Below are 111,750 nucleotides of genomic sequence, written 5' to 3' on the forward strand. Positions count from 1 at the left end.
TCGACGGGTCCTGCACGTCGGGCAGCTCGATGATGATGCGGTTGTCGCCGGAGCGGGCGATCGTCGGCTCCGAGACGCCGAGGGCGTCGACACGGCCGCGCAGCACCTCGACCGCGCGGTCGGTGGACTCGGCGTCCGCGTCGACGCGGTCGGTGGACTGGGTCTCGAGGGTGATCTGGGTGCCGCCGCGCAGGTCCAGGCCCAGGCTCGGACTCATGGAGAAGGCGACGATCGCGGCGATCGCGACGACGACCAGGGAGACCACGCCGCGGTAGAAGTTGGCGCGCGCGCCGGCCGCCACCTGCTTCTTGGGCTTGCGGGGCTTGGCGGCCTTCGGCTTCTTGGGCTTCTTCGCCTTGTCGGAGGCGGACTTCTTGAAGGGCATGGGTGTCTCTCGGAGTGGACGGCGCGGCCGTACGGATGTGCGTGGGGGTGAGGCGGTGCGTCAGCGGCGCGGAGGCGCTCGTCCGGTGCGATCGGCCGGGACCGTGGTGCGACGCCCGGCGACCAGGGCTGCGGCGACCGCCGTGACGATCGCGGCCAGCAACGGCAGCACGCCGGCGGGGGTGACGGCCGTCAGGTCGACCGTGACCTGGTGGTCGTCGACCTGAGCGACGGTCAGCGTCGCGCGGTGGTGGGTCGAGGATCCGTCGGAGTCCGTGACCGTGCTGCTCGTGCGCTGGGCGTCGATGCGCGAGATCGCCGCCGCGGAGACCAGACCCAGGACACCGGCCAGCACGGCGGCGGCCAGCACGGCGACGACGTGTCGCACTCCACGCGTGGTCTGGATCACCCGGCGAGTGTAACGGTCCTACGGTAAGGGGATGACCATCACACAGCACGTCTTGGGAACCAGCGGCATCGAGGTCGGCGCGGTCGGCATCGGCTGCAACGCGTTCGGCACGCGGATCGACGCCGCCCGGGTGACCTCGGTCGTCGATGCGGCGCTCGAGCACGGCGTAGTCCTGTTCGACACGGCGGACACGTACGGGCTCGGCGAGAGCGAGACGTTGCTCGGCGCGGCCCTGCGCGGGCGGCGCGACCAGTTCGTCGTGGCGACCAAGTTCGGGATGGACATGCAGGGCCGCAACGGAGACGACGGCGGCCGCCGGGGCAGCGCCGCGTACGTCCGCACCGCGGCCGAGGCGAGCCTGCGCCGGCTCGGCACCGACGTCATCGACCTGTACCAGCTGCACACGCCCGATCCGGGCACGCCGATCGAGGAGACGCTGGGCGCGATGACCGAGCTCGTCGACGAGGGAAAGGTGCGGGCGATCGGCTGCTCGAACTTCACCGGCTGGCAACTCGTGGACGCGGACTGGGTGTCGCGCACGGCGGGCCTGGCGCACTTCGCGACCGCCCAGAACGAGTACTCGCTCTACAACGCCGCGGCCGAGACCGAGCTGGTTCCGGCGTGCCTCGACCTGGGTGTCGGCGTGCTGCCGTACTTCCCGCTCGCCTACGGGCTGCTGACGGGCAAGTACGCCCGCGATGCCGAGCCGGCCGAGGGCACCCGGCTGTCGGCCTCCTCCCAGCGGGGGCGGTTGGACGCGGCCGACTGGACGCGGATCGAGGCACTGCACGAGTTCGCGGACGCGCGGGGCATCAGCCTGCTGGAGCTGGCGATCGGCGGCCTCGCGGCGCGTCCCGCGGTCTCGTCGGTCATCGCGGGCGTCTCGGGTCCGGAGCAGGTCGCCGCGAACGTGGCCGCGAGCCGATGGATCCCCAGCGCCGAGGACACGGCCGCGCTCGACGCACTGCTGGCGCCGGCGCACTCGTACACGACGTTCGCGCCGCGCTGACGGCGGTGGAGGGGGAGTTGGCGCGCCGGGTCGGGAAGCGCCTCACGGCGCGTGGCCGCTCGTAGCGGCTAATTTTGGGACCCGGGGCTACCACGACCCGGCGCGGTAGCCAGCGTAGACGACCGCCCCTGACCCCGTCGGGACTCAGTGCAGTTCGCCGCGTCGTTCGGCCTCGGCGGCCGCGTGCAGCTGGCGCGCCGTGTCGACGAGCCGTGCCGCGCTGGCCGCGTCGGCACCCTCGGTCTGGCCCCGGCCCACGCCGATGATGTGGGCGAAGGCGGCGGCCCGGTCGAGGACGACGTCGAAGTCGGGGGCGATGATCCCCCGGATCAGCGTGTCGACGAGCGTGATCACCTCGTCGGGTCCCGGCGGGTCGACGACGCCCGCGAGCACCTCCTGCACCGGTGCGTAGGCGCGTCCGGTCGCGAACTCCCGAGCCGCCTGCACCGGATTGCGATGCACCCACGTGCGCAGCACGTAGAGCCGCCACAGCGCCCCGGCGACCGTGTCTCCGGGCGCCTTGGCCCACAGTTCGGCGATGACGGCCAGGCCCTCGGAGTCGGCCAGGTGCAGGATGCGGTCGACCAGTTCGCGGTCCTCGCGATCGTGGGCGCCGCGGACCAGCAGGTTCGCGATGCGGTGGCCGGCCGCGGTCTGCTCCGCCGGGTCGATGCCGTCGGGCAGCGACTCGAACAGCTCGGCGCCCGGCAGTGACGGGCGAGCGAAATCGGCCATGGCAACGAGGGTAGACCCGGTCTGGTCGTCGGACGCGCAAGCGACCGCTCGTGTGGCGGGGACGTCAGGCGGGGTCGACGAGGGCTTCGGCGATCGGACCGGCGACGAGCTCGAGCTGCCACGGCCGGGCGCCGTTCTCGCGCAGGAAGGCCGAGACCGTCTCGATGGTGCGCTCCTGCGGCGGCTGCCACGCGAGCGCCCGCACCGGGGCCGGTCCGATGAGGTTCTCCGCCGGCACGTTGTTCGCCTCGGCGAGGCTCGTGACCGCGCCGCGGACCCGGGTGAGGCGATCGGCCGCCACCGGATCCTTGTCGGCCCACGCGCGCGGCGGCGGGGGCCCGTCGGACCGCTGGCCGCTCGTCGGCAGCTCGGACTCGGGCAGGGCCAGCGCCCGCTCGATCGCCGCGAACCACTCGTCGAGGAAGCGACGCGGTCCGCGCCGGCGCATGGACGCGTCCGCGCGCAGTGCCGAGATCGTCTCGGGCGGGTGGGTCGCGAGCGCCACGATCGTCATGTCGGGCAGGATCCGGCCGGGCGTGACGTCGCGGTCGGCGGCGATCGCATCGCGCTCGCGCCAGAGTTCACGCACGACGCCCAGCGACCGTCGGCTGCGGATCTTGTGGATCCCAGAGGTGCGACGCCACGGGTCCTGGCGCTCCGGCGGCCCGGTGAACGACAGCAGTGCGTCGAAGTCCTCACGCGCCCACTGCAGCTTGCCGGCGGCTTCGAGGTCGGCGATCACGGCGGTGCGCAGCTCGACGAGCACCTCGACGTCGAGCGCCGCGTACTCCAGCCACGGATCGGGCAGCGGTCGCGTCGACCAGTCGGCCGCGGAGAACTCCTTGGCCAGACTCATGTCCAGGTAGTGCTCGACGAGCGCGGCCAGACCCACGCGCGGCAGGTTCAGCAGCCGTCCCGCGAGCTCGGTGTCGAACAGCGACACGGGCCGCAGGCCCACCTCGGCCAGGCACGGCAGGTCCTGCGTCGCGGCGTGCAGGATCCACTCGGCGTCGCCGAACGCGTCGCCGAGCTCGGTCAGGTCGGGGAATGCGGTGGGGTCGATGAGCCACGTGCCGGCGCCCTCGCGGCGCACCTGCACGAGGTAGGCGCGCTGGGAGTAGCGGTAGCCGGAGGCGCGCTCGGCGTCGAGTGCGATCGGCCCCTCGCCGAGGGAGATCTCGGCGCACGCGCGAGCGAGGGCGTCCTCGGTGTCGACGACCTCACGCAGCGGCTCGCGCAGGCCGAGACGGGGAAGCTCAGGTGCGGGAGCGTCGTCCGTGGACCCGGCGGAGGGATCGGATGCGGTCTGCTCGGGATCAGTGGTCAACGACCCACACGCCTGCGTGTCAGCGGCACGACGCCGGGTGCCAACGGGGGCAGCCCGGCCAGCTTGCCGAGCAGTTCCATCCACGCCGACGCGTGCGCCTCGAGCTCGCCGTGCGGCGTCCAGGACGCGCGCACCTCGATCTGGGCGTCGCCGTCGTCGTCGGACATCGCACCGAAGCCCTCGGAGCGCACGACCGTGATGCTGCCGGCGGTGTTCCCGTGGTCGGCACCGGCGTCGCCGAGTGCGTCGTTCAGCCAGCTCCAGCCGACCTGCGTGATGAGCGGGTCGATCGCCATCTCCTGCTCGATGTCGGCCCGCGCGAACGTGACGCAGCGGAACGTGCCGTCCCACGCCTCGTTGCCGGCCGGGTCGTGCAGCAGGATGAAGCGCCCGGTGCCCAGGTCCGCCCCGCCGACGACGACGTCGGCGGTCATGGCGTAGGCCCACGGGGCGATGCGCTGCGGAGGCGGCATCTCACCGATCTCGAGCTCGGGTCGCGCGACGGCGCGCTTGACCTGCTCGACGGCACGCGAGAAGGGTGCCGGGATGCCTTCGACCTTCGTACGGGCGCCCACACGCCGATCTTGACATGCGAAACGGGGGCGCGCGGCCCGACACGCAGGGCGTGACAGACTCGAAGGGTGACCACCGACGCTCACGCCCCTTCCGTCCCGCTCGCCACGACGAGCCCCTTCCTGAAGGCCTGCCGAGGCCTCGAGCCGTCCCACACGCCGGTGTGGTTCATGCGCCAGGCCGGCCGATCCCTGCCCGAATACCTGGCCGTCCGCGAGGGCGTGCCGATGCTGGAGTCGTGCTTTCGCACCGATCTCGTCGTCGAGATCACGATGCAGCCGGTGCGCCGGCACGGCGTCGACGCGGCGATCTTCTTCTCCGACATCGTCGTGCCCCTCAAGGCGATCGGCGTGGACCTCGACATCGTCGCGGGTACGGGCCCGGTGGTCGCCGACCCGATCCGGTCGGCCGCGCAGCTGCAGTCCCTGCGCGACCTCGAGCCCGACGACGTCACCGCGATCACCGACGCCGTGACGGCTCTGGTCGGCGAACTCGGTCCGACGCCGCTGATCGGCTTCGCCGGCGCCCCGTTCACGCTCGCGTCGTACCTCGTCGAGGGTGGGCCGTCGCGCGACCACCGCCGCACGAAGGAGCTCATGTACGGCGATCCCGACCTGTGGCACGCGCTGCTGGGCCGGATCGCGGCGATCGCCGGGCAGTTCCTGCGCCTGCAGGTCGAGGCCGGTGCCTCGGCGGTGCAGGTGTTCGACTCGTGGGCGGGCGCGCTGTCGCCGGCCGACTACGACACGTACGTGCGACCGCACTCGGCGGCGGTGCTGGAGGCTGTGGCCGACCTCGACGTGCCGCGCATCCACTTCGGCGTCGGCACGGGCGAGTTGCTGTCGCGCATGGGCGACGTGGGCGCTGACGTCGTCGGCGTCGACTGGCGGGTTCCGCTGGCCGACGCGATCGGCCGAGTCGGTGGTCGGGCCGTCCAGGGCAACCTCGACCCGACGCTGCTGTTCGCGCCCACCGACGTGGTGCACGCGCGCGCCGCCGAGATCATCGAGGCGGGTCGTGCCGCGAACGGCCACGTCTTCAACCTCGGTCACGGCGTGCTGCCCGCGACCGACCCCGATGCGCTGACCCGGCTGGTCGAGTTCGTCCACGCGTACGAGCCGCAGGCCTGATGCGCGTCGCGGTCGTCGGGGGAGGCGTCGCCGGCCTGTCCGCCGCCTTCCACCTCGCGCGGCTCGGCGCCGAGCCGGTCGTCTTCGAGGGCTCCGACGCGATCGGCGGGAAGGTCCGGCTCGACCGTCTGGGCGACCTCACAGTCGACGTCGGCGCCGAGGCGATGCTGGCCCGTCGTCCCGAGGCGCTCGAGCTCGTGTCCGCGGCCGGGCTCGATGCCGACGTCGTCGTGCCCGAGCCGTTGCCGTCGATGGTGTGGAGCCGAGGTGCCCTGCGCCCACTGCCGCCGACCGTGATGGGCGTGCCGTCCGACCTCGAGGCGCTCGCGGCCTCCGGGATCGTGGCCGGCTCGATTCCGTCCCACCTCCTGCCCGCTCCGGACGGCGATGTCTCCGTGGCGGCGTTCGTCGCCGATCGGCTCGGTTCCGAGGTGGTCGACCGGCTCGTCGAGCCGCTGCTGGGCGGCGTGTACGCCGGCCACGCCGACCGGCTCTCGCTCGACGCCGCCGCGCCGATGATCGCCGCCCTGGGCCCGGACCTGCTGGCGGGTGCGACCGCGGCCCGGGTCGCCGCCCCGGTCGATGCCGGTCCTCGGCTCGTCGGCCTGCGCGGGGGCGTCGGCCGCCTGCCCGCGGCGCTCGTGGAGGCTGCCGGCTTCGAGGTGCGCACGAAGGCGACCGTGCGCTCGGTACGCCGCGACGGCAGGGGCTGGGAGCTGGTCGTGGGGCCGACGACGGCTCCCGTGCGCGAGCGTTTCGACCGGGTCGTCATGGCGGCGCCCGCCCCGGCCGCCTCGCGGCTGCTCGCCGAGGCGGCTCCGCGGGCCGCCTTCGCCCTGGCCGGCGTCGACTACGCCTCGATGGTGGTGGTCTCGCTCCTGCTCGACGGGGCCGACCTGCCGGCCGGGACCGGCTTCCTCGTGCCCCCGGTCGAGGACGTCACGATCAAGGCGGCGACCTTCTCGACCCGCAAGTGGGCGTGGCTCGCCGAGGCCGCCGGCGGCGCGACGGTCCTGCGCGCCTCGATCGGTCGCGCGGGCGAGACCGGAATCCTTCAGAGCACCGACGCAAGGCTGGTCGACCTCGCGGTCGCCGACCTCGCGGTCGCCCTCGGCTCCGCGGAGACGCTCGGGTCGGTCGTCGCCTCGGGCGTCCAGCGCTGGGGTGGCGGGCTGCCGCAGTACGAGGTCGGCCACCTCGACGTTGTCCGCACCGTCGTCGACGACGTCGCCTCGGTGCCGGGCCTGGAGGTGTGCGGCGCGGCCTACGAGGGCGTCGGGATCGCCGCCGTGGCCGGGACGGGAAGGGCCGCGGCCGAGCGAACCGTCGCCGGGTGAGAATGGACCCATGAGCTCCCACGACGTCGATGCCGAGAAGATCAACGCCACCATCCGCTACGCCATGTACTCGGTGTTCCGGGTCGAGCGGCCGCTGGCCGACGGCGACCGGGCGGCGATGGCCGGCGAGGTCGATGCGCTGATCGCGAAGCTGCGCGGCGACGACGTCGTCGTGCGCGGCACCTACGACGTCAGCGGCATGCGCGCCGATGCCGACCTCATGGTCTGGTGGCACGCGCCGACCGCCGACGCCCTGCAGGACGCCTACAACGCGCTCAGGCGCACCGAGCTGGGTTCGCACCTGGCGCCGGTGTGGTCGAACGTGGGCCTGCACCGTCCCGCCGAGTTCAACCGGTCGCACGTGCCGGCGTTCCTCGCCGACGAGTCCGCGGGCCGCTACCTGTGCGTCTACCCGTTCGTGCGCTCCTACGAGTGGTACCTGCTGCCGGAGGCCGAGCGCCGCCAGATGCTCCGCGAGCACGGCGAGGCCGCCCGCGACTACGCCGACGTCCGCGCCAACACGATCGCCTCGTTCGCTCTCGGCGACTACGAGTGGCTGCTGGCCTTCGAGGCCGACGAGCTGCACCGCATCGTCGACCTCATGCGTGAGCTGCGCGCCGTCGACGCCCGCCGCCACGTCCGCGAGGAACTCCCCTTCTACACGGGCCGCGCCCTGTCCCTGACCGAGCTGACGGCCCTCTGGCCCTGACGGGGGACGGATCTTTCTGCCTTTGGGTGGCCATAGCCACCCGAAGGCATCAAGATCCGTCGCGACTTCAGCGGGTGAGGACGGGTCGCGCCTCGCGGACGCGTAGTGCCGTGGTGGGCCCGGTGGCGGTGATGGTGGCGTCGAGGTCCTGCCAGGCGTTGTCGTCGATCCGGTAGGTGACCGTGTAAGTGACGTCGACGCTGGCGCCGAGCTGGCCTGGCTGCCGGTAGTGGTGGGTGATGTCGGTGGCGGGGTAGGCGCGACCGGGCGTGCTGGTGGTCTGGGTCGTGCCGTCGCCGTGGTGCCAGGTGAACCTCGATGGTTCGGCCCGCAGTTCCACGGTCGAGTCGAGGATCTGCACGGTGGCCTCGAAGGGGTCCGCTGTCGTGTGGAAGATCGTGTCGAGGTTCACCAAGGTGGTGCCCGGCGGCTGGATCTGTGTGGTGAGGAGCGGCAGGCCGACGCGTTTGACGGCCCGCTCGACGTCGCCCGGCGTGACCTCCGGCCCGGTCGTCGGGGCCGGGTCCTCGGGCATCACGCAATCGTCGGTGTTGGGGAAGGCGCCCTCGGGCCTGCAGGCAAGGGGCTCCGGCACGTGGACGACTGGTTGATCCGCAATGGGGCGCGTGATCCCTGGAACCTCAGGCTTTCGAGGTGCCGTCGTCTCGACTCCTTCGAAAATCAGGCCGGGTTTGTAGGGGTCCGGACTAACGTCCGCGCCAAATCCCAAGACGCCGGTCAGTGCGATTGCGGCGATGATCATTTGAGGCCGCCGAGTCCGAATTGGGTGATGGTCCAACCGTCGTTGAAGACGAGTCCAAGCGTGACCTTCGAGGAACTCTGTTCTACGGGTTGTTCGGGTGCAGTCGACGCCGTCTTTATTGTTCCCGGGCCCATCGAGAGCTCGGTTGTGTAGAAGGATTCCTCGCCGATCTGGTCGTTCCAGCGGAGTTCTGACTCCTTTGCCTTGGACCAGTCGCGTTGAGTCGACCAGCCACCACTTGACTTGACGCGTTCGAAAAGATCGACGTACCTCATGCAGCCTTCGCATGAATGCGCGGAAAGTTCGCGGAGTCTCTCCGTGTCGCCGGTGTAAGCCGCGTACTGGAGAACTTCGATGTAGTGGCCGACGAAGGTCGACGCCCCGTTCGCCGAAAACTCCGTGGCCACCTCCGGCATGGGAGGGAGGGTCGCGTCAGGATTTGCGGGCGTGGTCGCCGCGGTGGTCGGTTCGACCGGGGGCGGCTTCTTCTCGCTGCACGAACTCAACGACAGTGCGAGGACGCACGTGATGACGACGGAGCCCAGTGGACGCATCGGTTCCCCCTGAATCGATGTTGTGAACCCGAGTTGCAGGAACCCTAGCGGGGGAGTCAGGGGTGCGTCAGCCCCGTGTGCTCGTCCTGTGGACAAGGCGACCAGGGGACCGTGGGGACACGGAACTTGATGCGTTTGGGTGGCTATACCCACCCAAACGCATCAAGATCGGTCGCCCGAAGGCATAAAGATCCGTTCCCCCTGGGGCGCGGGTCAGTCGGCGTCGAGGGAGAGGGCGATGCCGTTGATGCAGTAGCGCAGGTCGGTGGGGGTGTCGAAGCCCTCGCCCTTGAAGACGTGGCCGAGGTGGGAGCCGCAGTTGGCGCAGCGGACCTCGGTCCGGGTCATGCCGAGGGTGGAGTCCTCGATGTACTCGACGCTGTCGCCGGCCAGCGGCGTGTAGAAGGCGGGCCAGCCGCAGTGGGCGTCGAACTTGGTCTCGCTGCGGAAGAGTTCCGCGTTGCACGCGCGGCAGCGGTAGACGCCGACGGTCGGGTCGGTCTCGTACTCGCTGCTGAAGGGTCGTTCCGTGCCGGCCTCGCGCAGGACGTGGTACTCGGACGCGCTCAGCTCCTCACGCCACTGCTCGTCGGTCTTGTCGATGCCGTAGGTCTTGTCGTTCACAGTTCCGCCTGCTCGTCGAAGGTGAAGTGTTCCAACAGGTGCAACGTCGGAACCTCCAGTTTTCTTCTCGCTCGGGAGGTCCAGTCGAGCTTGAGGAACTCGCGGACCACGTGCGGCTCGGTGAGGATGATGACCTCGTCGCAGGAGAACTCGTTCACGACGTCGACGAGACCATCGATCGGGTCGTACTCGACGAGCTTCGTCGTGACCTTCTGGCCGCGGGCGATCAGCAGGGCGGCGGAGGCGTCGAGCTCCTGCTGGCCATCGGCCCGCAGCTCGTTCTCCATGCGGGTGTACTCGGCCGGCTCCTCGAGCGGGACGAACTGGGCCCCGCCGAAGGCCGTCATCGAGGCGCTCAGCGCCGCCGGGGACGAGTCCACGGGCAGCAGCATGTGATAGCTGACGTCGTCGTCGACACCTTCGTGCAGGGCGAGGATCTGGTCGGCGTCGAGGTCGATGAGCTGGCGTTCGACCAGCAGGGCCACGTTGTACATGGCTCCAGCCTAGGCCCCTGCCGCGGCGCGGGACCGGTCGCGCACCCAACGCGTCAACAGGACGCCGTCGTCGTCGATCGCATGCCCCAGCCGCATGCGGCGCAGGGCGGCCGGAGCGCCGTCCGAGATGCGCTTCGCGCTGCCTCCGATCAGGTGCGGCGAGACGGTCAGGCAGACCTCCTCGACCAGGTCCTGGTCGATGAGCGAGCCGTGCAGGGACGGTCCGCCCTCGCACAGGATGCGGGTCAGCCCGCGGACCATGAAGCCGTCCAGGACCGCGGCCCAGTCGATCTCGCCCTCGCCCGCGACGAGCACGTCGACCTTCTCGGCGAGCCGGTGCCGGGCCTCGTCGGGCGATGCGGCACACGTGATCACGACGACGCCCGGAGCGAGCAGCGCGTCGGGGACGTCGAGCCGGCGGCTGACCACGGCGAGCGTCGGCACGGGTGCCCGTCCTTCGCGCAGTTCGGGGTGCAGGGAGTCCGCGGTGATCGGGCGGTAGCCCTCCGCGCGCACCGTCCCCGCGCCGACCAGCACGACGTCGCACAGGCTGCGCAGGACCTTGAACGTGGCGAGGTCCTGCTCGCCGCCGAGATCGCCGGAGACGCCGTCGGGATCCTGCGCTGCGCCGTCGATCGACGCGACGAAGTTCGACCGCAGCCACGGCAGGTCGGTGTCGGGGTAGGCGTACAGGTCGGCGAGTTCAGCGGCGTCCGGCATGGCATCACCCTAGGTCGCGCTGGGGCATACTGCCGGTCATGAGCGATCTGCGTTCCGTCCTGTCCACGCACGGCCCGATCAGCCTCGCCGACCGGCCGTCCGACGAGAAACTCGGACTGGAGGGCAAGCGCCGCGACGCCGAGAAGGCCATGCCGAAGATCGGCGAACGACTCATGGACCTGCAGGAGCGGCTGTTCGCGAACGGCCGCGCCGAGACCACCGACCGCAGGATCCTGCTGCTCCTGCAGGGCATGGACACCTCCGGCAAGGGCGGGACGGTGCGCCACGTCGCCGGGCTCGTCGACCCGCAGGGCCTGCGGATCGTCTCGTTCAAGGCGCCGACGAAGGAGGAGCTGTCCCACGATTTCCTGTGGCGGATCGGCAGGAACCTGCCCGAGCCGGGCATGCTGGGCGTCTTCGACCGCTCGCACTACGAGGACGTGCTGATCGCCCGCGTGCGCGAGCTGGCGTCCCCCGAGGAGATCGAACGCCGCTACGACGCGATCAACGCCTTCGAGCAGGAGTTCACGGACGGCGGGGGAGTGCTGCTCAAGTGCTTCCTGCACATCAGCGCCGACGACGAGCGCGAACGACTCGCCGAGCGGCTCGACGACCCGACCAAGTACTGGAAGTACAACCCGGGCGACCTCGACGAGCGCGCGCTGTGGCCGCAGTACCGACGGGCCTACGAGATCGCGCTCGAGCGCTGCTCGACCGAGGCCGCCCCGTGGTACGTCGTACCCGCGGGGCGCAAGTGGTACCGCAACTGGGCGATCGCGACGCTCCTCGAGGAGACGCTCACCGATCTGGACCTCGAGTGGCCGAAGGCCGACTTCGACGTCGAGGCCGAGAAGCAGAGGCTCTCGGCCTCGACGATCGAATAGTCGTCAGACCCCGGCGAACAGCGCGTCCATCGGGACGAGGTCGACCGCGCCCACCGCGTAGCGGGCGAGGATGACCTCGGCGACCTCGTCGGCCGCTCCGAGCGGCTCGGCGACGGCCACCGCGCCGGCCTCGTACGCCAGCTCCTTGACCCGGTCGGGCAGGACGCCCGGAGCCAGGAACAGGGTGCCGACGGCGATGTGCCGGCGACCGTCGGCGCGGTGCGCGCGGACGGCCTCACTGGCTGCCGGCGGGACGCTCGACGCGAACGCCGCGATCGTCGGCAGCTTGTGGTGCGAGCCCCACGCGCGGGCGGCGCGTGAGATCACGGCGTTGGCCAGCGCATCGGACGAGCCGGCGCCGGCGAGCACGAGGGCATCGAGCTCGCGGACGCGGTTCTCGCGCAGCGCCTCGCGCAGCCGGCGGTCGAGGACGTTGAAGAAGGCGCCCTCGATGCCGAGGACCTTCGTGACCTCGATCTTGACGTCGTGCTTCGCCGAGGCGGCTGCCGCGGCCTGCGGCACGTCGACCTTGGCGTGGTAGGCGTCGGTCAGCAGCAGCGGGACGACGACGATCTCGCCGAAGCCCTCGGCCGCGAGCCGGCCGACGACCTCGTCGAAGCCGGGGCCGCACAGGTCGAGGAATGCCTCCTCGATCCTCAGGTCGGGGCGCATGCAGCGCGCCACCTCCGTGAGGGCCTTGATGGTCTCTGCCGAGCGAGCGTCGCGGCTTCCGTGAGCCAGGGCGATCAGTGCGGGTGCGGTCATCGTGCATTCCTCCCTTCCGGGGTCGAGGTCGTGCTGGTGGCCAGGTGGCCGATGAAACTCAGGCGGAACGAGCGCAGGCAGCTGCGACATTCCCATTCGCCGTGCGTCTGGCCGTGCGGACGCAGGTCCTCGTCGGCGCAGTACGGGCAGTGGTAGGGGACGAGACGCTCGGTCATCGCAGCACTTCCTCGTCGGCACGGGCGACCCAGTGGGCGAAGGACTCGCCGCCGTCGCGGTTGGCCAGGTAGGTGCGCGAGAGCTTCTCGACGTAGTGCGGCAGCTCGTCGCCGGTCACCTTGTGGGCCCGCAGCTTGCGGCCGAACCCGGCGTCGAGACCGAGCGCGCCGCCCAGGTGCACCTGGAAGCCCTCGACCTGGTTGCCCTCCTCGTCGAGCACGAGCTGGCCCTTCAGGCCGATGTCGGCCGTCTGGATGCGGGCGCACGAGTTGGGGCAACCGTTGACGTTGATCGTGATCGGGGTGTCGAGCTCGGGGACGCGCTGCTCGAGCTCGTCGATGAGGCTCGCGGCGCGGTCCTTGGTGTTGACGATCGCGAGCTTGCAGAACTCGATGCCGGTGCACGCCATCGTGTGCTGGCGCCACTGGGACGGGCGGGCGTGCAGGCCGAGCGCCGCGAGTGCGTCGACGAGCGACTCGACCCGGTCCTCCTCGACGTCCAGGACGACGATCTTCTGCATGGGCGTCAGGGCCACGCGGCCGGAGCCGTGCGCCTCGACGACGTCGGCGAGCTGGTTCAGCAGGGTGCCCGAGATGCGACCGACCGTCGTGGCGGCGCCGACGTAGTAGCGGCCGTCGACCTGGCGGTGGACGCCGACGTGGTCGGTCGGCGTGCCCGGGACCTCGGGGGCCTCGAGGTCGACGAGGGTGCGCTCGAGGTACTTGGTCTCGAGCACCTCGCGGAACTTCTCGATGCCCCAGTCGGCGACGAGGAACTTCAGGCGGGCTCGCGAGCGCAGCCGGCGGTAGCCGTAGTCGCGGAAGATGCTGACGATGCCCTCCCACACCTGCGGGACCTCGTCGATCGGCACCCACGCGCCGAGCCGCTTGGCCAGGTGCGGGTTGGTGGACAGGCCACCGCCGACCCACACGTCGAAGCCCGCGCCGTGCTCGGGGTGGATCGCCCCGATGAAGGCGACGTCGTTGATCTGCGGCACGACGTCGTGTCCGGGGTGTCCGCTGATCGCGGTCTTGAACTTGCGCGGCAGGTTCGAGAAGTTGCGGTCGCCGATGTAGCGGCTCTCGATCGCGTCGATCGCCGGGCGGCCGTCGATCAGCTCGTCCGCGGAGACGCCGGCGACGGGGGAGCCGAGGATGACGCGCGGGCAGTCGCCGCACGCCTCCTGCGTGGACAGGCCGACCGACTCGAGCCGCTCCCAGATCGTCGGGACGTCGCGCACGTCGATCCAGTGGTACTGGATGTTCTGGCGGTCGGTGACGTCGGCGCTGTCGCGGGCGAAGTCGACCGAGATGTCGGCGATCGTGCGCAGCTGCTCGAGGGTCAGCTGGCCACCGTCGATGCGCACACGCAGCATGAAGTAGCGGTCGTCGAGCTCCTCGGGCTCGAGCGTCGCGGTCTTGCCGCCGTCGATGCCGGCCTTGCGCTGGGTGTAGAGGCCCCACCAGCGGAAGCGGCCGCGCAGGTCACCGGGATCGATGCTGTCGAAGCCGCGGTGCGCGTAGATGTTCTCGATCCGGGCCCGCACGTTCAGCGGGTTGTCATCCTTCTTCGACTGCTCGTTCGCGTTGAGCGGCTCGCGGTAACCGAGCGCCCACTGGCCCTCGCCCTTACGGCGGCGAGGACGGGCAGGTGCGGAGGAGGTGGTGGTCATGTCTGCTCTCTGTTGCGAAACGGTGCGCGGTCGTCGTCGACCCGGCGCTGGGGACTGCGTCAGCAGTGAGGGAGAGGTTCAAAGACACATCATCGAGCGCGCACGACCGAGGTCCACGTGGAGACGTTCCACGAGCCAGACGGGGTGTGCGGCGAGCATGCCGACAGTTTGGCCGCGTGGATGGGCAGGGGACAAACCCGAATCCCACAATGTGGGACAAAGCGCCGTATCGTGAGACGCGCCGAGGGCGACTTCCCGGAATACCGGGGAAAAGTCAGACCGCCGGCTGAGCCCGATCGACGATCGGTCTGAGCTCCAGACCGGACGGCAGGGTGCCGAACGTGCCCGCCCACTCACCGCCGAGCCGCGAGGCGCAGAACGCGTCGGCCACGGCGGGGGTGGAGTACCGCAGCAGCAGCGAGCCCTGCAGGATCGCGGCCATCCGCGAGGCCAGCCAGCGGGCTCCGGCCTCGGCGTCGACCGGATCGGCGAGCCGGCGCAGCACCTCGTCGACCGCCGCGTCGAGGCGGGCGTCCTCGCCGCGGACCGTGCCGACCTCGGTGCGCCACGCCTCCAGGGTCTCGGGCTCGCGCGACAGGGCGCGCAACACGTCGAGCGCGTTGACGTTGCCGCTGCCCTCCCAGATCGAGTTGAGCGGCGACTCGCGGAACAGCAGCGGCATGCCGGACTCCTCGGCGTACCCGTTGCCGCCGAGGCACTCCAGGGCCTCGCCGACCATCATCGGCGTGCGCTTGCAGACCCAGTACTTCTCCAGGGCCAGGCCGATGCGCCGCAGCGCCTGCTCGTGCGGGTCGTCGCGCCGGTCGATCGCGGCCGCGAGGCGCAGCCCGGCGAGCATCCCGGCCTCGGACTCGATCGCGAGGTCGGCCAGGACGCCGACCATCGCCGGCTGGTCGATGAGCCGCGCGCCGAACGCCGAGCGGTGCCGGGCGTGCCATGCGGCCTCGGCGAAGGCCTTGCGCATGATCGACGCCGAACCGAGGATGCAGTCCATCCGGGTGGCCGACACCATCTCGATGATGGTGCGGATGCCGCGGCCCTCCTCGCCCAGGCGCACGGCCCACGTGTCGTCGAACTCCAGCTCACTGGACGCATTGGACTTGTTGCCGAGCTTGTCCTTGAGCCGGACGATCGTGAGCGGGTTGCGGGTGCCGTCGGGGAGGACCCGCGGCACGACGAAGCACGTCGATCCCGCGTCGGTCTGGGCGAGCACGAGGAAGACGTCGTTCATGGCCGCGGAGGTGAACCACTTGTGGCCGGTCAGGCGGTACTCGCCGGGGACGTTCGTGTTCTTCGCGATCGTGCTGTTGACCCGCAGGTCGGAGCCGCCCTGCTTCTCGGTCATGCCCATGCCCGCGAGCAGGCCAGCCTTCTCCTGCGGCGCCCGCAGGCCGAAGTCGTAGGTGGTCGAGGCCAGTCCGGGCGTCCACTGGGCGGCGAGGGCGTCGTCGGCGCGGAGAGCGGGAACGACGGCGTACGTCATCGTGATCGGGCACATGTGGCCCTGCTCGACCTGACCCCACGTGTAGAAGCCCGCGGCGCGGCGCAGGTGGGCCACGGGGTCGTCGCTCGTCCACGGCGACGCGGTGAGACCGAACCCGACCCCCTTGTCCATGAGCCAGTGCCAGGAGGGATGGAACCGGATCTCGTCGACGCGCCGGCCGTACCGGTCGACGGGGACGTGCACGGGCGGGTACTCGTTCGCCAGGTGCCAGTGCTCGCGGGCCTCAGCGGTGCCGGCGAGTGCGCCGATCGGCTCGAGGTACGTGCGGACGGCGCCCGCGTGCTCGCCCGCCATCGCCGCGACCGCATCCTGCAACGGGGTGTCCGCATTCGCGATGTTCACGTCGTCGAACGGGACGGCCTGGTTCACGGGGATGCGCTGCACGGGATCCATGGGGTCACGGTACTTCGGGCGTCGGACGTCGTGGTCGGGCGTCGGAGGGTCCGTTCCGGTGAGGGGCTGCCCGTGGCCCGCGAAACGTGCCACCATGGATTCACCCGTGTCGCGGAGACCCCGAGATTTCGCGCATGGGGGAGAGGCGCCCAGGTCTGCACCCGAGATTCCAGCAGCCTGGGCGCTTCCTTTCGGGGCGGCCCGAGTTTCGAGGGTGCGGGCATCGGCGTAGACGCCCCACCAAGGCCGTGACATGGGACTCTGGGGCTCATGGACGCACCGGATCCCGCGAATCGGACATGACCGCACCTCCCGAGGTCCTTCTGCTCTCGAAGGACCGCGAGGTGACCTGGCTGGAAAGCCGAGGCACCTTGCGGCGCGTCGCAGGACCCACGCTCTCCGTGAGGCCGGGCGAGTCCCTCACGTGGTTCGACCCGCTCGACGGACGTCCGCAACTGACGTCGCTCACCATGCCGGGAGAGCTCCCGACCTTCGCGACGGCGGTCGAGTGGCCCCCGGGCCGTCCTCAGGGGCTGTCCGGAGCAGCCTTGTGCGTGGGCCACGCTCGGAACGTCCGAAGGTGGCAAGCGGACGAGGGCTCGTTCTCGATCGACCGTGGGCTGGGTTGTCTGGTCCTGACCTCCCACCAGGAGGAGATCGCCGAGCGGTTGCGAGACCTGCCCACCGTGTTCGCCGTGCTGGCGGCCGTCCGCGACTCGCCGATCCACCCCCTGTCGGTCGACGGTCAGGTCGTCGGGCTGGCCTTCCACTGCGGCATGGGGGCGAGTACCAACCAGGTGTTGACCGGGCTCGACGCGAGGGGCCGCGCTGTCGCCGTCCTCGCGGACCTTGATCTCCTCCACGGCGCACGATGACAACGCCTCCCACCCCACGCAACGGACCAGGAGCGAAATGCGAAAGTCCCGGAATCGCGGGGATTCCGGGACTTTCTGGTGGTGGGCGATACTGGGTTCGAACCAGTGACCTCTTCGGTGTGAACGAAGCGCGCTACCACTGCGCCAATCGCCCCGTGCACTCGCGCGGAGTGCGACGACCACCTTAACGCACGTGCGCCGCGGACCTGAAACCAGGACCCGCCCGGTGCCGGGTCAGGGGTCGACGTCCTCGGCCATGCGGCGGTCCCAGATCTCGCGGGCGCGGGCGGTCAGCGGCCCGGGAGCGGGCAGTTCGCGGTCGTCGACGCGCTCGATGCCCTGGACCATGCGCGTCGTGCCGATGAGCATCACCTCGTCCGCCTCACGCAGGACCTCCAGCGGGGCGTCGCGCTCGACCACGTCCAGCTCGTCGGCGAGCCATGCGAGCGCGAGGGCCCGGGTGATTCCCGCGAGGCAGCCGGACTCGAGCGTGGGCGTGACGATCTGTCCGTCCAGGACGTACATGATGTTCGATCCGGTGCCCTCGCAGAGCGCTCCGCGCGTGTTCGCCATGACGGCCTCGGAGGCGCCACGGGCGTGGGCGTACTCGACCATCTTGGCGTTCTCGGCGTACGAAGTCGTCTTCAGCCCGGCCAGCGCGCCCCGTTCGTTGCGCACCCACGGCACGGTCGCGATCACGCTGACGGGAGGTGGCTGGTCGCACGGCTCCGTGACCACGACGTGAGTGAGCGGACCGTCCCCCCGGGGCGAGCCAAGCGGGCCCGAGCCCGACGTCACGGTGATCCGGATCCGGCCGAAGGGCAGGTCCTGACCTTCCGAGGTCGCCGCGACGCCCTCGCGCACGAGGTCGAGGTCCGGCTCGGCGATGCCGAGCCCGGCGGCCGACCGCGCGAGCCGCTCGAGGTGGCGCGTCAGCGCGAACGGTTGCCCGCGCACCACCGCCACCGTCTCGAACACGCCGTCGCCCACGACGAGCCCGTGGTCGAGCACGCTGATCGCCCGATCGTGCGGGGATTCCAGTAGTGCACCGTCGATCCAGGCCTTCATGTCTCGACCATATGCCGACCCGGTTTTGGATGCTCGCTCTCGATCGGCTAATGTTTCTTGTCGGCCGGTTGAACGGCCAAATGCGGATGTGGCTCAGTGGTAGAGCATCACCTTGCCAAGGTGAGGGTCGCGGGTTCGAATCCCGTCATCCGCTCGGAGAGGGTCTCGCCGGACCCATCCAGCGGTGGGTTGGCCGAGAGGCGAGGCAACGGACTGCAAATCCGTTTACACGGGTTCAAATCCCGTACCCACCTCGCAGGACAACTCAACAGCACGGGCGATTGGCGCAGCGGTAGCGCGCTTCCCTGACACGGAAGAGGTCACTGGTTCAAACCCAGTATCGCCCACCCTCGAAATTCCCCGGAATCCCAGTGATTCCGTGGAATTTCTTTTTTGCTCGTGTCCAATATGTGTCCAATGATTTGCTCGCCGCGGGCGTTGTGGAACTCGACGCGACGCCTCCTGATGCCGGCCAGCAGGCTCGGAAGCCGTGCACCGCGTCACCATCCCACGGTGGGAATGCGACGCAGGGCGGCCTCGATGTCCTCCAGCCGGAGGCGGATGTGTCGGCCTCCGCACTGGTACGCGGGAATGGTTCCGTCGCTGATCCGCCGTCGAATCGTTTTCGTCGACATCGAAAGCATGTCTGCTGCCTCATCCAGGCTGATGTAAACCGGGAGCTGTCTTACCTTGGCCATCTTGTTCTCCTTCGCGCATGGAATTCATATGCGCGTTCACTTCGCCCGGAGTCCTCTGCTGAGAACTCCTGGGAGCTCGTGACACGGGCACACAGCTTAGGTGTGCAACGGAGACGCGGACTTCGCTTGCCGTCCGACGACGGACATGTCGGGCCGACACCCGACGGCCGAGTGGCCGAAAGCACAGGAAAGCGCGGTGAGTGCGCCGGGTTCGGCGAACAGCGGCATTCCGCCCAGAATGACGCACCTCGAACTGGCGACAAGCTAACGCCTTGAGCGGTCGAGGCGTCCCCTTTTGGGAATGCCAGCGGCATGCGCGCTTCCAAGCCACCGCATCGGCAGTCCGGCAGCAGCCTGACTCAGAGTGTCCCCGTCCAATCGAGCACGAGACCATGCGACCGGGCGTTGGCAGGCCTGCGAACGACGGATTCCGAGCTTGCGAGACCCTAGACTTGGATCACAACGAGGGAGGTGACGACCGATGGCAGGGACAAGCGAGCAGTTCAAGGCGATGGTGCGCTCACACGCCAACGGCGACGACGCTGCGTTCTACTCCGTCGCGTTGCAGGTCGCGGCGTCTGCCGCACGCAAGGGCCACAACAGACTCGCCGCCGACCTGAAGTCGGCAGTAGAGGCGTCCCGCACATCGCCGGCGGCGAAGGTCACGTCGATCGCCCGTCCGAAGGGGGATGTTGCGGACCTCGTTATCGCGTCCCACCCAACGGTCAGTTTGAAGGACTTGGTGCTACCGGCAGGGCTGGCCGCTCAGGTCTCGCGGATCCTGACTGAACAGCGGCAACGGAAGAACCTTCTGGACCATGGTTTCGCCCCTGCCCACAGGTTGCTGCTCGAAGGACCTCCGGGGACCGGTAAGACCATGACCGCTGCCGTGCTGGCACATGAGTTAGCTCTGCCGCTGCTGACGATCCGGCTGGACAGCCTGATGAGCAAGTTCATGGGTGAGACCGCGAGCAAGCTCCGCGTGCTTTTCGACGAAGCAGAGCAGCGACGCGCCGTCTACTTGTTCGACGAGTTCGACGCACTCGGTGGCGACCGCACAGGCAACGACGTCGGTGAGGCTCGCCGAATACTGAACTCATTCCTAGTGTTTCTGGAAAATAGCGGCGGCGAGAGCCTGATCATCGCTGCCACGAACCATCGTTCGATCCTCGACCGAGCGCTGTTCCGGCGCTTCGACATGGTGCTGGATTACGCCCTGCCCGATGCCAAGCAGGGCGCTGCGGTGATGCGTGGCCGGCTCGGCTCCCTAGGTAAGGGCGTTCGCTGGGCATCCTTGGCGCAGGCAATGGACGGACTCTCGCACGCCGATCTGGTCCGGGCCGCCGAGAGCGCCGCCAAGAGCGCGATCCTAAACGGGACCACGCCGATTACTATTGACGACCTGCGTACCGCCCTCGAGAGCCGGAAGTCCGGCACCATTGGCTGAGTCACGTGAGCATCTGAGCCATTTACTGGTCGATAACAGATCTACGGACGAAGAGTTTCGACGTCGCGGACGCGGGGACCCCCGGATCCGCCCCGTTGAGGACCGCGCGAGCCACGGTCGTGGCCGGCTGGATGAATTGCACTCAACGCTCGAGAGCAGCGAGGAGGCGCGCGCTGAGGTCCTCATTGACGCAGAGTTGCGTGCGCTCGGCGCGGTTGTGACCCTCGAAGGTCCGTTGGCTGATTACCCGATCGCGCTTGATCGACTGGAACGGCGGAGCTCGCACCGAAAGACACCGAAGCGCCCGAAGTGGTTGCTACTTTCGGTCCTACCACCGCAGTACGACGAGGGAGTCCCAGAGCGGGCGACGGTATGGGTGAACGACCTGTACCGCGCCGAGTTCCTGAAGCTCTTCGAGGAGTACCTGCATCTCAGCAGCGCCACCGGCACGCCACGCAACAACGAATTGGTTGCGAACATCGCGCGGATTCGTCAAACCGTGCTCGCAGACCTGTGGCAGTCCGATGGCTCGCCGCCCGCGACGGGAACATGGTGGTGGGAGTTGTGGTTACGCCCCGGACCCGAGGGGCGGGACCTGCTTCAACGGTTCGCGCAATCCCAGGCACTAAGGCTCTCTCCTCGCGTGCTTCGCCTGATTGATCGTGAAGTGAGTTGGATCGAAGCGTCTTGGGGTGATCTGCAGGTGCTTCCATTCACGGCGGTTCCAATCGCGGAGATCCGCAGACCCGAGTTCGTCGACACGATCGAGGACCTGGAGGTCGAGGAGCAGTCCGAGTATGTCGAGGAGTTGCTGGATCGGCTCCAGCCCGCCGATCAGACTGCTCCGGCGGTCTGCCACCTCGACACCGGCGTAGCCCGCACCCATGTTCTTCTCGCGGACTCGCTCGCCGCTAGCGATCTGCATACTGTGGTCGGTACAAGCGGATTCGATCGGGACGGCCACGGCACGAAGATGGCGGGCATTGCCCTCTACGGCGACCTTGACAGCCTCCTGACCGGGACGCAGCCCGTGATGTTGCGGCATCGACTCGAGTCGGTGCGCATCCTGCCGCATGGCAATGAGACGCGACACGATCCGGTGACCTACGGCGACGTGACCGCGCAGGCGGTCTCTCTCCCGGAGATCGTCTCCAGGCGCAACCGTGTGTTCTGCATGCCCGTGACCGCCATGAGCGACACGCCTGCCGTACCAGGTCAGCCGACCTTGTGGTCGGCGACCGTGGACGCGCTTGCCGCCGGCGCGAGTGTGGTACGTAACGGTGACGAGTTGGAGCTGATCTCGGCCCCCGACTCCGACTTGGCGCGCCTCCTAGTCGTTTCAGCGGGCAACGTAGATCACTACGTGGCCGATCACCTCAATTACTCGGACCTTTGTCCGGTCCAGGACCCTGCCCAGTCTTGGAACGCTCTCACCGTGGGCGCTCACACCGAGTTGGCGACCCCGCCGACGGATCCTTCATACTCGGGGTGGAATGTCGTCGCAGATGGCGGCGAACTGTCGCCGTACAGTCGGACTTCCCTGGCCTTTGGGAACAAGCCATGGCCGGTCAAGCCAGACATCGTCATGGAGGGCGGCAACGTCCTTCACGACGGTAACGGGCTGTTCGAGCCCGCCCACGCCGCGCTCTCGACGCGGACCACGGCCCACGCCAACACGCTCGCGCTCGACTCCGCACACGCGACCAGCGCGGCCACAGCGCAGGCCTCCCGGATCGCGGCTCTTGCGATGGCGACCTACCCGGACTACTGGCCAGAGACCATTCGCGCGCTTATTGTTCACGGCGCCGAGTGGACCCCGACCATGCGGACAGCAATTGACGCCGCACGCAAGAACGGCCGAAAGGCGCAACAGATGATGCTGCGGCGCTACGGGTGGGGCGTACCAGCTGAGGACCGAGTGCTCTTCTCTACCGGCCAAGCCGTCACTCTGGTCATTCAAGACGAATTTGTTCCGTTCGAGGGCGCCGACTACAAGATCCCCGCCTTCCGGCTTCACGATCTTCCCTGGCCGCAAGAAGCGCTCGAAGACATCGGCGACACCGGCGTCGATCTGCGCGTCACGCTCTCCTACTTTATCGAGCCAACCGCCTCTCGCCGCGGATGGCGCCAGCGATATCGCTACGCTTCCCACCAACTGCGGTTCGAAGTCCAGGACCCCCTGGAGAATGAATCCGAGTTCGTACAGCGGGTCAACCGCGACGCGCATACCGAAGAGGGCGGCGGACGACCCCACGCCGGCCAAGTGCAGTGGCTGATCGGCGCGAACCAGCGCAACCTCGGCTCGCTCCACCAAGACATTTGGAGCACCACCGGAATCGAGCTTGCCGGCTCCGGCAAGATTGCCGTCTACCCCGTCGGCGGATGGTGGAAGAACAGCGCAAGCAGATCGCGAGCCGATCGGCCGGTGCGCTACTCCCTCATCGTCTCTTTAAAGACGGCCAGCGAGGACGTCGACCTTTACACGCCCATCGCGAATACGCTGCGGGTCCCGACCGCGATTCCTGCAACCTGACGCAAGCCTCTCTCCGGCGCGACCTGACCCCGACATCTCGGGTATGAGTACTGACTACGAGTACGCAGATGCCTACCTCAACGCCATGGGCTGGCACAGTGACAGCGACAAGACTCAGGCCTACCAAGCAGCACGGCCCGAGATTCAGGTCCACTACGCCAAGTGCGCCGAGCTGCGAGTGATTGCGTCGACGGCCCACGTCCGCAACCTCCGGGAGTGGATTCTCGACGCACGAGCCGACGGGCACGACCTGTAGCGTTGTTGCCGCGTCCCCGACACTTATTCGCAGTTCGTTCGACACGTGCCCGTTGTTGGCTCTTCCAAGTGCATCACTGACATGAGCTGCGCCCGCGCAGACATCGCGTCGGTTCTGCATAGTGCGCCCCGGAATCTCCCCGACCATGCCGCGCCGAGGGCACAATCGAGGTGCGTCTTTCCGCCGCGTAAGGCCTAATTTGCCGGGTCTCCCGTCGTACGCTGCCAACGCTCGACGTCGGCGGGTTGATGGTCGATATCGATGCGCACGGCTGCCGGGGGGTGGGGCGAATGACGGCAGAGGCGTGCGAGACGATGTTCCAGCTTGGTGTGCGTCGTGCATCGGTAGGTGTTGTTCACGGGCTTCTCACAGCCCGGGACTCGGTGGGGCAGGGTCTTCTCCTGCGGTGAGCCGGCGTACCTGTGTCATCGGTGAGGCTGTCTCCCGCACGGCCGTGGAGATGCGTTCCCATTCGCGTGGGTGCAAGCCGATCTCGATGGCCTTGGTGAGGAGTTCGGCCAGCGGGTAGGGCTGGTGTGTGGGGACTTGGTCGAGGGCGCACAGGGCGCGGGCGCCGTCGCCGCCGAGCCAGTTTGCGAAGCCAGCGAGCGCGGCGGGTGCTGCCCTCAGGTCGTCGGGCGCACGGCGGGTGAGGTCGGTCCATAGAGCGACATGGGATCGGACGGTGCTTGCGCGCATGTCGTCCCAAAGGGCATCGCGGATCGTCAGCGTGTTCAAGGCGAGGAGCAGTCGGGCGGCCTCGCGGTCGTCGAGTTTGATGCCGTCGCGATGGAACTGGTGGAGCCGTCCAACAGCCCAGGTGCGTTCGGCTGGAGTGCCGCTGCTGGCGAGTTCACCGCGGACCGCCGGCAGCGCGTGGGCGACGGGCGTTCGGTCGCCGATGAATGAGGTGGCGAGGTCGCCTCGGCTCGCGACTGGCGCCGTCTTGCCGTAGGCGACCATCTCGGCGGCGACGAGGTCCCGAGCGGCCTGGGTCTGCGGGCTGCTCTGGCGGGTGTCGAGATCGCACCAGTGATGGTCGTCGGCCCACAGTCGGACGGGGGTGCTGATGCCGAGCGTGGAGAGTCGGTCGCTGAGGTCGTCGCTGACGATGTCGGCTGTGACGCGATCGGTTGTGAGGCAGATGACGGCGACGGCCGCGCCTGGTTGGGCGTGGCGGCGGTAGGGGATGCTGATCGCGTTCCACACGGCGTCGCGCCCGGCGCTGGTGGTGGGGATGTCGATGCGGACGCGGGGCAGGTCCGAGCCGAGGGGGAACAGCACGATCGACTCGCGGGGGTGGAACCCGAACATGTGTGGCACGGCGGCGATCAGTTCGTCAGGGTTGCGCAGGGAAACGGTCACGATCAACTCGGTTCTGTCGGGGGCCTTCTTCAGGCAGGTGTTTGGGCCCGACGGCGGGTCTCGGGTCAGAGCGTGATGGCAGGACCGTGGTCGTGGTTTCCGGGTCGGTGTTCGAGCGCTGCGGCGAGTTGGGTGCGGCTGTGCCTCGAGGACGCCGGCACCTCGGAAGCGCGGCGTGGTGGTCGAAGGACGTCGCGAGCGTAGGCGAGCAGACCGGAATCGACGGCGTCGCGGAGGGGAAGGTATTCGGCGGCTCGGGTCTTGATGGGTCCGGGTGTGGTGAGGTCGATCGCGGGCAGCGGGACGCGCTGGAAGTAGAGGCGTTCGTGGGCGCCCGCGGTGATGATCTGGCTGATGCGGTCGTCGATGCGGGTGAAGCTGGTCTCCAGCTGAGCGACTTGGTTCGGGTCGGTGAGGTCGTCGGCGTTGAGTCGGCTGGCGTTGACGGCGGCGAGGTAGGCCTCAGTGGTCGCGGGGCCGCCGTGACCTGCGCGGCCGCAGAGGTCGCGGGTGAGTTGCTGCAGTTGGCGGTAGGTGTGGTGACGCTGGGTTGCCGCTCGGCGAAGGTGCGGGTCGGCGTGCGGGACGTCGGCGACGGCACGTGACACGAGCTGTTGCGATTCGATGATGCGGCGCAGGGCGAGGGCGTCGGGGATCGCCTCGAGGTGGATCAACAGGTTGTGGTGTGCCTGCAGGAGCCCGTCCAAGCCCGCTCTCGCCGGCTCCTGACGGAGTCCGGTCTTCTGGCGCCAGCCGCGCAGGTCGACCGTCAGGTCCGTGCGGTGCCCTGCGGCCAGTCGCAGGCACGCTTCGGCAGCCTGGGCGAGGCGTCCGGACTGTGGGAGCGGCCGCCATCCGGGGGTTGCTGAGTAGCGGTCATCGAGAATCACCATCGCCTTGGTGACGGTGGCGGCGTCGACGAGGATCGCCCTGGCCTGTGGCTGGGTCAGCGACGTGAAGCTGATCTGCTCGCCGAAGTCGTGCTCGCCGAGCGTCGCGGCTCGCGCGGCCCGCTGCCACGCCTGGAGCAGGGGGTAGCGCTGGACGGTGTGGAGTTCCTCGGTTGACGGTCGCGGTCGTGATGCGCAGGCAGCTTCTTCGAGGCGGGTGATGAGCTGGTTCAGCGGGTTGTGTTGGCTGCGCACGTTCGGGTCCAAGTCGGGGCGAGGATCGACGGCGCGGGCAGCTTCGAGCGCCCACATGAGGACGGCATGGCGGTAGCGGCCGATCTGTAGGCCGGTGAGTCGTCGCTGCGTCGGCGTGCTGGTGACTGGCAGGGTCGGGACGCCGGCGCCGCCGATGCGGTGTTGGATCCGGTGCTGGCGGAGCAGGATCGAGAGTTGTTCGCGGATGATGCGGGTGTTGTCCCCGTACATCAGCGCGTGTCCTTGGACTGCGCCTCGTGCAGGGCCCGCAGGAGCAGGGATAGGTCGAGGTCGTCGCCGTATTCGGCGAGGTCGTAGAGCGAGTTCTCGGCGATGTTGAGCAGCCCCTCGCGACACTCGTCGAGCAATGGGGCCAGCCCGGGGGCGGTGTCGTCGTCCACGCAGTCGAGCTGGAGTAGCACTCGTTCGTACTCGAGCGAGGCGTCTGGGCTGGTCGCGAGGTCGGCGAGCGTGGCGAGGGCAGAGCGGGCGTTGGCCATCGCGATGGCTTGTGCGAGGAGCATGGGTGTCCTTCCGATATGTCGCGTGGTGTCACCGTGCGGTCGCTGCGGGGCCGGTGGCCGGGACCGGAGCCGGATCTGTGGGTATCTCGCGCCGATTCGGGCGTGGGGTTCACGCGGGGTGTCAGGCGGCGGCGCGGACCTGCTGTTCGATTCGGCGTCGCGCTGCGACGTCGTCACGGACGAATTGGCGGAAGTCGGCGTCGCGGTCCTCGATCACCGCTTCCAGCGCGACGACGGCGGCCGGCTCACCTGGCCACACGGTGTGGCGGGTGGGGCGGTCGCGGTCGAGCTTGGTGCCGCAGGTCGAGACCCAGACGCGCAGCCGGGCCTGGGCCTCGAAGAAGTCGCGCAGCCACGCCATCGGACCGGCGGGCGTGCCGTCGGGGTCGTAGCTGTAGAGCCAGTACTGGTGTAGCGCCGACAGTTCCCAGACCAGTTCGTCGTGCCGGTGCCAGAACGGTGGGAGCACGGTTGGCGGAAGCCCGAACGAGTGACGCAACCATGTGATCCAGTTGTCCAGGTCGAACCACTGGAACTCGGCCTCGTCGGCGGTGAGCAGGTTCCAGTTCAAGGGTCGAGGTGGGCCCGGCTCGAAGAACCCAGGTGGCTCCGGCGGCGGCGAAGGCGTGCTGACGTCGTCGGGTTCCTCGCCGTACAGGGTCGGCTGATAGGTGGGCGCAGGGGAGTTCATCATCGGTCCCGAGTCACATCCCGACCACGTGCGCCGCCGCATTCGCGACCGCGACCTGGTCCGCCGGCGGGTCCGGCTGCCGGTCGGGCGCGCGGTCGACCGTGTAGGTGGTGCGGGCGCAGTCGTGGCCGATCCGTCGGGCGACGAACTGCTCGGCGGTGTGGGCTCGACCGTTGTGCTGCTGCTCCTGCTCGTGGATGTAGCCGGACGCGACGAACTGGTCGCCAACCCGGAAGCGGGCGTAACCGCGTTCGGCGGTCTTGTTGAACATCACCAGGTCGACGAAGACCGGGTCGAGCTTGGTGAAGGTGCCGTCGTTCTCCTTGCGGAACTGCTCGATTCCTGCGCGGGCGTGGAACCGGGCGATGCCGTTGCTGGTGAAGTTCAGCTCGGGCGCGGTGGCGATGAACCCGTGCAAGCTCTGTTGGGTCGGGATCGTCATGGTCGTCTCCTTCGGCGCGGCGGGACCGGTGTCTCGCTTCACTGCTGAGGTGCTCACCACATGCTCGAATCCGACGGAATGGGAACAGATGTTCGACGCGGGCCTACGCTGTGCTTGTGGGAGCGAATCCGGGACGGCGGGACAGGTGGCCCCCGTATCGCTCGGTGCGGTTCGTGTTGGTGCGCCGTGAGCGGTTCCTGCTGCCGGCGCGGGGACTGGTGATCGGCTGGCGACGCAGCCGTCGCAGCGGGTGGGATGCCAAGGTCGTGTATCTGACCGACGATCCGGGCGCGGTGAACACGACCCTCGGCCTGCACGTCGACTGGATCCCGGCTGGACGGCTGGTGCCAGTCCACGTCGACCCGAACGACGTCCAACGACATCTGGTGGGACCAGATCCGGCCGACCAGGACTTCTGAACGGCATCAGCGGCGCCGCAGGATCTCCTCAACTGCGGCTCGTTCGTTGCGCAGCTTCGTGGCGTCCGGACGCGCGGTCCAAGGGCGTAAGTCGGTGACCAGAGGTGGCGCGCTGCGCAGGAGCACCAGCGCGGTCCCGAACGGCATCGTGCGGATGGCTTCCGGCGGCAGGACGGACACGCGTCGGGTGGAACGCTGCATCGACCGCGACCCGTGGTCACCGACCGAGACTGAGTCGGTGGCCTCGTCGCGTTCGCCGATCAGGGCCGACAGGTCTCGCAGGTCCGAGGCCGAGGAGGTGCCGCCGAGGATGACCTTGACGATGGAGGCGTCCCAGATCGAGCTCGCGGCGTGGTCACCCCACCGGTCGCGGGCCTGCGCGAGCGACTGCAGGACAGGCATGGTCGTGATGCCGGTGCCTCCGCCCTCGGCCATCAGCACCGGCAGCGATGGCAGCGGTGACAAGTTCCCGATCTCGTCCAGAGCGAGCAGCAACGGCGGATCGAGACGGGCTCCGGGCGACGCGGCGGCCAGATGACGCGCGGTCTCCACGAGATCCTCGACGAACGCGGCCACCAGCGACCACGAGGCGCCCGCGCCGGCGCCGGTGGCGAGCAGGTAGAGGGTGCCGTTGCCGGTGAGGAACTCGACCGGGTCGAACTGCTCACCCGCGGAGGGGGTGACAGTGTCGAGCACTCGCGGGTCCGCGAGACACGACAGGGCCAGGGAGACGCCCATCCAGATCGAGTCTCGGGTGCGGGGGTCCGAATGGATCATTGATTCGAGCGAGTCGGCCCAGCCCGGTGCCGCGCCGGGATGGCTGGCCAGGATGCCGACCGCATCGGCGGCCGCTGACGGCGACAGCGTCCACGTGAACAACTCCCGCGGCTGACGCGCATCGAGCGCGGCGGCATGCAGGAGTGACTGAAGGGCGGTGCGGGTCTTGCCTTCCCAGAACCCGCCGGACTCGACGCCGCCGGTGGACAGGCCGGTCGCCGAGGCGAGCCCGGTGGCGCGGATCATCGCGGTGAGCGGGTTCTCACACCCACGCACGGGCGACCACCGCAGACCAGAGGGGATGCCGTCGGCGAGACGTTGAGGGTCGAACACGGCGACCGGGCCGCGTCGCCGGCGGGCAGTGATGGTGGCGGCGATGTTGTCCGGGCGGGTGGCAGTCGTGATGACGGCGCCGGGCGCGTCCAGGATTGCGTTGATGACTACATGCAGGCCCTTGCCCGAGCGGGGCGGGCCGAGCACGAGAATCGAGTCCTCCACCGACGCCCACACCTCGCGGCCACGGGAGCGGCCAAGGCAGTAGCCGACGTCGGATGCGGCCGGTCTGTCGAGCGACGGACGCAACGCGCGGCCGCGGGCGAGCAGCGCCTTGCGGGACGCGACGGCCATGACGTCAGGGCCGGTGGCGACCCCGGCGAGACGGTGCGGATCAGCCGCGGTACGGCGGCCGAGCGCTGCGATCCGAAGCCACACAACAATGGTGCAGGTCGCACCGGCGGCGACCATCGCGGCCACGACCGGCCAGTACGCCCATGTCGACAGATCCGGCGATCCGAGCGCGGCACCGGGGTCGCCCGGGCGGGAAAGCACCCTGGCGCCGGCAGTCCAGCCTCCGCCCGGCGGTTCGACGCCTGCCAGACGCGCTGCGATCGTGCCGGCCAAGCGCAGGACCGCCACGAGTAGCCCCATGACGCTCACGGCCACCAAAGCCAGGTTGACGAGGTCGTCGGCGACGCCGGGACCGCGCGGGTTCACGCCGCACCGTGGTCGACGGTCGACGCCGTGGAAGTGCCGGCGATCAGCCGGACGTCCTCGCGGCGGCCCGCCAACAGCGACGGAGGCAGCCGCAAGCGACATGTACCGTCGGCGTTGGCAACCTGCCGGCCGATGACCACGACCACCAACACCTCCTCGTGGGGAGCGAACCCGGACCCGCGCAGCTCGCCCGGCGATCCCGACGCAAGCGGAACGCTCGGGGCTTCCGGCATCGAGGGTTCGGGCGGGGTGATGAAGTCGCTGAAGTGAGTGCCGTCGGCCTCGTGCACGTCGACCCGAATCGCACCCCTCGTATCGGCAGCGATCCGGGTCACGATGCGCTGCAGATCGGCGCGCTCGAGCGGGCCGGACTCTACGTATGGCTTGGTGTTGAGGCGGATGTCGAGACGCCCGCTGGCATCGACGGTCACGTCGACCTGCGGCAACACCGGAGGCACTGCCGCCGACGACTGGTCCTCGCGCCGATAGAGGTGCAGGCCGCGGGCGCTCACAGCCCCGCCACCTCCACCGTCCGGCGAGGGACCGACTCGGTGCGCCGCACGAGGACGGGCCGGGCGAGCGTCTCGCGGTCCAGACCGGGAGGGTTCCCGTCCCCAACCTGAGGAGTGTCCAACGTGTCCAGAATCGTCACCGCAGTTGCCCGTACACGTTCGGCGGTGGACTGGACCACCTCCACCGGGGTCTTCCCAGCCACGCGGGACGCCCACGAGGAGACGTACGGGACCGTGTAGGTGCTGGTGTCCAGACCATGCGCCGCCGCGACCATCAACGCGACCGACTCAGCTTCCACCTCGGCGATCCCGCGGTGCATCGCCGCGTCCGAGTCCTCCGGGCCATGCATCGTCACGTGCCCAAGCTCGTGCGCGAGCGTCTTGACCTGCGCCGCGTCGTCCATGTCCATCCGGACCGACACCTCACGAGTGGTGTAGTCCGTCAGGCCGTTTGCGCCGCCGATCGCCTGAGCTGTCGACACCAGCCGCAATCCGAACCCGTGGTCCGTGATCTGATCCGCGAGTCCGTCCCACAACCCCTCGGGGGCGAGCCCCTTCAAAAGAGTTGGGACCGGCTGTGTCGGCAACGGGTCACCTTTGGTCTGGGACACGTCCCACACGTAGGCCGGCCGCAAGCCGACGAGCCTTGAGCGGACGGTTTCGCCTGGAGCGGTTCGTTCGCCGCGGCCGAGACGCCGCCACGAAGCGCCTTCTGCCGGGGTTGATGACGCGAAGCGCGCAGTCACCGGCGCCAAGATCGCGTACCCTGCCTGGCCCTTCTGCACCTGACGGTTCAAGTTCAGCCACTGCCTGAACCCGGCCACATATCTCGGCATCGGATCTGGCACCCGACCCTCGACGAACGCCACATGATGCTGGACCAGGATCAGAATCGTGTTGTTGAACGACCGCGCCCGGAAGCGAGTAGCGAACTCCATCGCCCGTTTCCAGTCCTTGCTCGTCACCAAGTTGTCGACCCCCTGGGTCAGTCGCCGGTGCAGCGCGTCGAGCCTGTCCTCGCGCGTCGTGTGGTCCTTGGATGTGGCTTTCATCGCAGCCTCCAGCTGATGGCCGTTGCGACCAGTAGGTGCTCACCCGTAGCGGGGAGGAGGTGGCCCTGCTTTGGGCGCTTCAGTGCTCGCTGCGGTCGAATCCCCCGAGCCGGGCGTAGGCCTCACCGATCCAGGAGAGCGTGCCCGTCAGCCAATCGACCATGCCCCGCAGGCTATTCAGCCGCCGGGTCCTCACGACACATCCAGAAGGTCGTCGCGTGGACCGGTGAACGTCCGCTCACCCCACCCCGCTCCCGCCCATAGGGTGGGCATCGTGGAACCCTGGGGTGCGGCATTGTTCGGCGAACCATGCCGCGAATGCGGCTTCGGTTGGTCGATCACACCGCACGATGCAGTCGCCTGGGTGCGCGGCTTCGAGGAACACGCTCGGCAAGCGACCGGCTCCTTGACCGGCGGGGAACGCCTCGACGGCTGGTCGGCCGCCGAGTACGTCTCCCATGTGGGCGACAACCTCCGCCAATGGGCCGAGCGAATCCAAGCTGCGCGACTGGCCGGGCAACTCGATGTTGCCGGATACGACCCTGATGCGTTGTGCGAAGCGAGGGGCTACGCCTCCATCCCGCTCGACGTCGGGCTGTGGTCGGCGGGCAATGCCGCGGAGCGATGGGCGGATGTGCTGACAGCGGCACTCGATGAGGGAGTGGAGTTGCAGCACTCCACGCGAGGACTCCAGCGTGCGGAGGACGTCGCGCGCAACAATTGCCACGACGCCTACCACCACATCTGGGATATCCAGCGAATCGCTGCAGCCTCCGCCGCTAGCGGCAGTTGATAGCCGTCCGATGTCAGGGGTAGCCGTTGCCTGTCAGGCCGGAATTCCCTCGTCGCTTGCGCCCATTCGGCAAGTCAGCGAACCTGCATGTGGAGACCTTCACACCCGGCACTGAACTGGAGGTGGGCAACTCAATGTGGGTAGATCGGGCGGGCATTGCCCATACTGCGGCTCTTCCGGAGCCTTCGGAACTATTCGGTCCGGACACGCTCGACTGGTTAGAGCGACTCTCAGCGGATGAGCAGCAGGAGTTGGTCACGTCGATCGACTTGGCCACGGATGAGTTGTTCGAGGACGACTTGATCTGGACGCCCGGCGAAGACCAGTTCGTCGGACGAGTGCCCTCGGAAGGGGCTGTCAGCAGAGATCTGCGCAGTCTCGCGGAGTTCAAGTCCTTTATCGAGCAAGTAGATTTCCGCTGGCGTTTAGACGTCCTGTTAGCGCTACAGGACTTGATTTAGCTTTCGCCGATCAGCGAAGCCAGGGAGGCTCCTCACAGCGGCGCCGAGAAGAACGCTCAACCGGGAGAAAGGTTGCCCCAACCTACGTTTATGGTCAGACCACCACAGCGGCCAGCGCCTAGCGGTCGAAGCACGAGTCTCGACCGATGATCCGTCTCTGGGCTAGAGGATCCGCAACGAGGATTCCCCGGAAGGCAGAAGGGTGATTTGGGTGCGATCTCGATGGAGTGCGGGTACCCGCTTCGGGTCTGTGTTCTTTTATGCGGGTGTGGTGGCGCTGTTCTTGGTCCTGCTTGTGCCTGAGCCCTGGGGCCTGATCCTGGCCGCTCTCGCGGTTCTGATCGGACTGGTCCTTGCATGGCGATGGCCAACTGAGGAGTACGTGATCGAGGATGGGCGCCTGGCGATGGTTCGCGGGTCCCGCGTGATGTGGAGTCTGCCGGTCGCGAACGTGCGGGGTGTGTCGACTTCGTGGGTGCCGTACCGGGCGACACCCGAACTTGTGATCGAGTCAAGTACGGGCCGACGGTATACCTTCGCTGTAGACGCCGACACCGCTGAGATGCGGCAGTTGTTAGGCCAAATGCTGGCGAAGCACCCGAACAAGCTCGACGTTTCCAAGGAAGCAGCAGCGGCACTAGGGCTCGCTACCTGAGCATCAGACAACTCGGAGGACTCAGGAGCAGTGCATACGGAGGTGCCATGAAGCAGAACAATGGCGAGGCGAGTCGAACGTGCTGACATAGCAGCCTCGAACCGCCCTTGGCTACGAGATTGCAGCAAGGTCGCGGCGTTCGCCTTCGGCGCAGCGCCAGCCAGCCTCAAATCACGGAAACACCTAGCCATCGGCATTCATACGTCCGGCCGTATCGAACAAGGCGAGTTCGGCGGGATGCAGTTGGTGCTGTACGACGAAGGACCGGTGTTTGATCCGCCAGAGCCCCTGACCGGTGCCGAGTGTCGGCAGGAGAGTCTGCTCGGTTCCTGTCAGCCCGAGTGCCTTCGCGGTGGAGCCGAGCTGATCGGACTCCTGCCGGTAGATGATGCGGGTCTCGGCGTTCGCCAGCAGCGACGAAGCAAGGGCGCGCATCGCGGAGCCTTGGTCGCCGACGTTGTCCAGGTCGGAGAGCTTGTGGAAGATCAGCATGTTCGCGATCCCGTAGTGGCGGGCCAGCCGCCAGTGCGCGTCCATGCGGCGCAGCAGCGCTGGATGTGCCATCAGCCGCCACGCTTCGTCGTAGATCACCCATCGTTGTCCACCATGCGGGTCGAGCAGCGCGGATTCCATCCACGCGGACGCGCACGTCATCAGTACCGACATGAGCGTCGCGTTCTCGGCCACCCTGGACAGGTCAAGAGAGACCATCGGCAGGGTCGGGTCGAACCGCACCGTCGACGGCCCGTCGAACAGGCCGGCAAGGTCGCCGGCAACCAGACGACGTAGGGCATGACCGACAAGACGGCCGTCCTCGGCCAGCCGGCCATCGCCACCGCCGGGGTTCGGGGACAGGAGACGGTCGACGACGACCGGCAGAACCGGAACGTCGGATGTCCGGACCGCGTCCTCCAATGCGACGTCGATGGCGGTGTGCTCGAGCGGTGTCAGTCGTCGGTCGAGGACGGTTTCGGCGAGAGCGCCGAGCAGGTCTCGCCTGCGTGAGGTGACCTGTGCCTTCCAGGTGGTGTCATCGATGCCGTTGGGCCGGTGGCCTTCGTCAAGGGGGTTGAGCCGGTTGATCATCCCGTGTCCGAGCGCAATGGCCTTGCCGCCGACAGCCTCGGCCACGGCCGTGTGTTCGCCTTTGGGGTCACCGGGGACGTAGACGCGGCGTCCGAAGGGAATGGATCGCGTGTAGAGGGCCTTGGCCAGTGACGATTTTCCGGCCCCGACGATCCCGGCGACGACCACGTTCGGAGCGGTGATCATGCCGCGCGAGTAGAGCACCCAGGGGTCGTAGACGAACGAACTACCCGAGTAGAGATCCTGGCCGACGAACACGCCCTCGCTGCCGATTCCGCCTTCGGCCAGGAACGGGTAGGCACCGGCCAGCGTGGCGGAGGTGTCCTGGTGTCGTGGCAACCGGAGTCGGCCCGGCGTGCGCAAGGCTGCGGCTCCGGGTTCTCCAGCGCGGGGGAGTAGCACTGTTTCGCGGCGTTCGGCCTTCAACGTGTCGGCCGTGGTCCTGCGCGCGGTGCGGCGGTTGGCTGACTCGCGGGCCACGATGGACCTCGCTGCGTGGCGGCGGGCGCGCCGGCTTCGTCGTCGTTCACGCCGAGGTGATACGAGCACTGCGCTGTGCAGGTGGCCCCGGCTGCGCCATCTGGTCACAGCCGCAGGCCATCTTCGGATGCGTGCGCCGGTGACGCGGGCAGTGGCTGATGGTCGCGGGCCGCGTAGGTGACTTGCGATTCGGCATCGTGGGCACGGGCGATGGTCGCCGAGACCTGGTGCAGCATCTCTGCGGCGCGGTGCAGCTCCCACGCCACCTCGTAGCCGCGGTGCGGCCGCAGGCGCGAGCCGCAGAGGCGAACCCAGTGACCGCTCGTCGTCGGATCGTCGTGATAGGCGCCGATCTGATGCAGGGTCTGACTCAGCGAGGCGACTGCGGATGTCAGTGAGCCGAGGACGGAGTAGATCTCGCGTGGGTCATCGATGGACCGGGTCGCGTGTGCCAGGGCGCGCAGGGCTGTCTGGACTTCGTCGGCGTCCGTGGCCGGATGCTCGAAGGTGGGCATGATTTCCTCCCGAAACATGGATCACCGAGTAGGTGCGAAACCGCGCCACCGATTCACACCCGGCGGCATAAGGGCAACGCTGCTGCTGCGAAAGCCTGAGCCTGTTGGCCCCAAAGTCGTCGGGTCTCACACGAGGCTTGGATGGCCGCTTGTTCGATGCCGGCGACGGCACGTTCGAGCTCGGCGGAGTCGGGTGCACTGACGGCGATCAGACCGGTGACGCGGAGGACCCCGTGCCCGGCGGTCAGGTCGGCCTCCTGCTGCAGGACGTCACCGTATTCGGCGGACTGTTGCGCGTCCTCGATCTGGCCGATGCGCTGTCGTTGGGCGGCGTCGGAGATGTACTCGGTCTTCTTGCGGCGCAGGTCCCGAGCGGCCTGATCCGTGCGCATCGGTGTGTAGAGCAGGGTGAAGGTGCGCCGGATGCCCGAGGACAGCAGCACGGGTGCGAGGAAGCCGGGGAAGACGAGCGAGCGTGGCCACTCGCTGATCCACAGCACGCAGTGGTGCGCTGAGTCGCTGCGCAGGGTGCCCCACTCTTCGCTGAGGGCGACCGGTCCGGCGGTGGCCAGGTCGCGGCCGAGGTCGCCGTGGCGCTCGAGGGCACCGGCGACGACGGGGTCGTAGGCCGAGCGCAGGACGACGGCCAGCTCGCCGGGGTCGAGCCAACTGCCGGGGGAGAGGTCGGCTGATCTCAGGGCGGCGGTCAGGGTGGACATCTCGTGGCGCAGGACCGCGGCGGCGCCACGATGGCCGCCACCGGCGGCGCGGATGGCTCGGGAGGCGGCTTTGAGGTCGAGGCTGATCGAGATGGTGCTGGCGTGGCGTTCACCGGCGGGCCCGGCCCGGTCGATCAGCTCGTCGTACACAGTTGAGGCCCACGAGCCGTCGCGACGACCGTGCTGGTCCCACCAGTCGGCCAATCCGCGACCTGAGTCGGGCAGGGTGCGTTCGCAGACCTGCAGGCTCGCGATCCGGCCGGAGCGGCAGGCGGTCGCGAGCACCCGGCCCCAACTGGTGACGCGACGGTGTTGCTCGGCTGGATCGAGGAGTACGAACGCCGGATGGGTGACCCCGACGAGTGCGGTCAGGGTGGAGGCATGCGGGTCGTGGATCATGACCGCGCCGCTGTCGGCGTCGACCCACTGGCGCAGGCGGGCGGCATCGCCAGGGAGTGCGAGGGTCCCGACGGGGCGCGGCTTGACGATCCGGCGCCGGAACAGAAGTTGGCCCCCGGCGGAACGCCAGCACCAGAGGGTCGCGACTGGTGTCCACTCGATCAGCTTTCGGCCACCGAGCGGCATGAATGTCAACGCAGCACAGATACCGACCACCAGAGCCGCGGCGAGCACGGTGGCACTGCCTCCGGTGTAGAGCGCGAACACCAGCAGGACGGCACCGAAGCCGAGCGTGAGCAGTTGCGCCAGCGACAGACCGAGCAGGATCCCGCGACGGCTGAGCCGCGAGAACTTCACCGGCGTCAGCTCCGCGGTCGCGGGTGCGCTGGGCGCAGTCATGCCGTCGTGCCTCCGTCCGCGATGGGGTCAGCGATGCCCGGAGGTCGCGGCGCAGGCGGGGGCGCTGCCTGCGGCTGGCCACTGCCGGTGTGTTGAGCGGCCGCCGTGCCGACCGCCGCGCCCGCCTTGGGACCCGCACTGGCGGCTGCCTTGACGGCCATCGCCCCGGCGACTACGCCGCCGGCGACGGCGGCCCCGGCCGCGGGCGATCCGCCGCCGGACGTCCCTCCGGGTGTGCGTGGCGTCGGTGCGGGAACCGCGCCCGATGTGCTGGACCCGCCTCCTGGCGACCCGTCGAGGATCGTGCTGGGCGTTCTTGCCGGCCGGTGGTTCAGGGGTACGGGGATGCGCCGGTTGAGGGCGGACTTGGCCTCCTGCTCGGCCGACATCGCATGATGCATGTCGAAGCCCATGAAGCCGATCGCCTTGTAGGTCAGGTAGGGGGCGAAGCCGGCCATCAGCATCAGCACGACACCGGAGATCGGCTCGCTGACCGACGTCAGATCCGAGTCGATGGGTGCGGACACCTGCGCTGTCGCGAGTAGGAAGAACACGACGAGGACGACCTTGGACAAGATCAGCGCGAGCACGAACGCCGCCCACCTGCTGACCCAGCCGCGGGTGTGGTCCCACGACGCTCCAGCCAGCGCCACGGGCGCGAACACGATTGCGATCAGCAGCAGCGCCTTGCGGATCAGCAGACTCACCCACACGATCACCGCCGCCGCGAGCGCCAGCCCGGCGATCAGGATCGTCAGGATCGCCCCGGCACCGGGAGCCGCGATCTGAAGCGTGCTGACCCCGGTAGCCAACCGCGCGATCCGGCGACCCATCGCCTCCATGTCGGCACCGGTCGCGTGGACGATGCCGACGCACAGCTGGTCGGTGATCTCCAGCAGGGTGGCGATCAGGGTCAGGGCCACGAACGACCCGAGGACCGATTTGGCCAACCCCAGCGCCGCCCGGCTCAGCGCGGCAGGTTCGCGGCGGATCATCCCGCCGATGACTTGCAGCAGGAAGAACCCGAGCATCACGAACACCGCGACCCCGAACAGGATGTTGTAGACCTTCGTGAACTGGCCGCCGGTGACATCGACCATCGTGGTCGAGTCGAACACCTTCCAGACCGCCTCGAACATCCACGCTGCCGCGTTGCCCATCGACACGGCGAGCCAGTCGAACGGGGCCGCGACCAGCGTCCCGGCGGCCTCGCCGGCGCTTTGGCAGACGGTCGAGATCACCGGCACGTCACACACGTCAGTCACGGGCAGTCTCGTCTAGACCGTCTGGCCGACGTGCCAGAAGAAGTTGACGAGTGCGACCGAGGCGCCGGTGACGATCGCGGCGCCCAGGCCGACCAGGACGCCGACCTTGCCGCGGCCGGCCATGTGCGGGTTCGAGGAGTTCGCACCCAACGCCCACACGATCGCCGAGACGATCACGGCCAGGACCGCCAGGATCAGGCCCACGGTCATCGTCGCGCCCACGATGGAGTTGAGCTGCCGGATGCCCGGCAGTCCGCTGGAGTTCGGGTCGATGTCGATGTCGGCCGGCAGCAGCGATGCCAGCCGCGAGTAGTTCAGATCGTTCACGGTGCCTCCTGGAGCGAGTTGGTTCTGCATCCAGGAGGTGTTCGCGGAGCTGCGGGTGGCGGGTCGTGAACTTCGCGAGCATCGGTCGCGATCACAAAGTCGCGCCGAGATTCAGAAGCCAGTTCGCCCACGCGAGCGCACCGCCCGTGAGCACTGTGCCTCCGAGCGCAACGATCAGGCCCGCCTTGGACTTCGCGGCCATGTGCCAGCTGCCACTGGACGATGCGAGCGCCCACGCGGTCGCGCAGATGATGATCATCGCTACGGCGGCGATCAGGCCGTAGGTGAGCAGGGCGCCGATGACCTGTCTCAGCGCATTTTGGCCGCCAACGGCACCGAAGTCCGGTCCGACCGTGCGAACTGCTGCGAGGGACGAGAGTTCCATGCCTCGCAGGTGCTCGACTCGAGCCTGTCGGCGCGGGCCGGAGTCGAGGAGGCAGCGAGTCGAAAGCTGGCGATGCAACTAGAGTCCGACGCGTGACCGATGAAGGCAGCGAGCTTCTGCTCGGCTGTTTGCTCTGGGCCAACGCCGGAGAGACGGCCGGGCTGACCGAGTACGAGGATCAGGTGCTGGCTCTCGTCGCCGAGCATGGCGGACAGGTGATTCAGCGTGCTCAGAGCGATGGCAACGACGGCGCCCCTCATGAGGTGCAGCTGTTCAGGTTCGACTCGCAGGCCGGTCTTGACGCGTACATGGCTGATCCGCGCAGAACGTCGCTGAGTCAGGAGCGCGACCGCGTGATCAAGCGGACCGAACTGTTTCCCATCCGCCTTCTGTAGATGCCGAACGTCCTGGCGACGGATGCCGGCCGTGACCTATCGACTCACGGTGACGTGGAGGTGGTCGTAGTGGCCACCGGTGACCGAGCGCGGGTCGAACATGCCGCCGCCGTTGTAGGGGCGCCAGCCTTCGTTGGTGCGGGCGAGTGACCAGATCCTGCCCTGCCAGATCAGATATTCGATCCCGAGAGGTTCGGCGTTGGCCTTGAGCCACAGGGCGGCCTTCCATCCACTGTCCAGTGCGGATCCGATGGCGCGAGTGCCGATGGTGTTGCCGAACGTGCCGTCGCAGGCTCGGCCGGCGGTGTGGTCGTTCGTCGCAGGGTTCCCGGCGCGCCAGCACGCCCACGACGACGTCGGGTTCAGGTGCTTGATCTGGGCAACGGCATGCGCCATCCGCGCGGTGATCCGGCCGCTGGTGGTCGGGTCGTCGACCCGCGCGTCGGCGTTGCCGCTGAACGTCGCCGCTTCCCCTGCCGAGTCGGTGCATTTGGGGCGTGATGCGGCCGGCTCTGCGTCCAGATCGGTAGCACCGTGGGCGGCGAGCCAGGGTGCGGGATCGACAGGTGCGGCGTGGGCGCCGCCGGGACGGATCTCGAAATGCAGGTGAGGTCCGGTGGTGTATCCGGCCATGCCGACCTCGGCGATGTGCTGGCCGGCGGTGACGTGGTCGCCGACCCGGACATGGATGCCCGAGGCGTACATGTGGGCGTAGCCGGACGCGATCCGGTGGCCGTTCACGGTGTGCTCGATCAGGATCAGGTTCCCGTAGCCGGCGGCGGGGCCCGCGAACGTGACGCGACCGTCGGCCGCAGCCAGGATCGCGGTCCCGGAGGGAGCGGCGTAGTCGGCGCCGGTGTGCAGCTTGTAGATCCCGGTGACCGGATGGCGTCGCATCCCGAACCCGCTGGAACGGACCCACGACCCGGCCGGAAGCGGGAACACGACCCGGCTCGTCTCGGCGACCGCCCCGCTGGCAACAGGCGTCGTGGTGAGAGCGTCGATGATCTGCCCGGCGACCGGTTCCCAGTCCGCGTGCCGGTCGGGGAAGGCGGACACCTCGACCGCTTGCGCGGCCGCGGCTTTGGACATCGATTCCCACCCGGGGATGTCGAGCAAACCACGCGGCGATCGGTGGTTCGGGCCGGACGGTCCGCCGAAGAACGCTCGCGCCTGATACCCGGGACTCATGAGCTCGCCGACCGTGCCCCAGCCGGTGCTCGGTCGCATCTGGAACAAGCCGAGGCTGTCGTGGTCACCACCGTCTCCGTCATGGGGGAACGACGTCGACGAAGGGAAGGCGCGTGAGTTGGCGAGCATCCGCAGGCGCGATTCGGTGAGCGCGGCCATCAGCGCGATCGTGATCGCACTACGGCCGATTCCGTCGAGGCGGCCGCCGGTCCGCAGGATCGTCGCGGCATGCTCAAGCTGCAAGTGGTCCAGTCGGACGGGGACGCCGTCGGCGGTGGTGGCGTCGAGGTGATCGGGGATCGCGCCGACGGCCAGGGACCCCGGACCGGTCAAGCAGGAGGCTTGGGCGGCCGGGTTCATCAGCACGCCGACACCGACCAGCAGTGTCGCCGGCCCGAACAAGACGGTCACCAGCACGCCGGCGAGGAACGCCCGCACCGGGAGCGCCCTATTCGAGCGGGTCGTCGAGTCGCGACAGCCGCAGCAGATGACACTCGGGGTAGGCGGGGCCGCACACGACGAAGACCGTGAATGCGACCTCGTGCGCGGACGTGACGGACTCGCCTTCCCACACGCCGGCGCGGTGCCGGACCCCTCGGATCGTGAAGGCGCTCGTGCCGGGCAGCAGGTCGTGGCCAGCCTGCTCGATGGCGGTCGCCCACAGTCTTGGCACCGTCACCGACGTGACAGTGAGCCACTGACGCGTCTCGTACGGCCGCAACTGCGCCCACGCCTCGACCGTCGGACGGTAGCCAGCCAGGTCAGACACCAGACCCGCCGATGACTCTCCGGTCGGGTCGGCGATCGGCATGAATGGTTCGGTCAACTCGACCGGACCAGTCGACGTGGTGGTGTCCCAGGCGAAGAGCGCGCCCGCGACCAGACGGGCGAACTGCTTCGGATCGACGGTGCGAAGCCATGACGTGGCGGACTCGGCGATCGCGGCGGTCGCCACCGGTGCGGCAGCCGCCGGGACATGCCCGGATCCAGTTCGCTGATTGGTCGAGCGGGTGCTGAATCCGGTCCAGATCGCCGCCGCGATCAGGGCGGTCGCAAGGATGAGGACGGTCAGCAGGACGATCTGGCGCCGGGGGAGTGCAGTGGCGGGTTGGAGCATCAGTGGGCCTTCGGTTGAGGTGACACCACTGAGGTGGCCACGCTCACCCGTTGGCTCTCGACCTCACGCGCGAACGCCTCGGACTCGGCGATCACCCTGCGGAACAGCCGCCAGTCGTCGTCATCGATCTCGCGAGCGAGCTGGTCCGCGTCGAACCGCGTCGTCCAGCCGTCGAGCTCGGCCCACGTCATCACAAAGGCGCGCACGGAGCGTCGCGCTGACTCGGCCGCGGCAGCGCGTCGCTGCCGGTTCACGCGCACCTTGCGATTCGTTTCACGCCGGGCTTCGGCGACCAGCGCTGACGATGACATCGGACTGTCGTCGCCTGCTGGAGCGGTCATGCTCGCGGCGACGCGCTGGGAAGCCTTGACCCGCTGATAACCCGGATCGACATGACCACCGTTGCGGATCGCGTCGAGCTCGTCACGTGCGACCTGACGGACCTCCGGAGTCTGGTCGCGGTCCGCGGCGACGCGCTCCATCTCGCAGATCTGCTCGAGGCGGTTGTGGGATGCGGTTCCGGTGACCAACAGTGCCGCCTCTCGGCTGGATCGACCGGTCGGTTTGTCTGCGATTTCAGGTCGTCCCGAATCGGGACCGGGGTGGGCGCTCTCGTATCGAGGTGAGACGCGGCCAAACTGGGTGGACTGTTGGCGACGGCTGGCATCCTCGGCCTTCAGCTTCTTGAGCTCTCGGAACATGGCCGCTTGCTCCAACGCCGTCAGAGGCTTGCGCAACACGTTCTCGTCCTGTTCTGCCAGCAGCGACTGAAGGTCATCTGACAGGCCGGTGCGGACCCACACCTTCAGCGTGGTCCACCCGAGTCGTCGGGCGGCCTCGACCCGACGTCGCCCGCAGATCAGGACGCGATCTGGCGTCACGGTGACCGGCTGCAGCAGCCCGAGATCCGACATCGATTGCATCAACGGGCGCAAGTCGCCCAAGTCCTCCCGTTGCCGCGTGCCGATGACGATCGAATCGACGCGGCAGGACACGTCGACATGTCCAGAGTCAGACATGACTTCCTCCGGGGACGGGCGCCGCGTACTCGATGGCGTCGGCCACCTCGGAGTCGGCGAAGATCTCCTCGACGCATTCGCCGATCAGCAGGCGCTGCAGCAAACCACGCCCGGAACGGGTCATGGCCCGCTCTACGTCCTGTCGACCCAAGACCACCCGCACGACGGTCAGCCACGCGTCCTGGCCCAGATCGAACAACACCCGTGCAGCCCTGTCGCGCCGCAGGGATTCACAGGCAGCCTTCTTCGACCCGGTGTTGATGAGACGAACGGCGATGTACTCCAGCAACATTTCGGCCGTTCCGCGCGGCCAACCGAGCTCCACGAAGATCCCGGCGGCCAGTTCGACGGCAGCGAACGCGTTGGTGGGCTCCTGCGCATCCGGGGCGTCGAGTTCGGTGTTGGGAATGTCGTCGGTGACACGGAACGCGGGATGGAAGTCGGCCAGATCGGCGTCGTGGTCGCTGAACCGGACCGCGTCGTGCGCCGAAGCGAGCTCGGCGCGCCGCGCGCGCTGGTTCGAACACAACAGGCCCTGGGCTCGAGCCTCGTAGATGAGGGCCAACTGCACGGCACGAGTGACGACCGCCCACGGGTCGTCAGCGAGCCGGGCGGCCCGCGTGCGCATCACGTCGAACGCGGCGACGGCCGCGTCGGCCGGCTCAAACCCGTGCTTGCGGGCCAGCGCGCCGTACTTGTCCATCGTGTACGCCAGCAGCTCGTCTGCCTGCGGGTCGTCGCGCCAGGCGGTCGGGCTCGAGTACGCCAAGTGCAACAGCAGCAAGCGCAGGTTCTGCGGGTCCTCGAACGGGTAAGGCGCGGTCACCATGACGGCCATCCCTCAGGACCGACGACTCTGGACCGTGACGCCGTCGCTGTCGCCGTCGCGCGATGCGAACGCACCGCTGACCGGGTCCGAGCCAGTGCCGTGATGGGTGCGCGTTGGGCTCGTCGAGACAGTTCGGTCTGCAGGTCGATGCCTCGGCGTGCCACGGGGGTGCCCAGCGCGGACGGCAACTCGCTGAGCCGGACCCACGCAAGCTCCGGGCGGCCCGGGCCACCAGATACCCCGCCGATGCTTCTCGCCGATGGGGGATCGTCGTGCACGGCCGGTACGGGTGCTCTCCCGGCCTTCTCGGCCGGCCGAGCGGCGGGGTCAAGGTGTCGCTCGTATCGGTGCGGGGTGTTCACAGTGCCACCGCCTCAACAGCGCGAGTATGGCTCGCCGGTGTCGCGGCCTTCGGGGGAGCGGCGCGATAGGCGGACCGGATCGTGTCCAGCGATTCGCGCTCGCTCAGCCCGGCCTCGCCCGCGGCCCGGCCGAGCAGCGACACCGCGAGTTGGAGCGACTGCCGCGTCTCCGACATCCGGCAGGCCGCCCAGAACAGGGCGCTGTTGCGTGAACCTTGGGGTCGTGAGGCCACCCACGCCGCCAGGCGGTCGGGCCGGGCGTCGACCGCCGGCGTGTCGGACTGACGGGTCATTGGTCTCGGCGGATCGAGGAAGGCTCGCAGTGCGCCGGCATCGACCGGTGCGGGCCGGTGATGGGTGGCGACCGCGATCTGGCGGTAGACGCCACCGACACCGTCGTGGTCGGCAACCGCCGACGGCGGCATCACGATGTAGCCACCGTCCCCGCGGAAGTCGATGTGCCTGCCGGGCACCTGCCAGGACCGCTGCTCACGACCGGGGTGGTGTGGGAAGTAGGCATGCATTCCGCCCGATGGGGTGCGGACCAACCACGACCACCCCTCGACCAGGCCCGCCGCGCGGGCCTGCTCGAACGCATCGAACCCTGTGCCGGAGGGGTGCACGTCGACATCGACCACGTCGACCCCGGACCGCACCCCAGTGGGGACTCCGATGTTCGCATTCGGCCACCGCGTCCACCATCCCCCGATCTCGTTGACGTCGACGCTAGCGTCCTGGAACCCGTGGACGGTCAACGGGCGCTTGCCGGCCGGCACACATGGGAACACCGGCACGCCACGGCTGACCAGCAGACTCACCGCCGCCGCCTGCGACGGCGCCTCACCCAACGCGCCGAACAGTTCAGGCCCCCAGCGATACGCCGGCGGCGACTGCAATTGGACTTCGCTCATGTCCCGAATGTGCACCCACCCACGGGCATGCCCGGTGGCGAACACCCCCGAACACCCTTCGGAGTACTGGGGCGTTCGGGACGCGTTTTCGCAGGTCAGGGACCGTTCGCGAAAGATTCCGAAAATTCTTTGCGACCGCGCCACGCGAACACCTCCGAACGCCCCCCGTTCGGGCATTTCGGTGCGCCATACGCGCGCAGACAGCTAGTTCGGACGACGCGACGAGCGCCGGCGCCGGCCATTCGGCGTCGAGTGAAGCGAGGGGCATGTCACCGTGTGTGGACCGGAGGTCTTTGGGGGATTCGAGTCCCAATGCGCTGTCATTCGGTCAAGGTGGTGCACGTGAAGTACCAGCCTCACTCCCGGCGTGAACTGAATCGGCAATTCTGGCGTTGGGCCCGACGCAACGGAGCACGTCTCGCGGTCATCACCTTGATCGCGGTCGGCATCATCGTGGTCGACACCCTCTGCCTGCTGGTCCCCGGCACCCCTGGGCCGACGCGCTGGTATCTGCTCGGCTTCGTTCACTGCCTGGTGATCGCCGGGACCTTCGGCATCGTGGCTTCAGCCTTCCTGGCGACCGATCGGCGGGCGATCGTTCAGCTTCGAGGAGCGTGGGGTGAGGACAATACGCGTGATGAATTGAAGCGCGCCAAGCGCAGGCGGCTGATCTGGGGATCGGTGGACAGCATCACGCTCGAGGTCGGTGACATCGACCACCTCGTCGTCACGCGACGAGGCGGCATCGCCGCGATCGATTCGAAGTGGCGCAGCGATGTTGCCACGGCGTATCTGGAGGAGATGGCCAAGTCCGCGTCGCGAACGGCGCTCCGCGCGGAAGCGGTCGTGCGCTCCATCTTGGAGAGGGAGCGCCGTGGACGGCGTTCGTCGGGAGCATCGGTGCGAGTCACGCCGCTGATTGTCTTATGGGGCGCGATTCAGAGCGAGGTCCCACCGGACGCGCATATCGACGGCGTCCGCTGCATCGCCGGACTCGACCTCGTCGCATGGCTGCGGTCCCTCGACGGCGATCCAGTGAGCAAATCTGCTTCACGCGATGTCCTCGATCGGATGGAGCGATTCAGAGCCACGACGTGGGCCAAGACCACGTCACCGAATCGCGGATGAGAAGCCGCAGGTAGATCGACGGTCGGCTACGAGGTGCGGCGAGTCTTCCAGTCCATGCGGTCAACGATTTCCTTCGTGCGTTCGGGAGGGTCGATCGGCCCGAAGTAGTCGTCGGTGCGGTTGAACACGTCGCGGTCGAGAACTTCTTCGGCGGCCTCTCGGTCGCCTTCGGCGAGGTAGATCTTGGCTAGGTCGAGGCGCCAGATCTCGTCGAACGGCACCGCTCTGCGGGCGGCTTCGGCGGCCGTCCGCGCTGCCGCGGTATCCCCTTCGGCCAGGCACCGGGTGGCGACGAGATGGGCGGTGTCGACGATCGCGGCTGCGGTCGTTTCGTGGACGCGGTCCTCGTCGTAGAGCCAACTCCAGCCACGGCCACCCAGTTCGGTGAACGGCTCACCGGTGATCAGTCTCAGCGCGCTCATGAGATCTTCGAGGCCGTCTGCTCCGCGAGCCTGGCCGCGGGAGCGCAAGCGGCGGAACAGGTCGAGATCGACGAGCAGGTCATCGACTTGGTAGCCAGCGGTTCCCGTCTCCTGGTAGAGCCGCGACGCATCGCCGGCGGGGAGGTGCGGCTGGCCCGTGATTGGGCTGGCACCGAGCCAGCCGCGCAGATCTCGGACGTCGTTGCGCATCCGCGATTCACTGCGTCGAAACACCTCGGCGAGTTCGCGGGAGACGACACCGGCAGGATGCAACGCGAGATAGCCGACGAGTTCGGTGAAAGCCGGCTCACGCCGGGCGGTGGGCGCGGCGGGACCGTGTGCCAGCAGCCGGACCGGGCCGAGCAGGGTGAGCTTGGGCAGTCGGCCGGCGGGGTCGCGCCAGGCGGCGAGGTCGTCGTCCAGAGTCGGATCGGCCCGGAGTACCGCGTCTTGGACCTTGACGCTCACGACGGGGGCGAGCTCCCTCACATCCTCGGAGGTGGTGGCAGCCGTGTTGACGTAGTGGACGCTCGACTCTGGCAGCACGGATCGCTCGCCGGCCCGGTGGGCGTCGCGCTCATCGGTGAATTGGTCGCGCAAGGCTCCGGCCTGGTCGGTCATCATCTGCAATTCGTCTGCCGGTTCAGCGAACACCGGGATCGTCATGGACGGTGTCTGACGGGTGAGGTCGACAATCTTGGCGCAGGCGCGTGCCTCGTCAACCGACAGCCCAGCCGCACGGAGGTCAAGGCCGAGGCTGGTCGCGTGGACGTGTACAGCGTCGTCGACGTGCAGGACCAAGGATGCGTTCTCGATGGTCTTTACGCCGACGGTTACGAGGACGACACCGAGCCGCGGCCCGGGAGTTTGGATGAGGACACGCTCGGTGTCGAACACCTCAGGCGTCGTAGTGATGATCGCGCGGTAGGGCTCAGGTTCTCCGGAGCCGGTCGTATGCGAGGACTGGATTTCGTCGCGGAGTTGGTGGACGTCCTGACTCTTGGGGTCGAGGTGGCGCAGGCGGAAGCCGTCGAGGCCTTCGAGCTCTTCACAAGTCCCGACGGTGTTGACCTCGACAAGAATCGACCACGGGCTGAGTGCGAGTTCGGCCGCAATGTGCCGCGCGAGCGCGGTGACGTGCTCGTCGCGGCCGGTGAGGTCGATCGTGCCGAAGTGCTCGAGGTTGAGCAGCTCCATGTCTCCGGTGTTGTTCTGCCCGATGCTGACCAGGAACGGGTAGGGCGCGATCACGTCCTCGTCGGGAATTTCCGTGTCGAGTGCCAGAGTCCAGGTGGAGCCGTCGCCGGTCCATGGCGCAGCCAGTCGAGCTGGATTGGCCAGATGCAGGGTCAGTTGGCTGGGACCGAGAGTGACGTACGTGAGTGGCGGATGTGGCCCTCCTGACCGTGTGACGGTGGCTGCCATGTGCCGCAGGGCGAGATCGAGGAACTCGAGGTCGTCGCCGATCTGCGTACCTTCGACCACTGAGGTCTTCTCGACGGAGCGCAGCTCCACCGGCGGAGGAGCGAGGACGTGGCCGGGGTTGCGGTAACGGAGTTCGGTGCGGCGAAGGCCTCGGAGCGTCAGGAAGAGGCACCCGGCCAGTACCGTGCCGCCGGCGGCCAGGCCAGGCACCAGCCAACCCGGGATCGCTGTCGCGTCTGTACGGTCCGAGTCGTCGTGGACTGCGCGCTGGGCGGGCTCGTCGAGCAGGGCGGGCGTGTGCTCGATCGAGCGTGGCGAGGGCACTGGAGCGGCCACGGGATTGGCCCCCGGTGTGGCGGCTGCGGGTGGTGCTTGGTTGGCAGTGGGGGCGGTGCCGGACTGGGGGAGAGTGAGGGTCCAGCCAGGTTGGATCAGGTCGGGATCGGTGAGGTGTTCGCCGTCGGATTGGACGCTGTGGCGGGAGGCTTCGAAGATCTCGGGCCAGCGTTCGGGATTGCCCAGCTCACGGTCGGCGATGTCCCACAGGGTGTCGCCGTCCTCGACGACATAGGTCCTTTTGTCGACGGCGGACGTGGGTCCGAGGTCGGGGACCTGCAGGGTGAGGCCGATGGGCAGAAAGTCGGGCTGGTTGCCGAGTCGGTCACTGTTGAGGGCGACCAGTTCGGGGTAGCGGGCACCGTCGCCGAGGATGCGTTCGGCGATCCGCCACAGGCTGTCCCCGCGCTGGGTGGTGTAGTCGACTGAGTTCACGACGGCAGGGTGAGCAGGGTGGGTTGTCGCGGTGGGCTCAGTGGGCGTCACCGTCGGCGAACGCACGACAGCAGGCGTGCTGTCGGGAAGGGTGGCCGGCGCTGCGTGGGCTGCCGGCCCCGGCAGGGAAGCGACGGCTCCGGGTGCCGTGGCGAACGCAAGGGCAGCGAGGGCGACGAGTTCGCTGGCGGCGCGTTGTGGCCCGGCGAGTCCGCGAATCGCGGGTAGGCGGATGCCGCGGATGGCCGCGACGATCTCGGCGAGCAGGGTCGCGGCAACGAAGGCCCAGGCGATCCACGCGACGATCATGAACAACAGCAAAGCCACGGTGCCGTCGTCGGCCGTCGTGAGCCGGTCCGGAACGGTGGCGTAGTCGAGATCCCACGGTGCCGATCCGATGGCGATCAAGATGGCCGGGACGCCCGCGACGAAGAAGACGATGGCGGCCGTGGCGGCCAGTCCGTGAAGTCGTTGTCGTGTCATTGTTCGTTCCCTCCGATGCTGCGGATGAGGCGAGCCGATGCGTGGCCGGTGACGGGCAGGTCGTTGATGCCGATCAGGCCTAGGAACTTCGGCCGGTAGACGTCGCGGACCGTCACGGTGATGGTGTCGCCGCTGTGGACTGCGACGGTGCCGGTGACCCCGGCGCTGGTCAGGTACTGGTGGGCGGCGGTGTGGGCGGTGGTGGCGTTGACGGCGAGGTAGCGTCCTTCAGCGGCGGGCCCGTTCTGGACTTCCTGGCCGCCGGCGCGGGCCGCTTGCGCGGCGAGGTCGTGGACGCGTTGCTTGGCGTGGACCTGCCCGCCGAGGTCGACCGCCAGCCCGACCAGGATGGTCATGATCAGGCTGGAGGTGACCAGCCACAGACTGATCGACCCACGCTCCAGGTGCCGGTTCATCCGCGTTGTCTCCACGCGTCGAGCGGGCTGGAGATGTGGGCACGAATGACCTTGGTTCCTGGCACGCCGGGGACGGCCAGGTCGGACAGGTCGAGCTGGCAGGTGACGTCGACCTCCACGAGCCCGGGTTGGCCGACGGGTTTGGCGAAGTCGCTGGTGTCGACGTCGACCGTCACGCGGGTGCAGGAGACGCCTTGGTTGGACAACGACGCGCGGGCGGCGCTCCCTGCGCCCGACTGGGCAGCGCCGGCGCTGCGGGCGAGGGAGGCCGTGCGGGCGGCGTCAGCTGCGGCAGTTTCGACGGCGCCGTGGGTGGTTGCGACGCGGCCGCCGAAGATGATCAAACCGACGAACAGGATGAACGCTGGCAGCCCGATGACTGCCGCGATCGTGGCCGACCCTTGCTCGCGTCGGCTCATGGTGCTGAGAGTCTCTCGACGGGCAGTGATGCGGTTTGGACGACCAACGGGTTCCAGCCGGGGATGACGCTGAGGCTGCGTCCACGAACGGTGACGGTGACCGTGGTCGTCGACCGCCTCGCGTGGGCGTGACTGTGGGATAGGACGTCGGTGCCGCCGGCGTCGGCGATGAATGTGGTCGCTGCGCTGATGCCGTCGGTAGGGCGGCCGTGTTCGGCTGCGGCGGCGTGGGCGCCTTCTTGGGCGGCGGCGATCGCCACGGCGCGGGCGTGGTGGAACAGGGCGGCTTGCACGCCGAGGAACATGACCGCAAACAAGGCCGGGAGTAGGATGATCAGTTCGACCGTGACCGACCCGCGTTCGCGGTGCCGGTCAGTTGATCTGTCCGGCCTGGGACTGGACATAGGCCTTGATGGCAGCGACGGCGATGGCGACGATCGCGATCACCGCGACCGCCCACAGCACGTGCTCGGTGGTGACCGAGCCCTGCTCCCGGCGCGGCGGGGGCTGGAGGAGGGCGTGGACCACGACCAGCAGGTGGGCGAGTGGATTCATGATGGGTTTCCTTCCGTGGGTTAGGTGTTCGTGAACATCCGCAGCAAGGCGGGGGTGACGAGCAAGGCCATGAAGATGACGCCGAGCAGGGAGCCGGGGATGGTCATGCGTTCGCCGATGGCGTTGGCCTCGGCGATCTCGTCGTTGAGCATGGCGGTGCGCATGGCCGCGGACCGAGCGCGCAGGTTCGCGTAGACCGAGGCGCCCTCCTCTCCGGACAGCCGCATGATGTCGGCGAAGTCGTCCAGCTCCGGCAGCCCGAGTTCGTCGGCCAGCGCGTGCAGGGCGTCCCACGGAGGTTGGCCGGACCAGCGTGAGCGGGTGAGCTCCTCGGCCAGCCGACGAAACACCCACGAGTCGCCGACGTTCGCGGCCGCTTCCATGGCTTGGCGTACACCGGCGCCGTTGTTGCGTTCGAGGGCGACCAGGTCGATGTAGGCGCCGAGGGCGCGGCTGAATTCGATCCGGGCCCTACGGGCGTCATCGAGGGCGTTGTAGTTCGGGATGAAGAACATCACCGCGGCCAGCGCGAGGGATCCGACCGCGGGGATCACGAATGGCAGACCGAGGCCGATCAGGTCGAGGAACAGGGCGAGCAGGGGCGCGAGGAGCAATCCGAGTCCGGCGAAGGCGAGCTTGTCGCCGTAGAACTTCGCGGGTGGGATCCGCAGCAGCGCCAGCTCCCGGGTCGGCGTCTTGACCCAGAGCCCGGTGGGCAGGTGCTTGATCGCCCACACGCCGATCCGCTCCTTGCCCCACCGCGCCGTGTCGGTGTCGGCGGTGACGGTCGCACGTCGGTGCGGTGAGAGCCGCTCGAGCACATCGGCCAGGTCCGGTTCGGCCGGCACCAGACGCGCCGCCAGCAGCACCAGACCCAAACCGATCAGGGCGCCGGCACCGACCATCAGTTGCAGTCCGGTGCTCATGAGGTCACCTCGGTGCTCGACAGGAAGCGGGGCGTCGGACGGCCGGCGGCCATCCGTTTCATCCAGACCAAGGTCGCCACGTATGCGGTCAGCAGGACCACCAGGATGACCTGCCCGACCGGGGTGCGATACGGGGCGACGTAGGTGCCCGAGAAGGTGAGCACGACCAGCACAGTCAGGCTGATCAGGGTGACCCAGCGGGCGGTGGCGCGTGGTTTGGCTCGGTCGGCTTCGACCTGGCGGCGAGCTCTGACGTCGGCCGCGACCGACTCGGCGAGTCCTTCGAGCACGCTGGCGAGTCCGGCGCCACGCCGCTGCGCGCCCAAGATGAGATTCGCAGCGACGAGATCGCCGGTGGCGTCGTCGAGCTCGTCGGCGAACGCTCGCACCGCGTCCTCGGTCTTCCAGCGGGCCCGCAACCTCGACACCAATCGAGTGACCTCCGGTTCGATCGCAGCCGGCGTCGACCGCAGCGAGGTCACCAGCGCCTGCTCGAGCCCGACACCGACCGTCAGGACTCCGGCGAGGGTGCGCGTCCATTCCTCCATGGCTTCGAGCCGGACGATCCGTTCGGTCGCGCCGGCCGAGGAGAGCAGGACCGGTAGACCGACGAACGCGACCGGTACCGCTACCAAGGCGAGCACCCATCCGGTGACCACGAATGCGGCGACACCCGCAACCAGCCCACCGGCCACGAGGCGACGGGTGCGGTTCGACACCGGTACACGCCGTTGCCGCGACGGCCGATCGACGACCTCCTCGGGTGTCAGCCCGACCGCCATGCCGAGCAGTCCGGCCACGATCAGGGCACCAGCGAGCGCGGGAACGAGCGCGGACATCACCGGGTCTCCTGGCCGGTGAGGTAACTCGCGAGGTCGAACCCTTGCGCGGCCAATGCCCGGTAGGAGTCGGGTAGGACCGCGGGGACAGCGGTGCCGTCCTTGCCGGGAGCGAAGACGTGGGTGGCCGCGTACCCGGTGTCGCGTTCGCCGGGGTCGACGGCGATGATCTCGGCGACCCGCCGGCGGCGGCGACTGGTGCCGTCGATCGCGTCGGTGGTCATGTCGAGGTGGACGACCAGGTCGATGGTGGCGGCGAGTTTGCTGGTGGCCAGGTCGTGGGTGACGTGGGAGCCAGCCTCCATCGCGCAGGTGACCAGTTTGCGCAGGGCGGCGATCGCGTCGGTGGCGTGGGTGGTCGAGATGGAGCCGGTACCGGACTCCATCGCCTTGATCATGGCCCAGATCTCCTTGCCGCGAACCTCACCGACGATCTGGCGCGACAGGTTGAACCGGAACGAGTCGACCAACGCCTCATCGAGGCTGAACTCACCGGCCTGCCGCCCATCGGGTCCACGCTCTCCCGACCCCGGCCGGGCCTCCCACGGGTGGACGATGCGGTGCCGGTCCGTCAACTCGTGCAGATGCAGTTCGTACTCGGTCTCGAACGTGCCGATCGCCTCGGTCGGGTCGATCTCGGCACACAACGCCCGCACGAGCGTCGTCTTGCCGGCACCTTGGCTGCCCGACACGACGATGGACTTGCGGGCCCGCACCGCCGCCCGCAGGAACGACGCCGCGACGGGGGTGAGCATGTCCCGCTCGACGAGGTCGTCGAGGGTGATCTCCATCAGCCGGTGTCGGCGGATCACGACCGACGGCCGAGGAGTGACCCACGCGGCCGCCGCCAACCGCGCGCCGCCGTCCAAACGTAGGTGCAGACGCGGTTGGGCTTCGGAGAATCCGCGCGCGTTGACCTCGCTGCGGGAGGCGAGGAAGACGAGGAAGTCGATCAGCTCGTCGTCCGAATCGGCCACCGCCGGCCCTTCGAGCAGGCTGCCATCGATCAACTCGAGCAGGACCCGGTCGTAGCCGGTGATGATGATGTTCTCGACCCGGTCGTCATCGACGAGAGGCTGCAACCGGCCCAACCGGAACAGCGCATCGAACACCGCCCGCGCCGTCGCGGACTGCTCGAGCGGTGTCAGGGTCGGGGCGCCGTCGTTGACCCGGTCGGCCACCGTGGACTCGAGCAGGTCCAGCACGATCGAGCGGCCGAGTTCCTGCTGCGCCGCTGGCGCCAGTCGGCCTCGGGCGGCCGCGACGGCAGTGCTGAGCCGGTTCGACGCCTGGGCCCGCAGCGACGCCACCAGAGCCCAGTCCACGTCGGCAGGCGGCGGTGGCGCGATCGTGTCCAGCGGTGGGACCTCGTGCAGATGCCGCACGGGTGTGCCTGTTGCGGGCAGAGGTTGGGCGAACAATGGCAGTCCGCCGAGGTCGCGGGTCAGGTCGTCGGTGGGTTCGGTCGTCATCGTGCTCCTCCGTCGACCAGGTCGAGCCGCTGCGCCCGGATGACGGCGTGGATTGCCGCGACGGCTGCGTTCAGGCTGCGCACCAGCGGGCCGGTGTCGAACCGCGGCCCCGGCGCTCTGCCGCGGTGCAGGACGGCGGCGGAGTCCGCGTCGTCGGCCAGTGCGGCGAGCACCGGCAGCTTCACCGCCGCGCTCACCTCCCGGGCGCGGTAGGGCTCACCGTCACCGACGAGCAGCAGCTGCGGGTCACGCCACGCCAGCAGCGACCGGGCGAAGGCATCGCCCCACGATCGGGCGGCCGACAGGGCCGGAAGCGAGGTCCGGGTGACCAGCAGCGTCAGGTCGGCGTTCTCCAACAGCGGAGCGGGCGAACCGGCGAGTCCCAGTCGGCCCGCGTCGACGATCACGTCCTGACCCATGTCCTCCAGATCGGACAGTGCCCTCGCCAGCGGCTCCCACATGTCCCGCAGCGCCGGGGCCTGGGTGTGGGAGCGCAGGCCGGCCACGAACGAGACCTGCGTGTCGGCGATAGGTTCGGCGACCTCGGCCAGCGCGTCCGCCAGGTTGGTGCTGGTCAGGGCGAGCTCGACCAGCCCGGACGCGTATTCGCGGGTGCCGCGGAAGTAGCCAGCCAGCAACCCGGACCCGCCCGTCGGGTCCGCCTCGACCAGCAGCACCGGCCGTGGCCAGCACAACGCCAACCCCAGACTCGCGGTCGTGACGCCCGGAGATCCCGATGCGGACGTCAGCGCGACGACAGCCATCTCAGCGCTCCCGGCTGTCGAGGACGATCGCGACATTCCCGGTCGCGGCGCGGGATGCGAGCATCGCCGCGTCACCGGCCGCGACCTGCACATCGACCACCAGTTGCCCGGTCTCCTCGGAGTAGCTGGTGCCGACCACCTCGGCCTGAATGAACGCCGGCGTGACGTCGGGAGCTGCTTCCCCGGCTGCCGGTGTCACCACCACCCGGACCCGGTCGCCGACCAGCAACGGCTCCGACGGCACCTGCGCCGCCGTGACCGCGACCCCCACCACCGACGACCCCGCGGCCGGGACCACCGTCGCCGCCAAGGCGCTGCGTGTCACCAGCCCGCCCGGTGCGATGTCGGACGCAGCGCGTTGGCCGACGACAGCGTCGAACGCCGAGGCGGGCATCGGATCCAAAGCCGGGTCGGTGCCGATCTGCACCCTTGTCAGATCATCGGTCTCGATGACCTGACCGCGCGCGATACCGTCGCGGGCGACGAGCACCTCGGTCGTGTTCGTGGTCGCCGACCAGGTCCACGCCGCCACCAAGCCACCGGCGCAGACCATCGTGGCGGCCAACGCGACCAACACGGGTCTGCGTCGCAGCTTCGGTGGGGGAGCGAGCGGGGGTCCGGCCGAACCTCCTGACCCGCGGTCGGTGGTCCTGTCGTCGTTGATGGCTGTACTCATGTCCATTGCCTTCACCCCTGAGGCCCGCTATTGCACGAGCACCTGCGCTTCCCCGACGGCCACCTGGACCGATCGCTGGAGACCGTTCAGGCGGATCGTCCCGCTTTGCCCGGCCCCTTCCCAGGACACGACCCACGACGACGTCGCCGTGACCGTGAACTTGTCGCCGGGCTCGCCGGCGCTCTCGGTCTCATAGGTGTGACCGCACGTCGGCGACTTCGATCGGCCGTAGGCGGCCTTGTAGGCGGTGCCCTTGCTCCGGCACGTCACCGTCGTCCCGTCGCCCATGTCCCACCGGATCTTCTCGACCTTGGCTGTTGCGGTGATCGTGATCCCGCCAGCTGACGCCGAAGCCGTGACCGGACCCCACGTGTGCTCACCCGGATCCTTGACCCACATCCACGCCGGCATGCCGACGATGCCGATCCGGTCCGGACCTGGCTCGGGAACGATCCCGATCGCGATCGCTCGCAAGCCCATCCGTTCGACGGCGATCTGCGCCACCTCACGGGGCGTTGGACCGGCGCCGGAGTTCGGCGGGGGAGTCGCTGACCAGACTTGGATCTGCAGGTCGGTCTGCGGCTGCCAGCACTCGTAGACGTTCCCGTCTCCGGGTTCGTGGCCCTGCCACGCCGGATCACCAGCAGAAGGCTGCGGATCCGCCAGACGGATGTAGCAATTCAACGCGTTCGACCAGTACCCGAAGTCGTTACTGCACGGCACCGGGCCCGGAGGAGGCTTCGAGATTCCACTCTTCCGCCCATCCCAGTAGCAACTCGCCCCGGAGCCCGAGTCTTTGAGTCCATCGGACGAATCACCCGGTTCGGAAGGATCGGAGGGGACTTCGACGCGAATCCGGCACTCGCCGGTAAGAGGATCTGTCACTTGGCAGACCGTGTCCGCCCGAGCCGGCGCGAAGCCGAGGGAAGCAATCACCGCGAGGGCACCGGCGATGATGGATGGGAGCCCTACGCGGGGTCGCATGGCTTCTGCTTGAGGTCCTGGCTCGAGGCAACCCGCCACGCGCCATCAGGATCGGAATCCCACTGGTAGTTCGCAACCGTGTGCCTGATCCAACCCGTGTTGGGTCGATCGGCACTCACGACGGACTTGCCGTCCTCATTCACCAGGTCTGCGTTGCTGACATCGAAGCAGACGTCGATCTGCACGATGGGCACCCTGCCCGACTTGGCATCTGCGTTGGCGAGGTTGATCGTCTGGACCTTCAGCTCGGCAATCTTGGTATCGCCTACTTGGCGCTGGCCTTCGCGACGCTCCGCCTGAAGGAGGTGCTGCTGCGAGGACAGTTCGCTGCTGATCGTCACTGATGCCAGTTCCGAGAGAGGCAACGACGGATCCTGACGAAGGCGATTCGTCGTCGCGTAGTACTCGCGAAGTTTTGCTTCCGCATCGGCTGATGCGATCTCCGACTGCGTTGGAGGTGTCGTAGTCGTCGCCGTCGGGGTGGGCGTGGAGGTATACCTACCGACGTTCGGGTCGCTGTCGTTTGAGCACGCTGCGAGCGCGACCAGCAGTAGTCCTGCGGTCGCGAATGTGCGTACTCCTCGTGTCATAGACATGGCCCCCGATACCTGCCCTCCATCTCGGCTGCTGCGTGGAGGGCGAGGACGACGTGCCCACCGGCGGACGGCGAGAACGTCATCTGGTCCTATTGAGGCACCGGCTGACGACGTTGCGCAACTGTCATTCACTGCTCACCCACTCCTTCCTGGATCGGGCTTCTGCACCGAAGGTGTTCACCGGCTGCCGAACACCCCCTGCCCTCCCGGTGTTCGCGGAGGTGTTTGGAGGGTTACACGTCTGGCAACCGAGGTGGTCTCAGTGGGGATCAACCTGTGGACAAGTCGGCGCAAACAGGGTCTGTGGTTCATCGCGAGCACCTTCACGCCAAGGAGGTGCACTTCCTGTGACGGTGTCGATGAAGGTCATGTCAGCCGGCGACGGCTACAAGTACCTGCTCAAGAGCGTTGTCGCCGGGGACGGCAACCGGAGACTGTCGACGCCGATGACCCGCTACTACGCCGACGCAGGCACCCCGCCCGGACGTTGGCTCGGATCGGGACTCCACGCGCTCGGGAACGGCTTGCTGAAGACCGGTGATCAGGTGACCGAGGAGCAGCTCGCACTGTTGCTAGGGATGGGTCGAGATCCGCTCACGGGCGACCAACTCGGCAACCCGTTCCGAACATTCACGTCGGTCAACGAACGCATCACCGCGCGGGTCGCCGATCTCAGCCCGGCGCTCACGGCCGAACAGCGCACCACCGCCGTGTCACGTAACGAGAACGAGGAGCTGGAGATGGGAGAGCGTCGAGCGGTCGCCGGGTTCGACTTCACCTTCTCGGTACCCAAATCAGTGTCGGTGCTGTGGGGAATCGCCGACGCCGGTACCCAGGCACTTCTCGTCGAAGCGCACCACCAGACGGTGATGGAGGTGGTGGATCTCCTTGAGCGGGAGATCGCCACGACCCGAGTTGGACGTAACGCAGGCGACGGGGCCGTGGCACAGGCCGACATCGTCGGGATCGTCGCAGCGGCCTACGACCACTGGGACTCTCGCCTGGGTGACCCGCAACTGCACACCCACGTGGTGATCTCCAACAAGGTCAAGACTGTCGGTGACGGACGATGGCGCAGTCTGGACAGCCGCGCCCTGCACGCTGGTGTCGTCGCGCTTTCCGAGCATTACAACGCTCTCTTGGCCGACCGGATCACGCGGATGTTTGCCATGGAGTGGGAGCAACGCGAGCGGGGCAAGGACCGCAATCCGTCGTGGGAACTCGCGCTCGTGCCAGATCGACTTGTCCGCGAGTTCTCCAGCCGGGCGCGCGCGATCGATGACGAGAAGGAACGGCTCATCGATGCCTACGTCGCCGCGCACGGAAAGCAGCCCTCGCGCACCACCGTGATCCGGCTGCGCGCACAAGCAACGCTCGCGACGCGGCCCACCAAGCAGATCCGTTCCTTGGCCGACCTCACTGACGCGTGGCGCCACCGAGCCGACGAGATCATCGCCACGAACTCTCTGAACTGGGCCCGCAAGCTGACCGCCACCAGAACCACGCGACCGACACTTCGAGCCGACGACATCAGCTTGGATGTCATCGTTCTGCTCGGTGAGAACGTCGTCGGCGCTGTCAGCGAGAAGCGCGCGACCTGGCGACATTGGAACCTGTGGGCCGAGGCTTCCCGCCAGACCATGGGCTGGCGCTTCGCAAGCGTCAAGGATCGCGAAGCGACCGTCGGCTTGATCGTCGACGCGGCAAAGCGACGCTCCCTGACGCTCACGCCACCCGAACTTGCTGCGAGTCCGCGGGAGTTCACCCGCGACGACGGAACGTCGAGGTTCCGGCCACGCCACACGATCATCTACTCCTCTACGGAACTTCTCGCCGCTGAGGACCGACTCCTGACCAGGTCGGACGACACCACGGCCCCTGCCATCGACCTCGACGTGATCGAACGGCACGCACACAAAAGGAACCACGGCCTGCACCTCAGCGAACAGCAAGCCGCAACCTTGGCACGCATCGGCGTCTCCGGCCGACGGGTCGACCTACTCATCGGCCCTGCTGGCGCCGGCAAGACCACCGCGATGCGCGCCCTGCGCCGAGCCTGGGAGACCGAGCACAGCAAGGGCAGCGTCGTCGGTCTCGCGCCAAGCGCGGTCGCGGCCCAGGTCCTGGCTGACGACCTCGGAATCGCCTGTGAAAACACAGCCAAATGGCTCCACGAGTACGACCACGACAGGACCGAGTTCCGGACTGGACAGCTCGTCATCATCGACGAAGCAACTCTCGCCGGAACCCTCGCACTCGACCGGATCACGGGCCTGGCCGCGGGCGCTGGCGCCAAGGTGCTGCTCGTCGGGGACTGGGCCCAGCTACAGTCCGTGGACGCCGGGGGAGCGTTCAATCTGCTCGCCGAAGTCCGCGGCGACGCACCCGAACTCACCGAGGTCCACCGGTTCACCCACGAATGGGAGAAGACCGCGTCACTCGAGTTGCGTTTCGGTCGCCCTGAAGTCCTCAACACCTACATCCGCCAGGACCGAGTCCGCGAAGGAACCACCGCACAAATGACCGACGCCGCCTACCTCGCCTGGCGCACCGACACACGGGCCGGACGCGAGAGCATCCTCGTCACCGAAGCGACCGGCTCGGTCATCGAACTCAACACCCGCGCCCGCGCCGAACGCATCCTTGACGGCGACACCGAAGCCAGCGACGAGGTCCGCCTCGCCGACGGCACCCAGGCGTCGGCAGGCGACCTGATCATCACGCGCAGCAACGACCGATGCCTCGAACCACTCAAAGGCGGATGGGTTCGCAACGGCGACCGCTGGCGCGTCGTCGCTGTGGGCAAGGACGGATCTCTCCACGTTGAACGCCTCGGACATCGCCTCGGAGGGTCGGTGACACTTCCCGCCGCGTACGTCGCCGAGAACGTCGACCTCGGCTACGCCGTCACCGCCCACCGCGCCCAAGGTGTCACCGTCGACACAGCCCATGTCGTCGTCTCCTCATCCACGACTCGCGAAAACCTCTACGTCTCCATGACCCGTGGCCGCAACAGCAACATCGCCTACGTCGCCTTGGACCAACCCGACGACAGCCACAGTGTTCCCGAACATGACGAAGTGTCCGGAAGGTCCATCCTTCACGGCGTCCTCCGGCATTCAGGCGCCGAACTCTCGGTCCACCAGAGCATCGAGGCCGAGCAGGATCGGTGGTCGTCGATCGCGCAGGTCGTCGCCGAGTACGAGACGATCGCCGCCGTCGCCCAACGCGACCGCTGGATCGACCTCCTCACCCTTGCCGGCCTCACTGACGACCAACTCGGGGCGCTCCTCGGTTCGGACTCCTTCGGCCCTCTCACCGCCGAACTCCGCCGCGCCGAAGCCAACGATCTGAACCTCGAGATCGAACTGCCACGACTCATCGCGCGGCGGTCACTCGCCGACGCCGATGACATCGGGGCCGTGCTCATCAGCCGCATCCAGCAGGCCGAGGCTCAGGCGAGCAGGCACCGGCGAAAGGACTCCCAACAGCTCATCGTCGGGATCCTCCCGCAGGCCCGTGGCCCGATGGCACCCGACATGACCGAAGCTCTGATTCAGCGTCAGCACCTCATTGAGACGCGCGCGTCTGCGCTCGCCGAAGCGTCGCTGGCCCAACCGGAACGTTGGCTCAGACACCTTGGAACACCGCCGCCTGCGGGCAAGCGGCTCAAACGATGGCATCAGGAACTTCGCACCGTGGTCGCCTATCGCGACCGATACGCAATCGACTCGGATGCCGTTCTGGGTGACGCTCGCTCCGACGCCCAGAGAGTTGACCATGCCCGAGCCGCGCAGGCCATGAGACGGGCGCGCGCCATCTCCGACGAAGCCGGCGACCCTTCCCCGACGAGAGATCCGCAAACCGCAGTCCGAGCGAGGTCGCTCTAGGAGCCACAGGGACGGTTCCATCCGACGTATCCACAGGTCCGCGTGGTGGACACGCGAATTGTCGGCGGGAAGTGGAACGTGGATCACAAGCATTAAGGAGTTCTCATGGTCACCTTGTCGCTTTGGGCCAGCGCCACCATCCACGACTACCTGCGACATGCCGCGCCCACCAACGTCACCATCACCTGGCTCCATTCGTCAGGTGGCTGCACCTGGGCCACCCCCATCGGACTCATGCTCGCACTCGGTTACCTATACGGGTCGCGTTTCTGTGCCGTGATCGTCGAGTCCGGTGGACCGGGGTGGGTCAAACTCCTGGTCATGCTCTTCTTCTGGAACTCCCTGAAGTTCATCTGGGTCGCGATATTCGGAATGCGACGAGTAACGCTGGCTGTCGCGCGTGCCGGCCATCGGACATTGCGTGGAGGTCCTCGTCTCGACGCCCATTCTGCTGGACACTTCAGATCGCGGCCATGGCGGCGGACAGCGAGTTCACGGCGGTCGTGCGTCGGCTCGGGTGCCTGCGCGGGGTCTCGACCCTGACCGGGTTCGCTCTGGCGGTCGAGATCGGCGACTGGGACAGTTCACTGGCAACACCATCGGATCGTTCGTCGGTTTGGTGCCCTCGGAGTTCTCCTCTGGCCGGTCACGGGTCCAGGGCCCGATCACCAAGGCCGGTAACACTCACGTCCGGCGGCTGCTTGTCGAATCGGCCTGGCACCATAAAGCTCGTTATGCGCCGGGCAAGGCTGGCCCGGCAGCCCGGGTGCGCGGTGACGAGGGAAACCGGCGCCTCCACGCCCGCTGGGTCCGGTTCACCGAGCGCCGCAAACGCCATGTCGTGGCCAACGTCGCCATCGCCCGCGAACTGGCCGGCTGGTGCTGGTCCTTGGCCGTCATGAAGGAGTAGACCGGCCACCTCAAGCTGGCTTCGTCGACAACAGTTCGGTGGTGGCAGCGTGAGGAGTGATCCGCGCAAACAACTATGAGCAGCCGGGCACTGCCGCTCGGTGACGCTCGTTTCTAGACACGCGGTCCACTCCTGCCGAACAACCGTCCTGCGGTACCCAACCCGCGCATATCGGTCTGACCGCGCGTCGCCAACGACACGCTCACCACCGGCCAGTCCACGAAGCCAAGAGGGGCCCGACGCGGCGATATCCAGGTCGGGCGCCTCGCTCTGCCACTTGACAGGAGGGACCTACCTATCAGTCATGACGTGGAAGCTCCCTGAGGAGCCTGAATTCCGGATCGGCTTGCGGTTGCGGATCATGCGAGTATGGGTGGGCTGGACCGTGCGTTTATGTGTCGCATCACCTCGAGCGAAAGGGGACCCTCGGATGACGAACGCCGCGAGAGGTTCCATCACCACGCTCTCGGAGGCTGAGTGCCGTGCGAGGCTCCAGACGACGACGGTTGGGCATATTGCTTTCGTCAATGAAGAGGGTCAGCAACTCATACCCGTCAACTTTGCTGTGCTCGATGGTGCGATCTACATGCGGACCTTTCCTGACAGCGTGCTCTCGGTGCTTGCACAAGGCCATCCCGACGTGGCTTTCGGCGTCGGCCACGACGACGTATTCCGGGTGGGCTGGAACGTCACCGTCCGAGGCGAGGCGTCCGGGGTCGACGACGCCGCTACCGTTGAGAGAGTGATGGAACGCCTTCATCCTTGGGCAGGGGGCTCACGGCCGCTGGTCATCAAGGTGACGCTTGACTCCATCGCCGGGCGGCGCGTCTCCGCCGTTGAGCCGTGAAGGATTAGGGCTGGAGGGTCTGTCGTGTCGTCAATGATCGCTGTCGGTGATGCCTTGGGCACCGCGACCGGGTTCGAACGCCGGGGGACTCGTGCGCGTACCGATACAGCCGAGTCAGCGACTTCGAGCCGACCGGGAGATTCCCGGTCACCGCGCAAATTACGTACAACGTGGGTGAGCATGAGAGCGATGATGAGGCTGGCCATATACTCGCCGACGGCCAGAGTCGCCACCATGGCGATCACGGCCAAAATGTCCAGCCCTCCAATGTCCCGCCATCAGGTCGCGGAGCAGGTCGACCGCCGTCACGACGATGACAATCCCGATGACGACGAAAGCCGTCACCGCGAGCACTGAGTTCTCCCCGAGCACCCAGAATCCCACCCCGAGGGCAAGACCGGCGAGGACGAACACGGTCAGGACCCGCTGCCGCAGGAACGACATGGAGTCACGCATGCGAATGCCTTCCAAATTGGATCCCCGTGCGCGGGCACATTCTTCGGTCTTCGGGACGCCCAACTTCCCGACGACATCATCTCACTACGCGATGTCGGGACCCTCGATACGCGACGCGGCGGCGCTGCGGAGGCAGCGACTACCTGCGCTTGGTCTCCGCCTCGGTTGCTGGCCAGACCCGCCGTCAACTGACGGCCGAACCGATGCTGATCAGCACCAGGCACGCGACGAAGAGGATCCCGAGCAGAGGACCCACGAATCGCAGCCACTGGTCGTAGCGCACCTTGGCGAGAGCGAGCCCGCCCATGACGACCGCGGAAGTAGGGGTGATCAGGTTGACCAGCCCTGAAGCGGATTGGTAAGCGGTGATCACCATCGCCCGGGAGACGCCGGCGAAATCACCCAGCGGGGCAAGGATTGGAATGGCCAGCGCGGCGTGCCCGGACGTGGAGGGAACCAGGAAGGCCAGGGGAATGTTGACCACGAACACCAAGGCGCCGAACACCCAGGAGGAGGTGTCGCTGACGAGGCTTTCCATGGAGTTCAGGACGGTGTCGGTGATCTCGGCGTTGTTCATGATCACGGTGACACCGCGGGCAAGGACGATGATCAGACCGACACCGATGAACTCCCCGGCCCCCCGTACCAGGGTGTCGGCGATCTGCTTCTCACCGAGCCTGCCGATGAGACCGACGACGAGCGACATCATCAGGAACAGGGCGGCCAGTTCGGGGAAGTACCAGTCCAGTTGCCAGGGGTAGCTCTCTGCATCGGTGCCTTCGATGATCTGGGCCCACGGCACCAGGGAGAAGATCATGAAGACAAAGGTCAGAGCGACGATGCCGAGCACGGTTTTGTGTGTGCCTTCGAGTGGCCCGACGTCGCCGATCCCCGCCCGCGCGATCTCGTAATCGCCTCGGGCTGGAACGGTCTTGGAGGTGGCAGGGTCGGCCTTGACCCTGCGGGCGTAGCGCAGAACGAACCAGACGCCGACCGGGACCAAGATCAGATACATGACGAGACGGAAGACGATGCCGTCCCCGATGGAGATGCCGGCAGCATCGGACGCGACGCCGGTGGCGAACGGGTTGACTGTGGAGGCGAGCACGCCGATGGTCGCACCGACCAGGATCGTCGCTGCGGCGACCATGCGGTCGTAGCCCAGGCTCAGCATGAGGGGGACCACCAGCGTGGAGGTCGAAACCACCCAGAGCCAGATCCGCATCGCCACCGCTGTCCGGACCACGGTGACGGGCGGAGCTGCCACCGATCCAATGACCGCCGAGGAGGATTGGGCGGCGCACCGGTTCGAGTTGGCTCTTGAGGACGGGGTGCCGGTCACGGTGGTCAAGACCGTGGCGATCTTCACCTCCCGGGACCGGGCGATCGCATCGCCGCGGCTGGCGGCTCTGGATGAGCTGACCTGGGCTCCGGGTGGGCTCGACGACCTGCTGCCTGACCACGAGGCGGCATGGCAACGGCTCTGGGACCGTTTCGCGATCGAGCTCGAGGCCGATCGACAGACCCAGTTGACATTGAATCTGCACGTGTTCCACCTGTTGCAGTCGCTGTCCCCGCACACCGCCGACATCGACGCCGGGGTGCCGGCCCGGGGCCTACACGGCGAGGGCTACCGGGGGCATGTGTTCTGGGACGAGTTGTTCGTGCTGCCGGTGCTGACACCGCACATGCCTTGGGTGACCCGCGCGCTGCTCGATTATCGGCTTCGGCGTCTCGACGCTGCTCGCCGCGCCGCCAGCGTCGCCGGGCTGGCCGGAGCGATGTTCCCGTGGCAGAGCGGCAGCGACGGCCGAGAAGAGACGCCACACCAGCTGTACAACCTGCGCTCGGGTCGGTGGATGCCCGACAACTCCCGACGCCAACGCCACGTGGGGCTCGCGATCGCTTACAACGCCTGGCAGTACTACGACGCCACCGGCGACGTCGCTTGGCTGGCCCATCGCGGCGCGGACCTGATCATCGAGGCGGTCCGTCTGTTCAGCAGCCTGGCCACTTACGACGACGACAACGATCGCTACCACATTGCCGGGGCGATGGGCCCCGACGAGTATCACGACGGGTATCCCGACGCCCCGGGAAAAGGACTGCGGGACAACGCCTACACGAACGTGCTCGCTGCTTGGTTGTGTCGACGCGCCCTGGACATCTTGGACCTGACCGCCGCGCACGACTGCGACGAACTGCGCACCCGACTCGACATCGGGTCCGACGAGCCAGACCGGTGGGAGCACCTCGGTCGCCGTCTCGCCGTCCCGTTCCATGACGGGGTGATCAGCCAGTTCTGCGGCTACGAAGCCTTGGCCGAGCTGGATTGGGACCACTATCGGGACACCTACGGCAACATCGGCCGGCTCGACCTGATCCTGGAGGCCGAGGGAGACGCGACCAACGGCTACAAGCTCGCAAAGCAGGCCGACGTGCTCATGCTCGTCTACCTCCTCGGCCCCGATGGGCTCGTGGAGATGCTGCAACATCTGGGCTATCGCGCCCAACCCCACCTCGTCGAGGACACGGTGGACTACTACCTGGCACGCACCGCGCACGGCTCCACGCTGAGCCGCGTAGCGCACGCGTCCGTTCTGGCTCGCATGGATCCCGTCCGAGGCTGGCGCACCTTCCGCGAGGCGTTGACCGCCGACCTGGACGACACCCAGGGCGGCACCACAAGGGAAGGGATCCATCTCGGGGCCATGGCCGGGACCATCGACATCATCACCCGCGCCTTCGCCGGCATGCGCAGCGAGGAAGACGAGCTCGTGTTCGATCCGCGTCTGCCCGACGGTCTGGGATCTGCACGCTTCACCGTGGTCCATCGTGGCCAGCGGCTGCGGGTGACGGTCACCCCGGACCGGGTGCAGGTGAAACCGGACCAACGTGCCACCACCGGCAGATCCTCGTCAGGGCAGAAGGCACGAACCTGACCGTGAACGCAGGCCAGCACGTGCTCGGGCGTGATGCCATGTCTGATCGACACCGCGCCTTCGAAAGGAGGACTCGACGGTGAACCTGCTGCATCGTCTCTACTGCCGGTCCCGGTTCTGGCGATGGCACGTGGGTGTACTGCTGCCCTGGGCGCTGGAGGGGATCGAACTCGAGCGAGCGGCGGTGTTGGAGCTCGGCCCGGGCCCAGGGCTGACAACGGACTGGCTGTTGCCGCGCGTGGGCTCGCTGACCTGCGTCGAGAACGACGAGGGTGCTGCCACTGCACTGGCGCGACGGCACCCAAGCGTGAACGTGGGCCACGGCGACGCGACGGCACTGCCGTTCGCGCCGGGCTCATTCGATGCGGTCGTCTGCTTCACGATGTTGCACCACCTACCTTCGGCAGCGGCGCAGGACCGCCTGTACGCCGAGGCCGCCAGGGTCCTTCGCCCGCGTGGAATCTTCGCGGGCTCAGACAACCGATCAGGTCCCCTGTTCGCGCTGGCGCACATCGGTGACACCTTCACTGTGGTCGAGCCGGAGCGGCTATCGGCACGGCTGGAAGTCGCCGGGTTCGGTGAGGTCGAGATTGGCGCCCGACCTGACGCCTTCCGGTTCCGGGCGCGACTCAGAGCGCGTTGACCGCGGGCGGGGAGCGGCGTCGACCTGTGCCCGGCAGCGGTGCCCCGTCCCGATGTCGTGCTGCGGCTCATATCGGCTGACGTCCCTCACATGCGGTCTGGAGGCTCGCGTCACTTGTGGTCGTGCCCGCCGGGCATGACGAACATCATGGCCGCCATCATCGCGGTGCACAGGAGCGCGGCAACGACCAGGTTGGTACCCGCAACACCGGTCAGGAACAGCAGGCCGGCGATGAGCAACATAGGAACGCAGCAGATGATCATCATCAAACCGTGACCACGATGTGTCCCGTGGCCGACGCTGTCGGACTCGTGCCCGCCTTGGTGGGTCTCGGAAGTGGGCGAGGTCTCCCGCGGATGGTGCCCCGCGTGCCCATCGCCGCGCGCACCGTGATCCATGCCGTTTGGCGTACTCATGATGTTCTTCCTTTCAGGGAGGCGGGCATGTGCCCGAGTTTGGCGTACAGCGGGCAGTGTCCGAGCGCTCCGGTGACGATGAGGTCGAGGCCTGCCGCCACCAACAGCAGTTCGAGGACGACAGCCCAGGTGGATGAGGCGCCGGCCAGCAGCACGATTCCGGCAACGGTGCCGAGCGTTCCGACGACCACTCGAGCGACGCGTTCGGCAGGGGTGATGTTGATGCTCCACCGCTTACTCATGATCTCCTCCAATTCTTGGTCGACCGCCGATGTCCGTTCCAATTCGATGTTCTCGCCGCGCGATAAAGGTGACCGGCGTTGTCTCGTGAAGGTTCGTTGAAGAAGCGCTCGGGGGGGGGTGCCATGTCGACCGTTGGGTTTCCGGGTCACGCAGCAGCTGGCGTCGTGGCGAGGGTCGTCAGCCGTGGTGACCCTCGTGCTCGTCCGGAACAACGGTCCGAACGGGAACACGGTCCTGGTCGCCGTTGCTGATGGCGGGGCCGATGACGAAGGCCGAGAGGGAGAACATCAGCGCGAACACACCCAACGCGAGAGCGGGCGCCTTCCACGAGTCGAATCGTCGATGGAGTCGTCGCAGCATCGGTATGGAGAAGATCAGTCCGATGACGGCGAACAGCACGTTGCCGGTCGCGCCGGTCACCAGTACTGCTCCGCCGAGAAGGCCGACGTGGTGCAGCAGGTGGGGGAGCAGGCCCATGATGGCGCCGACAAGCGCGGTTAGTGCGTTCCATGCAGTCCCGAAGACGCCCACGTGCTTGTCAGATTCAGCCGGAGCGAGTTCCTCCGAGTTGAGCTCACGATCCGGGACCTGGCGTGCGGGCATCGTTAGTCGTTCGTCCAGTAGGACAGCGTGGTCATCATGCCGGTCTCGGCGTCGTGAATGTCGTGGCATGGTGGGTCGTCCCCTGGCTCGGGTTGCGGCTTCGAAGTTCACTTCCAAGGCCCGCCATCGGGCACGATGGCGACGATCGGACCTGGGTCTTCATGGCACGCCGTCGATCCCGTTGCGGCGACAAGACGGTGGGTGGTTCTCCTACCGCTGTGAGGTGCGCAGCACGGTGCTGCGGGCGTGGTACTCGTCCTCGTTGATCTCGCCGCGAGCGAACCGCTCATTAAGGATCTGCATCGGGTCACTCCGATCCGAAGGGGATGCATCAGAGCTCTGGGTGCCGCGGAAGATCGCGATCACTGCAACGATCACCAACGCCCAGAACGCGACCATGGCCAGGGTCATGAGGATCCAACCGACCCATCCCGTGCCGTCGTGATACCAACCCATCATCGTGCTCAGCTCCTTCCTCGGGCCTCGTACTCTCAATGATCGACCCGGCACTACGGCGACATAGTGGTCTTCGTGTGAAGGTTCGCTGAAGGATGGGCCGCCCGCGGTGCTGATCTGGGCTGGTAGGGCAGATGGACTGCCATCATGTCGGGTATGGGCGAGGACGTGATCAACGGAACGGTCGGCTCATCGGCGGGAGGTGCCGCGGGGGTTCGTCCCCCGACGGGCCTGCGGGCGATGGTCGTCGAGGACGAGACGCACCTTGCGGGGGTCATCGGCAGCTACCTCGAACGCGAAGGCCTGGAGGTGGCTGTGGTCCACGACGGTCTGGAGGCATTGGAAGTCGCTCGAACCGTCGATCCGGATGTGGTGGTGCTGGACTTGGGTCTGCCGAGTCTGGACGGTGTGGAGGTCTGTCGGCAACTGCGCACATTCTCCGATGCCTATGTGGTGATGCTGACGGCGCGCAGTGAGGAGGTCGACACCTTGATCGGACTCTCGGTGGGGGCGGACGATTACATGACCAAACCCTTCAGCCCTCGGATCTTGATGGCCCGGATCCAGGCACTGTTGCGCCGACCTCGGAAGCCGGATGGGGCAGACGACCACGTGGAAGGGGCCCGGACCTTCGGTGCGTTGGTCGTCGATCCACTGGGGCGAGACGTCTGGCTCGAGGGGGAACCGGTGTCGTTGACGCGCACCGAGTTCGACCTCCTGACCGCTCTCTCCGACCACCCGCAGATGGCATTCAGCCGCCGGCAACTCATCGACACCGTCTGGGGTCCCACCTGGGTCGGCGACGAACACCTGGTCGACGTCCACGTCGGACACTTGCGGCGCAAACTCAACGACGACGCCAGCCAGGCCCGATTCATCCGGACCGTCCGTGGAGTCGGCTACCGGATGGGCACCGGCCAGTGACCGACCGCCGAGCTCGCGTGGACACGACCCGTGTCCGCTCTCGGTTCGCCGCTCGGCTCTTGGTGGCCCAAGCCCTGGTGCTCGTGGCCGGGGCCCTGACCACGTGGCTCGTGGCTTCCGTCGTGGGCCCCGGCATCTTCAGCGACCACCTGCAACAGGCCGGTGACGAACACACCGCCGAGCAGATCCGCCATGTGGAAGAGGCCTTCGCCTCCGCGCTGGTTCTGTCCATCTCTCTCGCGCTGATCGCCTCGGTGCTCGCAGCGCTGGCCGTCTCCTGGTACTTCAGCCGCCGGGTTCAGCGTTCGATCAGCGACGTCGCGGCGGCGGCGGCACAGGTCGCTGCCGGCCGGTACGGCGCCCGGGTGCCCGACCCGGGACTGGGTGAGGAGTTCGCCTCGCTCGCACTGACCTACAACCGCCTCGCCGAGAAACTCGAAGCGACGGAGTCGACCCGCCGCAGCATGCTGGCCGACCTGGCCCACGAGATGCGCACCCCCTTGGCCACGATCGACGCCCATCTCGAGGCCGTCGAGGACGGCATCCGGTACCTCGATGACGACACCTTGGGCGTCATCCGAGGCTCGACAGGCCGACTGCGGCGCTTGGCCGAGGACATGACCGCCGTCTCGCGAGCGGAGGAAGGGCTCGACGTCACGCTGCGACCCGTGCCTGCAGCGGATGCTGCTGCGGCGGCCATCGAGGCCGCACGTGACCGGTTCGCAACCAAGGGGGTTCACCTGCTCAGCGAACTCGCCGACGCCGGCCAGGTCTGCCTTGACTCCGACAGATTCGGACAGGTGCTCGGCAACCTGCTCGACAACGCTCTGCGCCACACTCCGACGGGCGGGACCGTGACCCTGGACTGTCGCCGCATCGATAACTGGGTGCAGTACCGCGTCAGCGACACGGGCCAGGGGGTGGCGGCAGAGCACCTGCCGCACTTGTTCGACCGGTTCTACCGCGCCGACAGCGCCCGCGACCGCGGCCACGGTGGCTCTGGCATCGGTCTGGCGATCGCCAAGGCGCTCGTGGAGGCACAAGGCGGTGGCATCTCGGTGATCAGTTCCGGGCCCGAGAGCGGCACGACGTTCACGTTGCGCTTTCCCTGCCTCAAGTAACTCGTCCGCGCGGACTGAACGGTCCGGATCTTCAGCGAAACATCACAGAACCTCGCGGTCTTTCACCTACTGCCCTGGTCATCATGGCCGTGTTCAACACCGACTCGGTGAACGACATCAGCGTCTGACAGGGCAGGAAGCGGCGAACATGAAGGTTCGACGAAGTTCTCTTCGCGGCCGTGCTTTTCATTACCCGGTGGGGGTATCGTCAGTGGCGAAGACCGATACCCCCGAGGGGTATCCTCCGAAGGAGTTTCGCGATGGCCGTTGAACCGGGATACATCACCGAGAAGCAGGCTGTCCTCGCCAGGCTGCGTCGCGTTGAGGGTCAGGTGCGCGGCCTGCAGCGGCTGGTGGACGAGGAGCAGTACTGCATCGACATCCTCACCCAGTTGTCGGCGGCCACGAAGGCTCTCGAAGGCGTGGCGCTGCTACTGCTGGACCAGCATCTCGAGCACTGCCTGACGCACCCCACCGACCCTGCCGAGGCCCAGCAGAAGCTCAACGAGGCCTCCGCAGCGATCCGGCGACTCGTCCGCTCATGATCGATCCATCAAACGAAGGAGCACCCATGTCCGTGTCAGACGACAGCCGCAATCTACAACTGCTCGACTCCTCCGTCGGCGACGGCGGAGGGTGCGGCTGCGGGGGATGCGGCTGCGGATCCAACACCCAGTCCGACAGTTCGACCGACACCACCACTGAGGCGATCACCATCGCCGCGCCGAAGGAGAGCGACATGACCACCAACACCTACGCCGTCACCGGAATGACCTGCGGCCACTGCGCCAGCGCCGTCACCGGCGAACTCAAGAGCCTCGACGGAGTCACCGACGTCACCGTCGACCTCGTCGCCGGCGGTACCTCGACAGTCACCGTCGCGAGCGCCGAGCCACTCGACCAGACCCAGGTCGCCGCCGCCCTCGACGAGGCCGGCGACTACCAACTCGCCTGAGGACCGAAACCCTCACGCGCATCCCGATTCAATCCAGGCAGGAGACACAGTCATGGCACAACCAACCCCTACGGTCGACGCGCTGCACGACGTCGAGCTCGCCATCGGCGGGATGACCTGTGCCTCCTGCGCCGCGCGGATCGAAAAGAAGCTGAACAAGGTCGAGGGTGTGTCGGCCACGGTCAACTACGCCACCGAAAAGGCCAAGGTCAGTTATCCGACGACGCTCACCCCTGCCGATCTTGTCAGCGTGGTGGAGGCCACCGGGTACACCGCGACCGTGCCCACTCAGGCGGCCAGCGGTGACGACCCTTCGACCGACGCGCAGACGGACCACCGGGATCTGGAGGCCGCGAGCTGGCGACAGCGCCTGATCGTCTCAACCGTGCTCTCCGTCCCGGTCCTGGCGATGTCGATGATTCCGGCGTTGCAGTTCGACAACTGGCAGTGGATCTCACTGACGCTGGCCTCACCCGTGGTCGTCTGGGGGGCGGCCCCGTTCCACCGTGCCGCGGTGACCAACGCGCGCCACGGCGCGGCGACCATGGACACCCTCATTTCCGTCGGAGTCACCGCCGCGTGGCTCTGGTCGTTGTGGGCGCTGCTGTTCACCCACGCCGGGATGACTGGCATGCGGATGCCGTTCGACCTCTTCCCGGATGGTGAAGCTGACGTCCACATCTACCTGGAGGTCGCGGCGGCGGTGACCACCTTCATCATTGCGGGCCGCTACTTCGAGGCTCGAGCCAAGCGCCAGTCTGGAGCGGCTTTACGCGCCCTGCTCGACATGGGCGCCAAGGACGTTGCCGTCCTGCGCGGCGGCACGGAGGTGCGCGTGCCGGTGGGCCAACTTGAGGTCGGCGACCGGTTCCTGGTGCGCCCGGGCGAGAAGATCGCCACCGATGGCGTCGTCGAGGACGGTACATCGGCAATCGACGCGTCCATGCTCACGGGCGAGTCGGTCCCCGTCGAGGTCGGGCCCGGTGATGTCGTCGTGGGCGCCACGGTGAACGCCGGCGGACGTCTGGTGGTCCGGGCCGCCCGCGTCGGAGCCGACACCCAACTCGCCCAGATGGCACGGCTGGTCGAGGACGCCCAGAACGGCAAGGCGCAGGTCCAGCGACTCGCCGACCGTGTCTCGGCCGTATTCGTGCCCATCGTGCTCGTGCTCTCCTTGGTCACGCTCACCGCTTGGCTGCTGACTGGTCACAGCGTCACCGCCGCATTCACCGCCGCGGTGGCGGTGCTGATCATCGCCTGCCCCTGCGCCCTCGGTCTCGCGACCCCCACCGCACTGCTCGTCGGGACCGGCCGCGGTGCCCAACTCGGCGTGCTCATCAAGGGCCCGGAGGTGCTCGAGTCCACTCGGGTGGTCGACACGATCGTCCTGGACAAGACCGGCACCGTGACCACCGGAAGGATGGAACTGGTCGATGTGGTCCCCGCCGATGGTGTGAACAGTGCCGATCTGCTCCGGCTGGTCGGTGCCCTCGAGAACGCCTCGGAACACCCCATCGGTCAGGCCATTGCCACCGGGGCCAGCCAACGACTCGAGTCGCAGCTGCCCGATGTCGAGGGATTCTCCTCGACCCAAGGCCTCGGCGTCGCCGGGGTGGTCGACGGCCACGCGGTCGTGGCCGGCCGCCCCGGCTGGCTGGCCCGAGAGTGGAACCAACCCCTCGACGCGAGCCTGGCGGGAGTGGTCGAGGCCGCGGAACAGCAAGGCCGGACCGTGATCGCCGCTGGCTGGGACGGAGCGGCCCGCGGGGTCGTCGTGGTCTCCGACGCGATCAAGCCCACGAGTGCGCAGGCCGTGGCCGAGCTCAAGGAGCTGGGACTCGAGCCGATTCTGCTCACCGGTGACAACGAACGCGCTGCCCGTGCCGTCGCCGCCGAGGTGGGCATCGAGCAGGTGATCGCCGAGGTCCTCCCCGCTGAGAAGGTCGCCACTGTCGAGCGTTTGCAGCGCGAGGGCCGCACGGTCGCCATGGTGGGAGACGGCGTCAACGACGCCGCGGCACTGGCCACCTCCAACCTGGGCATCGCCATGGGCACCGGCACCGACGCCGCCATCGAGGCTTCCGACCTCACTCTCGTTCGCGGCGACCTGCGCGCCGCCGTTGACGCGATCCGGCTCTCTCGGCGCACGCTGCGGACCATCAAGAGCAACCTGTTCTGGGCCTTCGCCTACAACGTTGCGGCGCTGCCCCTGGCCGCGCTCGGTCTGCTCAACCCGCTGATCGCCGGCGCTGCCATGGCGTTCTCCTCGGTGTTCGTCGTGTCGAACAGTTTGCGACTGCGGCGCTTCCAGCCCGTCTCGACGCAGACAGCCGAGACGTCGCACGCTCGCCTTGACTCAAGCAAGACCAACCTTTCCCATGTGGAGGCAGGACGATGACGACGCACCAGCACACGAGCGGCCACCGCGACCATCACGCGCAGCGTGACGGGGGTACCACCGCCATCATCGAGGTCTCTGGGGTCCAGTGGGCGTCCAGCAAGAACGTCGCCGAAGCGATGCTGTCGCGCCGGCCCGGGGTGCTCTCCGTCGATGCCAACCCGGTCGCCCAGACGGCCACCGTCACCTATGACCCGAAGCGCACCAGCGTGAGCGATCTGCGGGACTGGGTGCGCGAATGCGGATTCCACTGCGCGGGACAGTCGGTTCCCAATCATGTGTGCGATCCGATGCTCGAGCCTGGCCGTGACGAGCACGCCGAGCACCACCACGAGCTCCAGCACGACGGTCACGACGCGGGCAGCAGCCACGCAGGCGCGGCTTCGCCGATCTCGTCACCGCATGATGCGATGGGCCACGGCGGTCACGGGACGATGTCGATGGCTGACATGGTTCGCGAAATGCGCAACCGATTCCTGGTCGCCCTGCTGCTCGCGGTACCCATCACGCTGTATTCGCCGATGGGGCGGGACATGCTCGGCTTCGACGCGGCCGCTCCGTTCGGGATGCGCGATGACATCTTCGCCTTGATCCTGTCCCTGCCGGTGATCTTCTACTCGGCCTGGATCTTCTTCGACGGCGCCTGGCGGGCGCTCCGGGCCAAGACGCTGGACATGATGGTGCTGGTGGCCGTGGCCGTCGGAGCCGGCTGGCTGTACTCCCTCGGAGTCACCGTCACTGGGGGCGGTGAGGTCTTCTACGAGGCCGTTGTCATGCTCACCGTGTTCGTGTTGCTCGGCCATTGGTTCGAGATGCGGGCACGAGGCGGCGCCAATGACGCGATCCGTACGTTGCTTGACCTGGCTCCACCGTTGGCGGTCGTTCTCCGCGACGACGAACCGGTCGAAGTTCCCACCTCCGAGGTCGAGGTCGATGACCTTCTCCTGATCCGGCCGGGGGCGAAGATCGCCACTGACGGCACCGTCGAAGAGGGCGAGTCGGAGGTCGACGAGTCCATGGTCACCGGCGAGAGCCTCCCGGTGCACAAGGGGCCCGGCGATCGGGTCATCGGCGCCACCATCAACGCCAGCGGCACCATCCGGGTACGCGCCACCAAGGTGGGCGCTGACACCGCTTTGGCACAGATCGTCGCGCTGGTGCAGCAGGCGCAGAACTCCAAAGCGCCGGGACAGCGACTCGCGGACCGGGCCGCATTTTGGCTCGTCCTGGTCGCACTGGTCGGTGGAGTCGGCACCTTCCTGGTCTGGCTCGCTGCCGGCGCAAGCGTGCAGACTGCGCTGCTGTTCGCCATCACCGTGGTCGTGATCACCTGCCCCGATGCCCTCGGACTCGCCACGCCGACAGCGATCATGGTCGGCTCCGGCCTCGGCGCGAAGCGCGGGATCCTGTTCAAGAACGCCACCGCCATCGAGAGCTCCGCGCGCGTCGACACCGTCGTCTTCGACAAGACCGGCACCCTCACCAAGGGGGAGCCCGAGGTCACGGACGTCATTGTCGACTTCGATCGCGATCGGGTCCTGGCGCTCGCGGGCGCACTCGAACGAGAGTCCGAACATCCTCTCGCTCAGGCCGTCGTGCGCCACGTCGATGCAACCGATGTGCCGCGCTTGCGCGCCACCGGATTCCGCAACGTCACGGGCATCGGCGCCCTCGCCGAGGTCGACGGCCACCAGATCGCCATCGGCAACCGTCGCCTCATGGAATCCGAAGCGATCACCATCGGTGACCTGGGTGCTCAGCGCGACGAGATCGCCGCCGGCGGCCGCACGGCGGTGTTCGTTGCCGTCGATGATCGGGTCGTCGCGGTGATCGGCATCGCCGACGCGGTCCGCGAGACGTCCGCCGCCGCGATCTCCGCACTTCACGAGGCAGGCATCAGGGTCGCCATGCTCACCGGCGACAACCGTGCGACCGCCGAGCGGATCGCCGAGGAGTTGGGCATCGACGACGTCATCGCGGACGTCCTGCCCGAGGACAAGGCACACCAGGTCAAGCAACTGCAGGCGCAGGGGCGCACCGTGGCGATGGTCGGTGACGGAGTCAACGACTCGCCTTCTCTCGTGCAGGCAGACGTCGGCATCGCGGTTGGCGCGGGTACCGACGTCGCGATCGACGCCGCAGACGTCGTTCTCATGAGGTCGGACCCGCTGGACGTCCCCGTGGCGCTGACGATCGGCCGAGGCACACTGCGCAAGATGCGTCAGAATCTCGGTTGGGCGGTGGGATACAACGCGATCGCGCTACCCATCGCGGCAGGTGTCTTCCAACCGTCCTTCGGCCTGGTCCTGAGGCCCGAGGTCGCCGCCTTGTCGATGTCCGGCTCCAGCTTGCTGGTGGCAGTCAACGCGCTGCTGCTCAAGCGACTGCGGTTGCCCGGACAGCAGCCCGAGAACGATCCCACCCAGCGTTCGGAGATGCAGCGGGCGTCCTGAGAGAGCTTGTGCCTCAGCCCAGACTGGCGAGGAGGTCGCGACAGGCTTCCTCGCACCGGCGGCAGGCCTCGGCGCAGATGCGGCAGTGCGCGTGCATGCTGGCGTGACTCTCACACTCGTCGCCACAGGCCTCGCACGCGGCGGCACAGGCTTCCAAGAACGCTCGGGTCACATCGGCGTCGTATCCAGTGCGCCTCGATAGCATGTTGCCTGTCGCAACGCAGATGTCGGAGCAGTCCAGATTGGTGCGGATGCATGTCGTCAATTCGGCGACCATGTCCTCGGCCAGGCACGCGTCAGCACAAGCCGTGCAGGCTTGGGCGCATTCGAAGCAGGCTGCGATGCACTCGGCCAACTTCTGCTTGTCGATCTGACCCAGATCCTTCGGGTAAGCATCCAGCATCTTCTTGTGAACCATGGTTCCTCCTCTTCGAAATGGTGGTGGCGGGTGACCTGCATCTGACGACCGGTGGGAACCGCCCTCCCGTGATCAGTACCCGTCCGGTAGGCGGACCATTCGCTCACGAGCTTCTTGCCCAGGGCATGTAGGTGTCCTGGACCGCCAGTCGCGATCGGAGGGGCCATGACTGCTAGGTGAGGCGACTCCACGTGGCACCTGAGGTCGTCGATTCGAAGACGGCACCACCCGCGGCTGCGTACCAGCGATCCGGCGTCACTTCGAGTGCCTCCGGGGAGTCCGGGAGCGCACCTCCTGCTCTCCAGCTCTCACCGCCGTCCCGACTCACATGAACACGTCCAGTAGCTGCAATGCCCACGACGAGACCGTCCTGGCCCCCATCGATGTACGCCAAGGACGGTGCGACGACGGTCCGCGCGCGAGCTCCATCGCTCGCGGGATAACGAATCAATCCGCCGGACGGGGTCGTCACGAAGAGGTCGGTCGAGTCGAGATCGGTGGCGACGTCAATCACCGGACGTTCATCGATCGTGATCCAGTTCGTACGGTCGCTCGTGAGAAGCAGCTGTCCGGAAACGCTGTTGTAGCCCGCCAGCCGAGAGTCAGTGCCATCGAGTGCGTGGAAGTCTGCCTTTCCCGCCAGGGACACCTGCCGCCATGTCTTTCCCGCGTCGATGGACTCCATCAGACCGAGATGCTTGGGCAGGTCGCTTGCCAGGTCCGGGTGACCACTCGCGACGAAATGCCCGGGACCGACCACCGAGAATCCCATGAGGTCGTGCCAAGCTTCCCCGACCCGCTGCGGTGGCGACCCTTCCTCCACGATGAACAGGCCCAGATGAGATGCCACGAACAGAGTCCCGTCGGCGGGGTCGGTTCCCAGGCCGTGAACGTGCCCCATGGCATTGCCGGACGTGGACTCGATCTTTGGGGATACCGTGCCGCAGGCCGCGAGCAGGGACGCGAGTGCGGCGGATACGGCAACGGCCACACAGGCGCGGCGGGTGTTACTCACGTGACGCCCTTCTGTCGTGGACGGTAAGAGTGAACTCTCCGGCGTGGCCGGCTCGTGGCGTCATGCAGGTCATCTCCGGCTCGCTTGCTGAAATCCCTATAGAGCCAACACGAAGCATGTGTCGGAATGTTCATCGCGCAATGAAGCTTCCCTGAAGATTTCAGCGAGACCGGCTCGGCCTTTCACTCCCGGGCAATGGGACTTCGTACAACGAACGTGGCAGCGTGGCCGCACTTGTGCGTGTTGTCGAGCAAGGACCAGCAGCACCCGGCCGATTCACGAAGCGGGATCTTCAGCGAACCTTCACGGAATCAGCGCCCCAATCAGGAGTCGGGGAGCGGATGCTGGGGTGGTTCGTCCCAGGGAGTGGAGTTCGACATGAACCGGTTCATTGGCACGCTGGTGTGGTTCGTCGCGGTAAGTGCGGCCGTGCTGGTCGGTGCGTTCGCCATGGGTGCGCCACCCTCGGGAGTCTTGCTCATCCTCCTGCTCGCTTGCCCGCTGATGATGCTGTTCCTCATGCCTGGAATGCATGGCGAGGCTGACGAGGACGACGACTCGCGGCCCGTCGAGAAGGCCTCTCAGCCGTGCGGGCCCCGCAGCGGACGCTGAGGCCGTGTGGAGTGTTGTTTCTGACCGCTTAAGGCCACCAATCTGGTCGGACAGCGCGAGCGTCCACAGTGTGCCTCAGGGTCGATCGACCCCGGCCGGCCACGCATTGGCCCGGCACCCATCGAGGGTCTTGGTCTGTTGGAGCATGACCGGAGCTGGCGCGCCCTTGGCTGGGCACGCGGCGTGGGGGAGGCCGAGTGCATGGCCGAACTCGTGGTTGATCAGGTACCGGCGATAGGCACCGATGTCCTTCCCGTAGGACGGGGCGCCATTCACCCAGCGCCAGGCGTTGATCACGACCCGGTCCCCATTGCGGCACGAGAGGCGACCGCCAGTGTCCAGGGGAGCGCACAGGTCGTCCGCCGTCTGTGGCGACGCGAGAATGATCCTCACTGAGGCATCGTTCGTCACGCGAGTGAATTCGTGGCCAGGGGACGCCCACCCCCGGGGATCGCTGAGGGTGGCGTCCACGGCTCGCGCGAAGCCCGCTGGCGCGAAGGAAAGGCCTTCCTCGACTTCGACTTGGTAGGTCATGGTCGTGGCCGTGGATCTCCGCGGGGCAGAAGGCGTAGGTGCGATCTGGAACCTGCCTGACGCTGACTCCGGGACATTGACCGGCTTGTCCGTGACCGTGGATCGCCGCGCGGGTGGTCGGACGGAACGGCTGCCCCGGCTCTCGACCTGGTCCTCCGGCCGCGACGGCGACGGTCTGGCACGTGGCAACTCCGACCGAGCATCCGAACCGTTGGAACCTGGGTCATCGGAGAGTTGTTTCTGCCCTTTGCCGATGTCAGGGACGAGGAGAGCGGTTGCAACCACGGCTGCGGCCAACGCGGGTAGTCCTATCCGTGCGGTCCTGGTCATACGCGCGCGCTGAGGCCGACGGCGCCGGTGTCCCCGCGGAGCCGTCGGGCTGGCGGCTCCGCTGCGACTCCTTCTTCGGGAACCTGTCACGACCTCGCTCGATCTGGAAGGGCGGCGTGCCGCCGGGTTGGGGGGGAAGTGACCCAGCGGCACGCCAGTCGGCTGCAGCATCCATTCCGACGTCAGGTCGGAAACATGGTGGAGATGCTGCGAAAACGCTGCGTCAGGACCCGAGGAGACCGTTCATCAGGTCGATTTCAGCCTGCTGGTCGCTGATCACCTTCTGTGCCATCGCGATCGCGTCGGCATTCTCGCCGTCCTGGACTTCCGTCTCGGCCATGGCGACCGCACCCTCGTGGTGCTCGATCATCATCTGCAGGAACATGCGGTCGAACTCGGCGCCCGATGCATCCTCGAGAGACTTCATGTCCTCCTCGTCCATCATCCCGGACATGCCGCCTTCGTCACTGGATCCGTCATTCATGTCCCCGTGGTCCATCTCCCCGGACGGCACCTCTTCGCCCCAGCTCTCCAGCCAACCCTCAAGGGTCTCGATCTCGGGACCCTGCGCGGCTTCGATGTCCGCAGCCAAGGACTTGACTTCGTCGCTGCCGGCGCGTGTCTCGGCGACCTGGGCCATCTCGATCGCCTGCTCGTGGTGAGGGATCATCTGCTGCGCGAATTCGACGTCCGCATCATTGAACTTCGCGGCCTGGCCCGACGACCCGCTCGTGCCGTCCGCGTCGTTGCCCGAGGAGTCACCACAAGCGGACAACGCGAGACCCATGGTGGTGACCAGGGCGAAAGCGGCCAACATCTTCTTCATCAGGTTTCTCCATCTGTTCGTGTCAGGATGACTCATCGAGTCTTCCGGCTGAACATGAAGCCCGGCGGGGGAGCGAGGTCAAGATTTTCTGAAGATCCGCCGGCGGCGTCAGGGTGTGGGAACCGCCAGGTTCTCGTCGCGCGTGGCGCGAGCGGGAATGGCATCCAAGCGTGATCGCGCGCCGCGTGGAGTCCGCGCGGCACGCAGGCCGTTGGCGATCACGACGACTTCTGCGGCTTCGTGCACGAAGACCACGGTGGCCAACCCGAGCACGCCGGTGATGGCGAGCGGTAGGAGCACCGCGATGATCAGGAGCGACAGGACGATGTTCTGGTTGATGATGTCCCGTCCGCGCTTGGCGTGCAGGAGTGCCTGGGGGATGAGGCGCAGGTCGTGGCCGGTGAACGCCACGTCGGCTGACTCGATCGCGGCATCGGCTCCTGTCGTGCCCATCGCGATGCCGACGGTGGCGCCGGCGAGCGCGGGAGCGTCGTTGATCCCGTCGCCGATCATCGCGGTCGGTCTCGTACGCGCGAACCCGGCCACGAGGCGCGCCTTGTCCTGGGGGCTGAGCTCCGCGTGGACGTCACGGATCCCTGCCAGCGCTGCGAGTGTCTCCGCCGTGCGAGCGTTGTCGCCGGACAGCATCGAAACGCTGATGCCCTGCTTCTCGAGCGCCCGGATGACGGCAGGGACCTCGTCGCGCAACTCGTCGCGGATGCCGATGACGCCGACCTGAACACCATCGATGGTGACCAGCACGCAGGTCTGCCCCTCGCGTTCGAGGGTCTCCACGTCCGAGGCGAACCGGCCGGGCGGGACCGTGCGGGGGCTGCCGACGGCAACGGCGTGGCCGTCAACCGTCCCTGTGACCCCTTGACCGGCCTGTTCGCGCACGTCGCCGGCGTGGGGGACGCGATCGGCGGCGGCGAGGATGGCGGTCGCGATGGGGTGGGTGGAGTGCTGTTCGAGAGCGGCCGCCATGGCGAGGACGTCAGCCTCGGTGTGCGGGTCGTTCGCGATCACTGCCGCGACGGTGGGTTCGTTGCGAGTCAGCGTGCCGGTCTTGTCCAGCGCCACGTGGCGGATCGCGCCGAGTTGTTCGAATGCCGCCCCACTCTTGATGATGACGCCGAACTGGCTGGCTGCGCCGATCGCCGAGACGACGGTGACCGGGACCGCGATGGCCAGCGCGCACGGGCTGGCCGCGACCAGCACCACCAAGGCACGGGTGATCCAGGTCTCCGGGTCGCCGAGGACAGCACCGAGGCTGCCCACCAGTATGGCCAAGACGATGACCCCCGGCACCAAGGGGCGAGCGATCGTGTCGGCCAATCGGGCGCGGTCGCCCTTGTGTGCCTGGGCTTGTTCGACGAGGTGGACGATCGTGGTGAGCGAGTTGTCCGTGCCGTCCGCGGTCGCGGTGATCTCCAGTGATCCGGAGGTGTTGATCGAGCCCGCCAGAACTGGATCACCGGGCCCGACGTCGACCGGGATCGACTCGCCGGTGATCGCCGAGGTGTCCAGCCCGGAGCGTCCGGTCCTGACCACGCCGTCCGTCGCCACGCGTTCGCCGGGTCGCACCAGCAGGGCTTGACCGGCGACCAGTTGAGCTGCCGAGATCTCTGTCGGCGTGCCGTTCTGGAGGATCGTCGCGGTCGTCGGAGTAAGTTTGAGGAGGGCACGCAGCCCGCCACGAGCTCGGTCCATCGCCTTGTCCTCGAGGGCCTCCGCGATCGAGTACAAGAAGGCAAGCGCCGCGGCCTCCTGGACGTAACCGAGGATCACCGCACCGACGGCGCTGATCGTCATCAGCATGGCGATGCCGACCGTCCGTCTCCGAATGAGGCTGCGGATCGCCCCCGGAACGAACGTGTAGCCGCCGAGCAACAACCCGACCCAGAAGGCGCCGTCGGCGATCTCGTCCTGGCCGGTCCACGCGAGGACCAGGCCGCCAGCGAAGGCCACGCCCGACAGGACCGGCACCGCGATGCCAAGGTCACGCCACCACGGTTGTCCCTCCTCGACGTGGTTCGCGGGAACACTCTCGGGGGCTTCGCAACCGCACGCAGCGCTCACTGCTCACCACCTCCGACGAGCTCAGTCCGCGCCTCGCAGCAGCTCGGAACGGCACAGTCCGGGTCGATGCACGGCGCGTTCTCGTCAACTGCCAAGGTGACCGAGACCAGTGAGGTCAACGCAGCCGCGAGATGTGGGTCGGCGATTTCGTAGTAGGTCTGGCGACCTTGCTGTTCAGCGACGATGATCCCGCAACCGCGCAGGCACGCGAGGTGGTTGGAGACGTTCGTGCGGGTCAGGTTCAACCGGCGGGCGAGCTCGGCAGGGAATCCTGGCTCCTCGAGCAGGGCGAGAAGGATCCGAGATCGATTGGGATCTGCCATGGCGCGGCCCAATCGGTTCATCGCATTGACCCGGGAGGCTATAGTCAGCATGCGCTGACCATACAGCGAACGGTGTCGCTAGGTCGATGACCCGAACGTGTCTACTAAGTCACATAGTAGGGTGGGTTCATGGTCGTTCGGAAGCGCTCGCTGTGATGGAACGGTCAACCCTCGATTCACGATCGTCGACGGCTTACGGCTGGGGCTGGGGGCGCTGGGCGTGGCGAACACTGACGTCGATGCGGACCGCCGTGATCCTGCTGGCCCTGCTCGCGCTGGCGGCGATCCCCGGGTCGTTCCTGCCGCAACGGAGCGTGGCGACCAACCCCGCGGCCGTTCCAGGTTTCTACCGGGACCATCCCAGGTTGGCGCCGTGGCTCGACCGTCTCTTCTTGTTCGACGTCTACGCTTCTCCGTGGTTCGCGGCGGTGTACCTGCTGTTGCTGGTGTCCATGACCGGCTGTGTCCTGCCTCGCTGCGCGAAGCTCTGGCAGGAATGTCGCGCGGAGCCGATGCGCGCCCCGACCCGCTTGTCGCGAATGGAAGGTCATCGCGCGTTGGCCGTGTACGCGGACCGCGACTCGGTGCTGCGGCGCGCGGCTGCGGTTCTCTCGCGGCGCGGCTACCGAGTCGTCCAGGAATCCGGTGAAGTACGGGCGGAGAAGGGCTACGTCCGCGAGGTCGGGAACCTCATGTTCCACCTCTCGTTGTTGCTGTTGCTGGTGGGCATGGCCAGTGGCAAGCTCCTCGGGTTCGAAGGTCGAGCGGCGCTCGCCGACGGGGACACCTTCACCAACGTCGAATCGTCCTACGACGAGTTCTCACGGTCGGCCCTCACCCGCGTCGATGAGCTGACGCCGTTCTCGGTCACCCTGGACGGCTTGGACGCCGAGTTCGCCCTCAGCGGTTCGCGTGCGGGGGAGCCTCGCAAGTTCGACGCCACGGTGACCTACCTGCAGGCCGACGGAACCGAGAAGTCCGCCAGCATCAAACCCAATCAGCCTCTCGACATCGAGGGGACCAAGTTGTTCCTCACGGGGCACGGCTATGCGCCGCGCGTCACGGTCCGCGACGGTACGGGTGAGGTCGTGTTCGCCGGTCCGGTGATTTTCCTGCCGATCGAGAACAACTTCACGAGCGACGGAGTCGTCAAGGCGCCGAACGCCCAGCCGACACAGCTCGGGTTCGAGGGTCTCTTCTTGCCGACGGCTCCCACCAATGAGGGCGACCGCTCGCAGTTCCCCGGTTTGATTGCCCCGCGGTTGGACCTGACTGCCTACACCGGTGATCTCGGGATGGACCGGGGTGCTCCTCAGTCGGTGTACGCCATCGAGCTCGACGGCATGGAGGAAGTGGCCCAGAAGCAGATGCGGGTGGGCGACTCGTTGGAGCTGCCCGACGGAGCCGGCAGCATCACCTTCGATGGCGTGTCACGTTTTGCCAACTTCCAGATCGCCTATGACCCGGGCAAGGAGATCTCGCTGGTCGCGGCGATCTTCCTGATGGTCGGCCTCACGACGTCGCTGGTCGTGCGTCGCAGGCGGGTGTGGGTTCGTGCCGTTGACTCCGGGTCGACGGTCACGGTGGAGATCGCCGGCCAGTCGCTGACCCGCAGGGATCTTCCCCCCGCTGATCTGGTCCGCCTTGAACGAGAACTACTCAGCCTCAATGAATCCTTGGAAAGGACCCCGTCATGACCTGGGCTCGGCTGTCGGACGACCTTGTCGTCGCCACCATGATGATCCTCGCGTTGGCGTTCTGCCTCTATGCGGTCAGCATGGCTCAACGCACCACACGGCAGCGAGGCGTCGCGCAGGAACCAGTGACCACACCCGCCGCCTCGTCCTCAGCGGCGGGAGACGCCCTCGAGCACGAGCCCGAGGTGGGCCCGCCGTGGAGCGACCGGACCGCGCGGATCGCGTCGGTCATGGTCGTGATGGGTCTCGTCCTCAATGCGGCCGCCGTCCTGGCACGCGGAATCGCGGCCGAGCGAGCGCCGTGGGGAAACATGTACGAGTTCGCGATCGTGGGTTCGACCGCGATTCTCGGAGCCTATGTCGCGGGCCTGTCCCGGTACCCGCTCCACAGGCTGGGGATCTGGGTGATCGGACTGGTACTCGTGACTCTCGGAAGCGCGGTCACGGTCCTGTACACACCCGTCGACGCTCTGATCCCCGTTCTCGATTCGTACTGGCTGGCGATCCACGTCGGGGCCGCGATCGTCTCGGGCGGAGCGTTCACCGTCGCAGCCGTGACCTCGGCCGTGCAGCTGGTCCGGCCCGGGCGTCACCCCGAACGTGACGAGATGCTGGAGCGCGTTTCCTACGGTTTGATCGTGTTCGCCTTCCCCGTCTGGACGTTCGCGGTCATCGCCGGCGCGGTGTGGGCCGAAGCAGCCTGGGGACGCTACTGGGGCTGGGATCCGAAGGAGACCTGGGCCTTCATCACCTGGGTGTTCTACGCCGCGTACCTCCACGCCCAGTCGACCGCCGGCTGGCGGGGCAAACGCGCCGCCTGGTTCAGCATCGCGGGATACATCGCGTTCCTGTTCAACTTCATCGGCGTCAACATGTGGGTGGGTGGACTCCACTCCTACGCAGGAGTCTGAGGCCCGAGACGCGCGGAGCCCGGCGCGCCGCTCCTCACGAGGGATCGCTGGCGCGTCGGGCTCGTCTCGACGCCGCGTACCGCCATGCTGCGAGAAGCAGGCCGACCATGCCGCCACCGACGATCGCCAGCGTGCGTTGTTGCTGGAAGCGCACCGCCGGAGTGAGACCAGCGCGAAGCTGCACCGTCTCGACCAGCACCTCGGTGCCTCGGGCCTGATTCCGTGCGAGGACCGAGCCGTCCGCTGAGATGAACCCCGAGACACCGTTGGTTGATGCCACCACGACGTCCCTGCCCAGTTCGACGGCTCGAGCGCGAGTGATCTCGAACTGTTGCGCCGGCTGAGCGGTGCCGGTGAACGTGGCGTTGCTGGTCTGCACCACGGCCACGCGAGCGCCCCTTCTCACTTGGGCCGGCAGCACGTCGTCGTACGTCACGTCGAAGCAGATCGCGTCGGCAACCGGCACGCCGTTGACCTGCAACGGCACCTGTCCGTTCCCGGGCAGCATGTCGCGAGGGATCTCCTCGAAGCGCGGGAACCAGTCACCGATGATCGGTCGCCAGGGGATGTATTCGCCGAACGGCACCGGGTTAGCTTTGGTGTAGGAACCGACGGGAATGCCATCGGAGGACCACAGGACTCCCCGGTTGAACGCCTGCTCAGGACGGGGACCGTCGACGATCGCCCCGACGAGCACCGGCGCGTCGACAGCCACTGCCGCTTCACGAATGGCTTGACTCAGGGCGGGGTCCCCGGCCGGGTCGACGGAGGTGGCGTTCTCCGGCCACACCACCAGGTCCACCGATCGCCCTTGCGCCGTCAGTGACTTCGCCAGCCGCTGAGTGGCCTCGAGATGATTGCGGGTGACGGTCCGATGGTGTGCGATCAGGTCAGTTCCATCGCCCGGCACCCCGCCTTGAACCACCGCGATTCGAGCGGACCCAACGCTGGGGACGTGGAAGGGAAGTGTGGCCGCGACCAGTCCGATGGTCATGGGAATCACGAGCCACAGAACCATGACGCGTCGGGGGAACAGGACAAGGTGGGCCGCGCCGAACCCGAAAGTCGCGACCAGCAGGCTGGTTCCGGCGATGCCCAGGTGAGCAAGGGCGGGCTCCCACGCCGTGTCCATCGCGGTGACTCCCAAGCGCCCCCAGGGCATACCGCCCAAGGGCCAGTTGCTTCGCACCATCTCCGTGCTGACCCAGATCAGTCCGCCCCACAGCGGCGCCGCAGTCACGTCGCGGACCATCCGGATGCCCAGGCTGGCGATCGCGAGGAAGAGAGCTTGTGCCGTACCGAGTGCCAGCCACGCGGCCGTGCCGATGGATGCCTCCAACCACCAGAGCATCGGCAACATGTACGAGAGCCCGAAGCACAGACCCAGTAGCAGCGCACGGCTCCGAGACTCGCGTTGAATTGCCCACCACAGGAGTGCCATCGCGACAGGGGCCGCCATGCGGAATCCGTGTGGCTCGAAGGACGATGCCGCCAGGAATCCCCCGAGGCTCACGGCTACAAGTGAAGACCCCATGCGTGGGGCCAAGCTCGTGGGCGCGGCCGAGATGTCAGGCGGGAGTCGGCGAAGCGGTCCCATCGAGGTGGTCTCGAAAACGATCACTCGGACCACCCCAGGCGGTACATCGAGTCAGACGAGTTTGAGCGTTGTCAAGCACGTGGGTGCGTCCGACTTCGTGGTGAAGTCAACGGTCCCTGTCCTGTCGCCCAGGCGAATCGACATGGTTCCCTCGATGTCGGCCGGCAGCCAGAAGCCGACGAACCCGTTCGAGTACGTTTCGACGTCCTCGTCCACGATCACCGTGTCGTTGGTCTTGTCCACGATCTTCGCGCGTACCTCGGTGTCACCCAACTCGCCCTTGCATGTGGTCAGCGAGTGGAAGAAGCACTCGTGCGTTTGCGAAATGAAGGGTGCTGCGGACAGGTAGAAGCGGTCACGGTCCAACGGGACGCTGTCTTCACTGTCGCCCGCGCTGAGGATCAGCTCGTCTGCTCTCACCGAGGCCATCAGGTCAGTTGGTCGCTGGTCCACCGGGAGGCGATCCAACGCGTTGATCACCTCGTCTGCAGATTTTCCGGCGAGCCCATACGACTCCAAGATCTGCTGCGTGTCAGCGGAGTTGCCCTTCGCATCTTCGTTCCCGCCACGTTCTGCTGATGGGCTGCCGCAAGCGGACAAGACGAGGATCCCGAGAATCGCGATACAGAACAGTCTCTTCATCGGTGTGCGCATCCTTTTCTTCATCTGGAACTGGTGGGTCGTGACCTGTCGGTTCTGCGCCATTAAGAGACGCCGTCCGTCTCCTGGAGTACTGGTTCGAGCAGGCTACGCAGAGTCGCAGCGGTGGCCGGACCAATGACTCGAGCGGCAACTCTGCCCCGGCGATCCACCACGAGCGTCGTGGGGACCGCCGAAGTCGTCAGGGCTCCACCGAACGACAATGTCGCCGTCGATGAGTCCTGAGCGATCACACTGTCGTACGGGATCTCGTAATCGCGTTCGAAGGCACGTGCCGCCGCCTCGTTGTCTCGAACGTTGATGCCCATGAATGTCACCGCATCGGCGTATTGATTGGCGACCTCGACGAGGTCAGGTGCCTCGGTCGCACAGGGGACGCACCATGAACCCCACACGTTGTAGACGGTCACCTCGCCGCGCAAGGTGTCCGTGTCGATGGTCTTCCCGCTGAGCAAGCGGGCGTTGAACGGCCGCGACTGGACGCGATCCTCCGATTCGTACTCCTCGATGATCGATCCTCCGTCGGCTCTGGCGGCCGATGTTGGTGTGGACGCGTTGCTGGACCACCACCACGCGAGAATGCCGAGCGTCGCCAGGACGGCGAGTGATGCGAGAGTCCTCTTCCTGGTGCGGTGGAGGGTTCGAGATGGACTAGTCACGGATCAGGACCGCTTTCAGATCGGAGGATTCCACGTGTCGACAAAGCCTTGGGTGGCGGCCATCAGTTCTGACCACCATCCGGTCAGTTGCAGGACGCCCAGACCAATGAGGAAACCGCCGCCGACTCGAGCCATGTTCGCGGAGTGCTTGCGAGCCCAGGCGGTGCGTCGCATCCAGTTGGTCACGGAGAACGCGGCAATCAGGAAAGGGATCCCCAGGCCCAAGCTGTACGCGAAGGCGAGGCCTGCTCCGCGTCCCGCGGTGGCGGACGTCGTGGCCAGAGCGAGTACCGCCGCGAGCGCGGGTCCGATGCAGGGGGTCCACCCGACTCCGAAGACGATTCCGAGTAGAGGGGCACCGGCCAGGCCGACGCGCGGCCGGTACTTGAGTCGGACGGTCCTGTTCACGAACCGAAGGCCCGAGCCGGACAACGCGAAGCCCAGGCCCATCAGCACCGTGAGGACTCCGGACCAGCGGATGATCTGGTCCTGGTGCTCAACGAGTTGGGAACCGAGGATGCCGAAAAGCGCTCCGTAACTGGTGAATACGGCAGCGAATCCCAGCACGAACAGTCCGGCGCCGACCAGCGTGCGCCCTCGGCCATGAGCAGCCTCGCCGCGTAGTTGGCGCGCCACCGTTGATTCCTGCCCCTCGACTCCCGCGACGTACGAGAGGTAGGCAGGAACGAGGGGGAGGGAGCACGGTGAGAAGAAGGAGACGATCCCAGCGATCACCGCCACGAGCATTGCGAGGATCAGCGATCCGGAGAGGATGGTTTCCTGCAGTTCGATCATGGGAGCCCGCCGAGCTCACCGGCACCTCGAGCGCATGGACCCATCGGCCCTTGTCGCACCACGGTCATACCCCTAGTCGGTCGAGAACGAACGTTGACCCATCTACTAAGGAGAATAGTACATGGTGCTCAAGTGTCTCGAGATGCCGCGTGCTGGCGGCCAGCCGCTTGAGTCAGGAGAAGAGAGCGGGGCGACTGCAGCAGGCGTGGGTGAAGCCGCCCTCCCCGCCCGAGTAGGCGGTCAGGAGCGCCGGCGCCGCAGCTGTTCCCACAATCGCCGCCACGATCAGACCAGTGGTCATCCGGCGGAGCGGCGGCTGCGGCCGGACCAGTCGTCGTGCCCGGGCCAGCGTCGCGCCTCCTGTGGCGGCCAAGGCGCCGGAGGGAACCCGCGATGGGGTCATGACGGCGAGTTGGAGCAGCGCTGAGGCAAGTTCGGGGCCGTCCTCGGTCTCGATTCCGTCGTCAGCATGCATCTCCGCGAGATCGGCGATCTCTTGGTGTGCGACGCCGAAGAAGGGCAGGAGGGGGAGTGCCTCCGCGAGAGCCAGCGACCGTTGGACCAGGCGATCGTGACGCGCGGCGAGGTGAACTCGCTCATGTTGCAGGACCAACTCCAGCTGTCTAGCGGTCAGGTGGTCCGTGGCCCCGCGGGTCACGATGATCTTCCCCCGGCGCGACCTGCGCCCATCGGGGATGCAGTAGACAGCCGCGGAACCGTGATCGAGCACGACCACGTCCTGACCGAGCGGGCTTTCGACGAGAGCAAGAGCCCGACGGTGCTGGCGGCGGGCGAGAGTCGCCTCGCGATGATGCCTCGTGAGTGCTCGGGCAACGCGCCACATCACCAGGAAGAACAGTCCGAATCCAACGGCGCTGACCGCCACTCCCGCCGGGGTTGAGTACTGTCGCCGAAGCTCGACGAAGCAAGCGTGAAGGATCTCTCCTGCGGTGCCCACCGGCGAGAACCCCGGCAGAGCGAGGCAGATCGACCCCAGCAGCAGGGAAACTACGACCGCGCCCGCGAGGGCCTGCCAGAACGCAATGGCGAGCCGTGGGGAGCGATGAGTCCAACGAGCACGACCAAGCCCGAAGTGGCCGGCCAGCATGAACGCCCCTGCCAGGGCGAAGAACCCCGCCGCATGGCTCATGGGACGCCCTCGGGGTCATTCCCCGACTCCTGGAGGAGTTGACGCAAAGACGCCAAGGCTTCCTCATCCAGGCGGTCGACGAAGTGCATCAGCACCCCCCGACGGTCCCCGCCGTCGGCGAGTGCGTTGCCGAGCAATGAAGCGGTGTACTCCTCCCGGGTTTCGCGCGGGCTGTAGACGTAGGCGCGCCCCTGACGCTCACGCGTGACGAAACCCTTGCCGTGGAGGTTGTCCAGCACGGTCATGACGGTCGTGTAGGCAATGGTCCGGTCGGCCGCAATGAACTCCTGGACCTCGCGCACGGTCTGGGGCTGCTCGACAGCCCACAGGCGTTGCATCACGGATGTCTCCAGCGGGCCCATCGCTCACCAACTCTCGGTCTACTAATGGACATCGTATCTGGGCGGCCTGAGGTTCCGGACTCGCGAATGAAGACTCAAACTTCCGCATCGGCTCGAACAGACAACTGCCTGCGTTGCATGGCAAGCCGGTGGGCGCCGTTCGGGCTCATTCACGATCCAAACGCGCGAGATTGAACTGACGCGCCCAGTCTCCGAGGAACATTGGTCGCGTTCTTCAGTTGGATTCTTGGCACCCGAGAATAGATCGACCCATTCCGCAGGTCCCGTGGTCCTCGTGAAGTCGCCAGTTCTCGACTTTCAGGCGGACCAGCTCAGTCGACTTCTCACGGGTCGCAATCGGTCAAGCACTGACTTCGGAATCTGCGTGGACCACCCGCGGCCGCGCGTCAACTCCAACGCCGAAATGGTGCGCTCTTGTGTCATCTCCGACCGACGGGTCCGCCCGGGGCTCCACAACCGACCGCAAGATTTGAGCTTCCAGAGCAGGGCGACCTGTCTCGAATTGGCACATGATCCAGGTCCTACACGAGGGTGGAACCGAATGCGGCACCGTTGAGCTGGTGGACTCCAATGGGCTCGTCGATGCTCTTTCCTATCGACATAGCAGCAGGGGTCAATGCCGACGGCCTCATTACGCAGCACCCGAACCATGCCCGAAGAACAGCTGTGCGCCCGACGGCCACACGGCAGGCGCACGAGCGCTTCAACCGATCACTCGAACCCACTGGTTGAGTGCGCGGATCGGGGGAGCGTAGTCCGAGGTAGCCGCAACGGCGTTGCACACCACCTTGACCAGCCAGGCCGGCCAGCGCCCCCAGTTTCACCGGCGTCAGGATCGGCACCGCACCAGATGATGGGCCGGGCTCGTTGGGCTCCATGGACCAACTGCGCGACCGCTCCGCGGTGACCGGACTTCAGCAGGCGAACCAGGCCGCGGAATCGCTAGAGGTAGACGCAGATCGCATCCGTCTGGCACGTCTCGGGCTCAACGGCCTCTGTTGCCGCATGTAGTTGGGCCACGGTCTCGCGCAGGCGACCGAGTTCGGCAATCTGTCTATCGACTTCGGTCAAACGCATCCCCAGGACCTCCCGGACGTGTTCGCACGGTGCCGTCCCGCTGTCGCGGATTTGGAGGATCTGTCGGATCTGCGCAAGCGTCAGCGCTGCGGCTTGGCCGCGACGGATGAAGTCGAGCCGGGCGAGAGCCTCCGGGCCGTAGTCGCGGTAGCCCGATCCGGTTCGCGCAGCAGTCAGAAGTCCCTGGTCTTCGTAGAATCGCAGCGTCTTGGCAGTCGTGCCCGCCGTTTGCGCCAGTTCTCCGATCCGCATGTCGTCCTCCTTGTACTTGACCTTCCAGCATAGTGGAAGGTTGAGAATGGTGGCCGGAAGCGAGAACCGACGTCTGGGAGGAACACTTCATGGGCTCGAAGGTCGATCTGGCGATCATCGGATCAGGCGGCGCGGCCTTCGCCGCAGCGATCCGGGCCACCGGGCTGGGAAAATCGGTGGTGATGATCGAGCGGTCAACGTTCGGGGGCACCTGCGTGAACACCGGGTGCATTCCCTCGAAGAGCCTGCTCGCAGCCGCCGAGGCGCGGCACACAGCAGCTGACACCAGTCGGTTTCCTGGGATCGCGGCGACAGCCGCCCCCGTCGACATGCTGGCCTTGGTCGGTGCCACCCAGTCGTTGGTGGAGTCCTTGCGCGGTGAGAAGTACAAGGACGTGGCCGACGCCTATCGGTGGCGGGTCCTGCACGCCGACGCCTCGTTCGCCGGGACCCCCGACGCGCCGTTGCTGCACACCGTTACCGCCGACGCCATAGTCGAGACGATCAAGGCCGATCACTACCTGATCGCGACGGGATCAGCCCCGTGGGCGGCACCAATCCCCGGCCTGTCCGCCGTGGACTATCTGACCTCGACCACCGCGATGGAACTAACCGAGGTCCCCGACTCCTTGCTCGTGCTCGGTGGCGGCTACGTGGCGATGGAACAAGCACAGTTGTTCGCCCGACTCGGCGCCCAGGTCACCATGCTGGTCCGCTCCCGGTTGGCGTCGAAAGAGGAACCCGAAGCCTCCTGGGCCCTGGAGGAGGTGTTCGCTGACGAAGGCATCCACGTTGTTCGACCCGCCGAGGTCGTCTCCGTGGTCCACGACCCGGCCAGCGGCGGCGTCGTCGCGACGGCGAACGTCTCCGGCACCGAGCAGGAGTTCCGAGCCGACCAGGTGTTGGTGGCCACCGGCCGTCGCCCGGTCACCGAGGGACTAAACCTCGACGCGGTCGGGGTCGAGACCGGCCAGGCCGGAGAAGTTGTGGTTACCAACCAGCTCCAGTCGACGAACCGTCGGGTCTGGGCTGCCGGGGACGTGACCGGGCACCACGAGTTCGTCTATGTCGCCGCGCAACACGGGGCGATGATCGTCGACAATGCGTTCACCAGCACTCACCGCGCTACCGACTACGCCCGCCTGCCACGAGTGACGTTCACGAGTCCCGCCCTTGCCGCTGTGGGCATGACCGAGGCAGACGTCCTCGCTGCGGGGATCCGCTGCGACTGCCGGGTCCTGCCCCTCAGGTACGTGCCCCGCGCGCTGGTCAATCGCGATACCCGCGGCTTGATCAAGATCGTCGTCGACGCCGACACCGGTCGCATCCTCGGACTCACTGCAGTTGCCAAAGACGCCGGAGAACTCGCCGCAGCCGGTGTCTACATCCTCGAAGGCGAGATGACACTCGAACAGGTTGCCCGAGGTTGGGCGCCGTACCTGACGATGGCCGAAGGCATCAAGATCGCCGCCCAATCATTTACCACCGACGTTTCCAAACTCTCCTGCTGCGCGGTGTGACGCGCCCGGACGGGACCTGAAGCGATGAACGAGCGCCGGCCAGCGCCGAAACAAGCGCTCGTTGCCGCTCGCGTGCTGAACGGTCTCACTCGCGCCATGGGCAACCCGTGGTGCTGCCGCCGGCATTGCCGCTTTCTTCGGGTCGTCTGATCACCACGCTGACGGCCGCTCGATCAGACCAATCTGGTCGGCAATCCACGCTCAGCTGGACCGTTCCGGAAGGTCGCCCGTGGTTCTTGAAGCTAGGGATCATTCGCACTACGACCCTTTTTCGTTCGAGGACCGGCACCTCTACGGGGTGGGGCCGCGGCCTGTGCGGTGTGCTGCCAGCCGGCCGTCGGACCCGTGGAGATCGAGATTTCGCCGTCAAAGCCCGCCAACCCGTAGCGGCCACCGCGGCAACCCCGCACCGGACGCACCAGAAGGACCGGAAGTCTGGACCCATGGACACCATCCGGTCGATCATCCTGTTCGTTGTAGCCGCGGTCGCCGAGATCGGCGGGGCGTGGCTGGTCTGGCAGGGCGTTCGGGAGCACAAGGGGTGGGTGTTCATGGGTGCCGGCGTCATCGCCTTGGGCATCTACGGGTTCGTCGCCACGCTCCAGCCCGACGCGAACTTCGGCCGCATCCTCGCCGCCTACGGTGGCGTCTTCGTCGCCGGCTCACTCGCCTGGGGCATGGTCGCTGACGGTTTCAAGCCCGACCGCTGGGACATCGCTGGCGCGCTGATCTGCTTGATCGGTGTCACCGTCATCATGTACGGCCCGCGTGACGCATAAACCGTGAGTGGTCCGACCGCGACTGCCGTGGATTGGGTCGGTGGTGAGGGGGCGTGAGTGCTGCGCGCCAGGGGTTCGCGGGTAGGCGCGGCCTCGCCAGACTCCGAACCCCCTGGGGCGGTTCATGCAAGTGGTGGCCGTTTTGTGGCCTGATTGGCGCAGCTCTGGTTGCAGGCAGTCGGGTATCGTCGGAAGTGACCCGAAGAGAACATCCCTACCATTGGAGGGATTTCCGCGGTTCTCGGTACCCAATGTCTTGGCTCGTGCGGAGCTCGGACTCGTCAGGGGGTCGCAGGTTCAATTCACGCGGCCATGGCGGTTCGCGCCGGCGTCTGGCGTCGATGGGGCCGCCTTCTCCCTCCGGCTGTCGTGCTCGGCGAGAGTAGGGGCTTGACCCACAAGGTGTCAGAATTGTGTCCACAATCAACGCAATCGGCCGCATGTGCGAACAGGCTGAGGCAAATGAGGGATGAAACCGATGCGACTTCTGGCGAGGGTGCGATCAGAACGTTTGCGCAGGTCAGCGCAGTATTCCGCGCCCGCACCATGCCCGACGCAATGGTCAGCATCACGTATCGTGGAAGGTGGCCTTCACGCGGTCATTGGACCGAAGGGGTATCGGTTCGAGTCCAATAGGCGGAGCGCCCGCACCCCGTCTTACCCGCGAAACAGCTCGGACGGGTTCTTTGCGTTCTAGTCCCTCCCGGACCGTTACCCGATCTCCTCGGCGACGCCAAAGTTCAAGCGATGAACTCATGAAGGTGACTGCTGCGCGGGTGGGCGACATCTGATCTGTGGAATCGAGAGATGCTGCTGATCAGATGTCACCTATTCGTGCAGCGGCCCCCATCTTCGGGCACTTGCGATTCGATGCCGGAAACCGCACGTACCTTCTGACACATGAGTCACGGGCGACACACTTGGGGACTGGCCCTTGGCAGTTGGGGTCAGCGGCGCCTCGTCTTGTCCCAATTGCCCATGCGACTTCTGGTGGTGAGGATGGCTGCGAATCGTAGTGACTACTCCGTGCGCCTGGCCGGCCTGATTACCCTTCTCGGATTCTGCGGATTGGTGTTGGCCGGCGTGCCGAGTTGGCCGCTGGACTGGTACGACAGTTTCGGAGTGCTTGGCGCGGTGATTGTGGTGGTCTTCTTCTGTGCGCTCTGGTTCGCGAGTTGGGATGCCATACCACTGGTGCTTGCGGGCATCTCGGGAGTGGCCATGTCAGATGGTGGCTTCAATCCAGACTTGGAAGGGATCGCCTTCTTCGCCTTCGCGGGCGTCAGTTTGGCCGTCACGATCTTCGGCGGCTGGGCCTGGGTCTGGGCGAAGCTGCGACAGCAACGCGCAAACCTCGAGCCGTTAGGCTGACGACAGCATTCCCATTCTCCCAACCGATTGCCATGTTGTGTCCAGGAACAGCAATTGAGGCTGCATGCCGTGTCGAACGCAAAGTAGGGCAAGCCGAGAAGGCGCCCGGAACGGTCTGACGGGGCTGCCTTGACGATCCTCGTTTGCCGGCTGGCGACACGACCTGCTCCAGGCTCACTATGGGTGGTGCCGGGAGGTAGGTGAGCTGGGGGTCGGCGTAAGGTCCGTGCAGGCACTTGAAGATTGTTTGCGCTCCTCTGCCCGCTATCCCGCTTCGCGGCGACAGAGGCACGAGTTCTTGGCCGCACCCTGCGGGACTGCCCCCCCACGAGGCAGGCGACATTATTCAGCCCCGATCCATCCGCGAGAGGCGGCGCGCCTCCAAGCGAGTTCGGCGAGGCGGTCCGATGCGGCCTGCTGGTATCGCATCGCGGCTTGGCTGGTGGAGTGTCCACCGAGGGCCATGAGCTCAGCGAGGGTGGCTCCATGGCGTGCGGCTTCCGTGAGTGCTCCATGGCGTAGGTCGTGAAATCGAAGGTCTGAGCGGCCCGCGATGCGACGGGCCTCGTACCATCCCCAACCTTGGGTGGCGGGTTTGCCTCGGCGCGGCCCGGAGGCCTTGCCGTAGAACGCGCTGGGGGAGAGGTGGCCGCCACTTGTGCCAGGGAACATGAGTCCTTGGAGGCCGGGCGCGGCGTAGGACCGCTTATGTCCGATCACGTCGTCGAGGATGTCTGGGGGGATCGGGACGTCGCGGATTCCGGCGTCGCTCTTCGGCGCCTTGGCGACAACGCCTGCGGATCGCGAGCGTACGACGCCACGTCGGACGTGGATTATCGCGTTCTTCACGTCGACGTCGGAGCGTCGGAGTTCGGCAAGTTCTCCAAAGCGCAGAGCGCAACCGTCGGCGAGAAGGACCAAGAGTCTGTGCCTCTCGGGCATGTTCGCCACGATCACCGCGATCTCCTCCGCGGTTGCCGGACGAATCAGTCGCTTTGACCCCGCCGAGCCACCGCCGGAGATGCCACACGGGTTGAACGGAATAAGCGGCTGTCCGCTGTTCTTGGTCGGATCCGTGGCGGTACGCAAGATGGCACGAAGGAGCGAGTACGCGTGTGCCTGATAGGTAGGACGGTCCGGAACCGCCGTGTCGTACCAGTCGGCGACCGCCTCGGGGGAGATGTCGCGTAAGGCGACATTCGCGAACGTCGGGAGGATGACTCGATCGAGGAGGTCCTGGTAGTGGTCTCGCGTCCGATCGGCCAAAGGCCGACCCTTGACCTTGCGCTCGGCAAGCCATCGGGGAGCGTACTCTCCCAACGTGATCGACCGGGACGCGTTCCTTGCACGTCGAGTTTGCGGAGGGGACCATGCGCCAGACGAGATGGAGCGGCGTTCGTCGACGAGCCATGCCTCGGCGTCGCCGCGGGTCTGGAACGTCCGGGGAGCGTTGTGGCGGAGGGGGTCGCCGCTTGCCGTGAGTCGGCCCTCAGGGTCGGCGTAACGTGCACGGTAGCGGCCGCTCGGGAGTTTCTGGATCTGGCCGAACGATCGCTTTTCGCGCCTTACAGCCTGCTTCTTCGTGTCCAATACGTGTCCAATGAGGAGGGCTTCGTGTCCAATAGTGGCCACACTTGTCCCATGTTGGCGCGATCATTTTGGACTGTAATAGCAGTATAGAACGCGATCGACGTGCGGAAAAGCAACGCGCGGTTTACTGGTTCAAACCCAGTATCGCCCACCCTTGAAATTCCCCGGAATCCCAGCGATTCCGGGGAATTTCTTTCTTGTTGGGTCAGAAGACGTGCTCGGAGCGGCGCCCGAATGCGTCGGCGGACGTGGATCACCGCCTCCGAAATCAGAATGCGCAACGAATGCGCGCGTCGCCGAGAACGAGACGACCAGAGCCGCTCGTGGTTCGCACACCGTTGAGTCTCAGACGCAGGGCAGCGCTGGCATCAATGTCGAGTGCGAAACTCTGCCCGATCTTCATCTCGGAGCGAGACCAGCGTGTTGCGTCATCTGCCTGGACGTTCAGACTCCACCGGGCAGAACTGTCGGACGTATCCGACATCCCGACCGTTGCGCGGACGCGGGTACAGTCCCGGCCCAGGTCGAACTGGGCGGTAACCGGCCCATTGCCCAACCCGTTCGCTCGACCGAGCGCTACGGATCTCGGGAAGGAGGTTCCGTTGACCACGTAGGCGCCGTCGTAGGCGACTCCTTCCACCGGCTCACGGTCGCTCAGGTAGTACCAGTCAAAGACGTTGAAAACCTTGGTCGACGATGCCGCAGCCTTCGTCGTCGGCGTTGCCTTCGAGTAGACACGGTAGCGCTGACCTGCCCCGGCGAGCGTGGCCGTGACCTCAAGGCTGAACTTCGCGTCGTTTCCTACCTTCTTGCTCGCGAGCCTGGACCACGTCGACCCTTGCTTGACCTGCAGCTGAACCCACTTGCCCCTCAGGTTCGCCGATGTCGTCCCGCTCACGACGACCTTCTGCCCTGCGTCGAGTTCTGTTGGTCCCGTAGAGGTGATCGTCATCGTTGCTGCGCGCTGGACCGGCTTCTTGACGATGACCTTCTTCGTCTTGGAATAGCCGGCCTTCGTCGCGCCCTTCTTCGGCTTGAAGGCTCGGAAGAGACGCGGTTTCAACGTGCTGACCTTGTACGTGTACGAGTACGTGCCATCGCTGCGAATTCGAACCACCTTCTCGGTCTGCCATGAGCGATTCGAGCCGGTCAGCAACCGCTTCTGAATCTTCACCTTCTGGCCTGCTGCGCCCGGTCCGACCTTGCCCGAGATGGTGAGGTCGGTGTGCTGGACGATCGTGGATGGCACGTTGATGCTGACCTTGAATTTTCGGGAGGCGGCCTGTGCAGGCGTACCAAGAGACATGGTGGTGGCTACGGATACGGCTACGGCGGCGATCAACAACCTCTTCATGGGCTGCTCCTCAAGAATCTAGTCAAGCGAGCGCGGGATGGACCGCGCCGCGATGCGTTCACGACATCGCCGAGTGGACAGGCGTTCGATCGAGAGGTGCAGCACGTTCCTCCCGAAACCGGGCGACCCGCCAGAGTCTGGCAGTCGTCGGAGCGAAGGGGTCACGGGATTTCGGAACTTGTGACGCATGTGGCGGATAGGTTCGCGTGGTTCGTCCGTTCAGGCGTCTGTCGTTTCTGACATCCGTTCTGAACGGAATTTTGACGATTTTGCGGATGACCGGCACTTGTGTAAGTAGCCTTCCTGTGTTTCGTCGAACTACGGAGAAGATTCATGAAGCGTCTCGCCGCTCTGCTCGCCGCTGTCATTTGTCTGGCCGGGACCGGATCGTTGGTGTCGGTCCCTGCATTCGCGGCGAGCGACGCCTCGATCTCCGGGACGGTCACGGCCACGGGTGGCGGCGACGTCGATTTCGTGCGAGCCGAGGCGTGGGCGTGGACTGACGACACCGAGAGCTGGGACTGGTATGCGGCCGCGGATGTCGACTCCGAGACGGGCGCCTATTCCATCGCTGGCCTCGAGCCGGACACGGACTACAAGGTGTTCTTCTCGTCCCAGGGTCGGCTGCTGTCCGAGTTCTACGACGATGTGCAGGACGTGGAGGACGCGCAGATCGTCGCGACTGACGGCGATGGTGAGATCGCGGGAATCGATGCGGAGCTCGCCGTCGGGCAGTCGATCTCCGGCACGGTGACCGCCTCGGATGCTGGTTCTGTCGCAGACGTCCGTGTCGAGGTCTACGCCTGGGACGGCTGGGAGGCATGGAGGTACAGCACGTCCGCCGACGTCGATGCCACGACCGGCAGGTACACCGTTCTGGGCCTGGAGCCGAACATCGAGTACAAGCTGTACTTCTCCTCATCGGGCCGGCTGCTCTCGGAGTACTACGCGGACCAGGACGACCTGGAGACGGCCGAAACGGTCACCGTCGCCGATGGAGGTACGGCGGGCATCGATGCCACTTTGGCAGTCGGCGGTTCGATGACCGGTGAGGTCGCACTGCCGACGGGCCTCGTCGACCCGTGGGCGAACGTCACCGCCTATCGGTGGAACGACCAGTGGAACAACTGGGAATGGGTCAGTGCGGGCGACATCACTGCTGAAGGCTCCTACACACTCCAAGGGCTTCGGTCCGGCGAGTACCTCGTGGAGTTCGGCGGTGACGAACGACTCGCCAAGGAGTACTACGACGACGCCTTCACCACGGATTCCGCCCAGCTCGTCACGGTCGAGGAAGGCGAGGTCACCACGGGCATCGATGCCGCGATCGACCGGGCGTCGTCGATCTCGGGGAAGGTCACCGTGCCGTCGGGAGTCTCGGCCAAGGACGTCACCGTGACGGTCTTCCGTGCGGGGACGGCCTCGGCCCTGACGACAGGAATCCCTGCGTCCAACGGCAACTACACGGCGTCCGGACTGCCGAGCGGAAGCTACTCGCTTCGATTCACCCACAGCATGACCCTGGTGGCGCCGCAGTACTACGCGGGCAAGAGCACCCGAGCGCAGGCCGACCCCGTCACGCTTGGCTCCGGTCAGGCCAAGGGCGGGATCGACGTCACGATGGCCAAGGGTGCGACGATCTCGGGTCGTGTGACGCTTCCTGCCCAAGGAGGTGACGCGCCCGATGACTACTACGGAACGTTGCGACTCTGGGTCCGTGCTTCCGCACTCAGCGAATGGGAGCTGGCCGACACGACCGATGCGCTGGACGACGGCAAGTTCCGATTCGTCAACGTGCCCGATGGGCAGTACACGGTGGAGGCCCGTGCGCAAGGCCGGTACTCCGGCCTGTTCTGGCAGGATGCCGCTTCCTTGGACGACGCGACCGCCTTCACCATTGCCGGTGGCGTGTCCAGGACGGGCGTAGACCTCGCGCTCGAGTCGGGAGCGACGATCTCGGGCCGGCTGACGGGCTCGGGCGGCGAGAACGTCGCCGCCACGGTCAAGGCATACCGCTGGGATGCGAGCACCCGCACGTGGCAGAAGGTTCTCGAGCAGGAGCACGACCCCTTGGACGAGGACAGCCACGCGTACGTGCTCTCCGGACTCTCGCCGGGTACCTATCGCGTGGGATTCGTGCCGAGTGGATCGACCTACCTTCCGCAGTACTTCAACGGCAAGCCGACGCTGCAACAGGCCGACGACATCGTGGTCGCCCGGCAGGCGAAGGTCACCGGGATCGATGCCACGCTTGCGCCCGACCCCCAGCGCGGCGCGATCTCCGGAACGGTCACGGTTCCTGCCGGAGCGGACCTCTCCTCGACCAACATCGAGGTCTTCCCGAAGGGCAATCGCGACATCGCCACCTTTGTGACGCCCGATTCGTCGGGTGACTTCCACGTGCGAGGGCTGAAGCCTGGGAAGTACACCGTGGCATTCAGCAGCTACGAGCAGGGTCTACTCGACGAGTACTTCGACAACGCCGCCTCACTCGCGAACGCGACGACGGTCGTGGTGAAGGCGGGAGAGGCCACCACGGACATCGATGCGACCCTCGAGACGGATCCTGCGTTCGGGTCGATCTCGGGCACGATGCTGGACACCGCGGGAACTGCGGTCGACGGCTATGTCGGTCTGTGGCGTCACGACGAGGATTTCGACGAGTGGGAGCAGATGCGATCCAGCGGCCCGGGAGCCAACGGGTCGTGGTCCTTCCGCGGTCTCGAGCCGGGCGACTATGCGGTCGAGTTCAACGCGGACGAGTCGACCGGCTTGCTCGACGAGTTCTTCGACGACGCGAGTTCGGTCGATGGCGCGGACCTCATCACGGTCACGGCAGGTCATGCGACGACCGGCGTGGACGGAGTTCTCGCCCGGGACACGACTCTCGGGGCCATTGGCGGCACCGTCACGACTCAGGTCGGGCCGCTCGAGGGTGGCGTGGTCGAGTTCTACCGCCTCGTCGAGGGCTCCTGGGAGCCCGTCCGCAGTGTGTCGATCAGGGCCAACGGATCGTATCGGGAGGCGGGGTTGACCCCCGGTGACTACAAAATCCGATTCTTGCCCGACGACGAGTCCTTCGCCTCGGAGTACTACGACGACAAGGCCACGCTGGCCTCGGCGAACGTCGTGAAGGTGCTCGCGAACCAGGACAGCCCGGGCATCGACGCCGAGCTCGCCTGTGCCGGGGTCTGCCCCGGTGCGGTGATCGCCGCCGGGAGCCCCACTCTCTCCGGCACTGCCAAGGTTGGTTCGGTCCTGACGGTGTCGGCGAACGCAGCGACGTGGTCGCCGTCCGGCCTCACCTTCGGATTCCAGTGGTACCGCGTGAGCGCCGCGGGCTCCACGTCGATCATCACCGGGGAGACCAACAGCAGCTACACCGTGACCGCGACCGACGAGGGCTCACGCCTCTTCGCGAGAGTGACCGCGACCCGGGAGGCCTCGGACGCCGTATCGGCGGACACGCCACGGAGCAGCATCGTCGCTGCGGCGATCCTGCCGTCCACGCCGGCCGGTAACCCGGCGGTCAGCGGTGGACCTCGCGTCGGACAACTCGTCACCGTCACGCCGGGTACGCCTGTGGGTGCCTCCGTCGCGGTCGAGTGGTCGAATGGGCTGCGAGTCGTCGGTCGTGGGACGAGCTATCGGCTCGCTCCTGGTGACGTGGGCCGGAAGATCACGGTCAAGCTCACCTATGCGGCGACCGCGCACGAGCCGACGGTCGTGACGAAGACGGCAGTGCCGTCCGTGGCCAAGGCACTCCCGGCACTCTCGGTCGCCGCGAAGGGAGCGAAGCGGTCCGCCACGTTCAGGATCAGCGTCACGGCGCCCGGCGTCGCACCGACCGGCAAGGTGACGATCAAGCTGGGGAAGAAGACCCTCAAGACGGTCGCCTTGCGCAACGGCACCGTGTCGGTGACCCTCAAGAAGCTCCCGAAGGGCAAGAAGAAGTACACGATCGTCTATGCCGGCGGCAACGGGGTCGCCTCCAAGACGACGAGCAAGACGGTCAAGGTCAAGTAGCAGCGATGCTCCGATCCCTTCCCCGCTGCCGGGGTGGTGAGGGACGGCTGAGGAGGACAGCGGAACTTCAGGGGTGATCGAGAGGTCCTGTCGTTCTGGTGACGGATGCTCAGATCGAAGCGGCGTCGCCCGCGACGACGCCGTTGGTCCGGGGGACCGAGGGTGAGCTGGGCTCGATCGTGGGCTCGGTGTCCGGGTTCGGATCGTCGGGCAGCTCGGGTACGTCGTCGGGGTCTCCGACGGGCACCACCGGGTCGGGTGTGGTCGTCATGATCTTCCTCTCGTGGGTGGGACTGGTCGATCGGGCGGTCGCCCGTCAACGCTGCTCGTGGCGTAGGACGCAGAACTCGTTGCCCTCGGGATCGCGGAGCACCACGAACGGGTCCGTCGGCTGCTGGCCGACGTCCGCGTGGGTGGCGCCGAGGCCGATGAGGCGTTCGACCTCGGCCTCGACCGTCAGGTCGGTGCGTAGATCGGGGTGGTTCCGGTTCTTCGTGGTCTTGGCGTCCGCGGCGGACTGGAGCCACATCGTCAGCGCGCCCGGCGGCGCGTCGTCCGCAGGCAGCAGGTGGGTCGTCCCGTCCGCCTGCTCGATCCGGTAGCCGAGCGCCGCCGACCAGAACGCCGCCATGCGCTCAAGGTCGTCCACGTCCAACGTCCACTGCACGATTCGGGCCGTCATGACGATCGCGTACCCCACCGAATCCGTTCCCATTCATGCAGTTTCCCGCGATGGGATCGCGAGGTAGCCTCAGGGAATGACGGCCGGCCCACGCTTCGAGAGCTCCTCGGATCGGTCGTCGCTGCAGGGCGAGGAGCCCCGTGCTCTGGACCTCAGCCGGATCGTGCTGGCGCTCCACGAGGCGGCGGACGTCGGCGAGACCGTCGACCGCGTCGCCGAGTACTCGCTCGCCGCGGTCGGCTGCGACGACGCGGGCGTCCTGCTCGTGCACAGCCGCCACCGCATCGAGACGGCGGCCGCCACGAGCGAGCCCGTGCGCCGCGCCCACGACCTGCAGGTCGAGCTCGACGAGGGACCGTGCCTGGACGCATTGGAGAACCTCGACGTCGTCTACCACGTCGAGGACACGTCGTCCGACGACCGTTGGCCGCGGTGGAGCCGTGCCGTGGTCGATCTCGGGTACCGCAGCGTGCTCAGCATGCCGTTGGCGACGAGCGAGCGGCGCTACGGCTCGCTCAACGTCTACTCGACCCGGCCCCGGGCGTTCGACGAGGACGACGTCGCCGTCGCGGCGATCCTCGCGCGGCACGCCTCGGTCTCGCTCGCGGCGAACCTGGCCAACGAGGGGCTGCGGAAGGCGGTCGACGCCCGGAAGCTGATCGGCATCGCCATGGGCATGATCATGGAGCGCTACGGCGTGGACGCCGACCGCGCGTTCGACGTCCTGCGGCGGCTCTCGCAGGCGGAGAACGTCAAGCTGCGCGAGGTCGCGCGCCAAGTGGTGGAGCGCCGCGAACTGCCCCACGGTTGACGGAGACGAAGGAGAGAACGCCATGCCCGGTGCACGCAACCGCAGCCTGAAGAATCCCGACCTCTACGAGGACCTGCGCGACGAGGGCGCGTCCAAGGAGAAGGCGGCCCGGATCTCGAACGCGACGAAGCAGAAGGGCCGCTCGCAGAAGTCCGTCGCCGCGAAGGGCGGCCGCTCCGGCTCGTACGAGGACTGGACCGTCCCCGAGTTGAGGAGGCGCGCGAAGGAACTGGGTCTGACCAAGTACTCGGGCAAGCGCAAGAGCGAGTTGATCGACGCGATTCGCCACCACTGATGAGTGACGGCCCACGGAAGCTCGACGCGCGGATCGACCGCAACTGGAGCGAAGTGCTCCAAGAGTTGCGGGTCGCCCAGACGGGCGTGCAGATCCTCAGCGCGCTGCTGCTCACGGTCCCGTTCTCGGGCCGCTTCGACGACCTGACCGACACGCAGCGCGGCGTCTACGTGGGCGTGCTGCTGTGCGCGATGACCTCGATGCTGCTGCTCCTGACGCCCGTCGCGCTGCACCGCCAACTGTTCCACCGCGGCGAGCGGCCGTGGCTCGTCGGCGCGGCACACCAGCTCTCGAGGATCGGCCTGGTCCTGCTCGTGGTCGCGAACGTCGGCACGACGTGGCTCGTCGTCGACGTCGTGCTCGGCGACACGTGGGCGATCGTGGTGGCCTCGGTCCTGACCCTCGTCGTCGTGGCCCTCTGGGTCCTCCTCCCGGCGTGGATCCGGACCGTGAAACGCTGACGTGGCAGCATCGTGGTCGTGCAGACCCGACAGCTGACCCGGCCCGACGCCATGGCGATCGCGTTCCACGAGTGGAACGCGCACGCCGGATCGGTCCCGGTTCTCCTCCAGCACGGCTTCGCGGCCTCCACCGAGGCGAACTGGCACGCGACGGGGGTCGTCGACGCGCTCGTCGCGGCCGGCCGGCACGTCGTCGGCATCGACGCCCGCGGACACGGCCAGTCCCAGAAGTCCTCCGACAGCGCGCTCTACGGCGAGCCCGCGATGGCCGCGGACCTGTCGGCGGTCGCGGACACCCTCGGGCTCGAGGAGTTCCACCTCGTCGGCTACTCGATGGGGGCGGTCGTCGCACTGCTCGCCGCCGCCGACGATCCGCGCATCACCCGCCTCGTGGTCGGCGGAGTCGGCTCGGGGATCGTCGAGACCGGCGGGGTCGACACGCGTGCCATCGACGGCGAGCTCGTCGTCGCCGCGCTGCTCGCCGAGGGCGACCTCAGCGCCTACCCGGAGGGCGTGCTGGCGTTCCGTCGCTTCGCCGACGCGATCGGCGCGGACCGTCCATCACTGGCCGCGCAGGCGCGCGCGATCCACGGCGGCGGCATCGCCCTCGAGCGCATCGCGTCGCCGAGGCTCGTCATCGCCGGTCGCGACGACCCCCTGGCCGCGCATCCGGAGGTGCTCGCCGACGCCCTGCCGGACGGTCGGCTCCACCTCGTCGACGGCGACCACCTGGCCGCCGTCCTCGCGCCGGACTTCACCCCGGCGATCGTCGAGTTCCTGGCCGGCTGACCATGGACCCGGCCACCACCACGCTCGTCATCCTCGGGCTCGCCGTGGTCGCCCTGATGAGCAACCGGGTGCCGCTCGCGGTCGTGGCCCTCGGCGTCGCGCTCTCCCTGTGGGCCACGGGGATCCTCTCGCTCGAGGAGGCCCTCGCCGGGTTCGGCGACCCCGTCGTCTCGTTCATCGCGGCGCTGTTCGTGGTCGGTGAGGCGCTCGACGCCACGGGGGTCACCACGTGGGTCGCGCGGCGCGTCGTCAGCGCGGCCGGGACGTCGCGCGGGCGACTGCTCGTGGCCATCATGCTGCTGTCGGCCGCGCTCACCGCCCTGATCAGCGTCAACGGCGCGGTCGCGGCGCTGCTGCCGCTTGTCGTCGTGATCGCCGTCCGGCTCGGGCTGTCGCCGTCGAAGCTGCTGCTGCCCCTCGCGTTCGCCGCCCACGCGGGCTCGATGCTGACGCTCACGGGCACCCCGGTCAACATCCTCGTCTCGCAGGTCGCCGACGACGCCGGCGCGCGGCCGTTCGCGTTCTTCGAGTTCGCGCTCGTCGGCGTGCCCCTCGTGGTCGGCACGATGCTGCTGACCCTGCTGCTCGGCGACCGGCTCGTCCCGGTCCGATCACCCGAGGGGATCGGTGCCGACCTGAGCGGTCACCATCGACTCCTCGCCCGCGAGTACGAGCTGGACCCCGCGGAGCCGCTGCTCGGATCGCTGCGGGGTGTCACCGAGGTCGTCGTGGCTCCGCGCTCGGGCCTCATCGGACTGCACCTGCACGCCGGGATGACGACGCCGAGCGGTGACCTGGTCGTCCTCGGCGCGCGGCGCGGTGGCGCCCTGCTCAGCACGAACGCGGCGCTCGAGGCCGGGGACTCGCTGCTGCTGGCCGGTACGTGGAGCGACCTGGAGCGCCACACGGCCGACCCGGACGTCCTCGTCGTCGACTCGCCGCAGGCGCTGCGTCGCACCGTCCCGTTCGGCCCCGGCGCGGGACGGGCGCTCACGATCCTCGTCGCGATGATCGCGCTCATGGTCTCGGGCCTGGTTCCGGCGGCCGCCGCGGCGATGCTCGCCGCGCTCGCGATCGTGGTGACCCGCATCCTGTCGATCGACGACGCCTTCCGAGCCATCTCGTGGACGACGGTCGTCCTCGTCGCGGGCATGATCCCGCTGTCGACGGCGGTCACGTCCACGGGCCTGGCCGACGACGTCGCGCGGGGCCTGCTCACGGTCCTCGGCGACGCCCACCCGCGGTTCGTCCTGCTCGTCCTGTGCGTCGCGACGATGCTCCTCGGGCAGCTGATCTCCAACATGGCCACCGTGCTGGTCGTGATCCCCGTGGCACTGGCGGTGGCGCACGACTTCGACGCGTCGCCACTGCCGTTCCTGATGGCGCTGACGGTCTCCGGCGCGGCGGCCTTCCTGACGCCCGTCGCGACCCCGGCGAACACGATGGTGTTCGAGCCGGGCGGTCTGAGGTTCGGCGACTATTGGCGGCTCGGGCTGCCGCTCATGCTGCTGTTCCTGGCCGTCGCGGTGCTGTACGTGCCGTGGGTGTGGCCGTTCTGAGGGTCGCGTGGATCAGTGCGAGCGCCACGCCTCGTCGTTCGCGATGCGCTCGGCGACCGACTCGGGCAGCTCGTCGGCGGTCAGCTGGGCGATCGTCACCGCCTCCAGCACCTCGCGCAGCGCATCGCGGGCCGCGACCCACACGGGCTTGAGGGCCTCGGCGCGCCCTTGGTACGAGACCGACTCCGGACGCACGCCGTACACCGACACGAGCGGACCGTCGACGGCGCGGATGACGTCGGCGACGGTGACGGTGGAGGGCTCCTTCGCGAATCGCCAGCCGCCGGACTGACCACGCTGGGCCAGCAGGATGCCGGCCTTGCGCAGGTCGCCGAGGATCGACTGGAGGAAGCCGTGGGGGATCTCCTGGGCCCGGCCCAGCTCGTCGGCGGTGACCGACTGCTCACCGCCGCGGGCGGCGATCTCGATCAGGGCGCGCAAGGCGTAGTCGGACTTCGTGGAGACTCTCACGGGACCAGTCTCCCAAAGCCGGGCCGCGAAGCCGCGGATATCCTCCAGAGGTGACGCCACATGCACCCTCCGGATCCGACGTCTCGGCCGTTCCCGCGGCTCCGCTCGTCCACGTCGTGCGGGGTGACCTCGTCGAATCGGTCCACCTCGGTCACCTCGTCACCGTGACGTCCGACGGCGGCGCCGGACTCGAGCTCGGTGAGCCCGACGTCGTGTTCTGGCCACGATCGAGCGTCAAGCCGCTGCAGGCGGTCGCGATGGTCCGCGCGGGGCTGGACCTGCCCGACCGGCTGCTGGCGCTCGCCGCGGCCAGCCACAACGGCGAGGCCTCGCACCTCGCGGGCGTGCGGGAGATCCTCGCCCTCGCCGGACTCGACGAGGGCGCGCTGCAGAACACGCCGGACCTGCCCTGGGGACGCGCCGCGGAGCGGGCATGGCTCGCCGCCGGCGGGGGACCGGAGCGCATCGTCCAGTGCTGCTCGGGCAAGCACGCGGCGATGCTGCTGACGTGCGTCACCGCCGGCTGGGACCCGGCCACGTACCTCGAGCCCACGCACCCCCTGCAGCAGGCGATCCGGCAGACCCTCGGCGAGTTCACGGGCGTCGACGTCGCCCACGTCACCGTCGACGGCTGCGGAGCCCCGCTGTTCTCGACCACCGTGCGTGGCCTCGCCCGGGCGTTCGCGCGGGTCGCGGCGGCTCCCGAGCGAGACCCGGGTGCGCCGGAGGCCGCGGTAGCGCGAGCGATGGTCGCCCACCCCGACATGGTCGCGGGCGAGCGCCGGCCGGCCACGACGCTCATGCGCGCCGTGCCGGGCCTCGTCGCCAAGGACGGCGCCGACGGCGTCTTCGCGGCGGCCCTCCCGGACGGCCGGGCCGTCGCGCTCAAGGTCCTCGACGGGGGGGAGCGGCCACTGGCCGCGGCGCTCGTGGCCGCGCTCGACCACTTCGGCGCCTTCGACGGCGACGTCGACCACGAGGCAGTCGCCGGCCTGCGCGAGCAGGTCATCCGGGTGCGCGACACACCGGTCGGCGCCGTGCGCGCCGCCTTCTGACCGACGCGTCAGGACTCGTGGGCGCGGACCCACGCGATCGTCGCGGGGTCGCGCGTCTCGAACCGGTCGGCCTCCTCGCCGCCGTCGCAGCGGCTCAGCACGACGACCGCAGCGCCCGCCTCGAGCTCGACCAGGCGGCAGGTACCGCCGTGGTCGGCCCAGCGCGCGAGGCGCTCCAGCTCGTCAGCCACCGGTGTTCTCCCGCTCCCGCCATGCGAGCAGCTGACGGTGGAGGTTCCACGAGCCGACGAGGACGGGATCGGTGCCGAGCTCGGGGACGATCTCGGCGAGATCGGCGTCGACCGGCCACCGGCGCGGGTGGATCAGGATCGCCTCGTTCTGGGGTCCGCCGATGCCGCCGTGCGAGCCGACCTGCCCCTCGAACGCATGGATCTGGCCAAGCTCGTCGACCGTCGAGATGATCACGAGGTCGCCCGCGTCGCCGATCGCATGCAGTCGCGCGAGGTCGGCGGCGGTCCGCGACGGGTACCCGGCGAGCGGGTCCTGATCCGTCACGTACGCGTCGGGACCGAGGCCGCGGGCGCCGGCAGGGCCGAGCACGATGGGACGGCCCTCGTCGTCGGTCGACATCACGAGGCCGACCCCCTCGCTGGCGAGCAGTCCGGGCACCAGGCGCGGCCAGCGCTCGTCGATCTCGGCGAGCGTGGGGCGCGACTCCAGTCGCGGGAACCAGATCATCCCGAGGTTGCCGCCACCGGTCACCACGACCTCGGGCGTCACCTGGTCCAGCTCCTCGCTTCGGACCGCGGTGGAGTCGACGACGACCCGCTCCGAACGGCGGGCCCGGTCGCCAAGGACGGACGCGAGCAGGGCGTTGATGGGGCCCCAGTCCTCGCCGCCGTCGGCGGTGGTCATGACGGACGCGCCGGCCTGGTCGACCTGCATGAGGTCCGAGACCCGATCGGGGAAGCTGCGGCCGGTGAGGTCGGCGAAGGTCCGGCCGAGGCTCTGCCCGTGGTCGGACACGATCACGAGGTCGTAGGCGGTGGACACGGACCGGGCCACGTCCTCGAGGGCGGCCAGCACACCGTCGAGGCCCTCGATCGCTCGCATCGACTCGGGCCGCTCGGGGCCGGCGTGGTGCGCGATCTCGTCGTAGTCGACGAAGTCCACGAAGATGATCGGCGCGCCCTTGGCCATCTCCTCGGCCACGAGGGAGAGGTTGAGCTTGCGCAGCAGGACGTTCGTGAGCCCGCGCAGCACGATGTAGCCGCCCTTGCGGGGGATCCGCGGCTCGACGCCGCGCACGCGCTGGCGGTGGCCCTGGTGGAGCTCCTTGATCACCTCGCCGACGGTCATCACGAGCGCGCCGGGGAGCAGGAACGGGCGGATGAAGAACGAGAGGTAGCCCGACCCGGAGCCCATCTGCTGCAGCTTCGTGGCGTTGCTGATGACGAGGTAGCCGCGCTCTGACTCACCCGTGTAGGTCGTGCTGACAGCCGCGCCGCCGTCCTTGAGCAGGCCCTCACCAGGAGTGAACCGGCTCTCCACGAGGTGCGAGTCGGTCGGGTTGCTGGCCGCGATGAGGCGGCCCGAGCGCCGGTCCCACCACCGGAAGGCCGGGACGACGTCGTCGCTGCCGTGCAGGATGCCGGCCATGGTCGCGGGGGTCGTGCACGGGATCGTCGCCCACCACCCGGACAGCTCGTGGCTCGTGCCGATCCAGCGGGCGATGTTGGGCGCCTGGCCGCCGGCGATCGCGCGACGCAGGATCGGCAGCGCCACGCCGTCGAGCTGCACGACGAGGAGCCCGTGCTCGGGCCGGTCGCCCACCAACTGACCGAGCCGGCGCGACGTGCGCGCGGTGGCCGCGCCGACGACGTAGGCGCTGTCGGTGGCGCCGGAGAACCACCGGCCGATCGCGAGGATCGTGGACGCGACGAGCAGCACGACCACGGTCTCCTCGACGCCGACGTCGCTGTACGTCGCCAGGCTGAGGGCCGCGGCGAGCACGAGGACCTGGGCGCCGAATCCCAGCAGCAGGGCCAGCACGACGCTGCCGCGCGCGGCGAGCCAGCGCAGCGGACTGGCCAGCACGAGGTCCAGCAGGACGGTCGCGACGACGATCGCGATCACGAGGCCCCACTTGTCACGGGTGGACACGCCGGCGACCCACAGGCCGACGAAGACCGCGACGAACGTGACGAACAGCGTCCACAGTCCCTGCAGCAGGTCCGAGACCCGGTGCCAGCGGCCGCGCGTGGGGGCGGGAGCGGCCCATCCGTTGCTCACGGTGGTCATCGTAGGACCGTCCGGTCGCCGAACTCGGGCACGACGACGGTCGCGGCCAGTTGCGCCTCGGCCGCCGCGTCGCGGAAGCGGTCCGCGGGTGAGGCGAAGAAGTGCTGGTGCACGGGAGTGGTCTGGCGCACCACGACGGGCCAGAAGGTGCCGTAGTGCACGGGCACGACCCAGCGCGCGCCGACCTGCGCGACCGCCGCGACCGCCTGCACCGGATCCATGTGCACGTCGGGCAGCGACGGTCCCCAGCCGCCGATCGGCACGAGGGCCAGGTCGACCGGCCGGACGGCCGCGAAGTCGTCCTCGCCGGTGTCGCCGGGGTACCAGCAGGACACGCCACCGGCGCTGAAGCGGAAGCCGATCGCGGGCGCCGTGCGGGCGCCGGGCCGCTTGTCGCGGCGATCGTCATGCTGCGCGGCGAAGACCTCGATCTCGACCCCGGCGACCTCGATCCGGTCTCCGGGGTCGACCTCGATCACGGCGAGCCGCTCGAGTGACCGCACCGCCGCGACCGCGCCGCGCGGCACGACGATCGGGACGGCATCGTCGAACCGGCGCAGCGACGGCAGGTGCAGATGGTCGTGGTGCAGGTGCGAGATCAGGACGACGTCGCTCCGCGTGGCCGAGGCCGGCGGTGGGGGACTGGCCCGTCTCAGGTGGAACAGACGGCGCGACATGATCGGGTCGGTCACGACGGCCGCCCCGGGCAGATCGACGGTGACGAAGGAGTGGCCCCACCACGTCACGTCGGTCATGGGGTTCAGTGTGGCGTGAACCCGCCCCTCAGCGCACGAGACTCTGGATCTGCGCGCCGCCGAGCGAGAGCAGCGACAGCTCCTCGAGGGTGTCGTTGTCGACGCTCATGAGCTCGCCGTTGGCGAACGTCGCGTAGACCGAGATGCTGCCGCCGCAACCGGCGTACTCGCGGTCCTCGAGGGTCGTCACGCCGTTGGCCTCGAGGACGTCGAGCTGGGCCAGCACCGCGTCGATCTCGGCGGCCAGACCCGGAATGAGGGCGCCGTAGAGCGTCTTGAAGGCCTCGAGCATCTCGCGCAGCTGCGCCGGGGTGTACGACTCGCCCGTGCCGGCCGAGCGGAGCTTCTTCGAGACCTGCGCGACGGTGTCGCCGACGACCTCGGGCACGTAGTTCGCGTCGTAGGTGAGGGTCTTGAAGTCGGCGTTCGTGGCGCACGCGCCCTGCTTGACGACGGTGCGGACGTTCTTGGCGGCGGTGCGCGTCTTGCCCTTGTACTTGTAGGTGACCTTCACGGTGACGCGGTAGGTGCCGGGGCGCAGCGTGACCTTCTTGGCGTTCTTGCGCACGACCTTGCCGGACTTCGTGACGGTCAGGGTCTTCTTCTTGATCGAGACGCCCTTGGCCTTCTTGTACTTCGGCACGACCGTGGCGGTGCCGTTCCAGCCGATCCACGCGCTCGCGCTGTTGGTGATCCGGACGGGCTTCACGGCCGCCTCGGCAGGGGTCGCGATGAGGGCGCTGCCACCGACGATCGCGAGGGTGGTGAGCAGTCCGAGAAGAGTGCGGCGCATGGGGGACCTTTCGAGGCACCGGAAAATGGGTCTTCGAAATGGTACCTGTGTGGTGTCTGTGACATGCGTGAACGCCTGTGGATCACGGGTGCAGATCGACCGGCGAGCCCTCGATGTTGCCGACGATGCCCCGGATGATCCCGGCGCCGTCGGTGCCGCGCAGGGAGTCGTACCAGGCCTCGGTGACGCCCGGGGTGAGCATGTGGGTCTCCTCGGCGCGCCGGCGCGCGCGCAGCACCAGCTCGCCGGCGCGAGCAGTGCGCACGCGCTCGTACCGCTGGAGCGTGTCCGCCACACCGAGCGTGTGCGAGGCGAACAGGGTGCCCAGCGCGAACGCGTCCTCCAGGGCCGAGCAGGCGCCCTGTCCGATGTCCGGGGACGTGGTGTGCGCGGCATCGCCCAACAGGGCCACCCGCCCCGAGACCCACGTGTCGAACGGCGTGACGTCCCAGATCTCC

The 111,750-nt window shown here is 67.7% G+C and carries 114 protein-coding genes and 4 tRNA genes (2 of these 118 cut by a window edge); 42 read left to right on the top strand and 76 right to left on the bottom strand.

Going from position 1 to position 111,750, the window contains the following annotated elements:
- Together secD and ACT26F_RS03825 are read right to left on the bottom strand one after the other, a co-directional pair.
- On the bottom strand, nt 1-385 hold the start of the coding sequence (gene secD, locus ACT26F_RS03820; protein ID WP_471669165.1) for a protein translocase subunit SecD. Its footprint begins 2,006 nt before the window's first position; 385 of the gene's 2,391 nt are visible here — the first part of the coding sequence; its start codon is at nt 383-385; its stop codon lies beyond the left edge, outside the window.
- Between the two features lie 60 nt (nt 386-445).
- The gene (locus ACT26F_RS03825; RefSeq protein ID WP_471669166.1) at nt 446-793 is read right to left on the bottom strand and encodes a hypothetical protein; all 348 of its coding nucleotides are present in this window, start codon (nt 791-793) and stop codon (nt 446-448) included.
- Between the two features lie 31 nt (nt 794-824).
- Here ACT26F_RS03825 and ACT26F_RS03830 point away from each other — a divergent pair, with 31 nt between their 5' ends.
- Entirely contained in the window at nt 825-1,802 is a 978-nt protein-coding gene (locus ACT26F_RS03830; RefSeq protein ID WP_471669167.1) for an aldo/keto reductase, read from the top strand.
- 144 nt (nt 1,803-1,946) lie between these two features.
- Here ACT26F_RS03830 and ACT26F_RS03835 read toward each other — a convergent pair whose 3' ends face one another.
- The 3 genes from ACT26F_RS03835 to ACT26F_RS03845 all read right to left on the bottom strand — a co-directional run bounded on the left by ACT26F_RS03835 (nt 1,947) and on the right by ACT26F_RS03845 (nt 4,439).
- Nucleotides 1,947-2,537 (bottom strand): hypothetical protein, encoded by a 591-nt coding sequence (locus ACT26F_RS03835; RefSeq protein WP_471669168.1) that lies wholly within the window; start codon nt 2,535-2,537, stop codon nt 1,947-1,949.
- A 64-nt stretch (nt 2,538-2,601) separates the two neighbouring features.
- Entirely contained in the window at nt 2,602-3,864 is a 1,263-nt protein-coding gene (locus ACT26F_RS03840; RefSeq protein ID WP_471669169.1) for a ribonuclease D, read from the bottom strand.
- Entirely contained in the window at nt 3,861-4,439 is a 579-nt protein-coding gene (locus ACT26F_RS03845; RefSeq protein ID WP_471669170.1) for a DUF3000 domain-containing protein, read from the bottom strand. The genes ACT26F_RS03840 and ACT26F_RS03845 overlap by 4 nt, the downstream gene beginning before the upstream one ends.
- Before the next feature lie 66 nt (nt 4,440-4,505).
- Here ACT26F_RS03845 and hemE point away from each other — a divergent pair, with 66 nt between their 5' ends.
- The 3 genes from hemE to hemQ are packed head-to-tail and all read left to right on the top strand — an operon-like array spanning nt 4,506 to nt 7,613.
- Nucleotides 4,506-5,567 (top strand): uroporphyrinogen decarboxylase, encoded by a 1,062-nt coding sequence (gene hemE / locus ACT26F_RS03850; RefSeq protein WP_471669171.1) that lies wholly within the window; start codon nt 4,506-4,508, stop codon nt 5,565-5,567.
- Nucleotides 5,567-6,904 (top strand): protoporphyrinogen/coproporphyrinogen oxidase, encoded by a 1,338-nt coding sequence (locus ACT26F_RS03855; protein WP_471669172.1) that lies wholly within the window; start codon nt 5,567-5,569, stop codon nt 6,902-6,904. The genes hemE and ACT26F_RS03855 overlap by 1 nt, the downstream gene beginning before the upstream one ends.
- A 10-nt stretch (nt 6,905-6,914) precedes the next feature.
- Nucleotides 6,915-7,613 carry a hydrogen peroxide-dependent heme synthase gene (hemQ, locus tag ACT26F_RS03860; protein WP_471669173.1) on the top strand — a complete coding sequence of 233 codons (699 nt, stop codon included), beginning with the start codon at nt 6,915-6,917 and terminating at the stop codon, nt 7,611-7,613.
- Between the two features lie 67 nt (nt 7,614-7,680).
- On the opposite strand, the gene ACT26F_RS03865 is transcribed toward hemQ, so the two are convergent.
- From ACT26F_RS03865 to ACT26F_RS03885, 5 genes are all read right to left on the bottom strand, one after another.
- The gene (locus tag ACT26F_RS03865) at nt 7,681-8,376 is read right to left on the bottom strand and encodes a hypothetical protein (protein ID WP_471669174.1); all 696 of its coding nucleotides are present in this window, start codon (nt 8,374-8,376) and stop codon (nt 7,681-7,683) included.
- Nucleotides 8,373-8,930, bottom strand: coding sequence for a DUF6318 family protein (locus ACT26F_RS03870; RefSeq protein ID WP_471669175.1), 558 nt, complete (start codon nt 8,928-8,930; stop codon nt 8,373-8,375). The genes ACT26F_RS03865 and ACT26F_RS03870 overlap by 4 nt, the downstream gene beginning before the upstream one ends.
- 213 nt (nt 8,931-9,143) lie before the next feature.
- Complete coding sequence (gene msrB, locus ACT26F_RS03875) at nt 9,144-9,554, bottom strand: peptide-methionine (R)-S-oxide reductase MsrB (RefSeq protein ID WP_471669176.1); 411 nt, start codon at nt 9,552-9,554, stop codon at nt 9,144-9,146.
- Nucleotides 9,551-10,048 carry a universal stress protein gene (locus tag ACT26F_RS03880; protein WP_471669177.1) on the bottom strand — a complete coding sequence of 166 codons (498 nt, stop codon included), beginning with the start codon at nt 10,046-10,048 and terminating at the stop codon, nt 9,551-9,553. Before ACT26F_RS03880 ends, msrB begins: the two co-directional genes overlap by 4 nt.
- 9 nt (nt 10,049-10,057) lie before the next feature.
- Nucleotides 10,058-10,768 (bottom strand): pyrimidine reductase family protein, encoded by a 711-nt coding sequence (locus ACT26F_RS03885; protein WP_471669178.1) that lies wholly within the window; start codon nt 10,766-10,768, stop codon nt 10,058-10,060.
- Nucleotides 10,769-10,806: 38 nt separating this feature from the next.
- On the opposite strand from ACT26F_RS03885, the gene ACT26F_RS03890 reads away from it, so the two are divergent.
- Entirely contained in the window at nt 10,807-11,652 is an 846-nt protein-coding gene (locus ACT26F_RS03890; RefSeq protein WP_471669179.1) for a PPK2 family polyphosphate kinase, read from the top strand.
- Nucleotides 11,653-11,655: 3 nt separating this feature from the next.
- Here the strand turns inward: ACT26F_RS03890 and ACT26F_RS03895 are convergent, their stop codons facing one another.
- From ACT26F_RS03895 to ACT26F_RS03910, 4 genes are all read right to left on the bottom strand, one after another.
- On the bottom strand, nt 11,656-12,417 hold the full coding sequence (locus tag ACT26F_RS03895; protein WP_471669180.1) for a sirohydrochlorin chelatase: 762 nt from the start codon (nt 12,415-12,417) through the stop codon (nt 11,656-11,658).
- The gene (locus ACT26F_RS03900) at nt 12,414-12,593 is read right to left on the bottom strand and encodes a hypothetical protein (protein WP_471669181.1); all 180 of its coding nucleotides are present in this window, start codon (nt 12,591-12,593) and stop codon (nt 12,414-12,416) included. Before ACT26F_RS03900 ends, ACT26F_RS03895 begins: the two co-directional genes overlap by 4 nt.
- Nucleotides 12,590-14,266, bottom strand: coding sequence for a nitrite/sulfite reductase (locus ACT26F_RS03905; RefSeq protein ID WP_471669182.1), 1,677 nt, complete (start codon nt 14,264-14,266; stop codon nt 12,590-12,592). The genes ACT26F_RS03900 and ACT26F_RS03905 overlap by 4 nt, the downstream gene beginning before the upstream one ends.
- Nucleotides 14,267-14,540: 274 nt before the next feature.
- Nucleotides 14,541-16,184 carry an acyl-CoA dehydrogenase family protein gene (locus tag ACT26F_RS03910; RefSeq protein WP_471669183.1) on the bottom strand — a complete coding sequence of 548 codons (1,644 nt, stop codon included), beginning with the start codon at nt 16,182-16,184 and terminating at the stop codon, nt 14,541-14,543.
- Between the two features lie 299 nt (nt 16,185-16,483).
- Here ACT26F_RS03910 and ACT26F_RS03915 point away from each other — a divergent pair, with 299 nt between their 5' ends.
- Nucleotides 16,484-17,059 carry a hypothetical protein gene (locus tag ACT26F_RS03915; RefSeq protein ID WP_471669184.1) on the top strand — a complete coding sequence of 192 codons (576 nt, stop codon included), beginning with the start codon at nt 16,484-16,486 and terminating at the stop codon, nt 17,057-17,059.
- A 79-nt stretch (nt 17,060-17,138) separates the two neighbouring features.
- Here the strand turns inward: ACT26F_RS03915 and ACT26F_RS03920 are convergent.
- Together ACT26F_RS03920 and ACT26F_RS03925 are read right to left on the bottom strand one after the other, a co-directional pair.
- Nucleotides 17,139-17,213: transfer RNA gene (locus tag ACT26F_RS03920), tRNA-Val, on the bottom strand.
- Nucleotides 17,214-17,293: 80 nt separating this feature from the next.
- The gene (locus ACT26F_RS03925; RefSeq protein WP_471669185.1) at nt 17,294-18,127 is read right to left on the bottom strand and encodes an aminotransferase class IV; all 834 of its coding nucleotides are present in this window, start codon (nt 18,125-18,127) and stop codon (nt 17,294-17,296) included.
- 82 nt (nt 18,128-18,209) lie between these two features.
- On the opposite strand from ACT26F_RS03925, the gene ACT26F_RS03930 reads away from it, so the two are divergent.
- The 3 genes from ACT26F_RS03930 (at nt 18,210) to ACT26F_RS03940 (ending at nt 18,474) form a co-directional block, all read left to right on the top strand.
- Nucleotides 18,210-18,281 (top strand) — tRNA-Gly (locus ACT26F_RS03930).
- 29 nt (nt 18,282-18,310) lie between these two features.
- Nucleotides 18,311-18,381: transfer RNA gene (locus tag ACT26F_RS03935), tRNA-Cys, on the top strand.
- Between the two features lie 21 nt (nt 18,382-18,402).
- Nucleotides 18,403-18,474: transfer RNA gene (locus ACT26F_RS03940), tRNA-Val, on the top strand.
- A 153-nt stretch (nt 18,475-18,627) separates the two neighbouring features.
- On the opposite strand, the gene ACT26F_RS03945 is transcribed toward ACT26F_RS03940, so the two are convergent.
- Nucleotides 18,628-18,825 (bottom strand): helix-turn-helix transcriptional regulator, encoded by a 198-nt coding sequence (locus tag ACT26F_RS03945; protein ID WP_471669186.1) that lies wholly within the window; start codon nt 18,823-18,825, stop codon nt 18,628-18,630.
- Between the two features lie 481 nt (nt 18,826-19,306).
- Here ACT26F_RS03945 and ACT26F_RS03950 point away from each other — a divergent pair, with 481 nt between their 5' ends.
- Nucleotides 19,307-20,272: an AAA family ATPase gene (locus ACT26F_RS03950; RefSeq protein ID WP_471669187.1), complete on the top strand. Its 966-nt coding sequence runs from the start codon at nt 19,307-19,309 to the stop codon at nt 20,270-20,272.
- A 376-nt stretch (nt 20,273-20,648) separates the two neighbouring features.
- Nucleotides 20,649-22,805, top strand: coding sequence for a S8 family peptidase (locus ACT26F_RS03955; RefSeq protein WP_471669188.1), 2,157 nt, complete (start codon nt 20,649-20,651; stop codon nt 22,803-22,805).
- Between the two features lie 622 nt (nt 22,806-23,427).
- Here the strand turns inward: ACT26F_RS03955 and ACT26F_RS03960 are convergent.
- From ACT26F_RS03960 to ACT26F_RS03980, 5 genes are all read right to left on the bottom strand, one after another.
- On the bottom strand, nt 23,428-24,426 hold the full coding sequence (locus ACT26F_RS03960; protein WP_471669189.1) for a DUF4192 domain-containing protein: 999 nt from the start codon (nt 24,424-24,426) through the stop codon (nt 23,428-23,430).
- 65 nt (nt 24,427-24,491) lie between these two features.
- The gene (locus ACT26F_RS03965; protein ID WP_471669190.1) at nt 24,492-25,802 is read right to left on the bottom strand and encodes a hypothetical protein; all 1,311 of its coding nucleotides are present in this window, start codon (nt 25,800-25,802) and stop codon (nt 24,492-24,494) included.
- Entirely contained in the window at nt 25,802-26,095 is a 294-nt protein-coding gene (locus ACT26F_RS03970; protein ID WP_471669191.1) for a hypothetical protein, read from the bottom strand. The genes ACT26F_RS03965 and ACT26F_RS03970 overlap by 1 nt, the downstream gene beginning before the upstream one ends.
- 121 nt (nt 26,096-26,216) lie before the next feature.
- Entirely contained in the window at nt 26,217-26,828 is a 612-nt protein-coding gene (locus ACT26F_RS03975; protein WP_471669192.1) for a hypothetical protein, read from the bottom strand.
- A complete protein-coding gene (locus ACT26F_RS03980; RefSeq protein ID WP_471669193.1) occupies nt 26,800-27,228 on the bottom strand; it encodes a single-stranded DNA-binding protein in 429 nt (142 codons plus the stop codon). The genes ACT26F_RS03975 and ACT26F_RS03980 overlap by 29 nt, the downstream gene beginning before the upstream one ends.
- 173 nt (nt 27,229-27,401) lie before the next feature.
- Between ACT26F_RS03980 and ACT26F_RS03985 the strand changes: the two genes are divergently transcribed.
- Nucleotides 27,402-27,647: a hypothetical protein gene (locus tag ACT26F_RS03985; protein ID WP_471669194.1), complete on the top strand. Its 246-nt coding sequence runs from the start codon at nt 27,402-27,404 to the stop codon at nt 27,645-27,647.
- 6 nt (nt 27,648-27,653) lie between these two features.
- On the opposite strand, the gene ACT26F_RS03990 is transcribed toward ACT26F_RS03985, so the two are convergent.
- The 3 genes from ACT26F_RS03990 to ACT26F_RS04000 are packed head-to-tail and all read right to left on the bottom strand — an operon-like array spanning nt 27,654 to nt 30,981.
- Complete coding sequence (locus ACT26F_RS03990) at nt 27,654-29,366, bottom strand: type IV secretory system conjugative DNA transfer family protein (protein WP_471669195.1); 1,713 nt, start codon at nt 29,364-29,366, stop codon at nt 27,654-27,656.
- Between the two features lie 47 nt (nt 29,367-29,413).
- Entirely contained in the window at nt 29,414-29,929 is a 516-nt protein-coding gene (locus ACT26F_RS03995; RefSeq protein ID WP_471669196.1) for a hypothetical protein, read from the bottom strand.
- Nucleotides 29,926-30,981, bottom strand: coding sequence for an ArdC-like ssDNA-binding domain-containing protein (locus ACT26F_RS04000; protein WP_471669197.1), 1,056 nt, complete (start codon nt 30,979-30,981; stop codon nt 29,926-29,928). Before ACT26F_RS04000 ends, ACT26F_RS03995 begins: the two co-directional genes overlap by 4 nt.
- A 274-nt stretch (nt 30,982-31,255) precedes the next feature.
- On the opposite strand from ACT26F_RS04000, the gene ACT26F_RS04005 reads away from it, so the two are divergent.
- The 3 genes from ACT26F_RS04005 to ACT26F_RS04015 all read left to right on the top strand — a co-directional run bounded on the left by ACT26F_RS04005 (nt 31,256) and on the right by ACT26F_RS04015 (nt 32,890).
- Complete coding sequence (locus ACT26F_RS04005) at nt 31,256-31,774, top strand: hypothetical protein (RefSeq protein ID WP_471669198.1); 519 nt, start codon at nt 31,256-31,258, stop codon at nt 31,772-31,774.
- A 56-nt stretch (nt 31,775-31,830) separates the two neighbouring features.
- Complete coding sequence (locus ACT26F_RS04010; protein ID WP_471669199.1) at nt 31,831-32,235, top strand: hypothetical protein; 405 nt, start codon at nt 31,831-31,833, stop codon at nt 32,233-32,235.
- A gap of 271 nt (nt 32,236-32,506) precedes the next feature.
- Nucleotides 32,507-32,890: a hypothetical protein gene (locus ACT26F_RS04015; protein WP_471669200.1), complete on the top strand. Its 384-nt coding sequence runs from the start codon at nt 32,507-32,509 to the stop codon at nt 32,888-32,890.
- Between the two features lie 183 nt (nt 32,891-33,073).
- On the opposite strand, the gene ACT26F_RS04020 is transcribed toward ACT26F_RS04015, so the two are convergent.
- The 6 genes from ACT26F_RS04020 to ACT26F_RS04045 all read right to left on the bottom strand — a co-directional run bounded on the left by ACT26F_RS04020 (nt 33,074) and on the right by ACT26F_RS04045 (nt 38,465).
- The gene (locus tag ACT26F_RS04020) at nt 33,074-34,456 is read right to left on the bottom strand and encodes an ATP-binding protein (protein ID WP_471669201.1); all 1,383 of its coding nucleotides are present in this window, start codon (nt 34,454-34,456) and stop codon (nt 33,074-33,076) included.
- Nucleotides 34,457-34,560: 104 nt separating this feature from the next.
- Nucleotides 34,561-34,971: a hypothetical protein gene (locus ACT26F_RS04025; protein WP_471669202.1), complete on the bottom strand. Its 411-nt coding sequence runs from the start codon at nt 34,969-34,971 to the stop codon at nt 34,561-34,563.
- Between the two features lie 53 nt (nt 34,972-35,024).
- The gene (locus tag ACT26F_RS04030) at nt 35,025-36,488 is read right to left on the bottom strand and encodes an SCO6880 family protein (RefSeq protein WP_471669203.1); all 1,464 of its coding nucleotides are present in this window, start codon (nt 36,486-36,488) and stop codon (nt 35,025-35,027) included.
- The gene (locus ACT26F_RS04035; protein ID WP_471669204.1) at nt 36,485-37,753 is read right to left on the bottom strand and encodes a conjugal transfer protein TrbL; all 1,269 of its coding nucleotides are present in this window, start codon (nt 37,751-37,753) and stop codon (nt 36,485-36,487) included. The genes ACT26F_RS04030 and ACT26F_RS04035 overlap by 4 nt, the downstream gene beginning before the upstream one ends.
- A 12-nt stretch (nt 37,754-37,765) precedes the next feature.
- Nucleotides 37,766-38,080, bottom strand: a complete 315-nt coding sequence (locus ACT26F_RS04040; protein WP_471669205.1) for a DUF6112 family protein — start codon at nt 38,078-38,080, stop codon at nt 37,766-37,768.
- A gap of 91 nt (nt 38,081-38,171) precedes the next feature.
- Nucleotides 38,172-38,465, bottom strand: a complete 294-nt coding sequence (locus tag ACT26F_RS04045; RefSeq protein WP_471669206.1) for a DUF6112 family protein — start codon at nt 38,463-38,465, stop codon at nt 38,172-38,174.
- A 92-nt stretch (nt 38,466-38,557) separates the two neighbouring features.
- On the opposite strand from ACT26F_RS04045, the gene ACT26F_RS04050 reads away from it, so the two are divergent.
- Nucleotides 38,558-38,860, top strand: a complete 303-nt coding sequence (locus tag ACT26F_RS04050) for a hypothetical protein (protein WP_471669207.1) — start codon at nt 38,558-38,560, stop codon at nt 38,858-38,860.
- A gap of 36 nt (nt 38,861-38,896) precedes the next feature.
- Here ACT26F_RS04050 and ACT26F_RS04055 read toward each other — a convergent pair whose 3' ends face one another.
- The 5 genes from ACT26F_RS04055 to ACT26F_RS04075 form a co-directional block, all read right to left on the bottom strand.
- A complete protein-coding gene (locus ACT26F_RS04055; protein ID WP_471669208.1) occupies nt 38,897-40,489 on the bottom strand; it encodes a M23 family metallopeptidase in 1,593 nt (530 codons plus the stop codon).
- A 10-nt stretch (nt 40,490-40,499) separates the two neighbouring features.
- On the bottom strand, nt 40,500-41,168 hold the full coding sequence (locus tag ACT26F_RS04060) for a hypothetical protein (RefSeq protein WP_471669209.1): 669 nt from the start codon (nt 41,166-41,168) through the stop codon (nt 40,500-40,502).
- Nucleotides 41,168-42,187 carry a ParB N-terminal domain-containing protein gene (locus ACT26F_RS04065; RefSeq protein WP_471669210.1) on the bottom strand — a complete coding sequence of 340 codons (1,020 nt, stop codon included), beginning with the start codon at nt 42,185-42,187 and terminating at the stop codon, nt 41,168-41,170. Before ACT26F_RS04065 ends, ACT26F_RS04060 begins: the two co-directional genes overlap by 1 nt.
- Nucleotides 42,180-43,016: a serine/arginine repetitive matrix protein 2 gene (locus ACT26F_RS04070; RefSeq protein WP_471669211.1), complete on the bottom strand. Its 837-nt coding sequence runs from the start codon at nt 43,014-43,016 to the stop codon at nt 42,180-42,182. The genes ACT26F_RS04065 and ACT26F_RS04070 overlap by 8 nt, the downstream gene beginning before the upstream one ends.
- 358 nt (nt 43,017-43,374) lie before the next feature.
- Nucleotides 43,375-44,289, bottom strand: coding sequence for a bifunctional DNA primase/polymerase (locus ACT26F_RS04075; protein WP_471669212.1), 915 nt, complete (start codon nt 44,287-44,289; stop codon nt 43,375-43,377).
- Between the two features lie 342 nt (nt 44,290-44,631).
- Between ACT26F_RS04075 and ACT26F_RS04080 the strand changes: the two genes are divergently transcribed.
- The gene (locus ACT26F_RS04080) at nt 44,632-45,417 is read left to right on the top strand and encodes an NERD domain-containing protein (protein WP_471669213.1); all 786 of its coding nucleotides are present in this window, start codon (nt 44,632-44,634) and stop codon (nt 45,415-45,417) included.
- Between the two features lie 26 nt (nt 45,418-45,443).
- On the opposite strand, the gene ACT26F_RS04085 is transcribed toward ACT26F_RS04080, so the two are convergent.
- The 12 genes from ACT26F_RS04085 to ACT26F_RS04140 all read right to left on the bottom strand — a co-directional run bounded on the left by ACT26F_RS04085 (nt 45,444) and on the right by ACT26F_RS04140 (nt 55,910).
- Nucleotides 45,444-48,518, bottom strand: a complete 3,075-nt coding sequence (locus ACT26F_RS04085) for a LysM peptidoglycan-binding domain-containing protein (RefSeq protein WP_471669214.1) — start codon at nt 48,516-48,518, stop codon at nt 45,444-45,446.
- A complete protein-coding gene (locus tag ACT26F_RS04090; protein ID WP_471669215.1) occupies nt 48,515-48,934 on the bottom strand; it encodes a pilus assembly protein TadG-related protein in 420 nt (139 codons plus the stop codon). The genes ACT26F_RS04085 and ACT26F_RS04090 overlap by 4 nt, the downstream gene beginning before the upstream one ends.
- Nucleotides 48,931-49,353 (bottom strand): TadE/TadG family type IV pilus assembly protein, encoded by a 423-nt coding sequence (locus ACT26F_RS04095; RefSeq protein ID WP_471669216.1) that lies wholly within the window; start codon nt 49,351-49,353, stop codon nt 48,931-48,933. Before ACT26F_RS04095 ends, ACT26F_RS04090 begins: the two co-directional genes overlap by 4 nt.
- A complete protein-coding gene (locus tag ACT26F_RS04100) occupies nt 49,350-49,757 on the bottom strand; it encodes a TadE family protein (protein ID WP_471669217.1) in 408 nt (135 codons plus the stop codon). Before ACT26F_RS04100 ends, ACT26F_RS04095 begins: the two co-directional genes overlap by 4 nt.
- The gene (locus ACT26F_RS04105) at nt 49,726-49,908 is read right to left on the bottom strand and encodes a hypothetical protein (RefSeq protein WP_471669218.1); all 183 of its coding nucleotides are present in this window, start codon (nt 49,906-49,908) and stop codon (nt 49,726-49,728) included. The genes ACT26F_RS04100 and ACT26F_RS04105 overlap by 32 nt, the downstream gene beginning before the upstream one ends.
- Nucleotides 49,909-49,928: 20 nt before the next feature.
- Entirely contained in the window at nt 49,929-50,834 is a 906-nt protein-coding gene (locus ACT26F_RS04110; RefSeq protein WP_471669219.1) for a type II secretion system F family protein, read from the bottom strand.
- Complete coding sequence (locus ACT26F_RS04115) at nt 50,831-51,634, bottom strand: type II secretion system F family protein (RefSeq protein WP_471669220.1); 804 nt, start codon at nt 51,632-51,634, stop codon at nt 50,831-50,833. Before ACT26F_RS04115 ends, ACT26F_RS04110 begins: the two co-directional genes overlap by 4 nt.
- A gap of 38 nt (nt 51,635-51,672) precedes the next feature.
- Nucleotides 51,673-53,145, bottom strand: a complete 1,473-nt coding sequence (locus tag ACT26F_RS04120) for a CpaF family protein (RefSeq protein WP_471669221.1) — start codon at nt 53,143-53,145, stop codon at nt 51,673-51,675.
- Nucleotides 53,142-53,909: a hypothetical protein gene (locus ACT26F_RS04125; RefSeq protein WP_471669222.1), complete on the bottom strand. Its 768-nt coding sequence runs from the start codon at nt 53,907-53,909 to the stop codon at nt 53,142-53,144. The genes ACT26F_RS04120 and ACT26F_RS04125 overlap by 4 nt, the downstream gene beginning before the upstream one ends.
- Before the next feature lies 1 nt (nt 53,910).
- Nucleotides 53,911-54,486 carry an SAF domain-containing protein gene (locus tag ACT26F_RS04130; RefSeq protein WP_471669223.1) on the bottom strand — a complete coding sequence of 192 codons (576 nt, stop codon included), beginning with the start codon at nt 54,484-54,486 and terminating at the stop codon, nt 53,911-53,913.
- A 126-nt stretch (nt 54,487-54,612) separates the two neighbouring features.
- Entirely contained in the window at nt 54,613-55,470 is an 858-nt protein-coding gene (locus ACT26F_RS04135) for a hypothetical protein (protein ID WP_471669224.1), read from the bottom strand.
- 83 nt (nt 55,471-55,553) lie between these two features.
- Nucleotides 55,554-55,910, bottom strand: a complete 357-nt coding sequence (locus ACT26F_RS04140; protein WP_471669225.1) for a hypothetical protein — start codon at nt 55,908-55,910, stop codon at nt 55,554-55,556.
- Between the two features lie 602 nt (nt 55,911-56,512).
- Here ACT26F_RS04140 and mobF point away from each other — a divergent pair.
- The 4 genes from mobF to ACT26F_RS04160 all read left to right on the top strand — a co-directional run bounded on the left by mobF (nt 56,513) and on the right by ACT26F_RS04160 (nt 62,169).
- Nucleotides 56,513-60,055 (top strand): MobF family relaxase, encoded by a 3,543-nt coding sequence (mobF, locus tag ACT26F_RS04145; protein WP_471669226.1) that lies wholly within the window; start codon nt 56,513-56,515, stop codon nt 60,053-60,055.
- A 421-nt stretch (nt 60,056-60,476) separates the two neighbouring features.
- Nucleotides 60,477-60,965 (top strand): transposase, encoded by a 489-nt coding sequence (locus tag ACT26F_RS04150; protein WP_286928612.1) that lies wholly within the window; start codon nt 60,477-60,479, stop codon nt 60,963-60,965.
- Between the two features lie 430 nt (nt 60,966-61,395).
- Nucleotides 61,396-61,812: a pyridoxamine 5'-phosphate oxidase family protein gene (locus ACT26F_RS04155; RefSeq protein WP_286928614.1), complete on the top strand. Its 417-nt coding sequence runs from the start codon at nt 61,396-61,398 to the stop codon at nt 61,810-61,812.
- A 234-nt stretch (nt 61,813-62,046) separates the two neighbouring features.
- Nucleotides 62,047-62,169 carry a hypothetical protein gene (locus tag ACT26F_RS04160; RefSeq protein WP_286928615.1) on the top strand — a complete coding sequence of 41 codons (123 nt, stop codon included), beginning with the start codon at nt 62,047-62,049 and terminating at the stop codon, nt 62,167-62,169.
- Between the two features lie 283 nt (nt 62,170-62,452).
- On the opposite strand, the gene ACT26F_RS04165 is transcribed toward ACT26F_RS04160, so the two are convergent.
- Nucleotides 62,453-63,493 (bottom strand): YfcC family protein, encoded by a 1,041-nt coding sequence (locus ACT26F_RS04165; protein ID WP_471669227.1) that lies wholly within the window; start codon nt 63,491-63,493, stop codon nt 62,453-62,455.
- Between ACT26F_RS04165 and ACT26F_RS04170 the strand changes: the two genes are divergently transcribed.
- Entirely contained in the window at nt 63,459-65,210 is a 1,752-nt protein-coding gene (locus ACT26F_RS04170) for a glycosyl hydrolase family 65 domain-containing protein (RefSeq protein WP_471669229.1), read from the top strand. The two genes, ACT26F_RS04165 and ACT26F_RS04170, sit on opposite strands and share 35 nt — an antisense overlap.
- Before the next feature lie 79 nt (nt 65,211-65,289).
- Entirely contained in the window at nt 65,290-65,853 is a 564-nt protein-coding gene (locus ACT26F_RS04175; protein WP_471669230.1) for a class I SAM-dependent methyltransferase, read from the top strand.
- 110 nt (nt 65,854-65,963) lie between these two features.
- On the opposite strand, the gene ACT26F_RS04180 is transcribed toward ACT26F_RS04175, so the two are convergent.
- The 4 genes from ACT26F_RS04180 to ACT26F_RS04195 form a co-directional block, all read right to left on the bottom strand.
- Nucleotides 65,964-66,269: a hypothetical protein gene (locus ACT26F_RS04180; RefSeq protein WP_471669231.1), complete on the bottom strand. Its 306-nt coding sequence runs from the start codon at nt 66,267-66,269 to the stop codon at nt 65,964-65,966.
- Nucleotides 66,266-66,511, bottom strand: coding sequence for a YgaP family membrane protein (locus tag ACT26F_RS04185; protein WP_087623256.1), 246 nt, complete (start codon nt 66,509-66,511; stop codon nt 66,266-66,268). The genes ACT26F_RS04180 and ACT26F_RS04185 overlap by 4 nt, the downstream gene beginning before the upstream one ends.
- 178 nt (nt 66,512-66,689) lie before the next feature.
- On the bottom strand, nt 66,690-66,989 hold the full coding sequence (locus ACT26F_RS04190) for a hypothetical protein (RefSeq protein ID WP_471669232.1): 300 nt from the start codon (nt 66,987-66,989) through the stop codon (nt 66,690-66,692).
- 336 nt (nt 66,990-67,325) lie between these two features.
- Complete coding sequence (locus tag ACT26F_RS04195) at nt 67,326-67,526, bottom strand: SHOCT domain-containing protein (RefSeq protein ID WP_471669233.1); 201 nt, start codon at nt 67,524-67,526, stop codon at nt 67,326-67,328.
- A 201-nt stretch (nt 67,527-67,727) separates the two neighbouring features.
- Here ACT26F_RS04195 and ACT26F_RS04200 point away from each other — a divergent pair, with 201 nt between their 5' ends.
- From ACT26F_RS04200 to ACT26F_RS04225, 6 genes are all read left to right on the top strand, one after another.
- Nucleotides 67,728-68,495 (top strand): response regulator, encoded by a 768-nt coding sequence (locus tag ACT26F_RS04200; protein ID WP_471669234.1) that lies wholly within the window; start codon nt 67,728-67,730, stop codon nt 68,493-68,495.
- Between the two features lie 62 nt (nt 68,496-68,557).
- On the top strand, nt 68,558-69,616 hold the full coding sequence (locus tag ACT26F_RS04205; RefSeq protein WP_471669235.1) for a sensor histidine kinase: 1,059 nt from the start codon (nt 68,558-68,560) through the stop codon (nt 69,614-69,616).
- 260 nt (nt 69,617-69,876) lie between these two features.
- On the top strand, nt 69,877-70,161 hold the full coding sequence (locus ACT26F_RS04210; protein ID WP_087625510.1) for a metal-sensitive transcriptional regulator: 285 nt from the start codon (nt 69,877-69,879) through the stop codon (nt 70,159-70,161).
- 26 nt (nt 70,162-70,187) lie between these two features.
- Nucleotides 70,188-70,571, top strand: coding sequence for a heavy-metal-associated domain-containing protein (locus tag ACT26F_RS04215; protein ID WP_343286128.1), 384 nt, complete (start codon nt 70,188-70,190; stop codon nt 70,569-70,571).
- A gap of 52 nt (nt 70,572-70,623) precedes the next feature.
- The gene (locus ACT26F_RS04220) at nt 70,624-72,969 is read left to right on the top strand and encodes a heavy metal translocating P-type ATPase (protein ID WP_471669236.1); all 2,346 of its coding nucleotides are present in this window, start codon (nt 70,624-70,626) and stop codon (nt 72,967-72,969) included.
- Complete coding sequence (locus tag ACT26F_RS04225) at nt 72,966-75,422, top strand: heavy metal translocating P-type ATPase (RefSeq protein ID WP_471669237.1); 2,457 nt, start codon at nt 72,966-72,968, stop codon at nt 75,420-75,422. The genes ACT26F_RS04220 and ACT26F_RS04225 overlap by 4 nt, the downstream gene beginning before the upstream one ends.
- Nucleotides 75,423-75,435: 13 nt before the next feature.
- Here the strand turns inward: ACT26F_RS04225 and ACT26F_RS04230 are convergent, their stop codons facing one another.
- Together ACT26F_RS04230 and ACT26F_RS04235 are read right to left on the bottom strand one after the other, a co-directional pair.
- Nucleotides 75,436-75,840, bottom strand: coding sequence for a four-helix bundle copper-binding protein (locus ACT26F_RS04230; RefSeq protein ID WP_471669238.1), 405 nt, complete (start codon nt 75,838-75,840; stop codon nt 75,436-75,438).
- Between the two features lie 172 nt (nt 75,841-76,012).
- The gene (locus ACT26F_RS04235) at nt 76,013-76,855 is read right to left on the bottom strand and encodes a F510_1955 family glycosylhydrolase (protein ID WP_471669239.1); all 843 of its coding nucleotides are present in this window, start codon (nt 76,853-76,855) and stop codon (nt 76,013-76,015) included.
- Nucleotides 76,856-77,233: 378 nt separating this feature from the next.
- Between ACT26F_RS04235 and ACT26F_RS04240 the strand changes: the two genes are divergently transcribed.
- Entirely contained in the window at nt 77,234-77,467 is a 234-nt protein-coding gene (locus tag ACT26F_RS04240; RefSeq protein WP_471669240.1) for a DUF2933 domain-containing protein, read from the top strand.
- A 75-nt stretch (nt 77,468-77,542) separates the two neighbouring features.
- On the opposite strand, the gene ACT26F_RS04245 is transcribed toward ACT26F_RS04240, so the two are convergent.
- The 4 genes from ACT26F_RS04245 to cmtR form a co-directional block, all read right to left on the bottom strand.
- Nucleotides 77,543-78,502 carry a DUF3152 domain-containing protein gene (locus ACT26F_RS04245; protein WP_471669241.1) on the bottom strand — a complete coding sequence of 320 codons (960 nt, stop codon included), beginning with the start codon at nt 78,500-78,502 and terminating at the stop codon, nt 77,543-77,545.
- A 52-nt stretch (nt 78,503-78,554) separates the two neighbouring features.
- Entirely contained in the window at nt 78,555-79,157 is a 603-nt protein-coding gene (locus tag ACT26F_RS04250) for a DUF305 domain-containing protein (protein WP_471669242.1), read from the bottom strand.
- A 108-nt stretch (nt 79,158-79,265) separates the two neighbouring features.
- The gene (locus tag ACT26F_RS04255) at nt 79,266-81,236 is read right to left on the bottom strand and encodes a heavy metal translocating P-type ATPase (RefSeq protein WP_471669243.1); all 1,971 of its coding nucleotides are present in this window, start codon (nt 81,234-81,236) and stop codon (nt 79,266-79,268) included.
- On the bottom strand, nt 81,233-81,610 hold the full coding sequence (gene cmtR / locus ACT26F_RS04260; protein ID WP_471669244.1) for a Cd(II)/Pb(II)-sensing metalloregulatory transcriptional regulator CmtR: 378 nt from the start codon (nt 81,608-81,610) through the stop codon (nt 81,233-81,235). The genes ACT26F_RS04255 and cmtR overlap by 4 nt, the downstream gene beginning before the upstream one ends.
- Nucleotides 81,611-81,798: 188 nt before the next feature.
- On the opposite strand from cmtR, the gene resB reads away from it, so the two are divergent.
- Together resB and ccsA are read left to right on the top strand one after the other, a co-directional pair.
- A complete protein-coding gene (gene resB / locus ACT26F_RS04265) occupies nt 81,799-83,256 on the top strand; it encodes a cytochrome c biogenesis protein ResB (RefSeq protein ID WP_471669245.1) in 1,458 nt (485 codons plus the stop codon).
- Complete coding sequence (ccsA, locus tag ACT26F_RS04270) at nt 83,253-84,167, top strand: cytochrome c biogenesis protein CcsA (protein WP_471669246.1); 915 nt, start codon at nt 83,253-83,255, stop codon at nt 84,165-84,167. Before resB ends, ccsA begins: the two co-directional genes overlap by 4 nt.
- 34 nt (nt 84,168-84,201) lie before the next feature.
- Here ccsA and lnt read toward each other — a convergent pair whose 3' ends face one another.
- The 7 genes from lnt to ACT26F_RS04305 all read right to left on the bottom strand — a co-directional run bounded on the left by lnt (nt 84,202) and on the right by ACT26F_RS04305 (nt 90,719).
- Nucleotides 84,202-85,764 carry an apolipoprotein N-acyltransferase gene (lnt, locus tag ACT26F_RS04275; protein WP_471671648.1) on the bottom strand — a complete coding sequence of 521 codons (1,563 nt, stop codon included), beginning with the start codon at nt 85,762-85,764 and terminating at the stop codon, nt 84,202-84,204.
- A gap of 51 nt (nt 85,765-85,815) precedes the next feature.
- Nucleotides 85,816-86,406, bottom strand: a complete 591-nt coding sequence (locus tag ACT26F_RS04280) for a CueP family metal-binding protein (protein ID WP_471669247.1) — start codon at nt 86,404-86,406, stop codon at nt 85,816-85,818.
- Between the two features lie 62 nt (nt 86,407-86,468).
- A complete protein-coding gene (locus tag ACT26F_RS04285) occupies nt 86,469-87,083 on the bottom strand; it encodes a TlpA family protein disulfide reductase (RefSeq protein WP_471669248.1) in 615 nt (204 codons plus the stop codon).
- 15 nt (nt 87,084-87,098) lie between these two features.
- Nucleotides 87,099-87,878: a cytochrome c biogenesis CcdA family protein gene (locus ACT26F_RS04290; protein WP_471669249.1), complete on the bottom strand. Its 780-nt coding sequence runs from the start codon at nt 87,876-87,878 to the stop codon at nt 87,099-87,101.
- A 172-nt stretch (nt 87,879-88,050) separates the two neighbouring features.
- Nucleotides 88,051-89,028 carry a M56 family metallopeptidase gene (locus ACT26F_RS04295; protein ID WP_471669250.1) on the bottom strand — a complete coding sequence of 326 codons (978 nt, stop codon included), beginning with the start codon at nt 89,026-89,028 and terminating at the stop codon, nt 88,051-88,053.
- Nucleotides 89,025-89,390, bottom strand: a complete 366-nt coding sequence (locus tag ACT26F_RS04300) for a BlaI/MecI/CopY family transcriptional regulator (protein ID WP_471669251.1) — start codon at nt 89,388-89,390, stop codon at nt 89,025-89,027. The genes ACT26F_RS04295 and ACT26F_RS04300 overlap by 4 nt, the downstream gene beginning before the upstream one ends.
- 942 nt (nt 89,391-90,332) lie before the next feature.
- A complete protein-coding gene (locus ACT26F_RS04305) occupies nt 90,333-90,719 on the bottom strand; it encodes a heavy metal-responsive transcriptional regulator (protein ID WP_471669252.1) in 387 nt (128 codons plus the stop codon).
- 89 nt (nt 90,720-90,808) lie between these two features.
- On the opposite strand from ACT26F_RS04305, the gene merA reads away from it, so the two are divergent.
- The 3 genes from merA to ACT26F_RS04320 all read left to right on the top strand — a co-directional run bounded on the left by merA (nt 90,809) and on the right by ACT26F_RS04320 (nt 94,389).
- Nucleotides 90,809-92,239, top strand: coding sequence for a mercury(II) reductase (merA, locus tag ACT26F_RS04310; RefSeq protein WP_471669253.1), 1,431 nt, complete (start codon nt 90,809-90,811; stop codon nt 92,237-92,239).
- A 443-nt stretch (nt 92,240-92,682) separates the two neighbouring features.
- Nucleotides 92,683-93,018 carry a YnfA family protein gene (locus tag ACT26F_RS04315; RefSeq protein ID WP_471669254.1) on the top strand — a complete coding sequence of 112 codons (336 nt, stop codon included), beginning with the start codon at nt 92,683-92,685 and terminating at the stop codon, nt 93,016-93,018.
- 999 nt (nt 93,019-94,017) lie between these two features.
- A complete protein-coding gene (locus tag ACT26F_RS04320; RefSeq protein ID WP_471669255.1) occupies nt 94,018-94,389 on the top strand; it encodes a hypothetical protein in 372 nt (123 codons plus the stop codon).
- 342 nt (nt 94,390-94,731) lie between these two features.
- Here ACT26F_RS04320 and ACT26F_RS04325 read toward each other — a convergent pair whose 3' ends face one another.
- The gene (locus tag ACT26F_RS04325) at nt 94,732-95,979 is read right to left on the bottom strand and encodes a tyrosine-type recombinase/integrase (protein WP_471669256.1); all 1,248 of its coding nucleotides are present in this window, start codon (nt 95,977-95,979) and stop codon (nt 94,732-94,734) included.
- A 268-nt stretch (nt 95,980-96,247) separates the two neighbouring features.
- Nucleotides 96,248-97,333, bottom strand: coding sequence for an NPCBM/NEW2 domain-containing protein (locus tag ACT26F_RS04330; protein WP_471669257.1), 1,086 nt, complete (start codon nt 97,331-97,333; stop codon nt 96,248-96,250).
- Nucleotides 97,334-97,666: 333 nt separating this feature from the next.
- Here ACT26F_RS04330 and ACT26F_RS04335 point away from each other — a divergent pair, with 333 nt between their 5' ends.
- Nucleotides 97,667-101,359 carry a carboxypeptidase regulatory-like domain-containing protein gene (locus ACT26F_RS04335; protein WP_471669258.1) on the top strand — a complete coding sequence of 1,231 codons (3,693 nt, stop codon included), beginning with the start codon at nt 97,667-97,669 and terminating at the stop codon, nt 101,357-101,359.
- A gap of 109 nt (nt 101,360-101,468) precedes the next feature.
- Here ACT26F_RS04335 and ACT26F_RS04340 read toward each other — a convergent pair whose 3' ends face one another.
- On the bottom strand, nt 101,469-101,630 hold the full coding sequence (locus ACT26F_RS04340) for a hypothetical protein (RefSeq protein ID WP_471669259.1): 162 nt from the start codon (nt 101,628-101,630) through the stop codon (nt 101,469-101,471).
- A gap of 45 nt (nt 101,631-101,675) precedes the next feature.
- The gene (locus ACT26F_RS04345; RefSeq protein ID WP_471669260.1) at nt 101,676-102,074 is read right to left on the bottom strand and encodes a VOC family protein; all 399 of its coding nucleotides are present in this window, start codon (nt 102,072-102,074) and stop codon (nt 101,676-101,678) included.
- A gap of 43 nt (nt 102,075-102,117) precedes the next feature.
- Between ACT26F_RS04345 and ACT26F_RS04350 the strand changes: the two genes are divergently transcribed.
- From ACT26F_RS04350 to ACT26F_RS04370, 5 genes are read left to right on the top strand one after another with little or no spacing between them, the layout of a single operon-like run.
- A complete protein-coding gene (locus tag ACT26F_RS04350) occupies nt 102,118-102,852 on the top strand; it encodes a GAF and ANTAR domain-containing protein (RefSeq protein WP_471669261.1) in 735 nt (244 codons plus the stop codon).
- 22 nt (nt 102,853-102,874) lie between these two features.
- Nucleotides 102,875-103,147: a DUF7218 family protein gene (locus ACT26F_RS04355; RefSeq protein ID WP_471669262.1), complete on the top strand. Its 273-nt coding sequence runs from the start codon at nt 102,875-102,877 to the stop codon at nt 103,145-103,147.
- Nucleotides 103,147-103,608: a DUF6328 family protein gene (locus ACT26F_RS04360; RefSeq protein WP_471669263.1), complete on the top strand. Its 462-nt coding sequence runs from the start codon at nt 103,147-103,149 to the stop codon at nt 103,606-103,608. Before ACT26F_RS04355 ends, ACT26F_RS04360 begins: the two co-directional genes overlap by 1 nt.
- A gap of 18 nt (nt 103,609-103,626) precedes the next feature.
- Nucleotides 103,627-104,397, top strand: coding sequence for an alpha/beta fold hydrolase (locus ACT26F_RS04365; protein ID WP_471669264.1), 771 nt, complete (start codon nt 103,627-103,629; stop codon nt 104,395-104,397).
- Between the two features lie 2 nt (nt 104,398-104,399).
- Complete coding sequence (locus tag ACT26F_RS04370) at nt 104,400-105,956, top strand: SLC13 family permease (RefSeq protein ID WP_471669265.1); 1,557 nt, start codon at nt 104,400-104,402, stop codon at nt 105,954-105,956.
- A gap of 12 nt (nt 105,957-105,968) precedes the next feature.
- Here the strand turns inward: ACT26F_RS04370 and ACT26F_RS04375 are convergent, their stop codons facing one another.
- Nucleotides 105,969-106,427: an RrF2 family transcriptional regulator gene (locus ACT26F_RS04375; protein ID WP_471669266.1), complete on the bottom strand. Its 459-nt coding sequence runs from the start codon at nt 106,425-106,427 to the stop codon at nt 105,969-105,971.
- Between the two features lie 50 nt (nt 106,428-106,477).
- Between ACT26F_RS04375 and ACT26F_RS04380 the strand changes: the two genes are divergently transcribed.
- Nucleotides 106,478-107,482, top strand: a complete 1,005-nt coding sequence (locus ACT26F_RS04380; protein ID WP_471669267.1) for an asparaginase — start codon at nt 106,478-106,480, stop codon at nt 107,480-107,482.
- A gap of 8 nt (nt 107,483-107,490) precedes the next feature.
- Here ACT26F_RS04380 and ACT26F_RS04385 read toward each other — a convergent pair whose 3' ends face one another.
- The 5 genes from ACT26F_RS04385 to hpxO all read right to left on the bottom strand — a co-directional run.
- A complete protein-coding gene (locus ACT26F_RS04385; RefSeq protein ID WP_471669268.1) occupies nt 107,491-107,673 on the bottom strand; it encodes a hypothetical protein in 183 nt (60 codons plus the stop codon).
- Nucleotides 107,666-109,735 (bottom strand): alkaline phosphatase family protein, encoded by a 2,070-nt coding sequence (locus ACT26F_RS04390; protein WP_471669270.1) that lies wholly within the window; start codon nt 109,733-109,735, stop codon nt 107,666-107,668. The genes ACT26F_RS04385 and ACT26F_RS04390 overlap by 8 nt, the downstream gene beginning before the upstream one ends.
- 5 nt (nt 109,736-109,740) lie before the next feature.
- Nucleotides 109,741-110,499 (bottom strand): MBL fold metallo-hydrolase, encoded by a 759-nt coding sequence (locus ACT26F_RS04395; RefSeq protein WP_471669271.1) that lies wholly within the window; start codon nt 110,497-110,499, stop codon nt 109,741-109,743.
- Between the two features lie 28 nt (nt 110,500-110,527).
- Nucleotides 110,528-111,292 (bottom strand): hypothetical protein, encoded by a 765-nt coding sequence (locus tag ACT26F_RS04400; RefSeq protein ID WP_471669272.1) that lies wholly within the window; start codon nt 111,290-111,292, stop codon nt 110,528-110,530.
- Between the two features lie 82 nt (nt 111,293-111,374).
- Nucleotides 111,375-111,750 carry the end of an FAD-dependent urate hydroxylase HpxO gene (gene hpxO, locus ACT26F_RS04405; RefSeq protein WP_471669273.1) on the bottom strand. Its footprint extends 794 nt past the window's final position, so only the last 376 of its 1,170 coding nucleotides appear in the window; its start codon lies beyond the right edge, outside the window; the stop codon is at nt 111,375-111,377.

Source organism: Aeromicrobium sp. SP1 (assembly GCF_055663785.1).

What these genes read in the sequence shown, in the direction of transcription:
- ACT26F_RS04240 (WP_471669240.1), top strand. Translation starts at nt 77,234, where the DNA reads ATGAACCGGTTCATTGGCACGCTGGTGTGGTTCGTCGCGGTAAGTGCG.
- ACT26F_RS04155 (WP_286928614.1), top strand. Translation starts at nt 61,396, where the DNA reads ATGACGAACGCCGCGAGAGGTTCCATCACCACGCTCTCGGAGGCTGAG.
- ACT26F_RS04245 (WP_471669241.1), bottom strand. Translation starts at nt 78,502, where the DNA reads ATGCTGCAGCCGACTGGCGTGCCGCTGGGTCACTTCCCCCCCAACCCG.
- ACT26F_RS04300 (WP_471669251.1), bottom strand. Translation starts at nt 89,390, where the DNA reads ATGGGCCCGCTGGAGACATCCGTGATGCAACGCCTGTGGGCTGTCGAG.
- ACT26F_RS04295 (WP_471669250.1), bottom strand. Translation starts at nt 89,028, where the DNA reads ATGAGCCATGCGGCGGGGTTCTTCGCCCTGGCAGGGGCGTTCATGCTG.
- ACT26F_RS04100 (WP_471669217.1), bottom strand. Translation starts at nt 49,757, where the DNA reads ATGTCCAGTCCCAGGCCGGACAGATCAACTGACCGGCACCGCGAACGC.
- ACT26F_RS04210 (WP_087625510.1), top strand. Translation starts at nt 69,877, where the DNA reads ATGGCCGTTGAACCGGGATACATCACCGAGAAGCAGGCTGTCCTCGCC.
- ACT26F_RS03890 (WP_471669179.1), top strand. Translation starts at nt 10,807, where the DNA reads ATGAGCGATCTGCGTTCCGTCCTGTCCACGCACGGCCCGATCAGCCTC.
- ACT26F_RS03885 (WP_471669178.1), bottom strand. Translation starts at nt 10,768, where the DNA reads ATGCCGGACGCCGCTGAACTCGCCGACCTGTACGCCTACCCCGACACC.
- ACT26F_RS04335 (WP_471669258.1), top strand. Translation starts at nt 97,667, where the DNA reads ATGAAGCGTCTCGCCGCTCTGCTCGCCGCTGTCATTTGTCTGGCCGGG.
- ACT26F_RS04025 (WP_471669202.1), bottom strand. Translation starts at nt 34,971, where the DNA reads ATGCCCACCTTCGAGCATCCGGCCACGGACGCCGACGAAGTCCAGACA.
- ACT26F_RS04230 (WP_471669238.1), bottom strand. Translation starts at nt 75,840, where the DNA reads ATGGTTCACAAGAAGATGCTGGATGCTTACCCGAAGGATCTGGGTCAG.
- ACT26F_RS04105 (WP_471669218.1), bottom strand. Translation starts at nt 49,908, where the DNA reads ATGAATCCACTCGCCCACCTGCTGGTCGTGGTCCACGCCCTCCTCCAG.
- ACT26F_RS04200 (WP_471669234.1), top strand. Translation starts at nt 67,728, where the DNA reads ATGGGCGAGGACGTGATCAACGGAACGGTCGGCTCATCGGCGGGAGGT.
- ACT26F_RS04290 (WP_471669249.1), bottom strand. Translation starts at nt 87,878, where the DNA reads ATGATCGAACTGCAGGAAACCATCCTCTCCGGATCGCTGATCCTCGCA.
- ACT26F_RS03925 (WP_471669185.1), bottom strand. Translation starts at nt 18,127, where the DNA reads ATGAAGGCCTGGATCGACGGTGCACTACTGGAATCCCCGCACGATCGG.
- ACT26F_RS04345 (WP_471669260.1), bottom strand. Translation starts at nt 102,074, where the DNA reads ATGGGAACGGATTCGGTGGGGTACGCGATCGTCATGACGGCCCGAATC.
- ACT26F_RS04070 (WP_471669211.1), bottom strand. Translation starts at nt 43,016, where the DNA reads ATGGTGACCGCGCCTTACCCGTTCGAGGACCCGCAGAACCTGCGCTTG.
- ACT26F_RS04095 (WP_471669216.1), bottom strand. Translation starts at nt 49,353, where the DNA reads ATGAGCCGACGCGAGCAAGGGTCGGCCACGATCGCGGCAGTCATCGGG.
- ACT26F_RS04090 (WP_471669215.1), bottom strand. Translation starts at nt 48,934, where the DNA reads ATGAACCGGCACCTGGAGCGTGGGTCGATCAGTCTGTGGCTGGTCACC.
- ACT26F_RS03865 (WP_471669174.1), bottom strand. Translation starts at nt 8,376, where the DNA reads ATGATCATCGCCGCAATCGCACTGACCGGCGTCTTGGGATTTGGCGCG.
- ACT26F_RS03945 (WP_471669186.1), bottom strand. Translation starts at nt 18,825, where the DNA reads ATGGCCAAGGTAAGACAGCTCCCGGTTTACATCAGCCTGGATGAGGCA.
- ACT26F_RS03970 (WP_471669191.1), bottom strand. Translation starts at nt 26,095, where the DNA reads ATGCTCCTCGCACAAGCCATCGCGATGGCCAACGCCCGCTCTGCCCTC.
- ACT26F_RS04250 (WP_471669242.1), bottom strand. Translation starts at nt 79,157, where the DNA reads ATGAAGAAGATGTTGGCCGCTTTCGCCCTGGTCACCACCATGGGTCTC.
- ccsA (WP_471669246.1), top strand. Translation starts at nt 83,253, where the DNA reads ATGACCTGGGCTCGGCTGTCGGACGACCTTGTCGTCGCCACCATGATG.
- ACT26F_RS03975 (WP_471669192.1), bottom strand. Translation starts at nt 26,828, where the DNA reads ATGCGGCGGCGCACGTGGTCGGGATGTGACTCGGGACCGATGATGAAC.
- ACT26F_RS04340 (WP_471669259.1), bottom strand. Translation starts at nt 101,630, where the DNA reads ATGACGACCACACCCGACCCGGTGGTGCCCGTCGGAGACCCCGACGAC.
- ACT26F_RS03855 (WP_471669172.1), top strand. Translation starts at nt 5,567, where the DNA reads ATGCGCGTCGCGGTCGTCGGGGGAGGCGTCGCCGGCCTGTCCGCCGCC.
- ACT26F_RS04215 (WP_343286128.1), top strand. Translation starts at nt 70,188, where the DNA reads ATGTCCGTGTCAGACGACAGCCGCAATCTACAACTGCTCGACTCCTCC.
- ACT26F_RS03950 (WP_471669187.1), top strand. Translation starts at nt 19,307, where the DNA reads ATGGCAGGGACAAGCGAGCAGTTCAAGGCGATGGTGCGCTCACACGCC.
- ACT26F_RS04065 (WP_471669210.1), bottom strand. Translation starts at nt 42,187, where the DNA reads ATGTCTGACTCTGGACATGTCGACGTGTCCTGCCGCGTCGATTCGATC.
- ACT26F_RS04000 (WP_471669197.1), bottom strand. Translation starts at nt 30,981, where the DNA reads ATGAAAGCCACATCCAAGGACCACACGACGCGCGAGGACAGGCTCGAC.
- resB (WP_471669245.1), top strand. Translation starts at nt 81,799, where the DNA reads ATGCGGACCGCCGTGATCCTGCTGGCCCTGCTCGCGCTGGCGGCGATC.
- ACT26F_RS04110 (WP_471669219.1), bottom strand. Translation starts at nt 50,834, where the DNA reads ATGAGCACCGGACTGCAACTGATGGTCGGTGCCGGCGCCCTGATCGGT.
- ACT26F_RS04355 (WP_471669262.1), top strand. Translation starts at nt 102,875, where the DNA reads ATGCCCGGTGCACGCAACCGCAGCCTGAAGAATCCCGACCTCTACGAG.
- hemQ (WP_471669173.1), top strand. Translation starts at nt 6,915, where the DNA reads ATGAGCTCCCACGACGTCGATGCCGAGAAGATCAACGCCACCATCCGC.
- ACT26F_RS04085 (WP_471669214.1), bottom strand. Translation starts at nt 48,518, where the DNA reads ATGACACGACAACGACTTCACGGACTGGCCGCCACGGCCGCCATCGTC.
- ACT26F_RS03910 (WP_471669183.1), bottom strand. Translation starts at nt 16,184, where the DNA reads ATGGATCCCGTGCAGCGCATCCCCGTGAACCAGGCCGTCCCGTTCGAC.
- ACT26F_RS04350 (WP_471669261.1), top strand. Translation starts at nt 102,118, where the DNA reads ATGACGGCCGGCCCACGCTTCGAGAGCTCCTCGGATCGGTCGTCGCTG.
- ACT26F_RS04330 (WP_471669257.1), bottom strand. Translation starts at nt 97,333, where the DNA reads ATGAAGAGGTTGTTGATCGCCGCCGTAGCCGTATCCGTAGCCACCACC.
- merA (WP_471669253.1), top strand. Translation starts at nt 90,809, where the DNA reads ATGGGCTCGAAGGTCGATCTGGCGATCATCGGATCAGGCGGCGCGGCC.
- ACT26F_RS04320 (WP_471669255.1), top strand. Translation starts at nt 94,018, where the DNA reads ATGGCTGCGAATCGTAGTGACTACTCCGTGCGCCTGGCCGGCCTGATT.
- ACT26F_RS04180 (WP_471669231.1), bottom strand. Translation starts at nt 66,269, where the DNA reads ATGAGTACGCCAAACGGCATGGATCACGGTGCGCGCGGCGATGGGCAC.
- ACT26F_RS03965 (WP_471669190.1), bottom strand. Translation starts at nt 25,802, where the DNA reads ATGTACGGGGACAACACCCGCATCATCCGCGAACAACTCTCGATCCTG.
- ACT26F_RS04360 (WP_471669263.1), top strand. Translation starts at nt 103,147, where the DNA reads ATGAGTGACGGCCCACGGAAGCTCGACGCGCGGATCGACCGCAACTGG.
- ACT26F_RS04165 (WP_471669227.1), bottom strand. Translation starts at nt 63,493, where the DNA reads ATGCGGATCTGGCTCTGGGTGGTTTCGACCTCCACGCTGGTGGTCCCC.
- lnt (WP_471671648.1), bottom strand. Translation starts at nt 85,764, where the DNA reads ATGGGACCGCTTCGCCGACTCCCGCCTGACATCTCGGCCGCGCCCACG.
- ACT26F_RS04125 (WP_471669222.1), bottom strand. Translation starts at nt 53,909, where the DNA reads ATGGCTGTCGTCGCGCTGACGTCCGCATCGGGATCTCCGGGCGTCACG.
- ACT26F_RS03900 (WP_471669181.1), bottom strand. Translation starts at nt 12,593, where the DNA reads ATGACCGAGCGTCTCGTCCCCTACCACTGCCCGTACTGCGCCGACGAG.
- ACT26F_RS04120 (WP_471669221.1), bottom strand. Translation starts at nt 53,145, where the DNA reads ATGACGACCGAACCCACCGACGACCTGACCCGCGACCTCGGCGGACTG.
- ACT26F_RS04160 (WP_286928615.1), top strand. Translation starts at nt 62,047, where the DNA reads ATGGCGATCACGGCCAAAATGTCCAGCCCTCCAATGTCCCGCCATCAG.
- ACT26F_RS03905 (WP_471669182.1), bottom strand. Translation starts at nt 14,266, where the DNA reads ATGACCACCACCTCCTCCGCACCTGCCCGTCCTCGCCGCCGTAAGGGC.
- ACT26F_RS04030 (WP_471669203.1), bottom strand. Translation starts at nt 36,488, where the DNA reads ATGACTGCGCCCAGCGCACCCGCGACCGCGGAGCTGACGCCGGTGAAG.
- ACT26F_RS03870 (WP_471669175.1), bottom strand. Translation starts at nt 8,930, where the DNA reads ATGCGTCCACTGGGCTCCGTCGTCATCACGTGCGTCCTCGCACTGTCG.
- cmtR (WP_471669244.1), bottom strand. Translation starts at nt 81,610, where the DNA reads ATGCTGACTATAGCCTCCCGGGTCAATGCGATGAACCGATTGGGCCGC.
- ACT26F_RS04195 (WP_471669233.1), bottom strand. Translation starts at nt 67,526, where the DNA reads ATGACCCTGGCCATGGTCGCGTTCTGGGCGTTGGTGATCGTTGCAGTG.
- ACT26F_RS04395 (WP_471669271.1), bottom strand. Translation starts at nt 110,499, where the DNA reads ATGACCGACGTGACGTGGTGGGGCCACTCCTTCGTCACCGTCGATCTG.
- ACT26F_RS03980 (WP_471669193.1), bottom strand. Translation starts at nt 27,228, where the DNA reads ATGACGATCCCGACCCAACAGAGCTTGCACGGGTTCATCGCCACCGCG.
- ACT26F_RS03880 (WP_471669177.1), bottom strand. Translation starts at nt 10,048, where the DNA reads ATGTACAACGTGGCCCTGCTGGTCGAACGCCAGCTCATCGACCTCGAC.
- ACT26F_RS04305 (WP_471669252.1), bottom strand. Translation starts at nt 90,719, where the DNA reads ATGCGGATCGGAGAACTGGCGCAAACGGCGGGCACGACTGCCAAGACG.
- ACT26F_RS04280 (WP_471669247.1), bottom strand. Translation starts at nt 86,406, where the DNA reads ATGAAGAGACTGTTCTGTATCGCGATTCTCGGGATCCTCGTCTTGTCC.
- ACT26F_RS04190 (WP_471669232.1), bottom strand. Translation starts at nt 66,989, where the DNA reads ATGGGCCTGCTCCCCCACCTGCTGCACCACGTCGGCCTTCTCGGCGGA.
- ACT26F_RS04075 (WP_471669212.1), bottom strand. Translation starts at nt 44,289, where the DNA reads ATGAGCGAAGTCCAATTGCAGTCGCCGCCGGCGTATCGCTGGGGGCCT.
- ACT26F_RS04060 (WP_471669209.1), bottom strand. Translation starts at nt 41,168, where the DNA reads ATGCTCCAACCCGCCACTGCACTCCCCCGGCGCCAGATCGTCCTGCTG.
- ACT26F_RS04185 (WP_087623256.1), bottom strand. Translation starts at nt 66,511, where the DNA reads ATGAGTAAGCGGTGGAGCATCAACATCACCCCTGCCGAACGCGTCGCT.
- ACT26F_RS04225 (WP_471669237.1), top strand. Translation starts at nt 72,966, where the DNA reads ATGACGACGCACCAGCACACGAGCGGCCACCGCGACCATCACGCGCAG.
- ACT26F_RS03915 (WP_471669184.1), top strand. Translation starts at nt 16,484, where the DNA reads ATGACCGCACCTCCCGAGGTCCTTCTGCTCTCGAAGGACCGCGAGGTG.
- ACT26F_RS03835 (WP_471669168.1), bottom strand. Translation starts at nt 2,537, where the DNA reads ATGGCCGATTTCGCTCGCCCGTCACTGCCGGGCGCCGAGCTGTTCGAG.
- ACT26F_RS03895 (WP_471669180.1), bottom strand. Translation starts at nt 12,417, where the DNA reads ATGACCGCACCCGCACTGATCGCCCTGGCTCACGGAAGCCGCGACGCT.
- ACT26F_RS04315 (WP_471669254.1), top strand. Translation starts at nt 92,683, where the DNA reads ATGGACACCATCCGGTCGATCATCCTGTTCGTTGTAGCCGCGGTCGCC.
- ACT26F_RS03830 (WP_471669167.1), top strand. Translation starts at nt 825, where the DNA reads ATGACCATCACACAGCACGTCTTGGGAACCAGCGGCATCGAGGTCGGC.
- ACT26F_RS04220 (WP_471669236.1), top strand. Translation starts at nt 70,624, where the DNA reads ATGGCACAACCAACCCCTACGGTCGACGCGCTGCACGACGTCGAGCTC.
- ACT26F_RS04400 (WP_471669272.1), bottom strand. Translation starts at nt 111,292, where the DNA reads ATGCGCCGCACTCTTCTCGGACTGCTCACCACCCTCGCGATCGTCGGT.
- ACT26F_RS04370 (WP_471669265.1), top strand. Translation starts at nt 104,400, where the DNA reads ATGGACCCGGCCACCACCACGCTCGTCATCCTCGGGCTCGCCGTGGTC.
- ACT26F_RS04045 (WP_471669206.1), bottom strand. Translation starts at nt 38,465, where the DNA reads ATGGAACTCTCGTCCCTCGCAGCAGTTCGCACGGTCGGACCGGACTTC.